Source organism: Streptomyces sp. NPDC004609 (assembly GCF_042873655.1).
Lineage (GTDB): Bacteria > Actinomycetota > Actinomycetes > Streptomycetales > Streptomycetaceae > Streptomyces.
The window spans coordinates 1-113,289 of sequence record NZ_JBIALS010000023.1 but is presented as its reverse complement, the minus strand read 5'-3'; the positions used below and the strand labels follow the sequence as shown (position 1 = coordinate 113,289).

97 protein-coding genes, 1 tRNA gene and 2 pseudogenes (1 of these 100 only partly in view) are annotated in these 113,289 nt (G+C 72.3%); 54 read left to right on the top strand and 46 right to left on the bottom strand.

Annotation, left to right across the window (positions count from 1 at the left end; translation table 11 throughout):
- The 3 genes in view from ACFYT4_RS22855 to ACFYT4_RS22845 are tightly spaced (at most 3 nt apart) and all read left to right on the top strand, a layout consistent with a single transcriptional unit that may run on beyond the window.
- On the top strand, nt 1-27 hold the 3' end of the coding sequence (locus ACFYT4_RS22855) for an NUDIX domain-containing protein (RefSeq protein ID WP_389271882.1). It extends 759 nt beyond the left edge of the window; 27 of the gene's 786 nt are visible here — the last part of the coding sequence; its start codon lies beyond the left edge, outside the window; its stop codon occupies nt 25-27.
- Nucleotides 24-1,070 carry an ADP-ribosylglycohydrolase family protein gene (locus ACFYT4_RS22850; RefSeq protein WP_389271879.1) on the top strand — a complete coding sequence of 349 codons (1,047 nt, stop codon included), beginning with the start codon at nt 24-26 and terminating at the stop codon, nt 1,068-1,070. Before ACFYT4_RS22855 ends, ACFYT4_RS22850 begins: the two co-directional genes overlap by 4 nt.
- 3 nt (nt 1,071-1,073) lie before the next feature.
- Complete coding sequence (locus ACFYT4_RS22845) at nt 1,074-1,928, top strand: DNA polymerase beta superfamily protein (protein ID WP_389271876.1); 855 nt, start codon at nt 1,074-1,076, stop codon at nt 1,926-1,928.
- Here ACFYT4_RS22845 and ACFYT4_RS22840 read toward each other — a convergent pair.
- Entirely contained in the window at nt 1,854-2,597 is a 744-nt protein-coding gene (locus ACFYT4_RS22840) for a DNA polymerase beta superfamily protein (protein ID WP_389271873.1), read from the bottom strand. The two genes, ACFYT4_RS22845 and ACFYT4_RS22840, sit on opposite strands and share 75 nt — an antisense overlap.
- Before the next feature lie 111 nt (nt 2,598-2,708).
- Nucleotides 2,709-3,197, bottom strand: a complete 489-nt coding sequence (locus ACFYT4_RS22835) for a Rieske (2Fe-2S) protein (protein ID WP_389271870.1) — start codon at nt 3,195-3,197, stop codon at nt 2,709-2,711.
- A 231-nt stretch (nt 3,198-3,428) separates the two neighbouring features.
- On the opposite strand from ACFYT4_RS22835, the gene aroH reads away from it, so the two are divergent.
- The 5 genes and pseudogenes from aroH (at nt 3,429) to der (ending at nt 8,187) form a co-directional block, all read left to right on the top strand.
- Nucleotides 3,429-3,791, top strand: coding sequence for a chorismate mutase (aroH, locus tag ACFYT4_RS22830; RefSeq protein WP_389271867.1), 363 nt, complete (start codon nt 3,429-3,431; stop codon nt 3,789-3,791).
- Nucleotides 3,788-4,873 (top strand): prephenate dehydrogenase, encoded by a 1,086-nt coding sequence (locus ACFYT4_RS22825; RefSeq protein ID WP_389271864.1) that lies wholly within the window; start codon nt 3,788-3,790, stop codon nt 4,871-4,873. Before aroH ends, ACFYT4_RS22825 begins: the two co-directional genes overlap by 4 nt.
- Nucleotides 4,874-5,179: 306 nt before the next feature.
- Nucleotides 5,180-5,857 (top strand): annotated as a pseudogene (gene cmk / locus ACFYT4_RS22820) ((d)CMP kinase); the annotation flags it as partial.
- Between the two features lie 230 nt (nt 5,858-6,087).
- Nucleotides 6,088-6,681 carry a lysophospholipid acyltransferase family protein gene (locus ACFYT4_RS22815; protein ID WP_389271963.1) on the top strand — a complete coding sequence of 198 codons (594 nt, stop codon included), beginning with the start codon at nt 6,088-6,090 and terminating at the stop codon, nt 6,679-6,681.
- A 57-nt stretch (nt 6,682-6,738) separates the two neighbouring features.
- Nucleotides 6,739-8,187, top strand: a complete 1,449-nt coding sequence (gene der, locus ACFYT4_RS22810) for a ribosome biogenesis GTPase Der (protein ID WP_389271861.1) — start codon at nt 6,739-6,741, stop codon at nt 8,185-8,187.
- Between the two features lie 96 nt (nt 8,188-8,283).
- On the opposite strand, the gene ACFYT4_RS22805 is transcribed toward der, so the two are convergent.
- Together ACFYT4_RS22805 and ACFYT4_RS22800 are read right to left on the bottom strand one after the other, a co-directional pair.
- Entirely contained in the window at nt 8,284-8,607 is a 324-nt protein-coding gene (locus tag ACFYT4_RS22805; protein ID WP_389271859.1) for a hypothetical protein, read from the bottom strand.
- A 90-nt stretch (nt 8,608-8,697) separates the two neighbouring features.
- Nucleotides 8,698-9,489, bottom strand: coding sequence for a hypothetical protein (locus ACFYT4_RS22800; protein ID WP_389271857.1), 792 nt, complete (start codon nt 9,487-9,489; stop codon nt 8,698-8,700).
- Nucleotides 9,490-10,136: 647 nt separating this feature from the next.
- Here ACFYT4_RS22800 and ACFYT4_RS22795 point away from each other — a divergent pair.
- Together ACFYT4_RS22795 and ACFYT4_RS22790 are read left to right on the top strand one after the other, a co-directional pair.
- On the top strand, nt 10,137-11,423 hold the full coding sequence (locus ACFYT4_RS22795; protein ID WP_389271855.1) for a glycosyltransferase family 4 protein: 1,287 nt from the start codon (nt 10,137-10,139) through the stop codon (nt 11,421-11,423).
- A gap of 185 nt (nt 11,424-11,608) precedes the next feature.
- Nucleotides 11,609-12,562 (top strand): annotated as a pseudogene (locus ACFYT4_RS22790) (helix-turn-helix transcriptional regulator); the annotation flags it as partial.
- Here the strand turns inward: ACFYT4_RS22790 and ctaD are convergent.
- Nucleotides 12,525-14,237 (bottom strand): cytochrome c oxidase subunit I, encoded by a 1,713-nt coding sequence (ctaD, locus tag ACFYT4_RS22785; RefSeq protein ID WP_389271853.1) that lies wholly within the window; start codon nt 14,235-14,237, stop codon nt 12,525-12,527. The pseudogene ACFYT4_RS22790 and the gene ctaD sit on opposite strands and share 38 nt — an antisense overlap.
- Nucleotides 14,238-14,645: 408 nt before the next feature.
- Between ctaD and ACFYT4_RS22780 the strand changes: the two genes are divergently transcribed.
- Nucleotides 14,646-14,861 carry an I78 family peptidase inhibitor gene (locus ACFYT4_RS22780; RefSeq protein ID WP_389271851.1) on the top strand — a complete coding sequence of 72 codons (216 nt, stop codon included), beginning with the start codon at nt 14,646-14,648 and terminating at the stop codon, nt 14,859-14,861.
- A 198-nt stretch (nt 14,862-15,059) separates the two neighbouring features.
- Here the strand turns inward: ACFYT4_RS22780 and ACFYT4_RS22775 are convergent, their stop codons facing one another.
- Entirely contained in the window at nt 15,060-16,040 is a 981-nt protein-coding gene (locus ACFYT4_RS22775; RefSeq protein ID WP_389271849.1) for a phosphatase PAP2 family protein, read from the bottom strand.
- A 429-nt stretch (nt 16,041-16,469) separates the two neighbouring features.
- Here ACFYT4_RS22775 and ACFYT4_RS22770 point away from each other — a divergent pair, with 429 nt between their 5' ends.
- Both ACFYT4_RS22770 and ACFYT4_RS22765 read left to right on the top strand, forming a co-directional pair.
- Nucleotides 16,470-18,329, top strand: a complete 1,860-nt coding sequence (locus ACFYT4_RS22770) for an MFS transporter (protein WP_389271847.1) — start codon at nt 16,470-16,472, stop codon at nt 18,327-18,329.
- A 123-nt stretch (nt 18,330-18,452) separates the two neighbouring features.
- Complete coding sequence (locus ACFYT4_RS22765; protein ID WP_389271845.1) at nt 18,453-19,649, top strand: acyl-CoA dehydrogenase family protein; 1,197 nt, start codon at nt 18,453-18,455, stop codon at nt 19,647-19,649.
- 43 nt (nt 19,650-19,692) lie between these two features.
- Here the strand turns inward: ACFYT4_RS22765 and ACFYT4_RS22760 are convergent, their stop codons facing one another.
- Entirely contained in the window at nt 19,693-20,127 is a 435-nt protein-coding gene (locus ACFYT4_RS22760) for a cell division protein SepF (protein ID WP_389271843.1), read from the bottom strand.
- A gap of 302 nt (nt 20,128-20,429) precedes the next feature.
- On the opposite strand from ACFYT4_RS22760, the gene ACFYT4_RS22755 reads away from it, so the two are divergent.
- From ACFYT4_RS22755 to ACFYT4_RS22730, 6 genes are all read left to right on the top strand, one after another.
- On the top strand, nt 20,430-21,728 hold the full coding sequence (locus tag ACFYT4_RS22755; RefSeq protein ID WP_389271840.1) for a DUF5685 family protein: 1,299 nt from the start codon (nt 20,430-20,432) through the stop codon (nt 21,726-21,728).
- 1,045 nt (nt 21,729-22,773) lie between these two features.
- Nucleotides 22,774-23,943 (top strand): LLM class flavin-dependent oxidoreductase, encoded by a 1,170-nt coding sequence (locus ACFYT4_RS22750; RefSeq protein ID WP_389271837.1) that lies wholly within the window; start codon nt 22,774-22,776, stop codon nt 23,941-23,943.
- A complete protein-coding gene (locus ACFYT4_RS22745) occupies nt 23,940-25,238 on the top strand; it encodes an LLM class flavin-dependent oxidoreductase (protein WP_389271834.1) in 1,299 nt (432 codons plus the stop codon). Before ACFYT4_RS22750 ends, ACFYT4_RS22745 begins: the two co-directional genes overlap by 4 nt.
- 4 nt (nt 25,239-25,242) lie before the next feature.
- Nucleotides 25,243-26,151 carry a DUF1684 domain-containing protein gene (locus ACFYT4_RS22740; RefSeq protein WP_389271832.1) on the top strand — a complete coding sequence of 303 codons (909 nt, stop codon included), beginning with the start codon at nt 25,243-25,245 and terminating at the stop codon, nt 26,149-26,151.
- A 264-nt stretch (nt 26,152-26,415) separates the two neighbouring features.
- The gene (locus ACFYT4_RS22735) at nt 26,416-27,324 is read left to right on the top strand and encodes a S1 family peptidase (protein ID WP_389271830.1); all 909 of its coding nucleotides are present in this window, start codon (nt 26,416-26,418) and stop codon (nt 27,322-27,324) included.
- 127 nt (nt 27,325-27,451) lie between these two features.
- Nucleotides 27,452-27,931 (top strand): hypothetical protein, encoded by a 480-nt coding sequence (locus ACFYT4_RS22730; RefSeq protein WP_389271827.1) that lies wholly within the window; start codon nt 27,452-27,454, stop codon nt 27,929-27,931.
- A gap of 196 nt (nt 27,932-28,127) precedes the next feature.
- Here the strand turns inward: ACFYT4_RS22730 and ACFYT4_RS22725 are convergent, their stop codons facing one another.
- Nucleotides 28,128-29,060, bottom strand: a complete 933-nt coding sequence (locus tag ACFYT4_RS22725) for a DUF4231 domain-containing protein (RefSeq protein ID WP_389271824.1) — start codon at nt 29,058-29,060, stop codon at nt 28,128-28,130.
- A gap of 219 nt (nt 29,061-29,279) precedes the next feature.
- On the opposite strand from ACFYT4_RS22725, the gene fxsA reads away from it, so the two are divergent.
- From fxsA to fxsT, 5 genes are all read left to right on the top strand, one after another.
- On the top strand, nt 29,280-29,438 hold the full coding sequence (fxsA, locus tag ACFYT4_RS22720; protein ID WP_389271821.1) for an FxSxx-COOH cyclophane-containing RiPP peptide: 159 nt from the start codon (nt 29,280-29,282) through the stop codon (nt 29,436-29,438).
- Between the two features lie 20 nt (nt 29,439-29,458).
- Nucleotides 29,459-31,729, top strand: a complete 2,271-nt coding sequence (fxsBH, locus tag ACFYT4_RS22715) for a radical SAM/SPASM protein FxsBH, inactivated beta-hydroxylase extension form (RefSeq protein WP_389271818.1) — start codon at nt 29,459-29,461, stop codon at nt 31,727-31,729.
- Nucleotides 31,722-32,498, top strand: coding sequence for an aminoglycoside N(3)-acetyltransferase (locus ACFYT4_RS22710; protein ID WP_389271815.1), 777 nt, complete (start codon nt 31,722-31,724; stop codon nt 32,496-32,498). The genes fxsBH and ACFYT4_RS22710 overlap by 8 nt, the downstream gene beginning before the upstream one ends.
- Nucleotides 32,499-32,566: 68 nt before the next feature.
- Nucleotides 32,567-33,958, top strand: coding sequence for a TIR-like protein FxsC (locus ACFYT4_RS22705; RefSeq protein WP_389271812.1), 1,392 nt, complete (start codon nt 32,567-32,569; stop codon nt 33,956-33,958).
- Nucleotides 33,942-37,886 carry an FxSxx-COOH system tetratricopeptide repeat protein gene (gene fxsT, locus ACFYT4_RS22700; RefSeq protein WP_389271809.1) on the top strand — a complete coding sequence of 1,315 codons (3,945 nt, stop codon included), beginning with the start codon at nt 33,942-33,944 and terminating at the stop codon, nt 37,884-37,886. The genes ACFYT4_RS22705 and fxsT overlap by 17 nt, the downstream gene beginning before the upstream one ends.
- Nucleotides 37,887-38,068: 182 nt before the next feature.
- Here the strand turns inward: fxsT and ACFYT4_RS22695 are convergent, their stop codons facing one another.
- Complete coding sequence (locus ACFYT4_RS22695) at nt 38,069-38,935, bottom strand: alpha/beta fold hydrolase (RefSeq protein WP_389271806.1); 867 nt, start codon at nt 38,933-38,935, stop codon at nt 38,069-38,071.
- Between the two features lie 444 nt (nt 38,936-39,379).
- Between ACFYT4_RS22695 and ACFYT4_RS22690 the strand changes: the two genes are divergently transcribed.
- Entirely contained in the window at nt 39,380-40,465 is a 1,086-nt protein-coding gene (locus tag ACFYT4_RS22690; protein WP_389271803.1) for a S1 family peptidase, read from the top strand.
- Nucleotides 40,466-40,613: 148 nt separating this feature from the next.
- Here ACFYT4_RS22690 and ACFYT4_RS22685 read toward each other — a convergent pair whose 3' ends face one another.
- Nucleotides 40,614-41,690, bottom strand: coding sequence for a DUF3533 domain-containing protein (locus tag ACFYT4_RS22685; protein ID WP_389271800.1), 1,077 nt, complete (start codon nt 41,688-41,690; stop codon nt 40,614-40,616).
- A 226-nt stretch (nt 41,691-41,916) separates the two neighbouring features.
- Here ACFYT4_RS22685 and ACFYT4_RS22680 point away from each other — a divergent pair, with 226 nt between their 5' ends.
- Nucleotides 41,917-42,828, top strand: a complete 912-nt coding sequence (locus ACFYT4_RS22680; protein WP_389271797.1) for an esterase/lipase family protein — start codon at nt 41,917-41,919, stop codon at nt 42,826-42,828.
- A 75-nt stretch (nt 42,829-42,903) separates the two neighbouring features.
- Here the strand turns inward: ACFYT4_RS22680 and ACFYT4_RS22675 are convergent, their stop codons facing one another.
- Both ACFYT4_RS22675 and ACFYT4_RS22670 read right to left on the bottom strand, forming a co-directional pair.
- The gene (locus ACFYT4_RS22675; RefSeq protein ID WP_389271794.1) at nt 42,904-43,902 is read right to left on the bottom strand and encodes a lytic polysaccharide monooxygenase; all 999 of its coding nucleotides are present in this window, start codon (nt 43,900-43,902) and stop codon (nt 42,904-42,906) included.
- A gap of 829 nt (nt 43,903-44,731) precedes the next feature.
- Complete coding sequence (locus ACFYT4_RS22670; protein WP_389271960.1) at nt 44,732-45,421, bottom strand: response regulator; 690 nt, start codon at nt 45,419-45,421, stop codon at nt 44,732-44,734.
- 130 nt (nt 45,422-45,551) lie between these two features.
- Between ACFYT4_RS22670 and ACFYT4_RS22665 the strand changes: the two genes are divergently transcribed.
- The 4 genes from ACFYT4_RS22665 to ACFYT4_RS22650 are packed head-to-tail and all read left to right on the top strand — an operon-like array spanning nt 45,552 to nt 49,032.
- Nucleotides 45,552-46,535 carry a Bug family tripartite tricarboxylate transporter substrate binding protein gene (locus ACFYT4_RS22665; RefSeq protein ID WP_389271791.1) on the top strand — a complete coding sequence of 328 codons (984 nt, stop codon included), beginning with the start codon at nt 45,552-45,554 and terminating at the stop codon, nt 46,533-46,535.
- A gap of 26 nt (nt 46,536-46,561) precedes the next feature.
- A complete protein-coding gene (locus ACFYT4_RS22660) occupies nt 46,562-47,089 on the top strand; it encodes a tripartite tricarboxylate transporter TctB family protein (protein ID WP_389271957.1) in 528 nt (175 codons plus the stop codon).
- Nucleotides 47,090-47,092: 3 nt separating this feature from the next.
- Nucleotides 47,093-48,583 carry a tripartite tricarboxylate transporter permease gene (locus ACFYT4_RS22655; protein ID WP_389271788.1) on the top strand — a complete coding sequence of 497 codons (1,491 nt, stop codon included), beginning with the start codon at nt 47,093-47,095 and terminating at the stop codon, nt 48,581-48,583.
- An 8-nt stretch (nt 48,584-48,591) separates the two neighbouring features.
- On the top strand, nt 48,592-49,032 hold the full coding sequence (locus ACFYT4_RS22650) for a GNAT family N-acetyltransferase (protein ID WP_389271954.1): 441 nt from the start codon (nt 48,592-48,594) through the stop codon (nt 49,030-49,032).
- Between the two features lie 64 nt (nt 49,033-49,096).
- Here ACFYT4_RS22650 and ACFYT4_RS22645 read toward each other — a convergent pair whose 3' ends face one another.
- Complete coding sequence (locus ACFYT4_RS22645) at nt 49,097-49,576, bottom strand: DUF402 domain-containing protein (protein WP_389271785.1); 480 nt, start codon at nt 49,574-49,576, stop codon at nt 49,097-49,099.
- 38 nt (nt 49,577-49,614) lie between these two features.
- On the opposite strand from ACFYT4_RS22645, the gene ACFYT4_RS22640 reads away from it, so the two are divergent.
- Nucleotides 49,615-49,989 carry a GntR family transcriptional regulator gene (locus ACFYT4_RS22640; RefSeq protein ID WP_389271782.1) on the top strand — a complete coding sequence of 125 codons (375 nt, stop codon included), beginning with the start codon at nt 49,615-49,617 and terminating at the stop codon, nt 49,987-49,989.
- Nucleotides 49,990-50,316: 327 nt separating this feature from the next.
- Here ACFYT4_RS22640 and ACFYT4_RS22635 read toward each other — a convergent pair whose 3' ends face one another.
- The 4 genes from ACFYT4_RS22635 to ACFYT4_RS22620 all read right to left on the bottom strand — a co-directional run bounded on the left by ACFYT4_RS22635 (nt 50,317) and on the right by ACFYT4_RS22620 (nt 54,364).
- A complete protein-coding gene (locus ACFYT4_RS22635) occupies nt 50,317-51,420 on the bottom strand; it encodes a DUF5925 domain-containing protein (protein WP_389271779.1) in 1,104 nt (367 codons plus the stop codon).
- Between the two features lie 186 nt (nt 51,421-51,606).
- On the bottom strand, nt 51,607-52,401 hold the full coding sequence (locus tag ACFYT4_RS22630) for a polysaccharide deacetylase family protein (protein WP_389271951.1): 795 nt from the start codon (nt 52,399-52,401) through the stop codon (nt 51,607-51,609).
- A 20-nt stretch (nt 52,402-52,421) separates the two neighbouring features.
- Entirely contained in the window at nt 52,422-53,489 is a 1,068-nt protein-coding gene (locus ACFYT4_RS22625; protein ID WP_389271776.1) for a glycosyltransferase family 2 protein, read from the bottom strand.
- The gene (locus ACFYT4_RS22620; RefSeq protein ID WP_389271773.1) at nt 53,486-54,364 is read right to left on the bottom strand and encodes a glycosyltransferase family 2 protein; all 879 of its coding nucleotides are present in this window, start codon (nt 54,362-54,364) and stop codon (nt 53,486-53,488) included. Before ACFYT4_RS22620 ends, ACFYT4_RS22625 begins: the two co-directional genes overlap by 4 nt.
- A gap of 1,028 nt (nt 54,365-55,392) precedes the next feature.
- On the opposite strand from ACFYT4_RS22620, the gene ACFYT4_RS22615 reads away from it, so the two are divergent.
- Nucleotides 55,393-56,202 carry an SGNH/GDSL hydrolase family protein gene (locus ACFYT4_RS22615; protein WP_389271770.1) on the top strand — a complete coding sequence of 270 codons (810 nt, stop codon included), beginning with the start codon at nt 55,393-55,395 and terminating at the stop codon, nt 56,200-56,202.
- Here the strand turns inward: ACFYT4_RS22615 and ACFYT4_RS22610 are convergent.
- The 4 genes from ACFYT4_RS22610 to ACFYT4_RS22595 form a co-directional block, all read right to left on the bottom strand.
- The gene (locus ACFYT4_RS22610; protein ID WP_389271767.1) at nt 56,186-57,853 is read right to left on the bottom strand and encodes a serine/threonine-protein kinase; all 1,668 of its coding nucleotides are present in this window, start codon (nt 57,851-57,853) and stop codon (nt 56,186-56,188) included. The two genes, ACFYT4_RS22615 and ACFYT4_RS22610, sit on opposite strands and share 17 nt — an antisense overlap.
- Nucleotides 57,854-57,909: 56 nt before the next feature.
- Entirely contained in the window at nt 57,910-59,502 is a 1,593-nt protein-coding gene (locus tag ACFYT4_RS22605; protein ID WP_389271765.1) for a nickel transporter, read from the bottom strand.
- A gap of 80 nt (nt 59,503-59,582) precedes the next feature.
- Nucleotides 59,583-60,911, bottom strand: a complete 1,329-nt coding sequence (locus ACFYT4_RS22600; protein ID WP_389271762.1) for a tetratricopeptide repeat protein — start codon at nt 60,909-60,911, stop codon at nt 59,583-59,585.
- Between the two features lie 177 nt (nt 60,912-61,088).
- Nucleotides 61,089-62,642: a DUF4331 domain-containing protein gene (locus tag ACFYT4_RS22595; protein ID WP_389271760.1), complete on the bottom strand. Its 1,554-nt coding sequence runs from the start codon at nt 62,640-62,642 to the stop codon at nt 61,089-61,091.
- A 242-nt stretch (nt 62,643-62,884) separates the two neighbouring features.
- On the opposite strand from ACFYT4_RS22595, the gene ACFYT4_RS22590 reads away from it, so the two are divergent.
- On the top strand, nt 62,885-63,151 hold the full coding sequence (locus tag ACFYT4_RS22590) for a hypothetical protein (RefSeq protein WP_389271757.1): 267 nt from the start codon (nt 62,885-62,887) through the stop codon (nt 63,149-63,151).
- Nucleotides 63,152-63,282: 131 nt separating this feature from the next.
- On the opposite strand, the gene ACFYT4_RS22585 is transcribed toward ACFYT4_RS22590, so the two are convergent.
- The 4 genes from ACFYT4_RS22585 to hmgA all read right to left on the bottom strand — a co-directional run bounded on the left by ACFYT4_RS22585 (nt 63,283) and on the right by hmgA (nt 68,149).
- A complete protein-coding gene (locus ACFYT4_RS22585; RefSeq protein ID WP_389271754.1) occupies nt 63,283-64,491 on the bottom strand; it encodes a CaiB/BaiF CoA transferase family protein in 1,209 nt (402 codons plus the stop codon).
- Nucleotides 64,492-64,561: 70 nt separating this feature from the next.
- Complete coding sequence (locus ACFYT4_RS22580; protein ID WP_389271751.1) at nt 64,562-65,734, bottom strand: type ISP restriction/modification enzyme; 1,173 nt, start codon at nt 65,732-65,734, stop codon at nt 64,562-64,564.
- Between the two features lie 168 nt (nt 65,735-65,902).
- Nucleotides 65,903-66,655, bottom strand: coding sequence for a GntR family transcriptional regulator (locus ACFYT4_RS22575; RefSeq protein WP_389271748.1), 753 nt, complete (start codon nt 66,653-66,655; stop codon nt 65,903-65,905).
- A 12-nt stretch (nt 66,656-66,667) separates the two neighbouring features.
- Nucleotides 66,668-68,149: a homogentisate 1,2-dioxygenase gene (gene hmgA / locus ACFYT4_RS22570; RefSeq protein WP_389271745.1), complete on the bottom strand. Its 1,482-nt coding sequence runs from the start codon at nt 68,147-68,149 to the stop codon at nt 66,668-66,670.
- 83 nt (nt 68,150-68,232) lie between these two features.
- Between hmgA and ACFYT4_RS22565 the strand changes: the two genes are divergently transcribed.
- The 3 genes from ACFYT4_RS22565 (at nt 68,233) to ACFYT4_RS22555 (ending at nt 72,895) form a co-directional block, all read left to right on the top strand.
- A complete protein-coding gene (locus ACFYT4_RS22565) occupies nt 68,233-68,871 on the top strand; it encodes a TetR family transcriptional regulator (RefSeq protein WP_389271948.1) in 639 nt (212 codons plus the stop codon).
- A gap of 228 nt (nt 68,872-69,099) precedes the next feature.
- Complete coding sequence (locus ACFYT4_RS22560; RefSeq protein ID WP_389271742.1) at nt 69,100-70,560, top strand: CitMHS family transporter; 1,461 nt, start codon at nt 69,100-69,102, stop codon at nt 70,558-70,560.
- A 976-nt stretch (nt 70,561-71,536) separates the two neighbouring features.
- Entirely contained in the window at nt 71,537-72,895 is a 1,359-nt protein-coding gene (locus ACFYT4_RS22555) for an ABC transporter ATP-binding protein (protein WP_389271739.1), read from the top strand.
- Between the two features lie 124 nt (nt 72,896-73,019).
- On the opposite strand, the gene ACFYT4_RS22550 is transcribed toward ACFYT4_RS22555, so the two are convergent.
- Nucleotides 73,020-73,664: a TetR/AcrR family transcriptional regulator gene (locus tag ACFYT4_RS22550; RefSeq protein ID WP_389271736.1), complete on the bottom strand. Its 645-nt coding sequence runs from the start codon at nt 73,662-73,664 to the stop codon at nt 73,020-73,022.
- A gap of 169 nt (nt 73,665-73,833) precedes the next feature.
- On the opposite strand from ACFYT4_RS22550, the gene ACFYT4_RS22545 reads away from it, so the two are divergent.
- Nucleotides 73,834-74,457, top strand: coding sequence for a TetR/AcrR family transcriptional regulator (locus tag ACFYT4_RS22545; protein WP_389271733.1), 624 nt, complete (start codon nt 73,834-73,836; stop codon nt 74,455-74,457).
- Nucleotides 74,458-74,595: 138 nt separating this feature from the next.
- Here ACFYT4_RS22545 and ACFYT4_RS22540 read toward each other — a convergent pair whose 3' ends face one another.
- Nucleotides 74,596-75,057 carry a MaoC family dehydratase gene (locus ACFYT4_RS22540; protein WP_389271730.1) on the bottom strand — a complete coding sequence of 154 codons (462 nt, stop codon included), beginning with the start codon at nt 75,055-75,057 and terminating at the stop codon, nt 74,596-74,598.
- Between the two features lie 112 nt (nt 75,058-75,169).
- Between ACFYT4_RS22540 and soxR the strand changes: the two genes are divergently transcribed.
- Nucleotides 75,170-75,643, top strand: coding sequence for a redox-sensitive transcriptional activator SoxR (soxR, locus tag ACFYT4_RS22535; protein WP_389271727.1), 474 nt, complete (start codon nt 75,170-75,172; stop codon nt 75,641-75,643).
- Nucleotides 75,644-77,079: 1,436 nt separating this feature from the next.
- Here the strand turns inward: soxR and ACFYT4_RS22530 are convergent.
- The 3 genes from ACFYT4_RS22530 to ACFYT4_RS22520 form a co-directional block, all read right to left on the bottom strand.
- Nucleotides 77,080-77,691 carry a hypothetical protein gene (locus tag ACFYT4_RS22530; protein WP_389271724.1) on the bottom strand — a complete coding sequence of 204 codons (612 nt, stop codon included), beginning with the start codon at nt 77,689-77,691 and terminating at the stop codon, nt 77,080-77,082.
- An 863-nt stretch (nt 77,692-78,554) separates the two neighbouring features.
- On the bottom strand, nt 78,555-79,916 hold the full coding sequence (locus ACFYT4_RS22525; RefSeq protein WP_389271945.1) for a serine-threonine protein kinase: 1,362 nt from the start codon (nt 79,914-79,916) through the stop codon (nt 78,555-78,557).
- A 105-nt stretch (nt 79,917-80,021) separates the two neighbouring features.
- Complete coding sequence (locus ACFYT4_RS22520) at nt 80,022-81,281, bottom strand: exo-beta-N-acetylmuramidase NamZ domain-containing protein (RefSeq protein WP_389271721.1); 1,260 nt, start codon at nt 81,279-81,281, stop codon at nt 80,022-80,024.
- Nucleotides 81,282-81,487: 206 nt separating this feature from the next.
- On the opposite strand from ACFYT4_RS22520, the gene ACFYT4_RS22515 reads away from it, so the two are divergent.
- Nucleotides 81,488-82,252 carry an SDR family oxidoreductase gene (locus ACFYT4_RS22515; RefSeq protein ID WP_389271718.1) on the top strand — a complete coding sequence of 255 codons (765 nt, stop codon included), beginning with the start codon at nt 81,488-81,490 and terminating at the stop codon, nt 82,250-82,252.
- A 218-nt stretch (nt 82,253-82,470) separates the two neighbouring features.
- Nucleotides 82,471-83,064 carry a TetR/AcrR family transcriptional regulator gene (locus ACFYT4_RS22510; protein ID WP_389271715.1) on the top strand — a complete coding sequence of 198 codons (594 nt, stop codon included), beginning with the start codon at nt 82,471-82,473 and terminating at the stop codon, nt 83,062-83,064.
- Nucleotides 83,065-83,164: 100 nt separating this feature from the next.
- Here the strand turns inward: ACFYT4_RS22510 and ACFYT4_RS22505 are convergent, their stop codons facing one another.
- The 6 genes from ACFYT4_RS22505 to ACFYT4_RS22480 all read right to left on the bottom strand — a co-directional run bounded on the left by ACFYT4_RS22505 (nt 83,165) and on the right by ACFYT4_RS22480 (nt 87,518).
- The gene (locus ACFYT4_RS22505) at nt 83,165-84,379 is read right to left on the bottom strand and encodes an acyl-CoA dehydrogenase family protein (protein WP_389271712.1); all 1,215 of its coding nucleotides are present in this window, start codon (nt 84,377-84,379) and stop codon (nt 83,165-83,167) included.
- A gap of 8 nt (nt 84,380-84,387) precedes the next feature.
- Nucleotides 84,388-85,410 carry a phosphotransferase family protein gene (locus ACFYT4_RS22500; RefSeq protein WP_389271709.1) on the bottom strand — a complete coding sequence of 341 codons (1,023 nt, stop codon included), beginning with the start codon at nt 85,408-85,410 and terminating at the stop codon, nt 84,388-84,390.
- Between the two features lie 341 nt (nt 85,411-85,751).
- Nucleotides 85,752-86,048 carry a hypothetical protein gene (locus tag ACFYT4_RS22495; RefSeq protein ID WP_389271706.1) on the bottom strand — a complete coding sequence of 99 codons (297 nt, stop codon included), beginning with the start codon at nt 86,046-86,048 and terminating at the stop codon, nt 85,752-85,754.
- A gap of 91 nt (nt 86,049-86,139) precedes the next feature.
- Complete coding sequence (locus ACFYT4_RS22490) at nt 86,140-86,478, bottom strand: DUF202 domain-containing protein (protein ID WP_389271704.1); 339 nt, start codon at nt 86,476-86,478, stop codon at nt 86,140-86,142.
- 52 nt (nt 86,479-86,530) lie between these two features.
- Nucleotides 86,531-86,929 (bottom strand): YidH family protein, encoded by a 399-nt coding sequence (locus ACFYT4_RS22485; RefSeq protein ID WP_389271701.1) that lies wholly within the window; start codon nt 86,927-86,929, stop codon nt 86,531-86,533.
- Between the two features lie 25 nt (nt 86,930-86,954).
- Nucleotides 86,955-87,518 carry an NUDIX hydrolase gene (locus ACFYT4_RS22480; protein ID WP_389271943.1) on the bottom strand — a complete coding sequence of 188 codons (564 nt, stop codon included), beginning with the start codon at nt 87,516-87,518 and terminating at the stop codon, nt 86,955-86,957.
- 122 nt (nt 87,519-87,640) lie between these two features.
- On the opposite strand from ACFYT4_RS22480, the gene ACFYT4_RS22475 reads away from it, so the two are divergent.
- Nucleotides 87,641-89,296 (top strand): FAD-binding dehydrogenase, encoded by a 1,656-nt coding sequence (locus tag ACFYT4_RS22475; protein WP_389271698.1) that lies wholly within the window; start codon nt 87,641-87,643, stop codon nt 89,294-89,296.
- 157 nt (nt 89,297-89,453) lie between these two features.
- Here the strand turns inward: ACFYT4_RS22475 and ACFYT4_RS22470 are convergent, their stop codons facing one another.
- Nucleotides 89,454-90,851 (bottom strand): gluconate:H+ symporter, encoded by a 1,398-nt coding sequence (locus ACFYT4_RS22470; RefSeq protein ID WP_389271695.1) that lies wholly within the window; start codon nt 90,849-90,851, stop codon nt 89,454-89,456.
- 52 nt (nt 90,852-90,903) lie between these two features.
- Nucleotides 90,904-91,413, bottom strand: coding sequence for a gluconokinase (locus ACFYT4_RS22465; protein ID WP_389271692.1), 510 nt, complete (start codon nt 91,411-91,413; stop codon nt 90,904-90,906).
- Nucleotides 91,414-91,559: 146 nt separating this feature from the next.
- Here ACFYT4_RS22465 and ACFYT4_RS22460 point away from each other — a divergent pair, with 146 nt between their 5' ends.
- The 3 genes from ACFYT4_RS22460 to ACFYT4_RS22450 all read left to right on the top strand — a co-directional run bounded on the left by ACFYT4_RS22460 (nt 91,560) and on the right by ACFYT4_RS22450 (nt 94,712).
- Entirely contained in the window at nt 91,560-92,273 is a 714-nt protein-coding gene (locus ACFYT4_RS22460; RefSeq protein ID WP_389271689.1) for a FadR/GntR family transcriptional regulator, read from the top strand.
- Nucleotides 92,274-92,997: 724 nt separating this feature from the next.
- Nucleotides 92,998-94,083 (top strand): S-(hydroxymethyl)mycothiol dehydrogenase, encoded by a 1,086-nt coding sequence (locus ACFYT4_RS22455; protein ID WP_389271687.1) that lies wholly within the window; start codon nt 92,998-93,000, stop codon nt 94,081-94,083.
- Entirely contained in the window at nt 94,083-94,712 is a 630-nt protein-coding gene (locus ACFYT4_RS22450) for an MBL fold metallo-hydrolase (protein ID WP_389271684.1), read from the top strand. Before ACFYT4_RS22455 ends, ACFYT4_RS22450 begins: the two co-directional genes overlap by 1 nt.
- A gap of 6 nt (nt 94,713-94,718) precedes the next feature.
- On the opposite strand, the gene ACFYT4_RS22445 is transcribed toward ACFYT4_RS22450, so the two are convergent.
- Nucleotides 94,719-95,633: a pseudouridine synthase gene (locus ACFYT4_RS22445; RefSeq protein ID WP_389271681.1), complete on the bottom strand. Its 915-nt coding sequence runs from the start codon at nt 95,631-95,633 to the stop codon at nt 94,719-94,721.
- 126 nt (nt 95,634-95,759) lie between these two features.
- Nucleotides 95,760-95,844: transfer RNA gene (locus ACFYT4_RS22440), tRNA-Leu, on the bottom strand.
- A 198-nt stretch (nt 95,845-96,042) separates the two neighbouring features.
- On the opposite strand from ACFYT4_RS22440, the gene ACFYT4_RS22435 reads away from it, so the two are divergent.
- The 3 genes from ACFYT4_RS22435 (at nt 96,043) to ACFYT4_RS22425 (ending at nt 98,703) form a co-directional block, all read left to right on the top strand.
- Nucleotides 96,043-97,368 carry a M20/M25/M40 family metallo-hydrolase gene (locus tag ACFYT4_RS22435; protein WP_389271678.1) on the top strand — a complete coding sequence of 442 codons (1,326 nt, stop codon included), beginning with the start codon at nt 96,043-96,045 and terminating at the stop codon, nt 97,366-97,368.
- Nucleotides 97,369-97,546: 178 nt separating this feature from the next.
- Nucleotides 97,547-97,780 (top strand): chaplin ChpH, encoded by a 234-nt coding sequence (gene chpH / locus ACFYT4_RS22430; RefSeq protein WP_389271675.1) that lies wholly within the window; start codon nt 97,547-97,549, stop codon nt 97,778-97,780.
- 152 nt (nt 97,781-97,932) lie between these two features.
- Nucleotides 97,933-98,703 carry a chaplin gene (locus tag ACFYT4_RS22425; protein WP_389271672.1) on the top strand — a complete coding sequence of 257 codons (771 nt, stop codon included), beginning with the start codon at nt 97,933-97,935 and terminating at the stop codon, nt 98,701-98,703.
- A gap of 189 nt (nt 98,704-98,892) precedes the next feature.
- On the opposite strand, the gene ACFYT4_RS22420 is transcribed toward ACFYT4_RS22425, so the two are convergent.
- Nucleotides 98,893-99,081 (bottom strand): DUF5703 family protein, encoded by a 189-nt coding sequence (locus tag ACFYT4_RS22420; RefSeq protein ID WP_010472255.1) that lies wholly within the window; start codon nt 99,079-99,081, stop codon nt 98,893-98,895.
- Between the two features lie 47 nt (nt 99,082-99,128).
- Here ACFYT4_RS22420 and ACFYT4_RS22415 point away from each other — a divergent pair, with 47 nt between their 5' ends.
- A complete protein-coding gene (locus ACFYT4_RS22415) occupies nt 99,129-99,782 on the top strand; it encodes a hypothetical protein (protein WP_389271668.1) in 654 nt (217 codons plus the stop codon).
- A gap of 469 nt (nt 99,783-100,251) precedes the next feature.
- Here the strand turns inward: ACFYT4_RS22415 and ACFYT4_RS22410 are convergent, their stop codons facing one another.
- Both ACFYT4_RS22410 and ACFYT4_RS22405 read right to left on the bottom strand, forming a co-directional pair.
- Nucleotides 100,252-102,576: a helix-hairpin-helix domain-containing protein gene (locus ACFYT4_RS22410; protein ID WP_389271665.1), complete on the bottom strand. Its 2,325-nt coding sequence runs from the start codon at nt 102,574-102,576 to the stop codon at nt 100,252-100,254.
- Entirely contained in the window at nt 102,573-103,556 is a 984-nt protein-coding gene (locus ACFYT4_RS22405) for an aldo/keto reductase (protein ID WP_389271662.1), read from the bottom strand. The genes ACFYT4_RS22410 and ACFYT4_RS22405 overlap by 4 nt, the downstream gene beginning before the upstream one ends.
- 174 nt (nt 103,557-103,730) lie before the next feature.
- On the opposite strand from ACFYT4_RS22405, the gene ACFYT4_RS22400 reads away from it, so the two are divergent.
- Complete coding sequence (locus ACFYT4_RS22400) at nt 103,731-104,780, top strand: LLM class F420-dependent oxidoreductase (RefSeq protein WP_389271659.1); 1,050 nt, start codon at nt 103,731-103,733, stop codon at nt 104,778-104,780.
- 349 nt (nt 104,781-105,129) lie between these two features.
- Entirely contained in the window at nt 105,130-105,915 is a 786-nt protein-coding gene (locus tag ACFYT4_RS22395) for a ferritin-like domain-containing protein (RefSeq protein WP_389271940.1), read from the top strand.
- Between the two features lie 134 nt (nt 105,916-106,049).
- On the opposite strand, the gene corA is transcribed toward ACFYT4_RS22395, so the two are convergent.
- Nucleotides 106,050-107,045 carry a magnesium/cobalt transporter CorA gene (gene corA, locus ACFYT4_RS22390; RefSeq protein WP_389271656.1) on the bottom strand — a complete coding sequence of 332 codons (996 nt, stop codon included), beginning with the start codon at nt 107,043-107,045 and terminating at the stop codon, nt 106,050-106,052.
- An 83-nt stretch (nt 107,046-107,128) separates the two neighbouring features.
- Here corA and ACFYT4_RS22385 point away from each other — a divergent pair, with 83 nt between their 5' ends.
- The 4 genes from ACFYT4_RS22385 to mshC all read left to right on the top strand — a co-directional run bounded on the left by ACFYT4_RS22385 (nt 107,129) and on the right by mshC (nt 110,736).
- The gene (locus ACFYT4_RS22385; RefSeq protein ID WP_389271653.1) at nt 107,129-107,824 is read left to right on the top strand and encodes a histidine phosphatase family protein; all 696 of its coding nucleotides are present in this window, start codon (nt 107,129-107,131) and stop codon (nt 107,822-107,824) included.
- A gap of 107 nt (nt 107,825-107,931) precedes the next feature.
- Nucleotides 107,932-108,522 carry a DUF3090 domain-containing protein gene (locus ACFYT4_RS22380; RefSeq protein ID WP_389271650.1) on the top strand — a complete coding sequence of 197 codons (591 nt, stop codon included), beginning with the start codon at nt 107,932-107,934 and terminating at the stop codon, nt 108,520-108,522.
- Complete coding sequence (locus tag ACFYT4_RS22375) at nt 108,486-109,316, top strand: SCO1664 family protein (protein ID WP_389271647.1); 831 nt, start codon at nt 108,486-108,488, stop codon at nt 109,314-109,316. Before ACFYT4_RS22380 ends, ACFYT4_RS22375 begins: the two co-directional genes overlap by 37 nt.
- A gap of 190 nt (nt 109,317-109,506) precedes the next feature.
- The gene (gene mshC / locus ACFYT4_RS22370) at nt 109,507-110,736 is read left to right on the top strand and encodes a cysteine--1-D-myo-inosityl 2-amino-2-deoxy-alpha-D-glucopyranoside ligase (protein WP_389271644.1); all 1,230 of its coding nucleotides are present in this window, start codon (nt 109,507-109,509) and stop codon (nt 110,734-110,736) included.
- 100 nt (nt 110,737-110,836) lie between these two features.
- Here mshC and ACFYT4_RS22365 read toward each other — a convergent pair whose 3' ends face one another.
- Nucleotides 110,837-112,042: a PAC2 family protein gene (locus ACFYT4_RS22365; protein WP_389271641.1), complete on the bottom strand. Its 1,206-nt coding sequence runs from the start codon at nt 112,040-112,042 to the stop codon at nt 110,837-110,839.
- A gap of 530 nt (nt 112,043-112,572) precedes the next feature.
- Nucleotides 112,573-112,929 carry a hypothetical protein gene (locus tag ACFYT4_RS22360; RefSeq protein ID WP_389271638.1) on the bottom strand — a complete coding sequence of 119 codons (357 nt, stop codon included), beginning with the start codon at nt 112,927-112,929 and terminating at the stop codon, nt 112,573-112,575.
- Nucleotides 112,930-113,289 lie beyond the last annotated feature (360 nt).

Below are 113,289 nucleotides of genomic sequence, written 5' to 3'. Positions count from 1 at the left end.
CTGCGACCGGAAGGACGGCAGTCATGACCGCGCCCAGGCCCACGCTCACGCCCGCCGGAGCAACCGTCAAGCAGGCCGCCACCGGCTCGCTGATCGGGCTCGCCCTCGGGGACGCGCTGGGCTTCCCCACCGAGTTCAGCGATGTGCCGCGGATCCTCGCCACGCACGGCCCCTGGCGCGGGATGCGCCTGCCGGCACCCGCGATCGTCACCGACGACACCCAGATGACCCTCGCCGTGGCCCGCGGCATACGCACCGCCATGGACCGCGGACTGCTCGACGCCGCCCGGCTCACCCGGCCGCTGCGCGAGGAGTTCACCGCCTGGTACCACGACCCCGAGAACAACCGGGCCCCCGGCCGGACCTGTCTGGACGCCTGTCACCTGCTCGACGACGAACGGCGGCCGTGGCAGGAGGCGAGCGTGATCGGCTCCAAGGGCTGCGGCGCCAACATGCGGGTCGCCCCGGTCGGGCTCGTCCCCGGGCTCGGCCGGGAACAGCGCGCGGGCGCCGCCCAGTTGCAGGCCGCCCTCACCCACGGTCACCCCACCGCCCTCGCCGCGAGCGACCTCACGGCCCACGCCGTGCATCTGCTCGCCCGGGGCACGGAGCCGATGGGCCTGGTCGGGCTGCTGCGCTCGTACGCGTACGAGAACCGCGGGCGCTATCCGGAGCGCTGGCTCGGCAACCTGTGGACGTACTCCCACGACCCCACCCCGCAGGCGTTCATCGCCCGCGGCTGGGACGAGTGCCTGCGGGCCCTGGACCGGCTGGCCCGCGCCCTGCGCACCGCCGACCCCGAGACCGACCCCTGTCTGACCACCGGCGACGGCTGGATCGCCGAGGAGGCCCTCACCACCGCGCTCCAGTGCTTCCTGCTCTTCCCAGAGGAGCCGGTCACCGCACTGCGCCGGGCGGCCTGCACAAGGGGCGACTCGGACTCCATCGCCGCACTGACGGGCGCGTTCGCGGGAGCACACCTGGGGGCCGGCGCCTGGCCCAAGCAGTGGTCGGAGCGCATCGAGTACCGGAGCGACCTGATGTCCCTGGGAGCGCTCTGGGACTCTTGATCCGTGACCAGCCCGCACCCGCATCCCGTCTCGGACCCGTACTCGGTCCCGGACCCCATGAACCGCCCCGATCCCGACCCGCTGAACCCGCCGCCTCCGGCGGAGCCGCCGACCCCGCCGCACCCGGGCCTCGGCTCCGTCGTCGCGGAACAGCCCGACCCCCTGCTCTTCGCCACCGTCTCCGGGGCCCATCTCTACGGGTTCCCGTCCCGTGACTCGGACGTGGACCTGCGCGGCGTCCACCTGCTGCCGGTGGCGGAGCTGGTCGGACTCCGCGAACCCGAGGAGACCAGATCGCGCATATGGGACCGGGACGGCACGGAGATGGATCTCGTCACCCACGATCTGCGCAAGTTCGTCCGTCTCATGCTGCGGCCCAACGGCTATGTGCTGGAGCAGTTGCTGTCCCCGCTCGTCGTCCACACCTCCGACGCCCACACCGAACTGACCGCGCTCGCACCCGGAGTGCTCACCGTCCGCCACGCCCACCACTACCGGGGATTCGCCGGCACCCAGTGGCGGCTCTTCGAGAGGACGGATGAGCTCAAGCCCCTGCTCTACACCTTCCGCGCCCTGCTCACCGGTATCCGGCTGATGCGCGGCGGCACGGTCCAGGCGCATCTGCCGACGCTGCTCGGCGAGGTGGACGCCCCCGCGTATCTGCCCGAGCTGATCGAGGCCAAGGCGGACGCGGAGCACGGCCCCGCCGCCGGTGTCGACCGGGAGGTGGTCCAGACCGACGTGGAGGCACTGCACGCCGCACTGGAACAGGCCCGGCAGGACTCACGGCTGCCCGCCGAGCCCACCGCCCGGGACGCGCTGGAGGACCTGGTCGTGCGGATCCGGCTGGAGGGCTGACGCCCGCCGGACCCGCACGAGGAAGTCCTCCACCCGGGCCCGGTCCGGCTCGGCGGGCAGCGGGGTGCCGCTCAGCGCCCGGCCGGCCTCGTCGGCCGTGCGCTCCATCCACCTCTCGGCCTCCCCCCACGGCACCTCACCGCGCCCCACCGCCAGCAGCCGCTCGCGCTCCTCGCCCACGTCGAGGACGAGTTCGCCCGTACGCAGCAGATCCCGGCAGCTCATCAGCAGCCGCAGCAGATGCAGTACGGGCTTCCAGCGCGGCTCGCCCTCCCGGCGGAGTCCGGCCTCGACCTTCTTGTGCTGGGCCTCGGCGTAGCGCACGAACGTCCGGTGGACCTCCTGGGACAGGAACGCGTCACGCAGGGAGAGGAGTTCACGGCCGGTGTCGTCGATCCGCTCGACGACCGGAGACGCCAGACACTCCAGGATGTTCGGATTGGCGCGCAGGGCGAGAGCGCAGAACCGCTCCAGCTCCCAGGAGAACTGCTCGTCCGCGGGGCCCTCCACATGCGTCGGGGGCTTCTCGAAGCGCCAGAAGAGGGGCGCGGGCGCGAGGAAGACCCCTCGGCGGTCGGTGTCACTGTCCCGTGTCGCGAGACCGAACGCCCGCGACCCCATCACACAGGAGTACACCGTGTGGTCGCGCACCAGTTCTTCCGGAGTCATCCCGCAAGGCTAAGGTCTGCCGACCGGGTGCCGCCGGGATCGCGCGCCCCCGGCACCAGGCGCCGTGGCTCTCCCTGTGTCGGCGGTCGCCGACGGGCCCGGCAGGCCGTGTCACGGCAGGAGGATCGTGTCCTGGGTGACCGTGATCTGCTGCGGCGGCAGCGGGCGGGTCGCCGGGCCCTTCGCGACCGACGCGTCCGTCACCCGGAACCCGCTGTCGTGGCACGGGCAGACGATCATTCCGTCCGCGACCTCGGAGACCACACAGTTCTGATGGGGGCACACCGCCGAGAACGCCCGGAACTCCCCGGCCGCCGGCTGGGTCACCACCACCCGCTCGTCCCGGAAGATCTTTCCGCCGCCGACCGGGATGTCGGACGTCCTCGCCAGGGTCTTCCCGGCGGGCGCGCTCGCCGCCGCCCGGCCCGTGGCCGGGGAGTGCTCCGTCGCCGAAGCCGTCGCCGGGGGAGCGGACGGGGTCGGCTGCTCCGCGCCACCGCCACCGCCACTGCCGCCGTCTCCGCCGTCGGTGCATCCCGTCACCAGTGCCGCCGCGCCGGCCGCGCTCGCCGCCAGCAGAGTTCTGCGCTCTGTGCCCATCGTTCTGACTCCCTCGCTCGGCCCGCCCCGACCTGCCGCATGCTACGGGCGCCCACGGAGTGTCGCCGAGTGGCGGGCCCGTGCCCGCCGGGTGACATTGAGCCTGATCGGCGCCCGGGGCCCGTACGGCAGCGGCGGCCGTCTCGGAGGGCGGTCGCGGCCGCGCCGCCGTTACCCACCTGACTAGGCTGAACGCCGACGCGAACGGACGAACAGGGGCAGGAGCACGACGTGGCGGTACGAGCGGTCCGAGGAGCCGTCCAGCTGGAACGGGACGAGCCCGGACACATGGACGAGCAGGTCGGCGAGCTGCTCACCGCCGTCATGGAGCGCAACGGCCTCACCGCCGGTGATCTCATCAGCGTCTGGTTCACCGCCACACCCGATCTGCGCAGCGCCTTCCCCGCCGCGGCGGCCCGCAGGCTGGGCATCACCGACGTCCCGCTGATCTGCGCCCAGGAGATGGATGTCCTCGGCGCGATGCCCCGCGTCGTACGGATCCTCGCGCATGTGGAGACCGGGCTCGACCGCGCCGCCCTCACGCACGTCTACCTCGGCGCCGCCGCCGCCCTCCGCAAGGACATCGCCCAGTGAGAACCGCCGTCGTCATCGGAACCGGACTGATCGGCACCTCGGCCGCCCTCGCCCTCTCGGGCCGTGGCATCGCCGTCCATCTCGTCGACCACGACCCCGAGCGCGCCCGCACCGCCGCCGCGCTCGGCGCCGGTACCGAAGAGCCGCCCGAGGGCCCCGTCGACCTCGCGATCGTCGCCGTACCGCCCGCGCACACGGCCACCGCGCTCGCCGGGGCGATGCGCGCCGGTACCGCCCGCGGTTATCTGGACGTCGCCAGCGTCAAGGGCGGCCCCCGGCGCGAGCTGGAGGCGCTCTCCCTCGACCTGTCGGCCTACATCGGCACCCACCCCATGTCGGGCAAGGAGCGCTCGGGCCCCCTGGCCGCGACCGCCGACCTCTTCGAGGGCCGCCCCTGGGTGCTCACCCCCACCCGTGACACCGACACCGAGGTCCTCAACCTCGCCCTCGAACTGGTCGCGCTCTGCCGGGCCGTCCCCGTGGTCATGGACGCCGACGCGCACGACCGGGCGGTCGCCCTCGTCTCGCACACCCCCCAGCTGATCTCCTCGATGGTCGCGGCCCGGCTGCGCGAGGCCGACGAGACCGCCGTACGCCTGTGCGGCCAGGGCATCCGCGATGTCACCCGGATCGCGGCCTCCGACCCCCGGATGTGGGTGGAGATCCTCTCCGCGAACCCGGGCCCGGTCGCCGATGTGCTGTCGGGGGTGGCCGCCGATCTCGACGAGACGGTCCGGGCCCTGCGGGCCCTTGAGGCGGCCGACGAGTCCAAGCGGCGGGCCGGGATCGAGGGCATCGAGGACGTGCTGCGGCGCGGCAACGAGGGCCGGGCGCGGGTGCCGGGCAAGCACGGTGCCGCACCGGCCTCGTACGAGATCGTCGCGGTGCTGATCAGCGACCGCCCGGGCGAACTGGCGCGGATCTTCGCGGACGCGGGGCGTGCGGGCGTCAATGTCGAGGACGTCCGGATCGAGCACGCCACCGGCCAGCAGGCGGGCCTGGTCCAGCTGATGGTGGAGCCCGCGGCGGCGGCCGTCCTGTCGGCATCGCTGCGGGAGCGGGGCTGGTCGATCCGGCAGTAGGGCGCCTGCCGGCCGGATCGTGCCGGGCGGGCGGGCGAGCACCGGCACCGCACCCCTCGGCCGGGGCCCCCAGGGCGGCGGGTCCCGTCCACGGCCTTCGGCCGGCGCAGGCGGGCTCTCCCGGCGGAGCACCCCTCCGGGCCGGAACCGACCGGTACCGGACCCGCCCGCTGAGCCGCTCCGGCCCCCCGGAACGGGCCCTCTCAGGGGCCGCTGTCCGTGTGTCCATGGCAGCTCCCGGCAGTCGGTAACCTTGGTCGGGGCCCATCGGCACTTCCGCCCGGCCCGCTCCGAACATCAGGGAAGGTGTCCGACACCGTGGAATCCGCCGTGATCGTTGCCATCGACGGCCCCGCTGGCACGGGCAAGTCGAGCACGTCCAAGGCCGTCGCCGCCGCGCTGGGGCTGAGCTATCTGGACACCGGCGCGCAGTACCGGGCGATCACGTGGTGGATGATCACCAACGGTGTCGATGTGGCCGACCCGGCCGCGATCGCCACCGCGGCGGGCAAGCCCGCCATCGTCTCCGGCACCGACCCGGCCGCTCCCGTGATCTCGGTCGACGGCGTGGACGTGTCCGCCGCGATCCGGACCCAGGAGGTCAGCGCCAGGGTCAGCGCGGTGAGCGCGGTCCCGGAGGTACGGACCCGGATCACCGAGCTCCAGCGCGCCATCGCCGCCTCCGCCGCGGGCGGTATCGTCGTCGAGGGCCGCGACATCGGCACCACCGTCCTCCCGGACGCCGACCTGAAGATCTTCCTGACCGCTTCCCCCGAGGCCCGCGCCGCCCGCCGCAGCGGTGAGCTGAAGGACGCGGATGTGGTGGCCACCCGGGAGGCCCTGATCAAGCGTGACGCGGCCGACTCCAGCCGTAAGACCTCCCCTCTGGCCAAGGCCGCCGACGCCGTCGAGGTCGACACGACCGAACTGACCCTCCAGCAGGTGATCGAGCATGTGATCACCCTGGTCACGGAGCGGCGGAGCCGAGACGCAGCGCAGGTTGAGGGTTCCGGGCGAGGTACGAGTGAGGTGCACTCGGCCGGAGCGGAATCGAGGCGGAGCGCGACAGAGGGCACAGAGCGGCGGAGCGCGGCCGGCGGTCCCCGCGGGGTGCGGGCCGGCGACGGGGCCGGGGACCGGAGCGGTGTGAAGTGACGGTCACGGAACCCTCGGCCAGGGGGGCCGCGGTCGGGCGGCGCATCGGCATCGGCCTGATGTACGGCTTCTGGAGGCCGCAGGTGCTCGGCGCCTGGCGCGTTCCGGCAGCCGGGCCCGTGATCCTCGCCGTGAACCACGCGCACGGCATCGACGGCCCGATGCTGATGGGCACCGCGCCCCGGCCGGTGCACTTCCTGATCAAGAAGGAGGCGTTCATCGGCCCCCTCGACCCGTTCCTGCTGGGAATCGGTCAGCTGAAGGTGGACCGTACGGGCACCGACCGCACCGCCGTCACCGGCGCGCTGGGTGTCCTGGAGCGCGGTGGTGTCCTCGGTATCTTCCCGGAGGGCACCCGGGGCGAGGGCGACTTCGCCTCCCTGCGCGCGGGCCTCGCGTACTTCGCCGTACGCTCCGGTGCCCCGATAGTGCCCGTCGCGGTCCTGGGCAGCGGCGAGCGGCCCGGTCGGCTGGTCAAGGCGCTGCCCCCGCTGCGCGGCCGGGTGGACGTGGTCTTCGGAGACGCCTTCGAGGCGGGGGACGGAAGCGGCCGTCGTACGCGCAAGGCCCTGGACGAAGCCACCGTACGCATCCAGGAGCGGCTGACCGCGCACCTGGAAAACGCCAGGCGCCTCACCGGGCGCACCGGGTAAGACTTGAGCTGTTGGATCACCCCATGTGATCCGGTTGAGACACGAGGAACGGACTTCATGAACGACCAGCACGACCACGGAGCGCTTGGCGATGCCGAGTACGCGGAGTTCATGGAGCTTGCCGCGGAAGAGGGCTTCGACACGGAGGAGGTCGAGAGCGCGATCGGCGAGGCCGGTCACGGCCCGCTGCCCGTCCTCGCCGTCGTCGGCCGGCCCAATGTCGGCAAATCGACCTTGGTGAACCGGATCATCGGCCGCCGCGAGGCCGTCGTCGAGGACAAGCCGGGCGTCACCCGCGACCGGGTCACCTATGAGGCCGAGTGGGCGGGCCGCCGGTTCAAGGTCGTCGACACCGGTGGCTGGGAGCAGGACGTCCTCGGCATCGACGCGTCGGTCGCCGCCCAGGCCGAGTACGCCATCGAGGCGTCCGACGCAGTCGTCTTCGTGGTGGACTCCACGGTCGGCGCGACCGACACCGACGAAGCGGTGGTCAAGCTGCTGCGCCGGGCCGGCAAGCCCGTCGTGCTCTGTGCCAACAAGGTCGACGGCCCCAGCGGCGAGGCGGACGCCACCGCCCTGTGGTCCCTCGGCCTCGGTGAGCCGCACCCCGTCTCCTCGCTCCACGGCCGCGGTACGGGCGACATGCTCGACGCCGTGCTCGACGTGCTGCCCGAGGCCCCGGCCCAGACCTTCGGCGAGGCCGTCGGCGGCCCGCGCCGGATCGCGCTGATCGGCCGCCCGAACGTCGGCAAGTCCTCGCTGCTCAACAAGGTGGCGAACGAGGAGCGGGTCGTCGTCAACGAGATCGCGGGCACCACCCGTGACCCGGTCGACGAGCTGATCCACCTGGGCGGTGTCACCTGGAAGTTCATCGACACCGCCGGTATCCGCCGACGGGTCCACCTCCAGGAGGGCGCCGACTACTACGCCTCGCTGCGTACCGCCGCGGCCGTGGAGAAGGCCGAGGTCGCGGTCGTCTTGATCGACGCGAGCGAGTCCATCAGCGTGCAGGACCAGCGGATCATCACCATGGCGGTGGAGGCGGGCCGTGCGATGGTGATCGCCTTCAACAAGTGGGACACCCTCGACGAGGAGCGCCGCTACTACCTGGAGCGCGAGATCGAGACCGAGCTGGCCCAGATCGCCTGGGCCCCCCGGGTCAATGTCTCCGCCCGCACCGGCCGCCACATGGAGAAGCTGGTCCCGGCCATCGAGACCGCGCTGGCGGGCTGGGAGACGAGGGTCCCGACGGGACGGCTGAACGCCTTCCTCGGTGAGATCGTCGCCTCGCATCCGCACCCGATCAGGGGCGGCAAGCAGCCCCGTATCCTCTTCGGCACCCAGGCCGGCACCAAGCCGCCGCGGTTCGTCCTCTTCGCGTCCGGCTTCCTGGAGCACGGCTACCGCCGCTTCGTGGAGCGCAGGCTCCGCGAGGAGTTCGGCTTCGAGGGGACGCCCATCCACATCTCGGTACGGGTGCGGGAGAAGCGCGGCCGCAAGAAGTAGCGCGATGGGTACGGACGAGGGCCCTGTCCCCACCGGTGCGTCCGGTGGGGACAGGGCCCTCGTCCGTGACGGCGCCCGCACACGCCGGGGGCTCGCTCAGTGGCTGCGGCGCGGGGCGGGCGGCAGCGCCGGGGGGTGGTGCCCCGCATGGGACCGGGGGTACGGCTGCCAGCCCACGGTCTGGTGCGTGGTGTGGATGCCGTAGCCCCGGCTGCTCGCCGGCCCGGGGCCGAAGCCCTGGAGGCCGAGGTCCTCCTCGCCGGAACGGTCGCCGGGCAGTGCCCGGAACGCCCTGCGGTACTCGGAGTACAGCGCGTCGTAGATGGGCGTGGGGGAGGGGCCTGCCGATGCCTCGCGCGCGGGGCGCATGGCGGGGATCTGACTCTGGTACGGCTGGCGGGACGCTTCGTATGAGTGCACATAGGTAGAAACGACCCACGACCCCGGCCCGTCACTGTCCACACCCCGTCCCGGTGCGCGAAGTACCAGGACAGGGCAGGAAACGGAGGGTCAGGTACCGGCCAGGGGCATGGCTGCGGCCACCAGTCGGCCGCCCGCCGACGCCATCTCCAGCGCGTCGCGCAGCAGATCCTCGCGCGGCTGCTGACCGATCGACCCGACCGGGGCGGCGAACACCAGCACCCGGTGCGACTTGTTGGCCGCGGTGCGCCAGCCGTCGGTGACCTGGAGCGGCTGGTGCGCCTGCCACCAGGCGACCGGGCCGCCGCCCGGGGCGGAGGGCTGGAGCACGGCGTGCAGTTGGCCCATGGCGAGCAGGACCGACCAGCCGGGCAGGGTCCCCGGCATCTGGTCCAGGGCGTGGACGGGCACGAAGCCCTGTTCGATGAGGAGCGGCAGGAAGTCGTCCCCGCCGTTGCCGGTGGTGCCGGGGCGGGCGATGGGCGCGGTCGGTTCGACGACCAGGGCGGGGTGCAGTTCGCCGTTGATGAGGACGAGCCCGCTGGTGACGCCGAGGACCGCCTGGCCCCCGCCGGTGTCGGGGGCGCCCGCGGCGGTACCCGGCTCCTCGCCGGTGATGGACCGTACGGCGCCCTGGAGCTGGTCCTCGGCGACCTGGACGACCTGTGAGGGAATGCAGGTGGCGTGGGCGAAGGCGAGCACCGCGGTTTCGTCGCCGACGAACAGCACCGTGCTGGTGCGCTCCTGCTCGGTGTCGCCCGGGGTGCGGCAGGAGGTGCAGTCATAGCTGCCCGGGGCGGTCTCGCCGGCGAGCAGCCGGTCGGCTTCTTCGTCGCCGATCTCGGCGCGGACGTCCTCGCTGACGTCGAGCATGCGCGGCACGGGTGGCTCCTCGGAACTTGATCTTGTGTGCCGGGCGGATCCCGGCTCATAAAGGGCTCAACGGCCGATCTGCGGCAGGAGTCACGCATCGGAGGTAAGGGAAGAGAACGGTCCTGTGCGGAGAGTGAGATGACGGCCGGAATCGGCTACTCCCCGTCAGTGGTGGGTGTGCGGGGGGAGGTTGGCGTGGTGAGGGTTGCGATGACCACGAGTTCCCGGAGCACCCCCGGTTCCCCTCGGCAGCGCACCACGGCGGCGCCGGCAGTCAGGGCCCTGGTGGCGCCCCCGGCCCTCCTCGCCGCCACGGCGGGCGAAGTCCGGGCGACGGACGGAGGGGTGGGGGACCGCGTCGCCCCGTGCGAGAGCGGCGGAACCGGCACGCGCTGTACGCGGCCCACCGGGACGTCATCGGCGGCTCACCCGACCTGCCGGCCGTCGGGACCATGCTCGGCATCCCGGGCCGACCGGCCGGTCCCGCGGGAGGCTCCCGGGCCCGCGCACCGCCCTCGGCCGCCCGCGTACCGCTCCCCGCACGGCCGCGAGGACTCCCGCCCGGGGCGCACGGCTCCGTGTCCCCGGGCCCGCCACCGGGTCCGCGCGCAGTAGAGTCGTGGCGACCACATCTGAACAGGGGGACGCCGCAGCGCATGCGCATCTCTTTTCTGCTGCACAACGCGTACGGAATCGGCGGCACGATCCGTACGACCTTCAATCTGGCCCAGGTGCTCGCCGAGCGCCACGACGTGGAGATCGTCTCCGTCTTCCGCCACCGTGAGAAGCCGATGATGGGGGCGCCCGCCGGTGTCACCATGCGGGAACTCGTCGACCTGCGGAGGAGCAGCCCGGACTTCGCGGGCGACCACCCCGACCACCGGCGCCCCGCGAAGGTCTTCCCGCGCGGGGACGGCCGCCACAAGCAGTACAGCCGCCTCACCGACACCCGGATCGCCGAGCATCTGCGCTCCCTGGACGCCGATGTCGTCGTGGGCACCCGGCCGGGGCTCAACGTGCACATCGCGCGCCAGACGCGCCGCGGACCCGTCCGCGTGGCACAGGAGCACCTCACCCTGGACGGCCACGGCTACCGGCTCCGCCGTGAGCTGGGCTACCGGTACGGGCTCCTCGACGCGATCACCACCGTCACCGAGGCGGACGCCCGCGCCTACCGCACCAGGCTGAAGCTGCCCGGCGTACGGATCGAGTCCGTGCCCAACAGCGTGCCGCGGCCCTCCGTGCCGCCCTCCGACGGGAGCGGTACGTTCGTCGTGGCGGCCGGGCGGCTCACCGGCGTCAAGCGGTACGACCTGCTGGTGAAGGCGTTCTCCAAGGTCGTCGCCGCCCGGCCGGACTGGCGGCTGCGGATCTACGGCAGCGGGGACGCCACCGGCAACGAGCGCGACGCCCTCACCGCCCTCGTCGAGGAGCGGCAGCTGAAGGACCACGTCTTCCTGATGGGCAACGCCCACCCGCTCGAACCCGAGTGGGTCAAGGGCTCGATCGCCGCCGTCACCTCCAGCAAGGAGTCCTTCGGCATGACGATCGTCGAGGCGATGCGCTGCGGGCTGCCTGTCGTCTCCACCGACTGCCCCCACGGGCCGCGCGAGATCATCGAGGACGGCGTGGACGGGCGGCTCGTGCCCACCGGCGACGTGGACGCGATCGCGGACGCGCTCCTGGAACTGATCTGCGACGACGAACTGAGGCTGCGCTCCGGGGCCGCCGCCCTCGCCGCCTCCGAGCGCTTCGACCCCGTGCGGATCGCCGCGCGCCACGAGGCGCTCTTCACCGAGCTGGTCGAGCAGGCGCGGACCAGGGGGTCCCGCACCGCCCTGCGCGATGCCGCCTACCGCCTCCGGGGCACTGTCTACGGCAGTGTGTACGCCCTGCGGTATCTGGCCGCCGCCGTGCTCCGCAGGGCGGGCCGCAAGGGCTGAGCCAGGGCCGAGCGGGGCCGCACCGGGGGAGCAGTCCCGCTCGATCAGGCCGGGTCCGGCGTCGGCCCGAGCGAGAGCCGGGCGGTCCGGGAGCCCCGGGCGCCGGCGGGACCTGCGGCGCTCCGGGCCGGTCTCCGGGGGACTTGAGGACAGTCCCTGTCCGCGTGCCTTGGCAGAATTCCCTCATGGTGGAAACCTCGGCACGGCTGCTGCGACTGCTCTCCCTGTTCCAGACCCACCGGGACTGGTCCGGCGCCGAACTGGCGCGACGGCTCGGCGTCACCCCGCGCACCGTACGGCGCGACGTCGACCGGCTGCGCGAGCTGGGCTATCCCGTCAACGCCAGCCCCGGCACGGGCGGCGGCTATCAGCTCGGCTCGGGTGCCCGGCTGCCCCCGCTGCTGCTCGACGACGACGAGGCGGTGGCCGTGGCCGTCGGGCTGCGCACCGCGGCCGGCCACGGCGTCGAGGGCATCGGCGAGACCTCCGTACGCGCCCTGGCGAAGCTGGAGCAGGTGCTGCCCGACCGGCTGCGCCGCCGGGTGAGCGCGCTGAGCTCCTTCACCGTGCCGATGCTGCGCGCACCCCGGTCCCAGGTGGACGCCTCCGTGCTGACCGTGCTGGCGGGGGCCTGCCGGGACAGCGAGCTGCTGCGGTTCGAGTACCGCGACCACGGCGGCGCCCTCACCCGCCGTACCGTCGAACCGCACCGGTTGGTGTGCACCGAGCACCGCTGGTATCTCGTCGCCTGGGACACCGACCGGGCCGACTGGCGTACCTTCCGGGCGGACCGGATCGTCCCGAAGCCGCCGCACGGCCCCCGGTTCACCCCCCGTACCCCGCCCGCCGAGGATCTGGCCGCCTATGTCTCCCGGGGCGTCTCCACCACCGCGTACAGCGACACGGCGGTGATCCGGCTGCTCGTGCCGGCCGAGCGCGCGGCCGAGGTGGTGACCCCCTCCGACGGGGTGCTGGAGCCCGTCGACGACAGGAGCTGCCTGCTGCGCACGGGCGCGGCCGGCCTGGAGTTGATGGTGGTCCATGTGCTGCTGATGGGCGTGGACTTCGAGGTGATCGAACCGGTCGAGCTGACCGAGTACATCAGGGCGGCCCGGGACCGTCTGTCCCGGGCCATCGAGTGACGAGTTCCTGGTCCGGGATGGCCTCGAAGGCCGCGAACTCGGGGTGGTGCAGATCGAAGGCCGGGGATTCGGACCGGATCCGGGGGAGCGTGGTGAAGTTGTGGCGGGGCGGCGGGCAGGAGGTCGCCCACTCCAGCGACCGCCCGAACCCCCAGGGGTCGTCCACCTCCACCTTCCGCCCGTACTTCCTGGTCTTCCACACGTTGTAGAGGAACGGCAGCGTCGAGATACCGAGCAGGAACGAGCCGATCGTGGACAGGGTGTTGAGCGCGGTGAAGCCGTCGGCGGCCAGATAGTCCGCGTACCGCCGGGGCATGCCCTCCGCGCCCAGCCAGTGCTGGACCAGGAAGGTCAGGTGGAAGCCGACGAACAGCGACCAGAAGTGGATCTTCCCGAGGCGCTCGTCCAGCATCGTGCCGGTGAACTTGGGCCACCAGAAGTAGAAGCCGGCGAAGGTCGCGAAGACGACGGTGCCGAAGACCACGTAATGGAAGTGCGCCACCACGAAGTACGAGTCGGTGACCTGGAAGTCCAGTGGCGGCGAGGCCAGGATCACCCCGGTCAGTCCGCCGAGGAGGAAGGTGACCAGAAAGCCCACCGACCACAGCATCGGGGTCTCGAAGGACAGCGAGCCGTTGAGCATCGTGCCCGACCAGTTGAAGAACTTCACCCCGGTCGGCACCGCGATGAGGAAGGACATGAAGGAGAAGAACGGCAGCAGGACCGCTCCGGTGGCGAACATGTGGTGTGCCCACACCACGATCGAGAGCCCGGTGATGGCCATGGTCGCGCCCACCAGCGTCAGATAGCCGAAGACCGGCTTGCGGGAGAACACCGGCAGGATCTCCGTGATGATCCCGAAGAACGGCAGCGCGATGATGTAGACCTCGGGGTGCCCGAAGAACCAGAACATGTGCTGCCACAGCAGGGCCCCGCCGTTCTCCGGCTGGAAGACCACGGCCCCGAGCCGCCGGTCCGCCTCCAGGACCAGCAGCGTCGCAGCGAGCACCGGGAAGGCGAAGAGCACCAGGATCGAGGTGAAGAGCACGTTCCAGGTGAAGATCGGCAGCCGGAACATCGTCATCCCGGGGGCGCGCATCCCGATGATGGTGGTGATGAAGTTGACCGCCCCGAGGATCGTCCCGAAGCCCGCGAGCGCCAGCCCCATGATCCACATGTCGGGGCCGACGCCGGGCGAGTGTTCCTGGGAGTTCAGCGGCGCGTACGCGAACCAGCCGAAGGCCGCCGGTCCGGTCGGGGTCAGCAGTGAGCCGAGCACGATCAGCCCGCCGAACAGATAGAACCAGTACGAGAGCATGTTCAGCCGGGGGAAGGCCACATCGGGCGAGCCGATCTGCAGGGGCATGATCTCGTTGGCGAAGCCCGCGAACGCGGGGGTGGCGAACAGCAGCAGCATGATCGTGCCGTGCAGGGTGAACGACTGGTTGAACCGCTCGGCGCTGATCAGCTGGAGCCCCGGGCGGGCCAGTTCGGCCCGGATCACCAGGGCCAGTACTCCGGCGATCAGAAAGAATCCGAACGACGTGATCAGATAGAGATGGCCGATCTTCTTGTGGTCGGTGGTCGTGAGCCAGTCCACGAGCACTTTGCTCAGGCTCCGCAGTGGCGAGGGCCGGGCGCCGGTTCCGGCGGCGGTGGTGTCCGTGCCCATTACCGCCTCCCGGACCTTCGCAGCGGCATGCCCCGCGGGACGCGTTCACGCCGGAAGCCATACCGGGCCGGGAGCCGTCCGAGTGCCGTCGGGAGACCTCTGAGGGGGGCCGGGAGGACGCCCGAACGGGCGCGGGGATTCTGTAAGGAACCCGTGAATTGTTCACGGTCCGTCAATTTGTCCTCCGGCGCTCGCCCAGGGCAATTCCACGCCGGAATTCTGCACGATCGAGAGGCCGTCCGGAATTACCGCACAGCTGGTGTCGAACTGCTCGTTCGGGTGACGGTCTTTGGGCTGAACGCGTGTCGCGGTCCTGTGACAGAAGCGTGACCGGTGGCGTACGGGCGACCGCGGGCGGAGGTTTCGGCTCCGCTACCGTCACCGTCCGCTGCCGCCTACCGTGGACGCATGGCACCCATACCGACCCCTTCGGCGGAGCCCGCCGACCCCACCGAGGCGTATGTCGGCCTCTCCGCCGACGTCGCCGAACGACGCGCCCGCGAGCAGGGCTGGACCACGGTCAGGTCCCTGCCGCCGGGCGCGATCATCACTCTGGAGTACCTGATGGGCCGTATCAACTTCGAGGTGGAGGGCGGCACGGTCATCCGCTGCTGGCGGGGCTGAAGGTCCGCGGGCGGCGCCGGGCCGTCCTGCGGCGGGCCCTCGTGCGCGCGGTGTGCGCCGTTTCGCGGGCGGGGTGTCCCGGGGGAAGGGACCTCTCGTCCGTACGGGCCCGGCCGGCGCCCCGCCGGGCCCGTACGGACGGCGCGAAGGCCCCGGCCGTTCCCCGGCCGGGGCCTTGGTACGCCGCCGCGGGAGGGCTCAGCCGCCCGTCACCGACCGCGACGCGGGCGGGCGGCGGCTGCCCGACGGGGTGACCGGCGACCGCTCGGAGCGCACTGTGTGCGACCGCTGCTGCGTGAGCTGCGCGGTGGACCTGCCGGACGGGCCGGGCATTCCGCCCATGGCCCCCACCGGCTCCCGCGGGGGCTTCTCCTCCACCGGGCCGCGCGGCACGACCAGCGTCGGCCTCGGGCCGCCCGCCGCCACCGGCAGCGAGGGAGCGAGACGGCGGCGCGCACGCCACTGCTCGCGCTGCGCGAAGATCCACGCCTCCGCACGGCCGATCAGCGGCTCGCACCAGGGCAGCGCCAGCAGGATCAGGAGCCCGGCCGCCCAGCCGAGCAGGACATCGCTGAGCCAGTGCGTACCGAGATAGACGGTGGTGAGACCGACACCGAGCGAGACCGTCGCCGACAGCGCCGACAGATAGCGCCGCGTCTTCGGGGTCGTCGCCAGATAGGCGAGGATTCCCCAGGTCACCACCGCGTTGGCGGTGTGCCCGGAGGGAAATATATCGCCGCCGGCGAACAGCTCGGGTGATCCGATCCGGGTCGCGTAGTGGGGGCCGAGCCGGCCGAGACCGATCTTGACGGCGCCGACGGTCGCGTTGAGCAGCAGCAACGAGACGCCGAGCACCAGCAGGGGCCGCACGGTGTGCTGGCGCCAGGAGCGCCAGCCCAGCCAGGCGGCGACCATCACAGCCGTAGGACCACGCTGGCCGAGCACCACGAAGTAATCGAGAAAGGGGTGCAGCTCCGGCCACTGCTGGTAGGGCCGGAACAGCATGATCTTCCAGTCGATGATCACCAGCCAGGTCGACGCCAGTACGGCGACGACGATGGCGACGTAGAGCGCAGACGTCCCGCCGAAGAGGGCGAGACGGGTGCGGCTCATCCGCGGGATCTCTATCTTCGGCGGTTCCGGCTCCCGGTCCAGGCGGGCGAAGATGTCGGTACGCACCCAATCGACGTTACAGCGAGTGAGGGCGCGACTAGGCCGATCCAGCGGCTTTGTGATGACGATGTGATGTGGGGTAACCCGCTGACGCGGGATTTATTACTGGCCAATTCGGAAATCCCGCGAGGTCGCACCCGCCGTAATGCCGGGGCCGGTCCGCCGGGGTGTCTTTCGATCGCGCAAATGACTGTTCCCCGGTTCCCCGTATGAATTTTTTCTCATGTTCCGGGCCGCCGGAATCGCCCTTGGGGCACGGGGCGTGGCGCACACCACACACCCGCGCGCCAAGTGTTGAGAGATGAACCACGCGCCATCGGCCGGAACTCGCGTACGCTGACGGCTCACTCGTCCGTCGATGCCGGACCGCCCTGAGGGACCGTCCCCGTCCCCGGCTGGCCCGCCGAGCGCGAGGGAATCACTGGAGGTAGGTGCATGGCAGGGACGACTACGGCCGTGGCACGACTGCGTGCCGCAGGCGGCGGGGCCAACCGCTGGGTCGTCCTCCTCGTACTCTGCGTCAGCCTGCTGCTGGTCGCCCTGGACGCCACCGTGCTGCATGTCGCGGTGCCGGCGGTCACGGAGGACCTGCGCCCCAGCGGGGTCGAACTGCTGTGGATCGTGGACGCCTATCCGCTGATCTGCGCGGCCCTTCTCATCCTCTTCGGCACCCTCGGGGACCGCGTCGGCCGCCGCCGGGTGCTGCTCATCGGATACGGCATCTTCGGCGCCGCCTCGGCGGTGGCCGCCCTCGCCACCACCCCCGAAGTGCTGATCGCCGCGCGTGCCCTCCTCGGCGTGGGCGGCGCGATGATCATGCCCGCGACGCTCTCGATACTCCGCGCGGTCTTCCCCGACCGCCGGGAGAGAGCCATGGCGATCGGCATCTGGACCGCGGTGGCCGCCGTCGGCGCCGCCACCGGACCGGTCATCGGCGGCTTCCTCGTCGAGAACTTCTGGTGGGGCTCGGTCTTCCTCGTCAACATCCCCCTGATGGCCCTCATCCTCCCCCTGGCCCGCTGGCTGCTCCCCGAGTCACGCGGCGGCCTCGGCGGGCCCTGGGACGTGCTCGGCGCGCTGATGGCCGCCGCCGGGGTGCTCGGCGTGGTCCTCGGGATGAAGAAGCTCGGCGTGGGCCACGGCCCGCTGGACGCCCAGGCGGTCCTCCCGCTGCTGGCCGGGCTGGTCCTGCTGGCCCTGTTCGTACGTCGCCAGAGGCGCCGCAGGCACCCGCTGATCGACATCCGGATGTTCGCCACCGCGACCTTCTCCACCTCCGTCGGCTGCATCGTGCTCGCCATGCTCGCGCTGGTCGGCCTGCAGCTCATCGCCGTCCAGTACCTCCAGCTGATCCTGGGGCTCAGCCCGCTGGAGACGGGCCTGCGCCTGCTGCCGCTCACCTTCGCCGCGATGGCCGCCGGCGCCACCGGCTCGTACACCCTGCGCCGGGTCGGACCGCGCCGGATGGTCGGCTGGGGATTCGTGCTCACCGCGGCGGCCGTGCTGCTGCTCACCCTGATGGGCCAGCACGACCGGCCGCTGCTGCTCACCACCGGATTCGTTCTGCTGGGCTTCGGGCTCCAGACCACACTCTTCGCCGCGTACGAGTCGATGCTCAGCGAGGCCCCGCCGGAGCGCGCGGGCGGCGCTGCTGCGATCGGGGAGACCTCGTACCAGCTCGGCGCGGGCATGGGGATCGCCCTGCTCGGCAGTGTCATGAACGCGGCCTACGCGCCCGCCTTCAGCTCGCTCGCCGGGGTCCCGGGCTCCGCGGGCACCGCCGCGTCCAACTCGCTGGGGGAGGCGTACCAGGTCGCGGACCGGCTCGGCGGGAGCGCGGGCGAGGTCCTGCGCACCACCGCGCGCCACTCCTTCGTCCACGGCCTCCATGTCACGCTCCTGGTCAGCGCGGGCCTGCTGCTGCTCGGCGCGCTCGCCGCGCTGAGGCTGCCGCGGATCATGGAGTGCGCGGAGCCGGCCGAGCGCTGCGGGACGGGTGTACGGGCGGCCTTCCACCCCGAGGTCCCGGTCCCGGCGAGCCGTGAGCCCGCCGATCTCACCGGCATCCCCGGGATGCCCGGCGTCTCCGGGGCCTTCGCGGCTCCCGGGGTGTCCGGCGCCTCAGCTGTCTCAGGGGCTTCCGTCGCCACCGTCACACGTGACTCGGCCGGCGGTGAGCCCGCGGGTCCGCCCGTTCGCGGGGTGAGGGCCCCCGCGAACCCGGAGGCGGCCGGTCCACCGGGCCGCGGGATCACCGGTCCGGTGAACCGCGAGGTCGCGGGGCGCTCCTGGTGACCGGTTCGGACTATCGCTGCTAGTTTTTCCGGGTTGCCCGCAGTCGGCGGGTGTCCGCCGGTGGACGTCCGCCCGCGCCCGGCCGCCGACATCCGCCCGTGAGTGCCGCCGGAGGCCCACGCCATGCCCGCATCCCCGAAGCCCGCGCCCTTCGACCCGTACGACCCGCTCGGCATCGACGATCTGCTCGACCCCGAGGACCTCGCGATCCGCGACACCGTGCGCGACTGGGCCGCCGACCGGGTCCTGCCGTACATCGCCGACTGGTACGAGCGCGGTGAGCTTCCCGGGATCCGGGAGCTGGCCCGGGAACTGGGCGCGCTCGGCGCGCTCGGCATGTCGCTCACGGGCTACGGCTGCGCCGGTGCGAGCGCGGTGCAGTACGGACTGGCCTGCCTGGAACTGGAGGCCGCCGACTCCGGCATCCGCTCCCTCGTCTCCGTACAGGGCTCGCTCGCCATGTGCGCGATCCACCGCTTCGGCTCCGAGGAGCAGAGGGAGCGCTGGCTGCCCGCCATGGCCGCGGGCGAGATCATCGGCTGCTTCGGCCTCACCGAGCCCGACCACGGCTCCGACCCCGCGGCCATGCGCACCCACGCCAGGCGTGACGGCACGGACTGGGTCCTCACCGGCCGCAAGATGTGGATCACCAACGGCTCGGTCGCCGGGGTCGCCGTCGTCTGGGCGCAGACGGACGAGGAGGGCGGTATCCGCGGCTTTCTCGTCCCGGCCGGCACCCCCGGATTCTCCGCCCCCGAGATCCGGCACAAGTGGTCCCTGCGCGCGAGCGTCACCAGCGAACTGGTCCTGGACGAGGTGCGGCTGCCCGCCGACGCCGTACTGCCGGCGGTCACCGGGCTGCGGGGCCCGCTGAGCTGTCTCGGCCACGCGCGGTACGGAATCGTCTGGGGCGCGATGGGAGCCGCCCGCGCGAGTTTCACGTCGGCGCTGGAGTACGCGCGCACCCGTGAGCAGTTCGGCCGGCCCATCGGCGGTTTCCAGCTCACCCAGGCCAAGCTCGCCGACATGGCGCTGGAACTCCACAAGGGGATTCTGCTCGCCCACCATCTGGGGCGCCGGATGGACGCGGGGAGACTCCGCCCCGAGCAGGTCAGCTTCGGGAAGCTCAACAACGTGCGGGAGGCCATCGAGATCTGCCGCACCTCGCGCACGATCCTCGGCGCGAACGGGATCTCCCTGGAGTATCCCGTGATGCGGCACGCGACCAACCTGGAGTCGGTGCTCACCTACGAGGGCACCGTCGAAATGCACCAGCTCGTCCTGGGCAAGGCGCTCACCGGCCTGGACGCCTTCCGGTGACCCGGGGGACCGGGCTACCGGACACGGCCGGCGAGCGCCCTGCTCAGCTCTGGTTGTAGAAGCCGTCCTGCACGCGGCTCGGGGCCTCGCCGGTGACGACCTGCGTATGCGCGGGGCTCAGCAGGAAGACCCGGGTCGCGACCCGGTCGATGGAGCCGCGCAGTCCGAACGTCAGCCCGGCGGCGAAGTCCACCACGCGCTTGGCGTCGGCGGGCTCCAGGGAGGTGAGGTTCACGATGACGGGCACGCCCTCGCGGAACAGCTCGCCGATGCCACGGGCGTCCCGGAAGCAGGAGGGGGAGACCGTGGCGATCCGGCGGCCCTCTTCCTGGGCGGAGTCGGAGGCTACACGCACCCGCGGGTCGGTGACCCACGCGTCACCGGTCTCGGCACCCTCGGCGTACTCATCGTCGTAGTAACGCTCGTCGCTGTCCTCGACGAGCCCCAGCCAGGCACTCGCCTTGCGCACAGATCCCATCGACGCCTCCTTTCGCTGTGGTCCGCTCACTAGCGGTCTCTTGTTCTTCCCTGTCCCTATGGTCGTCCATCATGCGGATCGCGTGCCACGTGGATAGCCGCCGTGCAGGGGATTCGTGACGGTACTGGTGCAGAGGATGTGGCGGTTCGTCAGGGTTCTTCCCAGATAAGGCGCATGATCTGCTCAAAATATGAAAGTCGGGCCAGATGGGTGAAGCTGGGGACGTACAGGTGAGCGGATCGGTGTGGTTACGATGCCTGGCAGTGTCGACGTCTCACGGGGGGACTGTTGTCGTGTTCGGAATGGTCAGGCCATGCAGCCATCGCCTCACCGATGGACTGAAGACCGAGTGGATGGCCCATCTCTGCGGGCTCTGCCTCGCGCTCCGCGCGGACCACGGGCAGTTCGCCCGGGTGGTCACCAACTACGACGGCCTGATCATCTCCGTTCTGACGGAGGCTCAGTCCGTCCGCACCCCGGACGCGCGGCGCACCGCCGGGCCCTGCCCGCTGCGCGGGATGCGGACCGCGCCCGTCGCCACGGGGGAGGGGGCGCGGCTGGCGGCGGCGGTGTCCCTGGTGCTGGCGTCCGCGAAGGTACGCGACCATGTCGCCGACCGGGACGGGATGCTGGCGCGCGGGCCGGTGGCCGCCGCAGCGCGCCGGGTCGCGGCTGGCTGGGACCGGGCCGGCGCGCGCACCGGGGCGGAACTGGGCTTCGACACGGCCGTCCTGGTTGACGCCGTCGACCGGCAGACCGGGATCGAGAGCCTGGCGGGCCGCGGCACCCCGCTGCTCACCGTCACCGAACCCACCGAGACGGCCACCGCCGCCGCGTTCGCGCACACCGCCGTGCTCGCCGGGCGGCCGGAGAACGCGGCCCCGCTCGCCGAGGCCGGAAGGCTCTTCGGCCGCCTCGCGCATCTGCTGGACGCGGTGGAGGACCGGGAAGCCGATGCCGCGTCCGGCGCCTGGAACCCGCTGACGGCCACCGGCACCTCGCTCACCGAGGCCCGCAGGCTCGCCGACGACGCCGTACGCGGGGTGCGGCTCGCGTTGCACGACGTGCGGCTGACCGACCGCCGGCTGGTCCATGTGCTGCTCGCCCATGAGCTGGACGTCGCGGTGAACCGCGCGTTCAGGGCGGTCTCCTGCGCGCACGAGGGCCGGGTGTCGACGCCGAACCCGCCCCGGGGCGGCGGCCGTCCGCACGGCGGCGGACATCTGTACAGCGGTGGCGGTGCCAGTGGCGGCGGGGGCGCCGGCGCCGGCTCGTGGGGATCGGGCTCCGGTCCGGGCGGTCCGGGCGGTGGACGGCGGTTCGGCGAACCGCCGCCCGAGCCCGAGCGGCCGAAGGGCGGGGCCCCGAGGGGCGAACGGCGCAGTTTCCTGGGCGGCTGTCTGGCCGCCACCTGGCTGTGCTGCTCGTGCCAGATCTGCTGTGCCGACACCTTCGAGGGCCCCTGGTCACGCAAGAGGCGCGAGGGTGCCGGCGGGGACTGCTGCCCGGGTCAGAACCCCTGCGGGGGCTCCCAGGTCGATGCCGGTACCGCTACCGGCGGAGACACGGGCTGCTGCTGCTCCTGCGACTGCGGGTCCTAGACAGCGTGAACACACGCGGGTCGAGACGAGGGGAGGAGAGGCTGTCGCCGGTGCGGTGACGGCGTGCGGGTGACGGCGCGGGGGCGAGGTTCGCTCAACAGGAACAGGACCACACACGACCGAAGTCGATGTGGGAGCGGGTGACCAGCCTCGGCTGCGCATGCATGGCCCCAGTGGAACAGGCATGCGGTGCCCCGTCAACTGCCGTAAGACGCATGGCTCACACTGTGGACGGCCTTGACACCGGACACCGCTCACCCTCTAGCCTCACATCGAGGATCGTGCTGAGGGGCTCGGTCCGTGTCGTGCCGACGTGTCGCGTGCTTCCGTGCCTGTGGTGAAGGCCGTCCCGTGTTCGATCCCGTATCCACGGAGCCTTCGCATGGCCGTGCCCGTCTTCCCCGTGTCCCGTACACCGCTGCCCGGCAGGGCGTGCGCGCGATGACGCCGCCGCCTGCCGCTGTCCACGGCGGCCCCGTCCCCCGCCGGACCCTCCCCGCGCGCGAGGGGCGGACCCAACTCGTGTGTGAGGAGCGGACGGTCCGCCCGTGCCCGGTGGCCGGACGGGCGGGGGCCGCAGGGTCCCGACCACCCGCGACCACCGTCGCGGCCCGCCGTGCCGCCGACGCGCGGACCCCCGGGGCCGTACGGCGCACCGCGCCGCGCCCGGTCGGCGGTGGCCCCCGTCCGGGCGACGCCTTCCGCGCCCGTACCGGCGTCCGCTTCCGCCGCGGCGCACCCACCCGCCCCGAACCGGGCTCCGTCCGGGGGCGGTTGGCCGTCCCCGGTGCCGGGCGGGCCGTGCGACGGCGGAACGACGCCACCGCGCGGACGGCTCCCGCGCCGCCGCGCGACCCGTCCTGTCGGCCTGGACGGCCGACTCCCTGACCTCCGGCCGCGCCAGGTCGTCCACCTCGCGCGGCCGACCCCGAGCGGCCGACCAGGTCCCGGAGCCGACCCGGCTCCCCGACCAGGTCCCGGAGCCGACCCGGCTCCGCCCCCATCCGCCCGGCCAGGAACCGACCCTTCCGGAGAGGCCCCCGACATGACCCCCCATCGCCCCCTTCATCTCGCCGTCGCCCTCGACGGACCCGCGCGTCACGACGCCGGTCACTACGCCGACCTCGCCGCGCTCGCCGAGCGCGGGGCCCTCGACTTCGTCACCCTCGGCGACTCGTTCGCCCGGCCGGGGCTCGACGCCCTCGCGGTGCTGGCCCGGCTCGCGCCCGTCACCCGCCGGATCGGTCTGGTGCCGACGATGACCACCACCTACACCGAGCCCCTCCACGTCTCCACGGCTCTCGCCACGCTCGACTGGGTGAGCAACGGCCGCGCGGGCTGGGTGATCGGGGTCTCGCCGACGGAGGCCGAGGCCGGGCTGTTCGGCCGCGGGCCCGCCCCGTCCACCGCCGCGCTCTGGCGCGAGGCCGGCCGGGTCGCCGACACCGCCGGGCGCCTGTGGGACGGCTGGGAGGACGGCCCGGGATCCACCGGCAGGGGATATGTCGACATGAGGCCGACGGTTCCCCGCGACCTTGGAACCACCCGCGTGCACGACGCGGGATTTCACGACACGGAGACAGATCGACCTGTCGCCGGCGCCGGGGACGGTCTCCGCCATGTCGACTTCCGGGGCACCTCCTTCGGCGTACGCGGCCCGGTGACCGTCCCCGGGCCGCCCCAGGGCCGTCCCGTCACCGTCGTCGACATCACCGGCACCGGCGACGAGGGCCGGCTGACCGCGGCGCGGTACGCCGATGTCGTTCTCGTCCGGGCCGCTTCGCCCGAGAAGGCCGCGGCGCTCCGCTCCCGTATCCACCGGGACGCCGGGGCTCTCGGCCGCGACCCCCGGGAGCTGCGCGTCCTCCTGTCGCTCCCCGTGGACCTCGGCGAGCGGGAACCGGCCGCGGAGCCGGGCCTCGCCGGCCCCTACGGGGGGCCACGGCTCGCCGCCCGGGGCACGTACTACAGCGGCGGGCCGGTCGATCTCGCCGAGCTGATCACCCGCTGGCATCGCGGGGGAGCCGTGGACGGCTTCCATCTCGTGCCCATCGCCCCGCACCGCGATCTGGAGCGGATCGTCAACGGAACCGTCGCTCTGCTCCAGCACCGCAGCCTGTTCCGGGTGTTCCACCCCGGCGGTACGCTCCGGGAGCACCTGGGGCTCGCCCGGCCCACCGGCCGGTACGCCACCGCAGCCCGGAGCACCTCATGACCGGCGCCCGCCGACGGCTCCATCTCGCCGTGCGCCTTCCGGACGCCGATGCCACCGGTACGCCCGGCAGGCCAGGGAGCCGGGCCGGCTTCGCCTCCTTCGAGCGGAGCGCGCGCACCGCCGAGCGCGGGCTGTTCGACTTCGTGCTCCTCGGCGGCGGGCCCCTGCCGTACGGACCCGGGGACGGTGTCCACGACGACGGGGACGCGGTCGCCCGTCCCGAGCCGATCACCCTGCTCAGCGCGCTGGCGGCCGTCACCGACCGGCTGGGACTCGCCGCCACCGTCTACGCCGGTTCCGCCGAACCGTTCACCGCGGCCCGCGCGCTCGCGTCCCTGGACCACCTCAGCGGCGGGCGGGCCGCCTGGCACGTGGCCGACCCGCCCGGAAGGTCTCCCGGGTCCGGCGCCGGTGACGACGGGGCCGGCACCGGCGCGCGGGCCGAGGAGTTCATCCGTACGGCACGCGGGCTGTGGGACTCCTGGACCCCCGCCGGTGAGGCGCGCCGGTTCTCGCACTCCGGCCCGTACTTCACCACGGCGGGCGAGTTCACCCTTCCGCGTCCGCCGCAGGGTCACCCCGTGATCATCCGGGCGGCCGACCGGGGCGAGGACCCGGCGCGGGCCGCCGGGCGCGCGGACGTCCTGGTCACCCGGTACGACCCGCATGATCCGCCCGGCGCGGGCCGCGCCGGGCGGACCGGCGCCGGACGGAGGCCCGCCGCGCACGGCCCGGCGCCCGGCGGCATCAGGGTCATGCCGGCGGTCGGCGTGGTCCTCGGTTCCAGTGACGCCGAAGCGCGGGAGAGGGCGGCCGAGATCCGCCGCCGGGAGATCTCGCCGGAACACGCGATCGCCGCGCTGGAGCGGATCTGGGGGCGGGACCTCTCCTCGTACGACCCCGACGGGCCGCTGCCCGGCGTTGATCCCGCCCCCGATTCGGCACTCACCCGGGGCAGCCGGGTGAGTGCGGGGGACCGGCTGGCGGTCGCGGCGCGCTGGCGGGCGCTGTCGGCGGAGGGAGGGCTGTCGATCCGGCAGACCGTCGCCGAGACGACCGGCCGGCAGTCGTTCATCGGCACCCCGGGCCGCGTGGCCGAGGCGATGGAGGAGTACGTGCGCGGGGGCGCGGCCGACGGATTCGTCCTGGTGCCCCGGCCCGCCGGGGGCGGACTCGACGACTTCGTGGCGCGGGTGGTGCCGCTGCTCCAGGAGCGGGGAGTGTTCCGTACGCGCTACACCGGGACGACGCTCCGCTCGCACCTCGGGCTCGCCGAGCCGGTGTGGAAAGGTTGACGGTATGAGCATGGACGCGCACCCAGCAGACCGGAACGGTCACGACCGCCGCGACGGGGCCACGGGCCCCGCTGGTCAGGAGGGCCGGAGCGGCCACGGGGACTCCGGCGGGCGGGGCGGTCCCGGCCACGAGGAACGGGAGCGGCGGCACTGGCGGAAGTGGCACGAACGGCGTCTGGAGACGATCACCGCGCCGTACGGACCGCTCTCCCTGACGGCCACCCACTGGCTCGACGACTACCCGGAAGGGCGAATTCCGGCCGTCCCGGGCGACTGGCGGGCCGACGGCGACGTGGTGCTCACCGCCGACCACGGCGACGGCCTCACGGTCGACGGCAAGCCCCTCACCGGCTCGGTCCGGCTCGGCGCCGACCACGGGCCGATCCCCGGGGCCCGGGTCGGCTACGGCGCGCGGCGGCTGGTGGTGATGCGACGCGAGGGGCTGTGGGCGGTCCGCGACTTCGACCCCGACTCCCCGGCGCGGCAGGCGTTCGCGGGCATCGAGGTGACCGGGTACGACCCCCGCTGGGCCGTGCCGGGGCGCTTTCGCGCGTACCCGGAGATCCGCGGTGTACGGGTGGAGAACGCCGACGGGCGCGAGCGCGGCCTCGGTCTCGCCGGGGAGATCGCCTTCGCACTCGACGGCGAGGAGCACACGCTGAGCGTGGCGATCGAGGACGACGGTTCGCTGTGGGCCGTCTTCGCGGATGCCACCAGCGGAAACAGTAGCTACCGCTTCCGCTTTCTGCGGCCCCCGGCGCCGGACGGCGACGGCACGGTGACGGTCGACTTCAACCGCGCGCTGCTGCCGCCGTGCGCCTTCGCGGACCACTTCATCTGCCCCTTCCCGCCGCCGGGCAACACCCTCACGGCGGGTGTCCCCGCGGGCGAGCGGAGACTGCGGGCCCGCTGACCGGCCGCCCCGAAAGCGAGCACGCCCGAGAGCCCCCGGCGAAGAGCAGACGCCGGGGGCTCTTCCGCGCCGGCCCGTCACACCCCCGCACCGACACCTCACGCGACCGAAAGACGGCCTTGCGCGGGCAGTTGGCCGGTCGAATACTCCGAGCAGTGCTTGTCAGGGGCACGACGAAAATGTCGGAGAACGGGCAGTGCTTCCTGGCCGCGCCTCACGGGCCCACTCCCCAACGGGCCCCCGATTCCCTCGGAGGAACGCGAAGTGAGGATCAAGCGCACCACCCGCCGCAGCACCCTCGGCAGACGGACGCGGCTGCTCGCCGTCACCACCGGGCTGTCCGTCGCCGGAGCACTCGCCGTCGTCCCCGCGGCCGGTGCCGAGCCCGCACCGGCCGGGGCCTACGGCGCCCGGCAGCTCGCCAACGCGAGCGACGCCGTACTCGAAGCCGATGTGCCGGGCACCGCCTGGCACATCGACCCGGCGAACGGGACCCTGGCCGTCCTGGCCGACAGCACGGTCTCCCGCTCGGGGATCGCCAGGATCAAGAGGGCGGCCGGACCCGACGCGGGAGCGATCCGCGTCGAGCGCGCCCCCGGCGTGCTCTCCCCGCTCATCTCCGGCGGCGACGCGGTCTACGCGACCGCCTGGCGCTGTTCGGCGGGCTTCAACGTCCGCAGCGGCAGCACCTACTACTTTCTGACCGCCGGGCACTGCACCGAGGGCGCCGGCGCCTGGTACGCCAACTCCGCGCGCACCACCGCCATCGGCCCCACGGCCGGATCCAGCTTCCCGGGCAACGACTACGGCCTGGTGCGCCACGCCAACGCGGCGGTGCCCCGCCCCGGCACGGTCGCGGGCGTCGACATCACGGGCGCCGCCGGTGCCGTACTCGGCATGGCCGTCACCCGCCGGGGCTCCACCACGGGCATCCACAGCGGCACCGTCACCGGGCTGAACGCCACGGTCAACTACGGTGGCGGCGACATCGTCCAGGGCCTGATCCGGACCAATGTCTGCGCCGAGCTCGGCGACAGCGGCGGCCCCCTCTACTCCGGCACCCGGGCCATCGGACTGACCTCCGGCGGCAACGGTGACTGCAGGTCGGGCGGTACGACGTTCTTCCAGCCCGTCACCGAGGCGCTCGGTGCCTACGGGGTCAGCGTCTACTGACGACCCGCGGCTCGTCCGGCCGCGGCCGAGTCCCCGTCCGTATGGAGGACGGGGGCTCGACGCCACGCCGTCGTCTGGGACGATGTCAGGGCGTCGGGGGCACGGCAGAGACGGGGGTCGCGGAGCAGTGAAGCGCATCGGAGTGACCGGCCACCGGAACATCCCTCCCGAGGCGTACGCGCATGTCCGCGCCGGGATCCAAACCGCCCTGCGCCATCACCGGGGAGCGCTGGAGGCGTTCTCCAGCCTCGCGATCGGCGCGGACCAGATCTTCGCGGATCTCGCCCTGTCCTGCGGGGCCGAACTGACCGTGGTCATCCCGAGCGGCGACTACGAGGACGGCTTCAGCGCCCCCGGCGAGCTCGCGAGCTTCCGGCAGCTGCGAGGGCGTGCCACCCGCGAGGTCCGGCTCGCCTTCCCGCACTCCACGGACGAGGCGTACTACGCCGCCGGGGCGTACATCGCCGACCACTGCGACCGCCTGCTCGCCGTCTGGGACGGGGGACCGTCGCGCGGGCTCGGCGGCACGGCGGACATCGTCCACTACGCGCGCGGCCTCGGAAAGCCGGTGACCGTCATCTGGCGCGAGGGCGTCGAGCGGCCCTGAGCCCCGTGCGCGCGGGGCGTCCTGGGTGCCGTAGGGCACGGCGACGTCCGTGGAGGACTGAGCCCCGTGCACGCGGGGCGTCCTGACGCTGCGGCGGCTCACCAGCGCGCAGCCGGGCCGTCGCTCTCCCGCGCCGTCCGTGGTGTGCCCGCGCCCGGCCGTCGCCTTCCCGCGCCGCCGCTCGCGTGACTCCCGGTCAGCTCCGGTGGCGTACGAGCCAGTCCGTGTGCTGCGGGGAAACGATGCGCTCCGTCTCGTACACCGCCGAGGGCCACTGGGTGTCGGTCACCGTCGTCTCCATCGCCGTGTGCATCGCCGCGAGGTCCTCCTCCACGAGCGAGTGCGCGGCGATGAGGGGCTGATGGCGGCGGATCTCGCTCCAGGCCAGGCACGCCGCGGCGGCGGCCGACAACATGCCGACCACATTGATCGACTCGGCGAGTGAAAACGTGTGCAGAAGCGAAAAGAACAAGGCGAGAAGCGTCAGCATCCCGATCGTTCCCGACCACAGCAGCGTGGCCTTGCGGGAGATCTCCGCACTGCGGTGGTACCAGTTGCGCTGCTCGATCAGACGGTCCCTGATGTACGTCTCCTTGCGGATGCCGAACGGCTTCTCCCGCAGCCGCCGCATCGCCGGGGTGATGAGTTCTCCACCGGCCACGTCGGGGACATCCGTCCGGGGATCGCGCCAGCCGACCTTGGCCAGCTCGCGCAGTCCTTCCTCCAGCCGCCGGGTGAACAGATCGTCCCCGTCCGGCGAGCGCGAGTCGAAAGGTGTTCCGTGCACCGAATAGCGCCAGCACATGGACTTGATGTACTCGGCGGCCGACCGGTTCAGTTGCCACTGCGACTTCGCCTGCCGCCGTGACACCCGGTAACCCAGCAGCAGTACACCCGCGTACGCCAACGCGCTGAGGGCGCCCGGGAGTTGGAAGGTATCGCCGAGCTTCCAGGAGGAGGGCAGGGCCGCCGCCGCGGCTCCCAGGACCAGAAACAGCAGCTGGCGGCGGGTGGACCCCACGGCCTCCCGCTGACGGGAAATGGCTATGGCGTCCGTGTGATGGAAGAGCGCGGGCAGATCACTGTTGCGGAACACCGTGCTGTGCAGTGGGCCGGGAATCCCGGACATGCGCCCCCCTGTCTGCTGTTATGCCGTCACCCGTTGGGTGGAGTCATTCATTCCGCTCTGTTTCGCGGGAATGTGACGCAACTCTTCCGTTCGATGTTCACGTGCTGAGTTGCTGCGCGTGGCTGTGAGAGTAAAGTCGTGCCGCCGGGCACCGCAATGGTGCCTGGTTTCCGTGCTGTACAGCTGGATCATGTACACAGATCACAAGGACGGCCCCCCATGACGACCTCCGCATCCTTCGCCGCTGCGAAGCAGAACCGTGTCCCCCTGGCGCAGCTCGACGTCCGTGGTGGCGACGCCGCGAAGAAGCTGGCCCGGGTCGTCCCGGCCTCCGCCGACCGCACCGTGCGCGTCTCCACGTTCAACTCGTCGCTGTAGCCCGGCTCTAGACTGGTGGAATGACAGGCCCTCTGGTCCCATTCCGCGAGATCGTGCTGAAGGTCCACAGCAGATGCGATCTGGCCTGTGACCACTGCTACATCTACGAACACGCTGATCAGAGCTGGCGTACCCGCCCGAAGGCAATCTCTGACGAAGCGATTTCCTGGACAGCTCTGCGACTGGCCGAGCATGCCAAAAACCATGCCCTGCCCTCCGTGTCAGTGATCCTGCACGGAGGGGAGCCGCTGCTGGCGGGGCCGGCACGGCTGCGCCGCGTGTGCGAGGAACTGACCACGGCGCTCGACGGCGTGGCGGAACTGGATCTGCGGATCCACACCAACGGCTTACAGCTGAGCCCCCGGTATCTCGACCTGTTCACCGAGTTCGACGTCAGGGTGGGCATCTCCCTCGACGGCGACCGCACCGCGAACGACCGGCACCGCCGGTTCGCCGACGGACGCACCAGCCACCCGCTGGTCCTCAGAGCCGTCGACCTCCTGCGCGAGGCCCGGTACCGCCATCTCTACCTCGGTCTCCTGTGCACCGTGGACGTGGCCAACGACCCCGTCGCCGTGTACGACGCGCTCGCCGAGCTGGAACCCCCGCGCATCGACTTCCTCCTTCCGCACGCCACCTGGGACGAGCCGCCCGCCCGCCCCGACGGCTCGCCCACCGCGTACGCCGACTGGCTGCTCACGGTCTTCGACCGCTGGGACGAGCGGGGACGCCCCGTCCCGGTCCGGCTCTTCGAGTCCGTCCTGTCCACCCTCACCGGCGGCCCCAGCCTCACCGAGTCCCTGGGCCTGGCCCCCACCGACCTCGTCGTCGTGGAGACCGACGGAGCCCTCGAACAGGTCGACTCCCTCAAGAGCGCCTACGAGGGGGCCGCGGCCACCGGATTCGACGTCTTCAGCCACCCCTTCGACGAGGTCGCCGCCCACCCCGGAGTCAGAGCACGCCAGCTGGGGCTCTCCTCGGTCAGCGAGACCTGCCGGACGTGCCCCGTCGTACGGTCCTGCGGCGGCGGGCTCTACACCCACCGCTACCGCACCGGGAACGGCTTCGACGACACCTCCGTGTACTGCGCCGACCTCGAAGCGCTCATCCGCGGCGTCGAGCGGCGCACGGCCGACCGCCTGGTGCCGCCGTCCGTGACCGAACCGGGCGCCCTCCTCGCCGACGGCCAGGACGTGACCCGGCTGCTGACCGCCGCGCTCGGCCGCGAGCTCGACGGCCGGGGCGGCCGGGCGTGGGAGGACGCCTGGGAGCTCACCGTCGACCTGGAGGGCAGCGGCGACCTCCTCGACACCGTCTGGGGCCACCCCTACACCCGTACCTGGCTGGAGGACGCACTCGCCGCGCTCCGCGAGGACCGGCCGGACGCCGTCGCGCTCGCGCTGCGGCTGCCCGCGTACCTCGCCGCCGCGCTCATCGGGGCCGGCTCCGGAGCGGCGATCCCGGTGCCGTACGAGCGGGGTCTGCTGCGGCTGCCCGTGCTCGGCGAGCTGACGGTCGGCGGCCCGGGCGCCGGGCACCCCGGCGAGAGCGGCGTCGCGCTGGTACGGCCCACCGGGGACGGCGGATTCCGGGTCACCGCCGAGGGGCGCGAGCCCCTGGCCGTACGCCCCGGGGAGGACACCCCCGGCTGGCGGCCCGTGCGCACGGTGGGCGGACGGGACGGGACACCCCTGCTGCGGCTGGACGATCTCGACCCCTACCGCGACTGCTTCGGGGCCCCCGTGCGGGACCGGCTCGGCACGGCCGAGGCGGCGCTCTGGGACGAGCGGCTGACCGGAGCCTGGGCCCTGCTGCGCGCCACCGCGCCCGCCCAGGCCGCCGAGGCGGCCGACTCCCTGACCACGCTGACCCCGCTGGCCGCCCCCGCACCACCCGGATGTGGCCGGTCCTCCACGCGTGAGCGGCCCGTCGGCGGGCACGGTTATGGAGCGCTGGGAATCGCCCTGCCCCCCACCTCCCGCGAACTCGCGGTCGAGCTGCTGCGCGGTTTCCGGCGTACGAAGCTGAACGCCCTGCTCCAGGTCAGCGATCTCTACGCCCAGGACGGCCACTGGCGCCACCCGGCCCCCTGGCGGGACGAGGAGGTTCCGGTGTCCGAACTGCTGGCGGGTGCCTGGGAACGGACCGGACTCGCGGCCTTCGACCCCCAGGGAGCAATTCAGGCCAGAAGGGCCCTGGACACCCTGGAGGGCGCGGCCGAGCTCACCGTCGCCGGCCGGCGGCTCCTCTACAGCCTGCGGAGGGAACTGGACGGGGCCGGCCGTGGCTGAGACCGGGCACGCCGACCCGCTGGTGCTCACACTCGCCCGGCTGGGCGTGGACCGCGGCACGACGCTGCTCGTGCACGCCTCCCTGAGCGGCACCGGGCTCGACGCGGACACCCTCAGGGACGCCCTGCTCACCGCGCTCGGTCCCGGCGGCACCCTGGTGGTCCCCGCCTTCACCGAGGAGAACTCCGACACCTCCCACGCCTTCCGCGCCCGGGTGCGCGACATGACACCCGAGCAGGCGGCGGCCTTCCGGGCGGACATGCCCGCCTTCGACCCGGCCGCCACCCCGAGCCAGGGCATGGGCCGGTTGGCCGAGTCCGTGCGCCTCGCCCCCGGGGCCGTGCGCAGCACCCATCCGCAGACGTCCTTCGCCGCCGTCGGCGCCCGCGCCGGAGAACTGCTCGCCCGCCACCCCCTCACCTCCCACCTCGGCTGGGACTCCCCGCTCGGGGCCCTGCACGAAGCGGACGCGAAGGTGCTGCTGATCAATGTCGGATTCGACGTGTGCACCGCTTTCCATCTCGCCGAGTACGACCCGAAAGCTCCCAGAAGGCGCTACTCCTGCGTGGTTCTGATGCCCGGCGGGGGTAAGGAATGGACGGAGTACGAGGACGTCGTCCTCGACGACGGCGAATTCGGCACCATCGGCGCCGATTTCCCGTGGGGGATGGAACGGAAGGGACAACTGGGAGGCCGGCCCGCGCGATTGTTCGCGATCAGGGGCGCGGTACGGCACGCCCAGCGCTGGATGTCCGAAAAGCGGCGGTGAATGACTGAACGAAGGGGGAAGGAGTGGGCCCGGCTCCGGAATGATTAATTCGCTCGCATCTCTCACCGATGCCGGGTGCGGTGCCGGGTGGAGGGCGAGTGCTCACACAGGACGGGGGTCGTGTGTCGGATTCAGCGCAACGTGCGGCGGATCATCGGCCGTACTTTTTCTTGAGCTACGCGCACACGCCGCGGTACGGGGCGGGGGGCCCCGACCCGGACATGTGGGTGGAGCGGCTCTTCCGGGATCTGTGCGGCCATGTGATGGCCATGACGGATTTACCGGCCGGGGCCCCGGCCGGATTCATGGACCGGGAGATCCGCTCGGGGGAGGGCTGGTCCGAAAGGCTCGGTGAAGTCCTCGCCAACTGCCGTGTGTTCGTCCCCCTGTTCTCCCCCCGCTACTTCGCCAGCGAGATGTGCGGCAAGGAGTGGTACGCCTTCGCCCAGCGGGCCATCTACCACCAGGCCAAGAGCAACCGTCCCGCGGACGCGATCGTCCCCGCCCTGTGGGTGCCGATGCCCCCCGAGCAACTCCCCGGACCCGCCGAACGGCTCCAGTTCAACCACCGGGCCTTCGGCGACCGCTATGTCACCGACGGCCTCTACGGCCTGATCAAACTGCGGATATTCGCCGAGGAGTACGAAGCCGCCGTCTACGAACTGGCGAAACGGATCGTCGCCGTCGCCGACACCACCCGTGTCACCCCCGGCAGCCCGGTCGACTACCGCCATGCCCCCAGCGCGTTCGGAAAGCCCACTGGAGGACCCCGGCCGATGCATCTGACGGTGGCCGCACCCACCCATCACGATCTCCCCGACGGCCGCGCCCCCGACTACTACGGCAAGCAGTCCCAGGACTGGAACCCGTACCACCCGGACTCGGCGCGGCCACTGGCGTATGTGGCGCAGGACCTCGTCCGCTCGCTGAACTACCAGGCGACGGTCTCCTCCTTCGACCACGAGACACCTCCCGAACCCGGCCAGCCCCCCAGCCGCCCCGAGATCCTCCTCATCGACCGCTGGGCCCTCGCGGACGACGAGAGATGCGCCCGGCTCGCCGCCTTCGACGCCCAGCCGCGCCCCTGGGTGACCGTCGTCGTCCCCTGGAACCGCGACGACCCCCAGAGCCGGATATCCGAGGCCGAACTGGCCGAACGGCTGGAGCGGACCATGCCGCACCAACTGCACCACGGCCGCCCCGCCTGCCGGGCCGCCGCACGAGGCGTCTTCAGCATGGAGGCGTTCGGGCAGATCCTGCCCCAGGTCGTCGAGGCGGCGGCCCAGGAGTATCTGCGCCACGCCGAGGTCTTCCCACCCGCACCACCACCGGGGACCGCCGCCCGGGGCGAACGCCCCAGACTCCGCGGCCCCATGGCCGAGTACGGCACCACCCAGTACGTCCCGGACATGCGCTCAGCAGCCCCCGATGCGGAGGACACGGATGACAGCCAGTCGTGACGGACGCATCGTCACCTTCTACTCGTACAAGGGGGGTACGGGCCGCACGATGGCCCTCGCCAACACGGCGTGGATCCTCGCCGCCAACGGCAAGCGGGTCCTCGCGGTCGACTGGGACCTGGAGGCGCCGGGCCTGCACCGCTTCTTCCACCCCTTTCTCGACCCCTCCACCCTCGGTGCCACCACCGGCATCATCGACCTGATCACCGAGTACGCCTGGGCCGCGATCACCCCCGACACCGTCCGCCGCGACGACTGGCACACGGACTACGCCCGGATCCAGCCGCACGCCGTCTCCCTCACCCCCGAGAGCCTCGGCTGGGAGTTCCCCGACGGGGGCACCCTTGATTTCGTCTCCGCGGGCCGGCAGAACCGCGAGTACTCCGCCACCGTCTCCACCTTCGACTGGGACAACTTCTACGACCGGCTCGGCGGCGGCCTCTTCTTCGACGCGCTCCGCGACGACATGAAGGCCAACTACGACTACGTCCTCATCGACAGCCGCACCGGGCTCAGCGACATAGCGGACATCTGCACCGTCCATCTGCCCGACGTCCTCGTCGACTGCTTCACCCTCAGCGACCAGTCCATCGACGGCGCGGCCTCCGTCGCCCGCCAGATCGACGAGCGCTACGGCGGCCGGGGCATCAAGATCTACCCCGTGCCGATGCGGATCGACGAGGGCGAGAAGGAGAAGGCGGACGCCGGACGGGCCCTCGCCCGGGTCAAGTTCGACCGCTTCCCCAGCGGGCTCGCCGGGGACGAACTCACCGCCTACTGGGGCGCGGTGGAGATCCCGTACCGCCCCTACTACGCGTACGAGGAGACGCTCGCCACCTTCGGCGACGAGGCCGGTCTCACCAACTCGCTGCTCTCCGCCTTCGAACGGCTCACCTCCGTCATCACCGAGCAGCAGGTCACCTCGATGCCCACGATCGGGGAGGACACCCGGCTGCGTATCAAGGACGCCTTCACCCGGCGCCGCCCCGCCCTGCCCGCCGATCTCTTCCTCAGCTATGTGGCGGAGAACCGGATGTGGGCCGACTGGATCGAGGCCCTGCTCACCCGCGCCGGATTCCGCGTCGTGCCCCGCGATGTGTCCGTCGACCGCGACCCCGGCGACGACGACGGCATCGCCGCCGAGAACGCGGCACGGACCGTGGTGCTGCTCTCCGGCGCCTATCTGAAGTCCTCGCGCGCGGTGGACGTCTGGTCTCGGGCCGCCGCGGAGGACCCCAGCGGCGGGCGGCACCATCTGCTGCCGATCCGGGTCGGCGACGTCAGACTCACCACCCCCTACATCGACCGCAACCCCGTCGACCTGTTCCGCCTCGACGAGGTCCAGGCGACCAGCGCCCTGCTGCGCGCGCTGGACCGTCCCGTACAGCTTCCGGACAGCACGGCGCCGGGACCGCGCTTCCCCGGCACCGTGCCGAAGATCTGGAACGCCCCGCCCCGCAACCCCGGCTTCACCGGTCGCGCGGTCGCCCTGGAGCGGATGCGCGACCAGCTCGGCGGCGGGATGTCGGTGGCCGCCGTGCTGCCGCAGCCGCAGACCCTGTACGGACTCGGCGGCGTCGGCAAGACACAGGTCGCCATCGAGTACGTCCACCGCTTCATGGCCGACTACGACCTCGTGTGGTGGATCTCCGCCGAGCAGACCGACGACGTGATCGCCGGCCTCGCCGAACTCGCCGTACGGCTCGGCGCACAGGGCGGCGACGACATGGCGGCCGCGTCCAGAGAGGCCATCGACCTCCTGCGGCGCGGAGTGCCGTCCACCCGCTGGCTGCTGGTCTTCGACAACGCCGACGACCCCGAGCAGCTGAAGCGGTTCTTCCCGCCGCAGGGCCCCGGGCACATCCTCGTCACCTCCAGGAACCAGACCTGGTCGCAGTACGGCGACGCCCTGCCCATCGACGTCTTCACCCGGGAGGAGTCCATCGAGCACCTCCAGCGGCGGGCCCGGGGACTGACCGTCGACGACGCCGACCAGGTCGCCACCGCCGTCGGTGATCTGCCGCTCGCCGTCGAGCAGGCCGCGGCCTGGATCGCGGAGACGGCGACGCCCATCGCCGCGTATCTGGAACAGCTCAAGGAGCAGACCACCAGCGTTCTCGCCCTCAACCAGCCCGCCGGATACCCGGAGCCGGTCGCCGCGACCTGGAACGTCTCCATCGAGCGGCTCAAGGAGCGCTCGCCCGCCGCGGTACGGCTGCTCCAGCTCTGCGCCTTCTTCGCGCCCGAGCCGATCTCGGCCAACCTGCTCTACAGCAAGGAGATGATCGACGCGCTCAAGCCGTACGACGCCTCCCTCCAGGAGAAGCTGGTCCTCGGCCGGGTCATCCGGGAGATCGGCCGGTTCGCCCTGGCCAAGGTCGACCAGGTCTCCAACAGCATCCAGGTCCACCGGCTCGTCCAGGCCGTCATCAGAGCCCAGCTGTCCGAGGAGGAGCAGCAGGCCGCGCGGCACGCCGTCCACCGGGTCCTCGCGGGCGCCCGGCCCGATGACGACGAACCCATCGACAACCCCGAGACCTGGCCCCGGTTCGCCACCATCTGGCCGCACCTGAGCACCTCGGAGGCACGCAACTGCCGGGAGCCGGAGACCCGCCGGCTCCTCATCGACCGGGTGCGCTATCTGTGGAAGCGGGGCGACTGGGCCACCGCGGCCACGCTCGGCCACGAGGTGCGCGCGACCTGGCGGGAGATGCTGGGGAACAACGATCTCCAGTACCTCTACCTCCGCTTCCACCTCTCCAACATCTACCGTTCGCAGGGCCGCTACGTGGAGGCCAAGGAACTGGACGAGGTGACCCTGGAGCGCCAGCGGAAGGTCCTCGGACCCACCCATCCGCACACGTACATGACCACCAGCGGTCTCGCGATGGACCTCGGCACCCTCGGTCAGTACAGCAGGGCGATGGAGCTGGCCACCGAGGCCCACGAGGGCTTCAGCCAGATCTTCCACGAGTCCCATCCGCGTACGCTCGCCGCCGCCAACAACCTGGCGCTGAACCTGCGCATGGTCGGGCAGTACAGCAGGGCCCGCGAGATCGACCAGGAGGTCTTCGACCGGCGCACCGAGGTCCTCGGCCCGGAGCACCCCTACACCCTGTCCTCCGCCACCTCCCTCGCGCGCGATCTGCGCGAGGTCGGCCGGTACGAGGACTCCGTCAATCTGCTCGCCCGGACCTACGACCTGCTCAAACAGCAGCTCGGACGGACCTTCCCCGGCACGCTGGCGGCGGGCAAGAGCCTCGCCGTGTCGCTGCGCAGGGCGGGGCACCTGGAGGACGCGCGGCGGCTGACCACGGCCACCCGCAACCGCTACCGCAGCCAGTACACGTCGGCGAACCCGGACTCGCTCGCCTGCGATCTGAATCTGGCGGCCGACCTGTTCGCCGCGGGCGAGCCGGTCGCGGCGCGCGACCTGGCGCAGGAGGTCGTCGACCAGTACATGCTGGTGCCGGGGGAGCGGCATCCGTACACCCTCGCCGCCATCAACAACCTGGGCATCTTCCACTGGGGATGCGGCGACCCGGAGGCTGCGGAGCAACTGCTGATCCAGGTGACCGAGAAGATGACCCAGGTCCTCGGGGAGAGCCATCCGCACGCCCTCTACAGCACCATCAACCTCGCCAACGCCCTCGCCGACCTGGGCAATCTGCGGGACGCCTTCGACATCGAGCAGCGGACCGTGACCCGGCTGCGCGAGGTGCTGGGGCCGCACCACCCCGAGGTGCTGGGCATCGCCTCCAACCTGGCGGTCACGATGGGGATGCTGGGCCGCAAGGACGAGGCCGCGCAGCTGAGGGCGGAGACCGTGGAGGAGCTGACCCGGCTGCTCGGGGAGGAGCACGCGCTCACCCGGATCGCCCGCGACGAGCGCCGGGTGCACCGCGACCTGGAGCCCCTGGCGGTCTGATTCCGGGCCGGGCCGGGCCGGGTGGTCGGGTCGGCCCGGGTGGTCGGCCCGGCCACCGGGTCGGGCCGGGTCGGCGGCTGGTTCGGCGGGCGGTCTGCCACCCGGCCCGGCCGGTGGCCGGGTCCGGCCCGGGGCCCTTCGGTTCCGGTGCCCGGCGAGCCCCTGCTCGCCGGGCACCGGTCTCACTGGTCCAGCAGCCAGTTGAGGATGCCCGGCAGCGCGTGGAGGGCGTCGAAGTGGGCGGCGGCCGGTTCGAGGACCGCGGTCGCCCCGGGGATGCGCTCCGCGAGCCAGCGGGAGTGGCCCACGGGAGAGAAGACGTCCTTCTCGCCGTGCCACAGCATGACCGGGCCCGTGATGTCCGCCGGGTCGAAGCCCCAGGGGCTGCAGAACGCGAGCGCGTCGTCGATCCAGCCGTACGCCGAGGTCCGCAGCGCCTCCTGGTAGTTGCGCAGCAGCATCGCCCGTACGCCCGCGTCCGCGACGACCATCCGGTCCGAATCGGTGAGCTCCCTGCGCAGCTCGTCCAGGAGCCGGATCGGGTCCCGCCGGATCTCCGCCGAGCGCACGATGAACCGCTCGGTGAGCCCGGCCGGGTCGTCCAGGGCCGAGGTGTACGCGTGGACATTGGACGCGGCCATGCCCTCGAACCAGTCGAGGCCGTCCGCGTCCCGGGGCGCGAGAGTGACCAGCGCGGCGGTACGGGTCACCCGGTCGGGCATCAGGGCCGCGCAGGCCAGCGCGTGCGGGGCGCCGCCCGAGCGGCCCACGACGGCGAACCGGTCCAGCCCCAGCTCGTCCGCGATCGCCCGGACGTCCTGGGCCACATCGCCCACACTCCGGCCGGCCAGCCGGTCCGAACCGCCGTAGCCGGGACGGTCGTACGCGATCAGCTGCGTACGGCGCTGGTAGAGCACCATGCCGCGTGGTGCCGGGCCAAGCCTGCTGCCCGGTGTGCCGTGGAGCAGGAAGACCGGCTTGCCGCGCGGATCCCCCAGCCGCTCCACCACCAGATGCCGCCCGTCCGCCGCGCGCACCCGACGTCGCACCCCCGCCCCCTTTTCCGTGGATGCCCTGCCCGGGCACGCACCATGAGCCTTTGGCATTCCCCGCCCCCTTGATGATGACCCATCGGTGGCCTGAAGGGGCCGTGGCTTTGTCATCACTTGGCGGCAGGTTCGACGCCCCCGAGGCGCGGTGTGACCGGATTCCGGACCCGTACCGAATCCGTTCCGGGCAGCGAGGGAAGAAAACAGGACAGGTCCAGTCCTCACCCGTTGCCCCTGCTCCGGTCGCGCACGGTGTTCGCAGGCGGGACGTTCCTGCGGCGGGGCACCCGGTGAAGGCGCCGCGCACGGACCCGCGTTGCCGGACCGGCGTCCTGAAGTCGGCCTTGTGCGGCGGCGATCGGCATCGGAATAGTGGGCCGTTGATCCTCCGTGTCCCCACGCTCCCCACGCGCGCGCGGATACGGCCCCCACAGGAGGTCGACGTTGAAGCACCGACGCATACCGAAGCGAAAACTGGCCATCACCGGCGGTTCCGTTCTCGCAGTGATGGCGGCGGGCCTGACCTTGCAGAGCGCGAACGCGAGCGATGTCACCCAGCGGTATCCCGTCACACCCCTGTCGGTGACGGCGGCCGGAAAACTCGCCTCCACGCTGAGTGACGAACTGGGCCCCGATGTCATCGGCACGTACTACGACGCGGAGGCCAGGTCCCTGGTCGTGAACGTCGCCGACGAGGCCGCCGCCGACTCGGTGCGCGACGCGGGCGGACGGGCGAGGGTCGTGGAGAACACCCTCGCCGAACTGGCGGGCGCCCGGCGCACCCTCGCCGACAGGGCGGCCATCCCGGGGACGTCCTGGGCCCTGGACCCGGTCACCAACAAGGTCGTCGTCACCGCCGACCGCACCGTCACCGGCGCGGAGTGGAACCGGCTCAGCAAGGTGGTCCGAGGGCTCGGCCACACGGCCGAACTGAGGAAGTCCGCCGGAGAGTTCAAGCCGTTCGCCGCCGGAGGCGACGCCATCCACAACGACGGCGGGCGCTGCTCCCTCGGCTTCAACGTCGTCAAGGACGGCGCCCCGCACTTCCTGACGGCCGGCCACTGCGGAGCGGCGGGCAGCCGCTGGTCCGCGTCCCCGGGCGGGCCGGACCTCGGGCGGATGGCGGACTCGCGATTCCCCGGCGACGACTTCGCGCTGGTCGCGTACACCGCCGGCGGACCGCGGCCGAGCGAGGTCAACCTCTACAACGGCCGGAGCCAGCGGATCACCGGCGCGGCCGAGGCGACCGTCGGCATGCCGGTCCGGCGCAGCGGCTCCACCACCCGGGTGCACGACGGGCAGGTCACCGGCCTCGACGCGACCGTGAACTACGGCAACGGCGAGATCGTCAACGGGCTCATCGAGACCTCGGTCTGCGCCGAGCCCGGCGACAGCGGCGGTCCGCTCTTCTCAGGCGACAGGGCGGTCGGCCTCACCTCGGGCGGCAGCGGTGACTGCACCTCGGGCGGACAGACGTTCTTCCAGCCGGTGACGGAGGCGCTCCGGACGTACGGCGCGACCATCGGCTGACACCTCCGCGGTGCGCCGGTACGGTGCGCTCCGCTCGGAGCGGCCGGACGCCCGAGCACGTGTCCGCCCCCGGCGCACACGGGCCGGAACGCGCCGTCAGCGCACGCGGGGCGCGGCCCTCGGGCGGGCCGTCCCGGGTCCGGGACCCTCAGCCCGCGGACCGGGGCTCCACGGGCTCCGCCGTCCGGCGCCGCAGCAGCGCGCACACCATGGTGACCGCCGCCCCTCCCGCCGCCCAGGCGGCGAGGACCAGCATCGGGCCACCCGCGCCATTGCCCCGGAAGTACGCGATGGAGCGGGCCGCGAACGTTCCCGCGCCCGGCGGCAGCGCGGGCCCGATCGTCCGCCAGAACGAGGGAAGCAGCGGATACGGATAGGCCCCGCCCGCGCTCGGATTACCGAGGACGACCACCAGCAGGATCGCCAGTCCGACCCCGATGATGCCCGCGAGGCCCTGGAGCGCCAGCGTGACCGCGCCCACCGCGAAGACCAGCAGCGCGCCGAGCCCCCACAGAGCGGGCAGACTGCCGGGCAGCGCGTCCAGCACCGGGCCGGCGATCACCGCGCCGAGCAGCCCGGCGACGATCGCGTACACCAGCAGCACTCCCAGCCGGATCACGGCGCGTTCCGGGTTGGCGGGCCGTGCGCCCGCGCTGATCGCGAGGACCGCGGCGCACAGATAGCCGCCCACGCACCACCCCACGACCAGATAGAAGGACGAGAGGCCGCGGGCGTCGCCAGGGGAGCCGGGGACCACGTCCACCACTTCCAGGGTGCGTCCCTGGGCCTTCTCCACCGCGGCCACGACCTCGGTGAGGGCCTGGGCGAGCGAGGCGCCCGACGCCCCGGCGACGAGGAGGCGGTCGGGGCCCCGGGGGCCGATCACCAGCGCCCCGTCGACCTCGCGGTCCTCGATCTGCCGCCGCGCGGCCGCCTCGTCGGCGACGGCACGCGGATCGAGCGGATCGCCCGGCAGCGAGGCGAGCAGCGCCACGGTCTCGTCGTCGGCCGTGACGGAGGGGGTGACGACGGCGAGCGGGATCCGATGCGGCTTCGGCTCGTGGAAGGCGCCGATGTACGAGGTGATGAAGGCGAGCTGGAGCGCCAGCACTCCGATGACCAGGAGCGCGGCGCGCAAGCTCACCGCGTCCCGGACCTCGGCCGGAAATCCGGTACGGCGTGGGGAAGGCGGGCCCTCGTGCGGGCCGTCCGATGTCCGCGTCATGGCCTCACGGTCGGCGGAGCGCGCGGATCGCGCAGGCGGGGCGGGGCCGAATGGCCGACGTCCGCGCCCGCCCGGGCGACCGGCGGGCCGCCGTCGGCTCTGCTGACAGGGACTCAGTTTTTACCGACGCGTAACTTCCCAGCCGTGATTACCCGTGCGTAGCTTGTCGTGGGCACCACAATCTACGCTCGTCGCCACTCCCCTTGAGCCGCAAGGAGACTGCCCGATGCCGCCCTGGAAGCGCCTGCTCGGACCCGCCGCCGCCCTGCTGCTGGCCACCGCCGTCGGTCTGACCCCCACCGCCACAGCCGCCCCCACGGCCGCCGTACCCGCCGCCGCCGGTCCTGTCACTGCCGGGGCGGCCGCCGCCCCGGCTCCCCGCAGTGGCTGGAACGACTGGTCCTGCAAGCCGTCCGCCGCCCATCCCCGCCCGGTCGTCCTCGTCCACGGAACCCTCGGGAACGCCGTCGACAACTGGCTCGGCCTCGCCCCCTACCTCGTCGCCCGCGGCTACTGCGTCTACTCCCTCGACTACGGGCAGCTGCCCGGCGTGCCGTTCTTCCACGGCCTCGGCCCGGTCGACACGTCGGCCGGTCAGCTCGGCGCCTTCGTCGACCGGGTGCTCGCGGCGACCGGAGCGTCCGAAACCGATCTCGTCGGCCACTCCCAGGGCGGCATGATGCCGCGCTACTACCTCAAGTACCTGGGCGGTGCGGCGAAGGTGAACGCGCTCATCGGCATCGCTCCCAGCAACCGCGGGACCACCCTGTCCGGTCTCACCCGGCTGCTGCCGTACTTCCCCGGCGCCCGGGAGCTGATCTCGTCCGCCACCCCCGCGTTCGCCGACCAGATCGCGGGGTCCGCCTTCATCGAGAAGCTCAACGAGGGCGGGGACACGGTGCCCGGTGTCCGGTACACCGTCATCGCCACCCGGTACGACCAGGTGGTCACCCCGTACCGCTCGCAGTTCCTGACCGGACCGGACGTCAGAAACGTGGTCGTCCAGGACCTGTGCGCCCTCGACGCGTCCGAGCATGTCGCGATCGGCCTCTTCGACCGGATCGCGCACCACGAGGTGGCCAACGCCCTCGACCCGGCGAGGGCCACCACAACGAACTGCGCGTCCGTCTTTGAATGACGGACGCGCAGTTTCACCACCGGCGGTGCCGTGGGGGGAAGTCGGATTCACCACCGGAGGTGCTGTGGGGGACGGTCAGCGGCCCCGGCCGCCGACCGCCCTGCGCCGCGCCGCGGCGAACATCACTCCGGCGCCGATCGCGAGAGCCGTGGCACCGCCCAGCGCGAGGTACGGCGTGTTGCTGTCGCCGCCCGTCTTGGCGAGCCTCTCGGTGCCGCCGCCCTGCGCCTCGGGAGCGCTGCCCGAGGTGCCGGTCCCGGCCGCGTCCGTACCACCGGCCGCGGTGCCGTCACCGGCCGCCGAGTTCTCGGCGTAGGTCTCGTTCCGCTTGGCCTCGGCCGGAGTGTCCCCGCCGTGGCCGTTGTGGTCGACCGAGGACTTCGCCGTGCCCTTCTTGATCTGTCCGTCCGAGGGGGCGGACGCGACGACGGCGCCGCCCGCACCGCCGAAGACGACGTCGGAACAGGTGTAGAACGCCTCGGGGGAGTCCGAGCGCTGGAGGATCGAGTACACCAGGTGACGGCCCGACTTGTTCGGCACGGTCCCGTTGAAGACGAACGCGCCGTTCTCCAGCGACGGGTCGGTCACCGAAGCGAACGGCTGCTCCTCCAGGTCCGACCACTTCAGCGGCTGAGTCGGGTCGTAGCCGTCCTTGGTGATGTACAGCGACAGCGTGCCCTTGTGCGGAGCGGTGGCCCGCCAGCGGAACGTGTGGGCGCCCGCGGTCATCTTGGCGGACGGCCAGTCCGTGCGGGGAGCGTCCAGACCCCGGTACTTGTCACGCCCCGCGCTGCACAGCTTGCCGTCCGGGATCTTGCTCTTGTGCGCCCCGGCGGCGTCGCCGATGTTGACCTCGTTCCAGTCGTACAGCGGCTGGGTGCCGCCCGTCGAGACGAGAGCCTTGCACGCGTCCGAGTCCGGGCTCTCCGGGCCCTCGGCGTAGCACGCGGCAATCCGGCTCACCGGGTCCGTCATGGAACCGTGTGCGGAGGCCGGAGCGGCCGCCAGCCCGGCCAGCGCGAGCGGCGCGAAGCCGAGTGCGACGACCGTGGTGACCTTACGGCGAGCGGTCATGGTGACGTTCTCCTCAAGACGGGCATTCGTGGGGGTCCAGGGCTGGTCCGAACGGGCGGCGCGGCCCGTGTTCACCTCTTGCGCACTGGTTCGGACCAAGCCCCGGCGAGCAGCAAGCTAGCCCCTCGACACACGGAAAACGCCTCGGAGGACAACAACATCCTCATCCTTATCCTTGCTTTAAGGAGGCGCTAAGAACGGGCTGAGGAAGAGGCCGGAAAGCGGCCCTCACCGAGCCCGGGGCGGGCTCCCGGCGATGGACGGGGGCCTGGCCGCGGCTTCCGCAGGCGAGGCTCATGGGGCGGGTGGGGCCGGTTCTCGCTGATGGGGGGAGGGGGTGGGGGGTCTTTCGGGGGCGTAGGGGGTGTAGGGGGCGTACGGCGGGGGGTTTGGTGGGGGCGGACGGGGTGGGCCGTGGGAACGTGGTCCGGACAGTGACCGACGCGCTGTATTTTTTGTGGTTCCCTCTCCCCCAGACTCCGTCCGGGGGGACCCCCACCGGGGGCCTTCAGTGTGTGTCGACGGTCGATCGTGCTCGACCGCTCGTTCCTCACGGCCTCCGCGCGTTCTCCCTTTCGACACCCACGGCCCCCTTCGGCTCACTCACCGGGACATGGGGTGAAGGCGCAGGGACGGCGCGGTATCGCGGCCTGCGCGCGTTCTCCCTTTCGGCACCCCAGGGCCCCCTTCGGCTCACTCACCAGGCACATGGGGTGACTCACTCGCCGGGTGTACGGGGTGAGGGGGCTCACCAGGCCCAAGGGGTGACTCATTCCCGGGTGTACGGGGTGAGGGGCTCACCGGGTCATGGGGGTGAGGGGCGTGGGGGTCAGCCGGCGCCGATCAGGCGGTAGCGGCGTTCGGGGCGGCCCGTGCCGCCGTAGCGGAGGGTCACTTCGACGCGTCCGGTCTCCACGAAGTACTCCAGGTAGCGGCGGGCGCTGACCCGGGACAGGGAGCCCGCTTCGGCGCACTCGGAGGCCGAGAGGTCGCCGGGGTGCTCGCGGAGGATTCGTTCGACGAGTTCGGCCGTGTGGGCCGCGAGGCCCTTGGGGAGTTCGCGGGAGCCGGGCGGGCGGGTGCCGAAGATCTGGTCCACGTCCTCCTGGCGCGCCTCGCGCAGCCGCTCGAAGCGTGAGCGCAGCGCGGCCACATGGCGCAACTGCTCTTGCAGGGCTGCCTGGTTGAACGGCTTGATCAGATAGTGCAGCGCGCCGGCACGCAGCGCGGCCCGTACCAGGCCGGCGTCCCGCGCGGCCGTGATGAACAGTGCGTCGACGGTCGTGCGCGTCGCGTCACGTTCCTCGGCGGCACGCAGTTCACGCAGCACACTCAGGCCGTCCATATCGGGCAGATAGATGTCCAACAGGACAAGATCCGGCCGCAGCCGCTCCGCCGCACGCAGGGCTTCCGCCCCGGTATGGGCCACCCCGACGACCCGGAATCCCTCCGTAGCCGCCACATAGCGGCAGTGCAGCTTGGCGACCATGAAGTCGTCGTCCACCACCAGCACGTTCATCACGCGCACACGCTATGGCGCGACCACAATGACCACAACGTCCGTTGATTCCGGAAGAGAGACACTTCCTTAACGCACCGGCAACATGTGGGCCACCTCACACCTTCCCCCTACCTGAGAGGCGGCTCACGTGCGATTGCGCACTCCCCTCGCCCTGCTCGGGGCTGCGTTGCTGGTGATCGTGGGGCCGCCCCTGCTCAGCACCGGCGACGCCTCCGAAACCGGTACCCAGATCCCCGGTCTGCGGTTCATGGTTCCCAACACCCCCGGCGGGGGCTATGACATCACCGCACGTACAGCGGCCAAGAACGCCGAGGACGCCGACCTGACCCACAACATCGAGGTGTTCAACCTGCCCGGCGCCGGCGGCACGGTGGGTCTGGCCCGGCTGGCCGGCGAACACGGCAACGGCCGGCTCGCCATGTCCATGGGCCTGGGCGTCGTCGGAGCCGTACACACCAACAAGTCCCCCAAGACGCTCTCCGACACGACCCCGATCGCCCGGCTCACCGAGGAGCAGGGCATCGTCGTCGTCTCCAAGAGCTCCCCGTACAAAACCATCCAGGACCTCCTCACCGCCTGGAAGAAGGACCCCGGTGACCTGGCCGTCGGCGGCGGCTCGTCACCCGGCGGGCCCGATCACCTCGCCCCCATGCTCATGGCCCAGGCCGCCGGGATCACCCCCAAGACCGTCAACTACATCCCCTACGACGGCGGTGGTGAACTCCTCGCCTCCATCCTCGGGAACAAGGTCGCCTTCGGCGTCTCGGGTGTCGGCGAGTACCTCGATCAGATCAAGTCCGGCGAACTCAGGCTGCTCGCCGTCACCGGCCCCCAGCGGGTCCCCGGCCTGGACGCCCCCACCCTCCGGGAGGCCGGGCTCGACACCGAGTTCACCAACTGGCGCGGCATCGTCGCCCCGCCCGGCCTCTCCGGAGCCGAACGCGACAAGCTCATCGGCCTGATCGAGGCACTCCACGACTCGGAGCAGTGGCGTCAGTCGCTCAAGAAGAACGGCTGGAGCGACGCCTTCCTCACCGGTGACAAGTTCGGTGACTTCCTCAAGGAGCAGGACAAGCGCGTGGACTCGGTGCTGAAGGAGCTGGGACTGTGAACTCGCAGAAATCTCCCGGGCCGCAGATAGCGGACAGCCCCCCGAGCGCGGGCCGTCCGGGCCGGGCCTGGCTGCGCGAGCACTCCGAACTCGGCGTCAGCGTGCTGCTGTTCGCCATCGGGGTGCTCGTCCTGACCGACGCGCTCACCATGGACGTCGAGATCGCCCAGCGCGGACCCGTCGGCCCCAAGACCGTACCGGTCGTCGTCGGCATCGGCCTGCTGCTCGTCGCCCTCCTGCTCGCCGTCGACGTCCTGCGCGGCGGGCACGGCGAGGCCGAGGGCGGTGAGGACATCGATCTGAGCGAACCCAGCGACTGGCAGACCGTCCTCCTTCTGGCCGGGGTCTTCCTCGCCTTCGCCGTGCTCATCGGCCCCATCGGCTTCCCCATCGCCGGAACCCTGCTCTTCTGGGGAGCGGCCTTCGCCCTCGGCAGCAGGAACTACACCCGCGACCCGATGATCGCCGCTGTACTCGCCCTCCTCACGTACTACGTCTTCAACGACCTGCTCGGCGTTCCCCTGCCGGGCGGCCCGCTCATGGGGGTGCTGTAGCCAGTGGATTCACTCAATTCGCTCCTGGACGGCTTCGGCACCGCCCTGACTCCGATCAACCTCCTCTGGGCGGCGATCGGCGTACTCCTCGGCACCGCGATCGGTGTACTGCCGGGCATCGGACCGGCGATGGCGGTGGCCCTGCTGCTGCCCGTGACCTACGGCCTGGAACCGACCGGCGCGTTCATCATGTTCGCCGGTATCTACTACGGCGCCATGTTCGGCGGGTCCACCACCTCCATCCTGCTCAACACACCGGGGGAGAGCGCGGCCGTCGTCGCCGCCATCGAAGGCAACCCCATGGCCAAATCGGGCCGCGGGTCGCAAGCGCTCGCCGCCGCCGCGATCGGCCACTTCGCCGGCGGCATGATCGGTACGATCCTGCTGGTCGCCCTCGCCCCCAAGATCGCCGACCTCGCGGTCGACATCGGCGCCCCCGACTACTTCGCCATCATGGTGCTCGCGTTCATCGCGGTCACCTCCGTCCTCGGCTCCTCCCGGGTCCGCGGACTCGCCTCCCTGCTGATCGGCCTCACCATCGGGCTCGTCGGCCTCGACCAGATGACCGGCCAGCAGCGGCTCACCTTCGGCTCCCTCCAGCTCGCCGACGGCGTCGACGTCGTCATCGTCGCGGTCGGGCTCTTCGCCATCGGCGAGGCGCTCTGGGTCGCCGCCCACCTGCGCCGCAACACGGCGGACCCGATACCCGTCGGCCGCCCCTGGCTCGCCAAGTCCGACGTACGGCGCACCTGGAAGTCCTGGCTCCGCGGCCCCGCCATCGGCTTTCCCTTCGGGGCGATCCCCGCGGGCGGTGCGGAGATCCCGACCTTCCTGTCGTACGTCACCGAGAAGCGGCTCTCCAAGCACAAGGAGGAGTTCGGCAAGGGCGCGATCGAGGGTGTGGCCGGACCCGAGTCGGCGGCATCCGCCTCCGCCGCGGGCACCCTCGTCTCGATGCTCACGCTCGGACTGCCGACGACGGCGGTCGCCGCGGTCATGCTCGCCGCCTTCCAGCAGTACGGCATCCAGCCCGGACCGCTCCTCTTCGAACGCGAGCCCGACCTGGTGTGGGGCCTGATCGCCTCCCTCTTCGTCGGCATGGTGCTGCTGCTCGCCCTGAACCTGCCGCTCGCCCCGGTCTGGGCGAAGCTCCTGCGCATCCCCCGCCCCTATCTGTACGCGGGAATCCTGTTCTTCGCCGGAGTCGGCGCGTACGCCGTCGGCGGCGAGGCACTCGATCTGATCATCCTGCTGGTGATCGGTCTGATCGGCTTCGGGATGCGGCGGTACGGGCTCCCCGTCCTGCCCGCCGTGATCGGAGTGATCCTCGGCCCGGCCGCCGAACAGCAGCTGCGCCGTGCGCTCCAGATCAGCAACGGCAGCGTCTCCGGTCTGTTCGACACAGCGTTCTCCATCACGGTCTACGCCGTGATCGTCATCCTGCTCGCGTGGCCGTGGTTGAAGAAGCTGATCATGCGCCGCAGTAACGTATAGGTATGAACATGGACACTCGCCCCGCCGCACCTGAAGATGTGCTTTTGGTGAAAACCGTGACCGATGCGGCCTACCACCACTACATCGACCGGATCGGAGTCGTGCCCGCCCCCATGAAGGCGGATCACGCCGCCGATGTGGCGGCGGGGCGGGTGTTCGTCGCGGGGGAACCCGTACGGGGCGTCATCGTCCTCGTCCCCCACGACGACCATCTCTTCCTGGAGTCCGTCGCCGTCCACCCGGACGCCCGCGGCACCGGACTCGGCCGCGCGCTGCTCGGCCTCGCGGAGGCCCGCGCGCGGGAGCTGGGGCTGGGCGAGATCCGCCTCTACACCAACGCGCTGATGTGGGAGAACCAGAACCTCTACGCGCGCTACGGGTACGAGGTGGAGGCGCGGCGCGCCGACGGTCAGTACAACCGCATCCACTACCGCAAGGCCGTCGCCTGAGCGCTGTCCCACCGTGGATTGCGGGACGGCCCTGAGATCCGGCACCGGTCGCCCCCGTCCTCCCCTACTGGTGCGCGAGCAGTTCGTCCAGGCCGCCGGCGAGCGCCAGCGCCTCCAACTCGTCCAGGGCCTTCACCGCGCGGGCCGCGGCCTCGGGGTCGCTCACGGCGAGACCGCTCTGTGCGAACTCGTCCTCGTCCAGGCGGAGCACCTCGGCGCGATCGGCCGACACCCACAGATCGAGATCCAGATCCTCGACCGTCAGCACGCCCCGGCTCAGTTCGGCGGGCCGGGTGATGTCGCAGTACCAGCCCTTGAGTACGCCGCCCCCGGACCGGACCTCCTTCACCGCGTACCATCCGTCCCGCCAGTAGTGCTCGGTGAACACATCGCCCGGCTCGAAGCGGACGAACCCGAAGTCCCGCACACCGCCGGAAGCCCACGGGGCACGCACCACCAGATGACGGCCGTCGTCGGCGACGGGCGCCGCGGGGTAGCGGATCTTGGTTCTGCCCGCCTTGACCAGGTGGACCTCGACGGTCATACCGGCTGCCTTTCATGTTCATGGGGGAGAATCCCCGGGTGACCTTGAAGATCGTCGTCGACGCCGATTCGGGCGTGGCACCATTCGAACAGCTCCGCGCCCGGATCTCCGAACTGGCCCGGTCCGGCACGCTCCCCGTGGGCTACCGCCTGCCGACCGTACGGGGCCTCGCGGAGGACCTCGGCCTCGCGGCGAACACCGTCGCGAAGGCGTACCGCGCGCTGGAGTCCGACGGGGTCGTCGAGACCCGCGGCCGCCACGGGACCTTCGTCGCGGCGGTGGGCGGTGCGGCGGAACGTGAAGTCGCCCTCGCGGCCCGCGCGTACGCCGAGCGGGCGAAGCGGCTGGGCCTCACCCGCGACGAGGCCCGCGCGGCCCTGGACGACGCCCTCCGGGTGACGTACGACATCTGACCCCGCGCCATCGGACGATCCCCCCTGATTCCGAGGCGCGGGACGGATCTCTGCCCCGGACCGGTCCGGGGCGGGGTTCGGATTCTCCGCTTCCTCCCAGTTCGGGGGCAGGGGGTGGATTCTTTGCCTCCTCCCGGTGTGGGGTGCGGAAATTCAGCTTCCTCCCGGTCCGGGGGCAGGGGCGGATTCTCCGCTTCCTCCCGGTTCGGGGGCGGGGTGCGGAATTTCAGCCTCGCCGGCGTTTGAGGCGCGGGGTCCGGGGCGGAGCCCCGCAAGGGCCCGCAGGTCGTGGGGGCCGTACCCCGGGTAACCCCGCCGCAGAGCAACCTAGAGGTACAGGCCCGCCGTCGGCGGGTGCTGGTCGGGGATCGAGGGCGGCGTACTGCCCCTCCGCAGCGCGTACAGCTCCGCCAGCGTCGCGCCCTCACGGCCGACCCCCTCCTCCGTGCCCAGCCAGCCCGCCGACTCCTCGCGGGTCAGCGGGCCCACCTCGATCCGGGCCAGGCAGCGGCCCGGTCGCACCACCGCGGGATGGAGCCGCTCCAGGTCCTCGTTGGTCGTGACGCCGACGAGGACATTGCGGCCCTGCCCGAGGAGACCGTCCGTGAGGTTCAGCAGCCGGGACAGCGCCTGGCCCGCGGTGTGCTTCGCCTCACCCCGGATCAGTTCGTCGCAGTCCTCCAGCAGAAGCAGCCGCCACCGGCCCTTCGCCGTGCCCTCGTCCTCGCCGATCGCGATGTCCATGAGGTAGCCGACGTCGTTGAAGAGCCGCTCGGGGTCGAGGACGCAGTCGACCTGGCACCAGTCGCGCCAGGAACGCGCCAGCGTCCGCAGCGCGGAGGTCTTGCCGGTGCCGGGCGGCCCGTGGAGCAGCAGCAGCCGGCCGGAGATGTCGTCCGGGGTGACCTTCATCAGACGGTCCATCGCGTCGGCGACGGGCGCGGTGTAGTTGGCGCGGACCTCGTCCCAGGTACCGGCCGCGATCTGGCGCGTGGTCCGGTGCGGACCGCGCCGCGGGGAGACGTACCAGAACCCCATGGTGACGTTCTCCGGCTGCGGCTCGGGCTCGTCGGCCGCGTTATCGGTCGCCTCCTTGAGGATGGTCTCGGCGAGTTCGGCCGTGACGGCGGTCACGGTGACATCGGCACCCCGGTTCCAGCGGGAGACGTGCACGGTCCAGCCGTCACCCTCGGCGAGCACCCGGCTGTCGTCGTCGTCGCGCGCGGTGCGCAGGACGGTCGCCGCCGCAGGGAGCAGCGTGACACCGGGCCTGACACGGTCGATGCTGCTGCTGTGGGAGTACGGCTGTGCTCCCGTCGCGAAGCGGCCGAGGAACAGCGCGTCCACGACGTCCAGGGGTGAGTCGCTGTCGTCGAGGTTGAGCCGGATCGGGAGCGCGTCATGGGGCTGTGCGGCAGACATGCGCCCCATGATCCGGCACCGGCCCGCCCGTCGCACGGAGTTTTGTCCCGGGGCGCGGCGGGAGCACGGTCACCGTGACACGGCGGTGTGCCGTACTGGTACGCGGATCCGCGCGCGGGGACCGACCGGTACGCAGACCCGCGTACCGGAGGCTCCACCGGGGCGGGTACGTCCGCCGGGCCCGCCGTAGGTGACTCAGTCGCTCGCCAGTTCGGCCGCCGTCCGCCGGATGACCGTGACCGCCCTGCGGGTCCGCCGCACCGCCGCGTATCCCTTGGTCAGGGCGCGGTCCTTGGCGAAGTTCCGGCCGATGGCCCGCCCCTCGACGAGCCGTTCGAATTCGTCGATGCCGGTGTTCCGCCGCACGGTCACCCGTTCGATGGCGTACGGCCCCTGCGCGGGCCGCGCGAGCGCGTTGCCGACGGCGAAGGACTGCGCGAAGCCCGCCGCCCGCACGGTGGCCCGCACCCGGCGGCTGGAGTAGCCGTAGGGGTAGGCGAAGGAGAGCGGCGGGGTGCCCAGTTCGTCGGTGATGATGTCGCGGCAGCGGACGGTCTCGTACCGCAGCCGCTCGTCGTCGAGCTGGTCCATCTGCGGATGGCTGTGGGTGTGCCCGCCGATCTCGGTGCCGGCGGCGGCCAGTTCCCGCACCTGGTCCCAGTCGAGCATGGTGTCGATCGCGCCGCCCTCGTCGTACTCCCCGCGCAGCCAGCCGGTCGAGACGAACAGGGTCGAGGCGAAACCGTGCTCGGCCAGGACGGGGAGGGCGTGCCGGTGCACGCCTTCGTATCCGTCGTCGAAGGTGATCAGCACCGGCCGTCCGGGCAGGGGCCTGCGGCCGCCCGAGCGCCAGGACTCTCCGAGCTCGGCGGTGGAGACGGGCGTGAAGCCCCGTTCGCGGAGGAGTTCCATCTGCTCGGCGAAGGCCCCGGGGGAGACGGAGAGTCCCAGGGTCTCCTTCGCCGGACGGTGCCCGACGGCGTGGTACATCAGGACGGGGACGGGCCGGCTCACCGCGCCGCCCCGCCCTGTGCCGCGGGCGACGGCGAGCCTGCGGCTCCCTCGGCGGGCAGCGGCTGGATCGGTCCCGACGAGAACGTCACACCGCCCTTGCGAGCCCGTGCCGTTCCGACCACGTATCCGCCCGCGGCCACCGCCACCCCGGCGATGATCGCGCCGGCCCGGCCCGCTCCGCCCCGGCGTCCGCGGGCCGCGTCGCGCAGCCCGCGCACCACTCCGGCGGGCAGCACCCGGGTGGTGTAGCGGCGCTCGGACTCCAGGCCCTTGCCCGCGCCCACGCTCTTGGCGACGAGTGCCTTGGACAGGCCCTCGGCGTAGGTGCGCGTACGGAAGTAGGCGAACCGCTCGCGCACGGCGGGGACCTTGTGGTGGATCACGGCGCGGTCGTCGATGAGCAGGACGGCGCCCGGTACCGCCTCGGCGAGGCGGATGCACAGCTCGGTCTCCTCGCACCCCAGCGGGCGCTTGTCGCCGTCGCGCCCGATGCCGGTGGCGAAGCCGCCGGCGGCGTCGAACGCGGTACGCCGGAAGGAGGCGTTCCCGCCGAGGACGTTGCGCACCCGCACCTTGCCGGCGGGCAGCCCCCGGTAGGTGCAGCCCACGACCCAGTCGAACTCCTCGGGGAACCAGGCCGGCCGGCGGCCGGAGGCCCAGGCGGCGTCGGTCCGTCCCCCGACGGCCATGACCGCCGGGTCGTCGTACGCCTCGGCGAAGTACCGCAGCCAGTCGCGCTCGGCCACGGCGTCGTCGTCGAGGAAGGCGACGAACGCGCCGCGGGCGGCCGCGATTCCGGTGTTGCGGCCGGAGGACAGGCCGCGGGGGCCCGCGTTGGCGAGCACCCGCACCCGTGCGCCCGGGGCCGGGTCCCCGGCCTCTCGCCCGTACTCCTTGTACTCCCTGGTGAGCCGCTCCAGCAGGGCCGGGTTGTGGTCCACCACGAGCAGCGTCTCCAGCGCGGGCAGCGACTGGTTCCGTACCGAGTCGACCGCCGCGAGGATGTCCTCCCAGCGGTCCTCGGTGTAGGCGCAGATCACCACCGAGAAACGGTGGTCGCTCAAGACGTCTCTCCCCGCGCGACCTTCACTCCGAGCGTGCCCGCGCCCCGACGGCGTGCGGCGCGGGTCACACCCTTCTCCTTGAGGATGACCTTGAGCACACGGATCCCGTCGCGGACGGCGCTGAGGTTGCTGACGCCGTGGATGCGGTTGTACTCGTGGCTCGGGACCTCCTGGACGCGCAGCCCGGCCTTGACGACCCGGATGTTCATCAGGGTCTCGATCTCGAAGCCGGTGCAGTCGAGGGTGATCTCGTCGAGGCAGTGCTTCCAGAAGGCGTTGTAGCCGTAGCAGAGATCGGTGTAGCGGGCGCCGAACTTGGCGTTGACGACGCTGCACAGGGCCCAGTTGCCCATCTTGCGGATGAAGGTCATGTCGTCCGTGCCGCCGCCGTTGGCGAAACGGGAGCCCTTGGCGAAGTCGGCGCCGGAGACCAGGGCGGAGACATAGGAGACGATCTCGTTGCCGTCCGCGGAGCCGTCGGCGTCGACCATGACGATGATGTCGCCGGTGCAGGCGGCGAATCCGCTGATCAGCGCGTCGCCCTTGCCCTTGCCCGCCTGCTTGACCACCTTGACGTCGGGCCACAGCTCACGCGCGACCTCGACGGTGTTGTCGGTGGAGTTCCCGTCCACGAGGACCACTTCATGGATCCAGTCGGGCAGGGTCTTGAACACGTACGGCAGGTTCTCGGCCTCGTTCATCGCGGGGATGACCACGCTCACGGGCGGGGTGATCGCCAGATGGGACGAGATCGGCCGGTAGCGGGCCTCCGCGGATTCCGCCGTCGGCTGTATCGGAATGCGGACAGCGGCGCGGTCGGTGGCCGACAACGACTGATCTTGCCCCGGAGCGGCCGGGCGCAGGACTGAACTCATGGGTCTGTTTTCCCTCTCCACCGGTGGATCGCCCGCCCCCGGGCGATCCGGATGAGTGTCCGGTTTAAAGGGGGGTTACTTCTTCACCGGCCCATCACGGAGCAGCACTCCGTACAGGTCCGGCGAGTTGCAGAACTGGCCGCGCGGCACGGCTCGGCAAGAGCACGAAAACCGAGACGGCACCCCCCTACCGCACCCACCCGCTCCGGACCATCGCGACGCTTGAGCCCTCCCCTAGAGCCGCTTGCTGATGAGCCAATGCGGGTGGAAGTGTGACGGTATTGATGTTTGCGACTGTATGACAAGCCCAGGAACGTGGTCTTGCTTTTTACATTTTTGATACCGATTTGGTGGCCAGTTGTGCACCTGCGCTGATCGGATTTCCTTGATCGTGTTTCACAGGCGATCAACTGGACTTGCGCGTTCCGGTTCCTCCTCGCGGAGGGGCCCATCGGCGCGATCCGGCCTCCGGGTGGAGGGGGTTCGCCCGTTCCGACGACCCCCCGCCGCCCACAGGAACAACAGTGCGGTTACTACCACGATAGCGGTCACTCCGCCGTTCGCGGCCGGAGTGTCCAGGGATGACAGCACTCCGGCGACCGCCAGGTCGATCCCGGCGGCCCCCGCGGCTGCCGTGGTGGCGCGGGTCGTGGAATCCAGTCCCCGCAAGGCCGCGTACAGTCCGGAGGCCGGCCCAACGAACAGGAAAAAAAGGATAAAAGGAGCACGCAGGGGTGAATCCGCGTTGGCGAGCGCCAAGACAACTCCGGTGCCTGAAATGGCGAATGTCACACCGGAAAGGATCGCCGGAAGATCATTTCCGGCCAATAGGGGTGTGCCTTTGATGCCCTGCATGACCGGATTTGCTCCCAGGCTGCCTGATATCGGTTCCTCATGCTGCTCAGCCTGCGGGCTTCCGTCAAGGACGCGGGCGCGGCGGCCTCGTGAAAACTTGTCATGGACACTTCCGGTGAAGTGTGCGGGCTGCTACGAAAGTTGTGGCAGAGATCCTGCTAAACGGAGGTTCCATGAAACTGTCCCGTATCGCGGCTTTCTCATCGTCACTCCTCCTCGCCGCCGTACTCGCTCTCACCGGAGCGAACCCGGCGCAGGCCACCGCAGCCCCCGCCGCCCTGGACTACGCGGCGCTGGGCGACTCCTACTCGTCGGGCGTCGGAGCCGGCGCCTACGACGGCGCGAGCGGCTCCTGCAAGCGCAGCGACCGCGCCTTCCCCAGGCTCTGGGCGGCCCGGAATTCACCCTCGTCGTTCGCTTTCGCCGCTTGCTCGGGCGCTCGTACGAGTGACGTCACGGAGGGCCAGCTCGGTTCCCTCGGGCCCGCCACCGATCTCGTCTCCCTCACCGTGGGCGGCAACGACGCCGGCTTCGCCGACGTCATGACCACCTGCGTCCTCATGTCCGAGTCCACCTGCCTCGACCGGATCGCCGAGGCGCGCTCGTACGTCGACCGGACCCTGCCCGGACAACTCGACGGCGTGTACGCCGCGATCCGGGCCAAGGCCCCCTCCGCCCGCGTCGTCGTCCTCGGCTACCCCCGCTTCTACCAGCTCAACGGCACCTGCGTCGCCGGACTCAGCGAGCGGGAACGGTCCGCGCTCAACGCGGCCTCGGACCACCTCAACACCGCCACCGCGAAGCGCGCGGCCGACCACGGCTACACCTTCGCGGAGGTCGTCACGGCCTTCACCGGGCACGAGATCTGCTCCGGGGATGCCTGGCTGCACAGTGCGAACCTGCTCAGAATCGGAGAGTCGTACCACCCCACCGCCGCTGGTCAGTCCGGCGGCTATCTGCCCGTCTTCACCGCGCACGCCTGACGGCCGGACCGGCCCCGGTGTCCGGCGTGCGGGAGACGCCGTCCGACGGCGTCTCCCGCACGCAGGTGACCGAGAATCCGATCCAGGCGGACCGCGCCTCGACCGGGCTCCGGACCTCCACCCGGATCCGGTCGTGGCGCGTCCCGGCCTCGGGGTACGCCTGCTCGGTGTGCTCGACCGCCTTCTGCCGCTCCCCGCCGGACGGGAACGTCAGCGTCCGCCAGCGGGAGTACGAGCCGTCCCCGCTCTCGGTCGCCCAGCGGTACTCGACGGTCGCCGGGGTACGGCCCACGGTGATCTGCGCCCGGAAGGCCGGGGCCCCGGAATCGGGCGGCGGGCAGGTGCCGGAGTATTCGTCCCGCACGGCCTGGACGTGCACCGTGACCGTCTGCGGCCGGTCGTCCGGCGGGGGAGTGTTGTTCCCGCCGGTGTTCCGGCTCCCGGTCCCGCCGTCGTCCGTGCCACCGCCGCCCGGCGCGGTGGTACCGCCACCGCCCGAAGGGGACGGGGGCGGCGTCTCCTTCGGCGACGACACCCCGCCGGAGGAGACGCCGCCACCGCCCCGGTCGGCGCCGCCTCCGTCTCTGTCCATCAGCGCCCAGGCGAGGCCGCTCACCGCGAGCAGCAGCACGGCGATCCCCGTGGCCAGCACGGCCACCGACCGGCGCGAATGCGGCGGCGGCCGCAGGCCCGTCGTCGTGGCCGGCCCGCCCGCCGGGGTCGCCGGCCCGGGGGCGGGCGGCCCCGGCGCGGGAGTGGCCGCCGTCGTCCGGGCGGAGACCGTCGGACTGTACGGACCCGGTGGCACCGCCGTTCGCGTGCTCCCTCCCGCGCCGACCAGCCGGAGCTGCCGCTCGGCCTCGGCGGCCGGCATCCGCTCCGCCGGCTCCTTGCGCAGCAGCCCCGCGATCACCGGCGCCAGCTCACCGGCCCGGCGCGGCGGCGGCAGTTCCTCGTCGACCACCGCCCGCAGGGTGCTCAGCGGGGTGTTCTGCCGGAACGGGGAGATGCCCTCGACCGCCGCGTACAGCAGTACACCGAGCGACCACAGATCCGACTCGGGCCCCGGGGTCCGCCCCAGGGCCCGCTCCGGGGCGAGGAATTCGGGCGAGCCGATCAGCTCGCCCGTCATGGTGAGATGGGACGTCCCCTCGACCACCGCGATCCCGAAGTCGGAGAGCACGACCCGGCCGTCATTGGCGATGAGGACGTTCCCCGGTTTGACGTCGCGGTGCAGCACACCCGCGCCATGGGCCGCGTTCAGCGCCGCGAGGACCTCGGTGCCGATCTGCGCCGCGCGCCGGGGGACGAGCGGACCGTCCGACTCCAGCACTTCGGCCAGGGACAGCCCCCGGATCAGCTCCATCACGATCCAGGGACGGCCGTCCTCGACGGCCACGTCGAAGACCGTCACCACGTTGCGGTGCGAGATCCGGCCGGCGGCCCACGCCTCCCGCTCCAGCCGCTGGTACAGCCGCCGTTCCTCGGTCGCGCCGAGCCCGGCCGGGGCCCGTACCTCCTTGACGGCGACCTCGCGGTCGAGCACCTCGTCACGGGCGCGCCAGACCACACCCATACCGCCCTCGCCGAGCGGGCTCAACAGCCGGTAACGCCCGGCGATCAGCTGGTTCTCCGGCACGCGAGCCCCCATCCGTAGCAGCAGCACGGCATCTCGTGGAATCCCGGTGGAAACCACTCCAAGCTAGCTCAACTCCAGGCCGCTGCCGCCCCCTTGAACAGCAATCCGCAGCCGAGAAGCAGAACCGTGCACGCGGTGCCCAGCGGAGCCGCGCGGTGCGCCAGGGCGACGAGCTGTCCGCCCGGCCTTCTCGGGGCCGCGAGCCGCGCGGCGGCCCGCTCGCCGACGCGTACGACCAGGAGGCCCGCGGCGGCGAGGGTGAAGGCGAGCCCGGCGCCGTACGCGAGAACGAGGAGGAAGCCGAACCACGCCCGGCCGAGAGCCGCCGCGCCGACCAGCACGACCACGGCGGACGGGCTGGGCACGAGCCCGCCGGCGAACCCGAGGAGCAGGGTGCCGACCGGTCCCCGCCGCTCGGGGGTGCGCGCGCGGTCGTGGTGGCCGTGCCCGTGCGGCCCGGGGTCGTCGGTGTCGTGGCCGTGGCCACGGCCGTGCTCGTGATGCCCGTGGTCGTCCGCGTGCCGGTCGGGTTGTCCGTGCCCGTCAGAGCCGTGTCCGTGGCCGGGGTGTCCGTGCCCGTCAAGTCGGTGGCCGTGAGGGTGAGGGTGATGGCCGTGGTGGTGCTGGTCGGGCGGAAGTCCCCGGCGGCGCCAGGCCCTGCGGACGAGCGCGGCACCTGCCGCCGCCACCAGCGCGCCGCTCGCCACCCCCAGCCACGCCACCACCGAAGCGGCCGCGGCCGACCCCGCCGCCACCAGCCCTCCCAGCGCGAACACCCCGAGGGTGTGGGTGACGGTCACCGAGGCGCCGAGCGTGAGGACGTCACGGACCGAGTGACGGCCGCCCGCGGCCGCGGCGGCGGCCATCAGCGTCTTGCCGTGACCGGGCGCCAGGGCGTGCATCGCACCGAGACCGGTGGAGACCGCGATAGCGAGGGCGGCGAACGGCAGGGTGATCTCCCGGCGTTCGACCAGCCCGGTGAGGGCCTGCGTCCAGCGGTCGGCCCTGCGCGGAAGGACCGGGAACGTTCCGTCCCCGCCCGCGCGCCCGTCGTCCGTCAGCGCCGGGCCGCCCGGGACCGCGGTCAGCGCGGCCCGCGTACGGCCCGGCGGCTGCGCGAGACCGTCCTCCGGATAGTCCGTCAGCCGGCGGGACAGGGACTCCCCGGGAGCGTCGGACCGCTGCAGCGTCATCCGGTCGCCGCGTGCCGTGATCTCACGCCAGCCCGGTCCGCCGTCTCCTCCCGGGGCCCGGAAGACGAGGGCGGCCCTCCCGTCCGGCAGCGGGGCCGTCAGCCGGCACTCCACACGGAGGGTCGGCAGACCGGCCTGCCCGGGGCGCAGTTCGGCCCGGCTCGCGTCCGACCTGAGCGCCACCGCGCGCCCGTTCACCTCGACGCGCCCCTCCTGTGCCGCTGCGGCGCACCGGGCGCGGGCCCAGGAGGGCAGCCGCCCCGGCGTCCGGGAGGACGGGTCGATCTGCGCGGTGGGGATCTCGGCCAGATCCTCGACATGGTCGACCCTCAACTCGCCCCGGGCGACGACCAGTCCGTCGTAGCGGTTGACGGTGAAGTTGCCGAGCGGATGCGCGGCCGCGCTCCCGCCGAGGACCAGGAACACCCCGGCGACCAGTGCCGCCGTGACGGCGAGACGGCTCCCCACAGCACCCCGCCCGCCGCGGCTCCCACCGTCCGCGCGGCCCCCTCCCGTGTCTTCACGGCCTGCGCCGTCTCCGGCGGACCTCATGCGCCCTCCCCGAGGACGCGCCGCGCCTCGGCCGCGCCGAGCGGTGAGAAGGCGGGGTTCAGCCGCAGCGCCTCGGTCAGGGTCCGGCGGGCCGCGGCCCGGTCGCCCGCCGCGTGCTCGATCATGCCCCGGTGGTAGAGGAAGGCCGCGTTGCGGTATCCGGTCGCCGTGGCCTTCCCGGCGTACGGCAGCGCCTCCTTCGGCCTCCCCGCCCGGTGCAGCGCCCACGCGAGCGCGTCGGCCGTGTGCACCGTCCCGCGCCGCCGGTACTCGGCACGGGCCGCGACCAGCGCGGCCGCCCGGTTGCCGTGGTCGGCCTCCGCGAGCGCGGTGCCGGGATCCGGGTTCATGCCGCTCGCGCGGGCGAGTGCGGTCCAGGTGCCGATCAGCGCGTACTGCCGGCGGGCGGACTCCCGCCGCCCCGCCGCCTCGTACAGCTCGCCGAGCGCCACCGATCGGCCGGGGAGCGGGGAGCGTGCCACGATCCGCTCGTACTGCGAGATCGCCTCGGCCGTCCGGCCCTGCGCCGCGTACGTCCTCGCCCGGCACTCCTCGGCGGCGATGTTGCCCGGCTCGGCGCGCAGCGCGGTCGCGCAGTGGCCGAGAGCGGTGGCGTACTTCCCCCGCGACCAGGCGAGTTCCCCGAGCGCGGTCGCCACGTACGCGGTGTCGGCGGGCGTGCTCGCGGACCGCAGCGCCAGCTTCAGCACTTTTTCGGCTTCCCCGGTGTTCCCGCGCAGCTCGTGGACGTACGCGAGCCGGGTGAAGACGGGGACGCCGGGCCGCTTGCGGTCCGCCTCCCCGGCGGCCCGCAACGCCTCGTCGTAGCGGCCGAGTTCGACGAGGGCGTCGATCCGGACCGCGAGCCCCTGTTCGCTGTACGGGTTGGCGGCGACGGCCCGTTCCGCGTCCCCGAGCGCGGCGGGGAAGTCGTGCCGGGCCGCCGCGAGCGCGGCACGCCCCGCCAGCGCGGCGTCGTTGCCGTCCGGCCGCAGTGCGAGGGCCCGGGCGAACGCGTCCTCGGCGCGCGGGTAGCCGCCGGGATCGCCGGAGGTCCGCGACCGTTCCACATACGCGGAGCCGAGGGCGGCCCACGCCCCGGCGTCCCCGGGCCGGTCGCGCACCCGGGCCTCCAGTGCGCGCACTCCGGAAGCGGGACCGCGGGCGCCTCCCACGGGATCCGGGGGCGCCGCCGGGCCGCCGCCCCACACGGCGGCTCCCGCGCTGATCGCCAGCGCGACCCCGACGGCTCCCAGCCCGGTGGCGACCCGCCGCCGGATGCCGCCGCGCGGTGCGCGGAGGGCTTCGCCGGTCTGCTGAGACATGCTGTCGCTGTCCTCTCGGGCGGGGCTCGTCGGTGAGCCCGTCGGACGGGCTCGCGAGGGAGCCCCTGGCGGTGGGGTGCGGACCGGAGCCGGACCCCGGCCCGCCGTCCCCCGGCCCGGGCGGGGCGAATGCCCGGGCGCCGGCACCGCCGGTCCCGGCCGCCCCCGCCGCGCCGGTCAGTAGTAGCCCTGGTCGCGCCGGCGCCTGCGCCACCAGGACAGGGCCGTGCCGATCAGCAGGACGCCCGCGACCGCGCCGCCGGCCGCCGTGTACAGGACGGTCTCGTCGGTGCCGCCGCCCGACGCCGACGACAGCGAGGCGCCGCCGTTCAGCGCGTTGCGGGAGCCGCCCTTCGCGGTCGGACCGCGCGAACCGGCGGTCGGCAGCGCGACATACGGGAAGCTCGTCCCGAACTCCTGGTCGTTGGCGTCCACCGCGTCGCCCAGGTCGTTCGCCGCACCCACCAGCTCGCCCTCCACGACCTGGAGCGCGATGTCGATCACATCGTCGGTGAGCCTGCGCCCGTTGGGGAATCCGGCGTTGTCGCCGTCGAGCACACCCAGCCGCCGGGGCTCGGCGGCCGGCCGGACGGCCGTGTTGAGCCGCAGGGTCTCGGCGGGCCGGACACCCGGGGGCTGGTTGAGGTCCTTCACCCCGGTGAGGAAGACCGACACCAGGTCGTCACGCGGCTCGGCCGGGGCCTTGATTTTGTAGAGGGCCTCGATCAGCTTCGGCAGCTCGGGGTTGGTGACCGACTTCAGGAAGTCGGCGTCGTTCCGGGGCGCGGACGCGTTGAACCTGTCCTTGTCCTTCACCGGGATGACGACCTCGTTGACCAGGGGCATCCCCAGCCGTGACACCTGGGCGAACCCGCCGTCCGCGGTCCGGCGCCGGGTCGTCGACCAGACGCCGATCACCGGCTGCCGACCGGACTGCCGCAGATAGTGGCTGGGGATCTGGAGGGCGACGGTGTTGACGTTGTAGCCCTTGAGCGTGTCGTTGCCGACCTCGGAGAGATCACCTCCGTACAGCAGGTCGAAGACCCGCAGATCGAGGAAGAAGGGGTCGTCGGCCTGTCCCGCGAACGCGGTGATGCCGCTGGGCAGCCGGTGGATCGCCTGGTCCCGCAGGTCGGCGTACCGGGGCATGGACGCCTTGCCCACGTTCGACGGCGCGACCCGCACGTCATCGGCGATCTTGATGGTGGAGCGCACCCGGTGGTGCCGCAGCCGCAGCAGATCGATGTCATAGGTCTGGGCGACATGGAGATCCGGGTCGTCGAGGCTGGTGACGGGGCCGGTGTTGTAGAGGAACGTGTCCCCGTTCCTGATGTGATCGGTGAAGGTCCAGCGGTAGACGAGGTCGGCCATCGCGTCGCCGTCGCTGTCGATGTTGATGTCGTACCGGGCGTCCTCGGCGAACCGGAAGAAGTTCGGCCCGCCCGCGGGCTCCGAGAACGGCAGCCAGTTGGCGACCAGGGTGGTGGTGTCCGGTTTGTCGGGGCTGACGAAGGCGTACACATCGGTGTTGTCGAACTGGGGCTGCCCCGAGACCAGCGGGGCCTCCCGGTGGCTGGAGGCGGTCGCCGGCCGGGGTGTGAGAGCACTCACACCGGCGGCGGTGAGCGCCCCGGCCGTCAGGGCGCCACAGGTGAGCACGGCGAGGCCCCTGCGCCCCCGGAAGACCCCGGCGGTGCCGGTCCTCCACCCGCTCTTGTCGGTAGCGGTCATCGGTCCGTCCGTTCTGAGCAACGAGTTCGGTTGCCTTGCGCACGCCATTCGAGGCCGTGCGACGGATGGATTGGTGGAGCCGCAAAACTGTCCAACTCGCCCTGGAATCAGATGTATTCACCGTGGAGTCGTCAACTCCGATACCGGAGTGGTGAATCCTGCCGCCGGGATACACGGGTGTCACCGCGGGGCGATAGGGTTAACCTGCCCGGGCCGGGTGCGTCGTACGGGTGGGGAGTGACATGGAACAGATAACAGTGCGCAGCAGGCCGCGCGTGCCTGCGATCACCTGCGGGAACAGCGCGACCAGCTCGCGTCTCGACCGGCATCTCTCGGTGCTCGGCGGTCCCGCCGTCCCGCAGCGCGAGACCGTCGAGGCGACCTCGCTGATGCGTGAGCTGACGTCACGTGATGTGACGCGCGACCGCAACAAGTCCAAGAGCGGGCGGGTCTCCCTCTTCGCGCCGCTGCGGAGACTGCGTCGGACGCTGTTCGGCAGCCGCCGCTGACCCTCGCCCGCCGCCCGTCGGCACGCGTACCGCTCCCGTATCCGAACCCTCATGTGTCACCGCCTGTGCGGCCCCGCGCCCAGGCGATCACACTCCCCGGCGCCCCGCCGAGGGCGCCCGTCATCACCTCCTCAGGCGACCACGCCGTCCCGGCGCAGCGCAGCCGTCCCCTCCTCGGTCATCCCCAGGGCCTTCAGCAGGGCGTCGGTGTGCTCACCCAGCGCCGGGACCGCTCCCATCCGCGCCTCCGGACCGCCCGGCAGGGTGATCGGAGGCAGCAGCGCCTTCAGCGGCCCGGCCGGTGAGCCCACCTCCCGCCACCGCTCCCGCGCGGCGAGCTGCGGATGCGCGGCCACATCCGTCACCGTGTTGAGCCGCGCGCAGGCGATGCCCGCCGCCTCCAGCCGGGCCACCGCCTCCGCGGTGGGGAGCCTTCCCAGCGCCTCGGCCACCTGCGCGTCCGTCGTCGCGCGATGGGCCGTGCGGGCCGTATTGGTCGCGAACAGCGGGTCGAAGCCCAGTTCGGGCCGCCCCAGGACCTGCTCGGCCAGCCGCCGCCACTCGCGGTCGTTCTGCACCGACAGCAGCACCTGTCCGCCGTCGGCGGTCGGATAGACGTCGTACGGCACGATGACGGCGTGCGCCACACCGGTACGCGCCGGGGGCTCGCCCCCGTGCATGCCGAAGTGCAGCGGATGCCCCATCCACTCCGCCAGCGACTCCAGCATCGAGATCTCCACCGGGCCGCCGCGTCCGGTGACACCGCGCCGCACCAGCGCCGCCAGCACCCCGGAGAAGGCGTACATGGCGGCCGCGATGTCGGCCGCCGGAATGCCCGCCTTCACCGGCTGTCCGGCGGTGCCGGTCACCGACACCAGGCCCGCCTCGCACTGCACGAGCATGTCGTACGCCCGCTTGTGCGCGTACGGGCCCTGCGCGCCGTACCCGGAGATGTCCACGGCGATCAGCCGGGGGTGGACCGCGCACAGAGCCGGTGCGTCCAGACCGAGCCGCGCGGCGGCGCCCTGGGCGAGGTTCTGGACGAACACGTCGGCGTCCGCGATCAGCCTCCGCACGATGTCGAGTCCGCGCGGGTCCTTGAGGTCGACGGCGAGGGACTCCTTGCCGCGGTTGCACCACACGAAGTGGGAGGCGAGCCCCTGCGCCGCCGTGTCGTAGCCCCGCGCGAAGTCACCGCCGTCGGGGCGCTCGACCTTGACGACCCGCGCGCCGAGATCGGCGAGCTGGCGGGTGGCGAAGGGGGCGGAGACCGCCTGCTCGACGGCGACGACGGTGATCCCGTCGAGGGGCAGTGGCGGGGGCGGTGGCTGAGTGCTCATGGTGCCGTGACTACCGTGTGTACGGGGCATTTGTCACGTCCCGCCCGGCGGGCGCAGCGGGGGAGCAGGCTCAGAGCAGGGCGAACTGACCGTCCGGGCCCTCCTCCAGATGGTCGAGTACGGACGCGGGACGGCGGGCGGCCCCGGGCGGCGGCAGCACGCCGGGCAGCTCCGTGATCTCGGGGTGGACGCCCAACGCGGTTCGCCGGTCGGCCAGTTCGCCGAGCAGGGCCAGTACGGTGATCAGCTCCAGCAGGTCCGAGGTCCACTCCTGCGGCCAGGCCGGGGGCCGGATCGCGTCCAGCGTGCCCGGCTCGGCGGGAGCGGTACGCCGCTCGAACCACAGCTCCAGGACCCGTACGCCCCCGATCCGGAAGTCCCAGGCCGGCGCGGGCACCGGGGAGATGCGGCCCTCACCCAGACTCAGCGTCTCCGTGCCCGGCTCGTACCCGATCACCTCGGGCCGCGCGGGCACCGCGGCGCGCACATAGGGACGGCGCCCGCCCGGCAGCCGGGGCCGCTCACCGCCCCGGGCGCCCCGGAGCTGGATCTCCAGCAGGCGCCGCCCCAGCTCCACCCCGGTCAGCCACACCTCGGGGTCGGCGGGCAGCGGCACCCTACATCCCGACGGCGAGTGCCTCGCCGCCGCCACGATCCAGGCGAACACCGCGTCGGCGTCCACCCGCCGGCCGTAGCGGGCGCCGAGCGCCGCGGGCAGCCCCGGTGCGAGATTCGGCTCGGCCCCGCCGGGCCTGCGGTACAGCGGGCGGATCCGGCCCGGCCGGCCCGCGGGGGAGTACCCGTCGGGCAGCGGTGCGGACACCACGACGGCCGGGCCCGGGGCCTCGGTGCCCGCCGGGAGCGGCCCCTGCTCGACCAGGAACACCTGGTGCTCGTCCGCGACCCGCCACAGCTCCGGGCGGGCCACGTCGATCAGCCGGTGGTCCGGGATGATCCACTGCCGGTCGAAGGGGCCGTGGTCCATCCGCACGGGCGCCGGGCACCGGCCGTCCTCCCCGGCGAACGGGCCCGTCCCCGTGGCCTGTCCGGGCAACTGGCCGACCGCGCTGCGCGGGGTGCGCGCCCGGGTGCCGCCGAACAGCGCGTCCTGCTCCGCGCCCCGCGCCCGTACGACCGTGTCCCAGCGTGCGATCAGCGATGCGGCGTCCGGGGCCATCACCCAGGTACGCCCCGTCCTCAGGGGGCGTACGCCCCAGGGCATCAGCTCGTCGAGCATCGGCATACGGACATTCTCCCGGACGCCGCGCGGGGGTCCGTCCGGTGCCGTGACGCACGCGACAGCCGGGGCGCGTGCGACGCCAGGGCGCAGGTGCCGCCGTGTGCCGTTCGCGGCCGGGGCTTCTCCGCGCCGGCGGACCACTCGGCGCGGTGGATCATTCCGCGCGGTGGATCACTCCGCGTCGAGCGTGACCGAGAAGGAGAACCGGTCCCCCCGGTACCGGATGCGCGCCACGTCCACGACCCGCCCCGCCGTGTCGTAGGTGACGCCCGTGTAGTGCAGGATCGGGCTCAGCAGCGGCACCTGGAGCAGCCGGGCCGTCGGCGGATCCGCGAGCCGTGCCTCCACGGTGTCCGTGATCCTGCCGATCCGCACACCGAGCGCGTCCCGCAGCACCTTCGTCATCGGCCAGCGCGCCAGATCCGCGAGATCCAGCCCGGCGGCGACCTCCGGACGGACCGCGTTCTCGGCCCAGTTGGTCGGCTCGCCGGAGTCGCCGTCGCAGCGCAGCCGGCGGTACGTCATGACCTCGGCCGTGTCCGGGAAGTGCTCGGCGAGTTCGACGGGGACCGGCTCGGGGCCGTGGCCCAGGATCGTGGTGCGCTCGCCGGACTGCTGCGCCACGATCGCGTCGACCGACCCCAGCAGCCGCCTCGGGGCGCCCCGGCGCGCGCCCGGTTCGATGAAGGTGCCGCGCCGCCGGTGCCGGCTGATCAGTCCCTCCTCCTCCAGCTCCTTGAGGGCCTGGCGCATGGTCAGCACGCTCACGCCGTAGTGGGCGGCGAGCTGCTCCTCGGTGGGCAGCCGCAGCGGCGCCTCGGGCGCCCGGCCGAGTATGGAGGCGCGCAGCGACTGCGAGACCTGGTACCACAGCGGCAGTTTGCGGTTCAGGACCAGCGAATCAGGGGCGAAGGAGGAGGTCACGGGGACTCCGTATCAGGACATGAAGTGACGCTCAAGACCCTGCCACACGTTGTCGTACCCCTTCTGCCGATGATCCGCTCCCGCCGCCTGCCCGGTCACGGTCAGCGGCCAGCGGGTCTCGAACATGAACGCCAGCCCGTCGTCGACCCGCTGCGGCCGCAGTTCGGCCGCGCTCGCCCGCTCGAAGGTGTCCCGGTCGGGGCCGTGCGCCGACATCATGTTGTGGAGCGAGCCGCCCCCGGGGACAAAACCCCCCTGTCCGGCGGTTTTGGCGTCGTACGCGCCTTCGATCAGGCCCATGTACTCGCTCATCACATTGCGGTGGAAGTACGGCGGCCGGAAAGTGTCCTCGCCCACCAGCCAGCGCGGAGCGAAGACCACGAAGTCGACGCCCGCGAGACCCGGGGTGTCGGTGGGGGAGGTGAGGACCGTGAAGATCGACGGGTCGGGGTGGTCGTAGGAGACGGTGCCGATGACATTGAAGCGGCGCAGATCGTAGACGTACGGGACGTGGTTGCCGTGCCAGGCGACCACATCGAGCGGGGAGTGGCCGTAGGTCGCCGACCAGAGGTTGCCGCAGAACTTGGTGACGACCTCCACCGGGCGCTCCACATCCTCGTACGCGGCGGCGGGCGCGAGGAAGTCACGGGCGTTCGCGAGGCCGTTGGCGCCGATCGGGCCGAGGTCGGGCAGCTGGAACGGCTGCCCGTAGTTCTCGCAGACGTATCCGCGTGCCCGCTCGTCCAGCAGCTCCACCCGGAAGCGGACACCGCGCGGGATCAGCGCGACCTCGCCGGGGCGGGCGGCGAGCATGCCCAGCTCCGTGACCAGCAGCAGCCCGCCGTGCTCGGGGACGATCAGGAGTTCGCCGTCCGCGTTGCCGAACACCCGGTCGGTCATGGGGGAGTCGGCGTGGTAGAGATGCACGGCCATGCCGGTGCGCCGGGCCGCGTCGCCGTTGCCGCCGAGCGTCCAGAGCCCGTCCAGCCAGTCCGTGCCGGGCACGGGTTCCGGCAGCGGGTCCCACCGCAGCCGGTTGGGGTCGGGGACGGTCTCGGTGAACGGCGCGCTGCGGATGCCGCCGTTGCCGGCGCGGTGGAACGGGGGGTGCGCCGCGGACGGGCGGATGCGGTAGAGCCATGAGCGCCGGTTGCGGGCGCGCGGCTCGGTGAACGCGGAGCCGCTCAGCTGCTCCGCGTACAGCCCGAGGGGGGCGCGCTGGGGTGAGTTCCGGCCGAGGGGGAGCGCGCCGGGGACGGCCTCCGAGCTGTGCTCGTTGCCGAAGCCGGGGGAGTACGCCAGGGACTCGGCGGTCTTGCGGGCGCTCTCGCGCCTGTGCCCGGACCCGGCGGCGGGCCCTTCCGATGCCGGCCCTCCCGGCAGCCCCGGGCCCTCCGGATCTCCCGGCTCCGACCGGCCGGGCTGGTGCGGCTGTTGCGGCTGTGTCCGTTCCGGTTGTGCCCGTCCGGACTGTGTCCGCCCGATCCCGCTCATCGTCAGCTCCCGGTGCCCGAAGTAATCCTATGGACAACCGTAGGATTGCGGGACCGTCCCGTCAACGCCATCGGGACGGCATGATGGTCGGCGTGTCCCACGCTCCTCTTCGCCGTGAACCCGTCCAGCGGCGCAGCGCCCAGCGGCTCGCACGGATCCTGGACGCCTGCGCCGAACTCCTCGACGAATCGGGTTACGAGAAGCTGTCCACGCGGGCGGTCGCCGAGCGGGCCGGAGTACCGATCGGGTCCGTCTACCGCTTCTTCGGCAACAAGCGCGCCCTCGCGGACGCGCTGGCCGCACGGAATCTGGACCGGTTCGCGGAGCGGGTCGACGCGCGGCTCCCCTCCCTGGCCGCGGGGGACTGGCGAGGGCTCCTGGACGTCGTCCTGGACGAGTATCTGGCGATGAAGCGCACGGTTCCCGGGTTCTCCCTGGTGGACTTCGGCCATCGGATCCCGCTGGGCGGACGCCCGGCCGGCGCGAACCACCGGGTCGCGGACCGGCTGCTCTCGCTCGTCGCCGCGCAGGTCGGCCGGGAGGCCGACGAGGAGCTGTCCCGGGCGGTCCTGGTGGCCGTGGAGGCGGCGGACGCGCTGCTCCAACTGGCGTTCCGGGTCGGCCCGTGCGGGGACGAGGGGATCGTCGCGGAGGTGCGCAGGCTCTTGCGGGCGTATCTGGGGGATGTGCTGGAGAGCCCGTCCGGTACGCCCGGCGCGTGAGGGCGGACCGCGTCGGGCGCACCGGACGGGCGTCACGGACGGTGGACCGGCGCCCGGCCCCTTGTGCGCCTGCGGCCACCGGATATCGAGCCTCGCCCGTGACCTGGGGTTTTGCTCGTATTGCTCACGCGTCACCATCTTGTTAACGCTGTGGGCCGCGTCCTAACGTCATCCGGGCCACCCGCGAACCCCGGTGGAAGTTCAAGGATGAACGTTAGGTAACCCCCCATGCTGACAATGCTCGGCTTCGCCATGATCGCGACCTTCCTGGTTCTGATCATGACGAAGAAGATGTCGCCCATCGCGGCCCTGGTCCTCATTCCCGCCCTCTTCTGTGTGATCGTCGGGCAGGGCGCGCAGTTGGGGGACTACGTCATCGAAGGCGTCGGCAATCTCGCCCCCACCGCGGCGATGCTGATGTTCGCGATCGTCTATTTCGGTGTGATGATCGACGTCGGTCTCTTCGACCCGATCGTCCGCGGCATTCTGCGGTTCTGCAGGGCGGATCCCCTGCGGGTCGTGGTCGGTACGGCGGTGCTCGCCGCGATTGTCTCGCTGGACGGCGACGGCTCGACGACTTTTATGATCACCGTCTCCGCGATGTATCCGCTCTACAAGCGCCTCGGCATGAGCCTGGTGGTGATGACGGGCGTGGCCGCGACGGCCAACGGTGTCATGAACACCCTGCCCTGGGGCGGGCCCACCGCCCGCGCGGCCACCGCGCTGAAGCTGGACGCCGCCGACATCTTCGTGCCGATGATCCCGGCGCTCGCCGTCGGACTGCTCTTCGTGTTCGTCCTGGCGTACGTGCTGGGCCTGCGGGAACGCAGGCGGCTCGGGTATCTGACGCTGGAGGAAGCCCCGGAGCCGGAGCCGGAGGCCGGGACCGTGCTGGTGACGGCGGGCGGCGGTGCCGGTGACTCCCGTACGGCCTCCGGGGCCGCGGGCGGCACGGAGGCCCATGAGGACGGCAAGGGCCGCGGCCGGGACGGCGACGGGGAACGGACCGAGGGCCGTACCGGAGCGGCCGGGGAGGAGGCCGGGGGCTTCCAGGGACTCGACCCCCACCGTGAGACCCTCCGCCCCGGGCTCTACTGGTTCAACGCGGGCCTCACCCTCGCCCTCCTCACCGCGATGATCATGGAGTTGCTGCCCATCCCGGTCCTGTTCCTCCTCGGCGCGGCCCTCGCCCTGACCGTCAACTATCCGAAGATGGCCGATCAGCGGGCCCGGATCGGAGCACATGCCGAGAACGTCCTCAACGTCTCCGGCATGGTCTTCGCCGCCGCCGTCTTCACCGGGGTCCTCACCGGCACCGGCATGGTCGAGCACATGGCGGACTGGCTCGTCGGCGCCATCCCCGACGGCATGGGTCCGCACATGGCCGTCGTCACCGGAGTGCTGAGCCTCCCGCTCACGTATTTCATGTCGAACGACGGCTTCTACTTCGGCGTCCTGCCCGTTCTCGCCGAGGCGGGGGCCGCCCATGGGGTCTCACCGCTGGAGATCGCCCGCGCCTCGCTCGTCGGGCAGGCCCTCCATATGTCCAGCCCGCTCGTTCCCGCGGTCTACGTCCTCGTGGGCATGGCCAAGGTCGAGTTCGGCGACCACACCAGGTTCACGGTCAAGTGGGCCGCGCTCACCTCGCTCGTGGTGCTGGCCGCCGGAGTCGCGATCGGCATCATCTGACGGTCCGGCACCGGATCGGCCCGCGCCGAAGGGCCCGGCACGGGACGGCCCGGCGCCCGACGGCCGGGCGTCGGGGTTCGGGGCGCACGCCCCCCGCCGTGCGCGCCGCCCGCCGAGCCGCTCCTGTCCCTGGCCTCGTCCCCGCCCTCGTCTCCGTCTTCGTCCCGTCCCCTCCTTCGTCCCGTTCCCGCCTTCGTCCCCGTCCGGGTCTCCGTCTTCGCTTCGCCTTCGCACAGACCACCGTGCCGGCGGCGAGGCCCACCGGCCCCTGCCGCGCTCCCTCCTTCCCCGGGGTGCGCGGCAGGGGTGTTTCCGCCGCCGGGTGCCCGGGGGGCACCCGCCGCGCGGGGATGCTTCTCGGCCATCCCGGTACCTTTCCCGGGCGCAGCCCATGGTCGGGCGCGGCTCGGCGGCCCCGGGCCGGAAATACGTTTTCGGCCATGGCGCCCGTCGGCCCCGCCGCTGACCGTCTCGGGCGCGCTCACCGCTCCCGACCGCCCAACCGCGTGCGAGGGGCTTCCCTCACGGGCCACCGCGCATCCTCGGCACGGCCCCGGGCAGCCGAATCGGGCCCGCGGCGCCCTGCGCCGCCCTGCCGGGGCCGGCCGCCCCAGAGGACACGGGAGCGGCCGGAGGCCGCCGTCACCGGCCGCGGACCGCCGCCCCGGCGGTCCGGTCCGTGCGCGGCCGCCCGCCGAACCGCCCGCCGTCACGCGGCTTTTGCCGGGTTCCCCGGTCCCGCGGGACCTTTTGTCACGCTTGGCGTACTTCCTCCCCGTGGGGCGTCCCGGTATCCGCAAGGCGAATCCCCGGGCGGAAATGGAAATCGGTGGCGCGCGCGATCAAGTACCGGTGCAGGCAACAATCCTGCATAAATCCAGAACCCCAACATCATCCGTCCGACTTATTCCCCGACAGAGATCGGTCGGCTAGTTTTCAGGGTCTCAGCCGCTCCCCCACTTCTCGGCGGAAACACATGACTCGCGCCATCTCTCTTCACAATGTCAGCAAGCGCTACGGACGCGGCTCGCGCGCCGTCGACCGTTTCACCCTCGATATCGAGCCAGGAGAATTCGTTGTTCTCCTGGGACCATCGGGCTGCGGAAAATCGACCGTGCTCCGCATGATCGCCGGTCTGGAGGAGATCACCGACGGTGAATTGCTTCTCGATGGCGAACCGGCCAACGAGATGCCCCCGCGCGACCGCGCCATGGCCATGGTGTTCCAGAACTTCGCCCTCTATCCGACCATGACCAATCGGGACAACATCGGCTTCCCGCTCCGGCTGGAGAACCGGCGCTGGGACCGAAATCCCCGTGTCGAGGCCACGGCCAAGGTCCTCGGGATCGAGGATGTACTCGACCGATACCCCAGTCAGCTCTCCGGTGGCGAACGCCAGCGGGTCGCGATGGGCCGGGCCATCTCCCGGCGGCCCACCGCCTTTCTGATGGACGAACCCCTGTCCAATCTTGATGCCAAACTTCGCAACTATTTGCGAGCAGAAATTTCCCAACTCACCCGGCAGCTGGGTGTCACCACGGTCTATGTCACCCACGACCAGGCGGAGGCGATGTCACTGGGCGACCGTGTGGCGGTGATGCGCGGCGGAGTCCTCCAGCAGGTGAGCAGCCCGCGCGAGACCTACGCGCTGCCGGAGAACGTCTTCGTCGCGGCCTTCATCGGCACACCCCGGATCAATCTGCTCCAGGCCGTCGTCTACGCCCCGCTGGCCGACCACATGTCGCTCGTGCTCGGCGGGCAGCGCCTCCCGCTGCCCGAACCCCTCCGGCCCGACCACCAGTTGCTCCGTATCCACCAGGGCAAGCAGCTCATCCTGGGGCTGCGCTCGGAGGCCGCGAGAATCGCGGCGCCCGGCCAGGCGCACCCCGGAGAGGCCCTGCTGACCGGGACCGTGGAGTACGTGGAGTACCAGGGGCACGAGGTGCTGGTGCATCTCGACACCGGTTCGCGGCCCGCCGTGGTGCCCGAACTGGAGTCGGCCCGCGGGGCCGAGGCGCCCGCGCGCCGCCGCAGGACCAGAAACGTGCCGAGCATGCTCAGCCGGCTGAAGGAGCGGGCGGCCGCCCATGTCGGGGCGGCGCTGGTCCCGGTGAGGGAGGAGGAACCGCTGCCGTACGGGGCGTACGGGCCGTACGACCCGGAGTGCCCGCCCGTCCCGTCGAGCGACCTCGTCATCCGGACCAGCCCCGACACCTGGCTGCGCCCCGGCGCGCAGGTGCCCGTACTGATCGACCTCGCACAACTGTACGTCTTCGACCACCGGGGCCGCAGAATCTGCCCGGCGCCCGCCCATCTGCTCAGTTTCGACGTCTGAGCCCCGGCTCTCGCGGCCCGCTCCCGCCGGTGTCCCGTGCCCTCCCGCACGGGGCCGCGGCGGGAGCTTCTGTCCGTACGCCCCGCTCGCGGTGCCCGCAGGAGCCCGGAGCACCGCGGGCGGCTCAGTCGCGCGCGACGGCCGCGTACTGGACGGCCAGCCCGTCGATGATCGCCCGCAGTCCCGTCTCGAACGCGCCCTCGTCCACCCGCTCCTGCCGCTCGGCGAGCAGGTGGGCCCGGCCGAGGTGCGGATACTCGGCGGGGTCGTACGCCGACGCGTCGTCGACGAAGCCCCGGGCGAACGAGGCGAGCGCCGAACCCGCGATGAAGTACCGCATCAGCGCGCCGATGTGTGTCGCCTGGGCAGGCGGCCAGCCCGCGCGCACCATTCCGCCGAAGAGCGCGTCCGCCACCCGCAGCGCCGCCGGACGGCGCCCGGGGCCCCTGGCGAACACCGGAACGATATGGGGGTGGGCCTTGAGAGCGGCACGGTAGGAGAGGGCCCAGTCGTGGAGCGCGGTCTGCCAGTCCCGTCCGTCGCCCTCGTCGAACATCGACAGATCGACCTGGTCGCTGACGGCGTCGGCGACCGCTTCGAGGATCTCGTCCTTGGTGCGGAAGTGGTTGTAGAGGGAGGGGCCGCTGACTCCCAGCTCGGCCGCGAGCCGGCGGGTGGAGAGCCCCTCCAGTCCCTGCGCGTCCACGAGCGCGGCGGCCGTCTCGACGATGCGTTCCCGGCTGAGGAGCGGCTTGCTGGGTCGGGCCATGCGGCACATAGTAGGGCCGCCGCCCGGGAGTCCGCGGCGTCGCCCGCCGGGGCGGGACGCGCGGCCGGACTCCGTGCGAGGGGGCTTCTGAGCCATCCGCCCGGAGTGCCTAAGCGCTTGCTCAGCTTCAGGGTATGGTGTTCCCCCCTGATGAGCCGAAGGAGAGCGGATGACTGCGGCCAAGGACACGAGCGGCGAGAGCGTGCCGTGGGGCGAGGTCGAGCCCGAAGCGGCGAGGAAGCTGCTCGTCGCCGCCGTCGAGGCATTCGCCGAACGGGGCTACCACGCCACGACGACCCGTGACATCGCGGGCCGCGCCGGAATGAGTCCCGCCGCGCTCTACATCCACTACAAGACCAAGGAAGAACTGCTCCACCGGATCAGCCGTATCGGGCACACCCGCGCGCTGGAGGTCCTGGAGACCGCGTCCGGCAGGGGCGGGACGCCGGGCGAGCGGCTCGCCGAGGCCGTCGGCTCCTTCGTCCGCTGGCACGCGGGGCGGCACGACACCGCGCGCGTGGTCCAGTACGAACTCGACGCGCTCTCGCCCGAGCACCGGGTGGAGATCGTGGAGCTGCGCCGCCGCAGCGACGCCGTCGTGCGCGGGATCCTGCGCGAGGGGGTCGAGTCGGGGGAGTTCGACGTACCGGACGTGCCGGGGACCACGCTCGCCGTGATGTCGCTCTGCATCGATGTGGCGCGCTGGTTCAACACGCGGGGGACCCGGACGCCGGAGGAGGTCGGCGCGCTCTACGCCGACCTCGTCCTGCGCATGGTCTCCGCGCGCGGATGAACACGGACGCCCCCGGACGGGCGCTGATGACGGCCGGCGGACGCCGTTGGGGGAGCGGGCGCGGGAGGCGGTCCGCCGCCTGCCGGTCCCCGCGCCGGCGCGGTCGGGGGCGTCGGAAGCAGTACGTGGTCGGGGGCGTCAGAAGTAGTAGCGGGACAGCGTCTCGGCCACGCAGACCGGCTTCTCGCCGCCCTCGCGCTCGATCGTGACGAGGGCGGTCACCTGCACGCCGCCGCCGGTCTCCGCCACGTCCTGCAGCGTCACCGACGCGCGCAGCCGTGAGTCCACGGGTACGGGCGCCGGGAACCGGACCTTGTTCGTCCCGTAGTTGATGCCCATCTTCATGCCCTCGACCCGCATGACCTGGGGGACCAGCGACGGCAGCAGCGAGAGCGTCAGATAGCCGTGGGCGATCGTCGTCCCGAACGGGCCTCCCGCCGCGCGCTCGGGGTCCACATGGATCCACTGGTGATCGCCGGTCGCGTCCGCGAACAGGTCGATCCGCTTCTGGTCGACCTCCAGCCAGTCGCTGTGCCCCAGTCGCTCGCCGACCCCGGCGCGCAGCTCCTCCGCGGAGGTGAAGATCCTCGGCTCGGCCATGTCCCTCGTCCCTGCCTTTCGCACACTGTGAGCACACGCCGTTGTCTAAGCGCTTGCTCAGCATGAAGCGCCCGGGTGCTCCTGTCAACGGACCACCAGTAGGCTTCGATGGGTGCCCCAGTTTCCCGAGAACTTCTTCGAACTCACTGTCGGCCAGCTGTCGGAGCGCAGTGGTGCCGCCGTCTCCGCCCTGCATTTCTACGAGTCCAAGGGCCTGATCCGGAGCCGCAGGACCAGCGGCAACCAGCGCCGGTACACCAGAGACACACTGCGGCGGGTGGCGTTCGTCCGGGCCGCGCAGCGGGTCGGCATCCCGCTCGCGACGATCCGGAACGCTCTCGCCGAACTGCCCGAGGAACGCACGCCGGACGAGGAGGACTGGGCGCGGCTGTCCCGGGCGTGGCGGGGTGAGCTGGACGAGCGGATCAAGCAGCTCGGCCGGCTGCGGGACACACTCACCGAGTGCATCGGCTGTGGCTGCCTCTCGCTGGAGACCTGTGCGCTGTCCAACCCGCAGGACGCGTTCGGCAGGAACCGGGCGGGGTCGCGGCTGATGCCGGTGAGCCGCGAGAAGGACTGCTGCTGAGGTTCCCGGCCCGTGTCCCCGGGCGCCGGACGGGCTGGAGTCCGCTGTCCCTGTGTGCCTGTGTCCCAGGGGGCGGCCTGCTCCGGGCCCGGCGGCGGTCCGTCCTCGTACGCGGACGGGGTGGCGGTGGCTGCGCCCGTCCCGGTGCTGCGCCGTGTGCCGCCCGCGCGGGACGGAGTCGTCCCCGTACGCCCGACGGGCAGGGGGCGGTTGCACCCGCTCCGGTGTCCGCCGAGCGGCCTTGTCCGGGCCGGGCTTCCCTTGGCCCGGTCTCGTCGAGTCGGCTCCCCGGCGGGGCGTTCGTCCTGGGATGCCGGTCGGCGGAAACACCCGGGCGGCACGGGGTGGGCTCCTCCGGGCCGGGGGCGGCCCGGAGGAACCCCGGGGTGCGGGCGGGCCTGTCCGCGAGGGCGGGCCCGCACCCCCGTGGCGGGCCCGCCCTCGCGGACCGAAGGCCCCGGGGAAGAGGTCCCGGGGCCTGTCTCATCCGGTCACTACTCTCCGGACGGGAATCGGGTGGGGCGAGCGGATTTCCGTCTGCTACGGTCCGCCCTCGCGCGGGCGACGGGCTCCGCCTTCGACCGGGCACGGCTGCCACCCGGGAGGACCGGGGCGTCCTTCCGTCCGGCTCCCGGCCGATACGGGGTGTCCGGCCCGAGCCGCCGCACCGGCCGCGGTACGGGCCCCGCGCCCCGCGCCTTCGCCGTGCGGCCGGACCGGTCGGCCGCGAGCCGGACCGAGCCGCTCGTACGGGGCGGGGTCCGCCCGGCCCCGCCCGGGTCCACGGGTTCGGCCGGGGACCGCATCCCGGGGCCGCCGCGCGGACGTCCGGAGCCCGGTCGGCGGCGCGATCGGCGCCGACGACTCCTGTCCTCCGCCCTGGGTCCGTGCCCGGCCGGAGGATGCCCACTGCCTGTGCCATGCGCCGGCGGTGCCGCTGTCACCGGCCGGGGGCACGGTCGGGAGCGCCGCGCGGCCCCCTGCCGGTCGTACGCACGCGCCTCACCGGGTGGCTCCGTCCGCGTGGAGCCCGCGCACGCCGCCGGGCCCGGCTCCGTCTCCGCACCCGTCGTCCCGTCGGAAGCGGCCCCGCCCAGCGCCCCGGCGACGACGCGCCGTGACAACGTCCCGCCGCCGCTACGGCTCCCCGGGGCTCCTCTTCCGCACCGGCCGTCACGACCCGTGCCGCCGACTCCGCACGGCGCACCGGGAGTCGGCGGCACGGGCGGGCCGTCAGCGGCCGGGCGCGACCCGTCCGGGCGGATCCGGAGCATGAGTCCGATGCTGCCGGACACCACTGACAACGGCCGGGTGCCCGTCGGCGAACCAGCACCCGGCCACGGTCGGTGTCCACCGGCGGCGCGGCGGCCACCGCACCTCTCGGCCCGCCGCACCACAGGGGGCGTGCCACCCACCGAGGCCCGCCCCCGGACCGCTCAAGCCACCGACGCCAGCTCCCGGCGTCCGGCCTCCTTGGCCGCGGCGACGGCATCGGACGTCAGCACGGGCCGCGGCACGAGGATGCCGCAGCCCGTGCACACCGGTCCGGTCCAGGGCTCACCGGCCAGGTCCTGCCGCCACACGATGCCGGTCGACCCGCAGACCGGGCAGGCCGCGCCCGGCTCGTCCTCCAGCGCCGCGATCAGACGGCGCAGCACCTCGTCGAGGGGTGCCGAGGGATGCTCGGCCGGGCTGTCGCAGCGCGCGACCCCGTTCCCGCCCCAGGTGTGCCGGTGCCAGTCGTCGATCGGCGACGGCTGCCGCAGGCCGAAGTGCTTCTCGCGCTTGCGGCGGTCGGCGAAGTTCTCCTCGTACGCGAGCCAGACGGCCCGCGCCTCTTCCAGTTCGTCGAGCGCGGCCACCAGCCGCGCCGGGTCGGGAGCCCGGTCCTCGGGCTCGATACCGTGCCGGACGCACAGGTGATCCCACGTCGCCCGGTGCCCGTAAGGGGCGAATCGTTCCAGGCACTTGCGCAGCGAATAGCGCCGCAGCGCCAGATCACATCGCGTATCGCGCACCTGTCTAGCAAGACTCCGGAAACCGGCCATCGATACTGCCACCTCCGTCGCTGGTACATCGGCGTTGAGATATGGACGTACGAGTGCCCGATCCGGCTCCATCGAAAATCCGATGGAGCCCATCAGCGAACCGTCCCTACGCTGGCGCATGCCCCGCCCCGCGCCGCCTCATCCTCCCCGTTCGTCACAAGAGGTCCGACCTGAACCCGTACGCTCCGCACGGCATCGCCGCCCGTCCCGCACTGCCGGGACCGGCGTTCGCCGAACTCGCCGGTACGGCCGGTGAATCGAGACGTACGCGACCCCGCCGTCCGCGGTGATCCGACCTCGGGTCAGACGCGGACGCCGCTCGCGACGGGCGGTGCGGACACCGTCCGTACCCTCATCGGGTCCGGCCCGGTGACGTCCCCCGGACCCCGGCCGCTGGCCGCCGCCGAGGCGGCCATCGCCGCGCCGGGCGTCGTCCACGGACCGCGCCCGTGTGCGCAAGGCCCCGCGGCCCGGCGCGGGTCACCCGGCGGCGCGGGCGGGCACGCTGACGCTCTGTCCGGAGGACCCGGACGCCCGGCGGCGCGGCGGAGCACCCGCCGCGGCGCCGGAGCGGATCGCCGTACGCTCGACGACGTGGACCCGCCGGTGGCCGAGACCGCCCGGCACCGCGGACCCGGCCCACCCGGTGACGGCGGCGCGGCCGAGGGCGACCGGCGGTTGGCGGGACCGGCGTCCACCGGGCCACGGGCGGCATCACCCGTCCCGGGATCCAGCGGCCGAACCGGCCTGCCCGTCAGCGGATCGCGGAGTTCCCGGGGGCAGCCCCGCGGTGACGGACCGGCGATCACCGCGGGCCGGATCGGGAGCCCCGTGCGCGGGCGCCCGCTGCGGCCCGCGGATGCTCAGCGGCCGATACGGCCCGCGGACACGACCACCTGTGCCAGCTCCCGGTGGCAGATGTCGCTGTGCGCGCCCGAGGGCGGGCCGCCGCGCCGGACCACCGACGCCGCGTCCACGCTGACACAGCCGGAGGCGGGTACACCCCGCGCCAGCACCTCGTCCAGATCGAAGCGGGCCGACGGCCGGACGGCCTGGAAGCCGTCGTGCCCGATCGCCCACCAGCGCTTGTCGGGCCGGATCGGGACGGTGAACGCCCGGTCGTCCCTGGCGAGGCTCGACGCCATCGGGTAGATCGTCCCCAGCGCGCTGTCGTGCCGGGAGTAGCAGGCCACCACCGGCCCGTCCACGCGCTGCTCCAGGGTCCGCAGGGCGCCCGAGTGCCCCGGGGCGTGCGGCAGGCTCGGCGAGAACGCGTAGTGCGAGAACGCCCCCTGAAGCAGCGTCACCGATTTCACGTTCCGGGCACCGTCGGGCAGCCCGCGCAGGGCGAAGGCGACCAGCCGGGCCCCCTGGCTGTGCCCCACCAGATGCACCCGCAGCGCCGGGCGGCTGCGGGCGAGCTGCCCGAGCAGCGGCCCGAGACCCAGCTCGCCCACCGTGCCCGCGCGGCGCTTCATCGCGTAGTACGTGGTCTGCCGCAGCAGCTCCTTGGCGCCCTTCCAGGTCTTCCTCAGCGCGCCGGGCACGGGGACGGCCTCGGCGGCGGGCTCCCCGGGCGCCACCGAGCCCTCCGGAGGTCCCTCCAGGGCCCGCGCGAACCTCCGGGACATCGTGAACGCGTCCTCGAACAGCACGGCCGGCGGGCCCTGTTCGTCGTCCGGGAGATCGTCCGTGAAGCAGGCCGTCTCCAGCCCGCCTGCGGGCGCCTCCGCCAGCCGCCGTGCGAGCCTTCCGAACTCGGCGAACGCCTCCGGCGACTCGGGCCGCTCGTCGAGGAGCCGCGCGAGCCGCTCCACGGTCTCCCCGTGTCCGGGGAAGAGCCCGTTGAGGGCGAGCCGGGTCTCCGCGTCCAGGGAGATGTCCGGGTCGTCCGCGGAGCCGCCGGCGGAAGCCGCCGGAGCCGTTGCCGGGGCCGGTACGGCTCCGGCGGCCGGCGGGGCGAAGTCGGGTATCGGCTCGTCGGCGAACTTCATCGACGGCCACACCACCCCCGCGTACCCCAGCCGCACCCCTGCCCCCAGCAGCTCCGGGAAGGGCGCGAAGAACGCGGAGTACAGCCGGCCCGCGACCGAGGGGGAGTTGTTCCAGCCATGCGCGAACATCACCAGATCGGTGACCTCCATCCCCAGCAGCCGGTCACGCTGCGCGCGGTCGACATCGCCGTCCTTGTCGAACGTGATGTCCTGGTACGGCCCCACACTCATCCCCGCCATGACGGCCTCCCCCTGGTTGTCGCCCTGTCAGCAGGATGCTGCGCAAGGGGGGATACGGCCATACCCGCGACGCGCGCGGTGTGCGCCGGACGCCGATCAGTACCGCAGATACCGCTTGCGTACGGCCCGGAACGCGGCCAGGTCCTCCTGCCACGCGCCCACGACCTCGTCCGTGCCGGCTCCCGCGTCGATCATCGTGCGGACCCTCGCCGAGCCCGTGAGCTTGTCGATCCAGGTCGGATCGGTGCGCAGCCAGGCGAAGCCGCGCCAGCTCCGCCGGGCCGTCACCAGCAGGCCGATACCGGTACGCACGGGGTCGTACACACTCCGGTCGTGCACATGCACCTGCACCCCGCCGATCGTCTGCCCGGCGAACTTGGAGAACGTCGGCGCGAAATACGCCTCGCGAAAGCGCACGCCCGGCAGTCCCAGCGCATTGGCCGCCTCCGCCCACCTCCAGTCGACGCCCTTCGCGCCGAGCAGTTCGAAGGGACGGGTCGTGCCGCGCCCCTCCGACAGCTCCGTGCCCTCGAACAGACAGGTGCCCGCGTACACGAGCGCGGTCCCCGGCGTCGGCATGTTGGGGCTCGGCGGCACCCACGGAAGACCCGTCAGGTCGAAGAAGTCCGAACGGCGCCAGCCCGACATCCGTACGGTCTCCAGCTCGGCCGGCCGCTCCCGGAGGAACTCGCCGTTGAACAGGTGCGCCAGCTCGGCCACCGTCATCCCGTGCGCCTGCGCGATCGGCTCACGGCCGACGAAGGTCCCGAACGCCCGGTCCAGCACCGGTCCCAGGGCGGACCGTCCCGTCACCGGGTTCGGCCGGTCGAGCACGACGAACCGCTTGCCCGCCGTCGCCGCGGCCCGCATGCAGTCGTACAGCGTCCAGATGTAGGTGTAGAAGCGCGCGCCCACGTCCTGGATGTCGAAGACGATCGTCTCCACGCCCGACGCGGTGAAGACGTCCGCGAGCGGCTGTCCGTACTTCCGGTAGATGTCGTATACCGGCAGTCCCGTTGCCGGGTCGTCGTGGCGCCCCTCGGAGCCGCCCGCCTGAGCCGTGCCGCGGAAGCCGTGCTCGGGGCCGAAGACGGCGACCAGGTTCACGCGCTCGTCGGCGTGCATGACATCCACGATGTGGTGGAGGGCGGAGGTGATCCCGGTCGGGTTGGTGACCACTCCGACGCGATGCCCCGCCAGCGTGCCGTAGCCGTCGGCGACGAGGCGGTCGAAGCCGGTGCGCACCCGCGGGCGCGCGGCGGGGGAACCGCCGGCCGCCCGTGCGCCGGCACCGCCCGCGGCGAGGGCGCCCGCGGCGCCCGACGCGGCCAGCACACCCCGTCTGGACAGGCTCATCGGACTCCCTCCGGAAGGATGTCTGTCATGACCACGCACGTTAGCGCGCGGGGCGGGCGCGGGGAACGACCCGGCCGGCCGTGGCGGCATCGCGTTCTGGCGGCACGGTGGCACCGCCCGTGCGGCTCGCGGGCCGGACCTCTCTTCCCCCGAACATACCGACTGGTTAGTCTGTTGCTGAAGCGGTCAGGGAGAGGCGGAGAGCGATGAGCACGGTGCAGGGCGCTGGAGTGGTGGTCACGGGCGCGGGCGGCGGTATCGGAGCCGCGCTCGCCCGCAGATACGCGGCGGAGGGCGCCCGGGTCGTCGTCAACGACATCGACCCTGGCCGGGCGCGGGCCGTCGCCGCCGAGATCGGCGCGACCGCCGTCCCCGGAGACGCCTCCGGGATCATCGAGGAGGCGCGCGACGCCCTCGACGGCACGGTCGACGTCTACTGCGCCAACGCGGGCCTCGCCTCGCCCGGCGACGCCTTCGCCGGTGAGCCGGTCTGGGCGGCGGCCTGGGACGTCAATGTGATGGCCCATGTCCGCGCGGTCCGCACCCTGCTGCCCGACTGGCTGGAGCGCGGGAGCGGACGCTTCGTCTCCACCGTCTCTGCGGCCGGGCTGCTCACCATGGTCGGCGCCGCCCCCTACAGCGTGTCCAAGCACGGCGCCTACGCCTTCGCCGAATGGCTCTCGCTCACCTACCGGCACCGGGGTCTGAAGGTGCACGCCATCTGCCCCCAGGGCGTGCGTACGGACATGCTCACCGCGGCCGGTTCGGCGGGCGAACTGGTCCTCGCCCCCGGCGCGATCGAGCCCGAGGACGTCGTGGCCGCGCTCTTCGAGGGCATCGCCGCCGACCGCTTCCTGATCCTGCCCCACCCCGAGGTCGCCGGCTACTACCGGTCCCGCGCGGCCGAGCCCGAGCGGTGGCTGTCCGGAATGAACCACCTCCAGCGGAAGTGGGAGGACGCCGGGGCGTGAGACCGCAGGCGGCGGGCGGGTTCCCCCGCCGTTCGGCGGGGAGAAACGGTGAAGGCGTACGCCCGTACGCGTCCCGCGGCCGAAGCTGAGCCGGGCGCGCCCCGCGCGCACCGGTGACCGGAGCCCGCGCGGGGCGACAAGTGGGAAGATCCTCGGGCGGGAACTCCGCTTTCCCGGATACGTTACCGAGTGTTATCGATGGAGAGGTGGGTGGCGGCATGGCCAGGACGACGGACGGGGATGACACCCCCGTACCGCAGAAGTTGCTGGCCGCTGCCACCAGGCTCTTCGCCGAGCGGGGATACGACCGCACCTCCGTCCAGGAGATCGTCGAGGCGGCGGGGGTCACCAAGGGCGCGCTGTACCACTACTTCGGTTCCAAGGAGGACCTCCTCCAGGAGGTCTACGCCCGGATGCTCCGCCTCCAGCAGGAACGCCTCGACGCCTTCGCCGACGCCGACGAGCCCGTGGAGCAGCGCCTGCGCGGAGCCGCGGCCGATGTCGTCGTCACGACCATCGACAACCTGGAGGACGCGCACATCTTCTTCCGCTCGATGCACCATCTGAGCCCCGAGAAGCTCAAGCAGGTGCGGGCCGAGCGGCGCCGGTACCACGAGCGCTTCCGGGCGCTGGTGGAGGAAGGGCAGGCTAGCGGGGTGTTCTCGTCGGCGACCCCCGCGGACCTGGTCGTGGACTACCACTTCGGGTCGGTCCACCACCTGTCCACGTGGTACCGCCCCGACGGCCCGCTCACCAAGCAGCAGGTCGCCGCCCACCTCGCGGACCTCCTGCTCCGCGCCCTGCGTCCCTGATCCGGCCCGGGCCCCGCACCCCGTCCTCCCCGCCGTACGGCAGTGACAGCCCTGCCGGCGTGTGAGACGCGGGGGCGGGGCGGAGGCCCCGGGACGGGCCCTACGCGTACGACCTGAGCTCGCGCCGCGCCAGCGACCGCTGGTGCACCTCGTCCGGCCCGTCCGCCAGCCGCAGCGTCCTCGCCGCCGCCCACAGCTCCGCCAGCGGGAAGTCCTGGCTCACCCCGCCGGCGCCGTGGATCTGGACCGCCCGGTCCAGGATGTCCACCACCGCCCGCGGAGTCGCGATCTTGATCGCCTGGATCTCGGTGTGCGCACCCCGGTTGCCGACCGTGTCCATGAGCCACGCGGTCTTCAGGACCAGCAGCCGCAGCTGTTCGACTGTCACCCGCGCGTCGGCGATCCAGTTCTGGATCACGCCCTGCTGCGCGAGCGGCTTCCCGAAGGCGGTACGGGACGCGGCCCGCTCGCACATCAGCCCGATCGCGCGCTCGGCCATGCCGATGAGCCGCATGCAGTGGTGGATACGGCCCGGACCCAACCGTGCCTGCGCGATCGCGAACCCGCCGCCCTCCTCGCCGACGAGGTTCGACACGGGCACCCGGACGTCGTCGAAACCGACCTCGGCGTGCCCGCCGTGCCAGTGGTCCTCGTAGCCGTACACCCGCATGGCACGCCGGATCTCCAGTCCCGGGGTGTCCCTCGGCACCAGGATCATGGACTGCTGGCGGCGGATGTCCGCGCCGTCCGGGTCGTTCTTGCCCATCACGATGAAGATCCGGCAGTCGGGGTTCATCGCACCGGAGATGTACCACTTGCGGCCGTTGACGACGTAGTCGTCGCCGTCGCGGTCGATCCGCGTCCGGATGTTCGTGGCATCCGACGACGCGACCTCGGGCTCGGTCATCGCGAACGCCGAGCGGATCTCGCCGGAGAGCAGCGGTTCCAGCCACTGCTTCTTCTGCGCCTCGCTGCCGAACTGGGCGAGCACCTCCATGTTCCCGGTGTCGGGGGCCGCGCAGTTGACCGCGGTCGGGCCGAGCTGCGGGCTGCGGCCGGTGATCTCGGCGAGGGGGGCGTACTGAAGGTTCGTCAGCCCGGCTCCGTGCTCCTCGTCCGGCAGGAAGAGGTTCCACAGGCCCTGCCTGCGTGCCTCCGCCTTGAGGTCCTCCACGACCGCGGGCGTGTCCCACGGCGAGGCGAGCCGCGCCCGCTGCTCCTCCGCCACCGGCTCGGCGGGCAGGACGTGCTCCTCCATGAAGGCGAGCAGCCGGCCCCGCAGCTCTTCGGTACGGGCGTCGAATGCGAAGTCCATGGGTGTCCTCAGCCTTCCTGGAGGGTGGTGAGCCCGTGCTCGATGAAGACGGGCACGAGGCCGCCGATCCGGTCGAAGCCGTCGCCGACGGTCTGCCCGAGGGTGTACCGGTAGTGGATGCCCTCCAGGATCACGGCGAGCTTGAACCAGGCGAAGGCCGTGTACCAGGAGACGGCGGAGGTGTCCCGGCCGGACCGGGCGGCGTACCGCTCGATCAGCTCCGCGGTCTTCGGGTGCCCGGGCGCGGCGGCCGTGGTGTTGATGGGCGCGTCGGGCACGTTCAGCTCCTCGCTGTACATCGCCAGCAGCCCGAGGTCGGTCAGCGGATCGCCGAGGGTGGACATCTCCCAGTCCAGGACCGCCTTGATCCGGTCGTCCGTACCGACGAGGACGTTGTCGAGCCGGTAGTCGCCGTGGACGACGGTGGGCGCGGGGGAGGCGGGCAGCGAGCGCCCGAGCGCGGCCTGGAGTTCGTCGATCCCGGCGAGTTCACGGGTGCGGGAGGCGTCCAGCTGCTTGCCCCACCGCCGCAGCTGCCGGTCGAGGAAGCCCTCCGGGCGGCCGAAGTCGCCGAGGCCGACCGACTCCGGGTCGACGGCGTGCAGATCGACGAGGGTGTCGACCAGGCCGAGGAGGACCTGCCGGGTGCGCTCGGGGCCGATGGGTGCCAGCTCCTCCGCCGTGCGGTACGGCGTACCCTCCACGAACTCCATGACGTAGAACGGTGATCCGAGCACCGACTCGTCCTCGCACAGCAGCACCGGCTCGGGCACCGGGACCCCCGTGGGGTGCAGCGCGCTGATCACCCGGTGCTCGCGCTTCATGTCGTGCGCCGTCGCCAGGACATGCCCCAGCGGAGGACGGCGCACCACCCAGCGGCCGGTGCCGTCGGTCACGGAGTAGGTGAGGTTGGAGCGCCCGCCCTGGATCAGCCGGGCGCTGAGCGGTCCGCTCACCAGGCCCGGCCGCTCGCGGTCGAGGCGACCGCGGAGGCTCACGGGGTCGAGACCGGGCGGGGGGACGTGGCTCATCTGGGCACCTCCGGGGGAGGACGGACATGACCTCCCGATAATGACCGACCAGTCGGTATGTCGTCCAGTGCGCGGCCGGAACGGGGTCCGGATCACACGCGGGGCCGGCCGTCGGCCGGGAAACGCGGGACTCCCCGGGGCGCGAGCCGCCCGGGGAGTCCGGGATACGGGATACGGGATACGGGATACGGAGGAGCGTGATGCCGGACGGCGGTGCGCCGGTGCGCGAGGCGAAGGCGTGCGGGGTGCCCGTACGCGGGGCGAAGACGTGCGAGGAGTACGTGTGCGGGGTGCCGGGACGGGGCTCGGCGGGCCGGGGCGCGAGGCCCCGGTGCCGGAGGTCAGTGATCGTCCCAGTGCCCGTCGTGGGCCGCGTGCCGGTGTCCGTCGTGCACGTAGTCGACATGGTCGCCGTGCTCCACCGCCGGGTGCCCGCAGGAGGGCCCGTGCTGGTGCGTGTGACCGCTGTGGGCCACGTGCTCACCCGGCTCGCACTCGTCCCAGTGGCCCGAGTGCTCGCGGTGGAGATGCCCGTCGTGCGCGTAGTCGACATGGTCGCCGTGCGGGACCCCGGTGTGGCCGCAGGCCGGACCGTGCGTGTGCTCGTGGGCGGAGTGTTCCTGATGGAGAACGGTCATGACCCTTACCTTTTGTCTGGTTAGTGTCGTTCTGTCCTGCCCAGGCTAGTCCCCGGAACCTCCCGACGGGCCCACGCGCCGCCCCCGCGCGTCACCTCAGGATCGCCACCGCCGAGACCGCCAGTGCCACCGTGAACCCCACCGCCGCCAGCGCCGCCCGCACCGGCAGCACCCGCGGCCGGGGGTCGGCCCCCAGGATCCGTATGCGCCACTGGGCCACCCGCAGAAAACCGAGCCACATCAGCAGACTGAAGGCCAGCCCCACCACCGCCGCCGTGCCCACCTCGCCGCCGCTCACCGTCCCCCGGACCGCGAGCACGGTCACCACCGTGAACGCCAGCGTGGTCCTGCGCCACGCCAGCCGGGTCCGCTCCGGCTGGAGCCCCGGATCCCGCCCCGGGACCCCGGGGCCCCCGGGGCCCGCCGTCACCGCCCGGCTCCCGGGGATACGGGTGCGGTACCCGGCCCGGAAGCGGCCGGGGTCACCGCGTGCCTCCCCAGCCGAACAGCACCACGACCACCATCCCCACCGCGACGAGCGCGATCACCAGACTCAGCAGCGCGGGCAGCCGGGACACCGGCAGGTCCTCGCCGCGCCGCATGGCCCGCTCGCACCGCACCCAGTGGTTGACCGCCCGGAGCGCGCACAGCACTCCGGCCGCCAGCAGCGCCAGCGCCATGCCCGCCCGGACCGCCCACCGCAGATCGGGCAGGAACTGGTCGACGGCGAAGCCGCCCGCGATGAGCGCGAGGGCGGTCCGGAGCCAGGCGAGAAAGGTCCGCTCATTGGCCAAAGAGAAGCGGTAGTCGGGGGTCTCGCCCTCGTCCCGCACTCGCTCGGGCGCGAACCACAGGCGCAGGCTCCGTACGAAATCGGTCACCCTGCGCACCCTACTCGCGGCGTGATCACGGGGCTCCGTGGTCCCCGTCACGTTCCGGGCGCCCGGGCCCGGGGCGCCGGGCCCCGGGGCGCCCGGCGCGCAGCCGGGCGTAGGCCGCGAGCCCGTCGGGCACCCACTCCCACTCGCCGAGCCGCCGCTCGACCTCGGCCTCCGTCAGAAAGGCGTGCCAGGCGACCTCCTCGGCCTGCGGCCGCACGGGCAGCTCGCAGCGGACCTCGTACACCGCCGACCACCACGACCCGGTGCCGTCCTCGTACAGAAACCTGAACAGCGGTACGGGCCGGGGGAGTCCACGGACGCCCAGCTCCTCCTCGGCCTCCCGCAGCGCCGCGTCGTCGTAGCTCTCGCCCGCCCCGACGACACCGCCCACGAACATGTCGTACAGCGAGGGGAATACCAGCTTGCCCGCCGTCCGGCGGTGGACGAAGATCCGGCCGTCGGCGTCCCTGGCCAGGACGAACACGGCGCGGTGGCACAGCCCCCGGGCGTAGACGTCACCCCGGCGGGCCCGTCCGACGACCCGGTCGGACGCGTCGACGACGTCCAGGATCTCGTCGGCGGAACTCATCCCTGCGTTCATGCCCCTCATTCCATCACCACCGGGTCCGCCCCGGCGGTTGACTGGTTACCGGCCCGTACGGAGGATCGGACCAGCCAACTGCCCGACCCGGCCGGACAAGGATGGACACCATGGCGTACGACGCTGATGTGATCGTGATCGGGGCGGGTCTCGCGGGTCTGGTGGCCACCGCGGAACTCGTCGACGCCGGGCGCAAGGTGATCCTCCTGGACCAGGAGCCGGAACAGTGCGTCGGCGGCCAGGCGCACTGGTCCTTCGGCGGACTGTTCCTCGTCGGCTCGCCCGAACAGCGCCGGATGAGGATCAGGGACAGCCGGGACCTGGCGTACCAGGACTGGCTGGGCACGGCCGGGTTCGACCGCGAGGAGGACCACTGGCCGCGCCAGTGGGCCGAGGCGTACGTCGACTTCGCGTCCGGGGAGAAACGGGCCTGGCTGCACGAGAGGGGAGTGCGGTTCTTCCCGGTCGTCGGCTGGGCCGAGCGGGGCGGCTACGACGCCACCGGCCACGGCAACTCCGTCCCCCGTTTCCACATCACCTGGGGTACGGGACCCGGGCTGGTCGCGCCCTTCGAGCGGCGGGTCGGGGAAGGCGTCGCGCGCGGGCTCGTCCGCACGGCGTTCCGGCACCGGGTGACCGCCCTCGGCAGCACCGGCGGCGCGCTCGACACCGTCAGCGGTGAGGTGCTCGAACCGTCCGCCGCCCGGCGCGGCACCGCGAGCAGCCGTGAGGTCGCCGGGGCCTTCGAGTTCCGCGCCCAGGCGGTGATCGTCACCTCGGGCGGGATCGGCGGCAACCACGACCTCGTACGCGCCCAGTGGCCCGGCCGGCTGGGCGCGCCGCCGGAGAGGATGCTCTCCGGCGTGCCCGCGCACGTCGACGGGCTGATGCTGGGCATCGCGGAGCGTGCGGGCGCCAGCCACATCAACCGCGACCGGATGTGGCACTACACCGAGGGCATCGAGAACTGGAACCCGGTCTGGGCCCGGCACGGCATCCGGATCCTGCCCGGCCCCTCGTCGCTCTGGTTCGACGCGCGCGGGAAGCGGCTGCCGGTGCCGCTGTTCCCCGGCTTCGACACCCTCGGCACGCTCGAACACATCATGCGGTCCGGCTACGACTACACGTGGTTCGTCCTCGACCAGAGGATCATCGGCAAGGAGTTCGCCCTCTCGGGCTCCGAGCAGAACCCCGACCTCACCGGGAAGTCGGTGCGCGGGGTCATCGGGCGCGCCCGGGCCGAGGTGCCGGGCCCGGTGCGGGCGTTCATGGACCGGGGCGTGGACTTCGTGGTCGAGAAGGACCTCTCCGCCCTCGTACGCGGAATGAACGCGCTCACCAAGGAGCCGCTGATCGAGGAGGCGGAACTGCGGCGCGAGATCCTCGCCAGGGACCGCGAGATCCGGAACCCGTTCACCAAGGACCTCCAGGTCACGGCCATCCGAGGGGCCCGCAACTACCTCGGTGACAAGCTGATCCGCACGGCCGCCCCGCACCGCATCCTCGACCCCGCCGCCGGTCCGCTGATCGCCGTGCGGCTGAGCGTCCTCACCCGCAAGTCGCTCGGCGGGCTGGAGACCGACCTGTCCTCCCGGGTGCTCACCGAGGACGGCGGCCCGCTGACGGGGCTGTACGCGGCGGGGGAGGCGGCCGGCTTCGGCGGCGGCGGTGTTCACGGCTACCGGTCCCTGGAGGGCACCTTCCTCGGCGGCTGCGTCTTCTCCGGGCGCGCGGCGGGGCGTGCCGCCGCGGCGGCGACCGGCTGAGCCGCGCGGGGCTCGCGACCGCCGGAGCGGCCGGCCCGACGCGAGTGTCGTCCAGCGGCTCCGGCAGGGCCGACCGGGACCGCCGGGCGGGCGTTCCCCGGCACAACGATGTCCCGCGGTGGGGCGGACCCACCGCGGGACATCCGGTCCGCGCGCCCTACAGCACCAGCGAGAGCAGCAGTACGAAGACGATGCCGACGACCGAGATGATCGTCTCCATCACCGACCAGGTCTTGACCGTCTGGCCGACGCTCATGCCGAAGTACTCCTTCACCAGCCAGAAGCCGGCGTCGTTGACATGGCTGAAGAAGAGGGAACCGGCACCGATGGCCAGCACCAGAAGCGCCGACTCCGTCGTCGACATCCCGGCCGCGAGCGGCGTGACCAGGCCGGCCGCGGAGATCGTCGCCACCGTCGCGGAACCGGTCGCCAGCCGGATCGCCACCGCGATCAGCCAGGCCAGCAGCAGCGTCGGGATCGACCAGCTCTCGGAGATGTCCAGGATCATCTCGCCCACACCGGCGTCGATCAGGGTCTGCTTGAAGCCACCGCCCGCGCCGACGATCAGCAGCACACCCGCGATCGGGGCGAGCGAGGTCTCGACGGTCGAGGAGATCCGCTCCTTGGTGAACCCGGCGGCGCGGCCGAGGGTGAACAGCCCCACGAGCACGGCGGCGAGCAGGGCGATCAGGGGCGAGCCGATGACGTCGGTGACCTTCTGCACCGGATTCCCGGGGTCGTCGACGACGATCTCGACCAGCGCGTTCGACAGCATGAGCACGACGGGCAGCAGCACCGTGAACACGGTCGCGCCGAAGCCGGGGCGCCTGTCCAGGTCTTCGGAGGGCCGCGCGGGGATCATGTTCTCCGGCGCGGGGATGTCGACCCAGCGGGCCGCGTACCGGGAGAACAGCGGACCGGCGATGATCACCGTCGGTATGGAGACCAGGACGCCGAGCGCCAGGGTGACCCCGAGGTTGGCGCCGAGGGCGTCGATCGCCACCAGCGGGCCGGGGTGCGGCGGAATCAGACCGTGCATCACCGAGAGGCCGGCCAGCGCGGGGATACCGATCCGCATCAGCGAGTAGTTGCCGCGCTTGGCGACCATCAGCACGACCGGGATCAGCAGGACGATACCGACCTCGAAGAACAGCGGCAGACCGATCACGGAGGCGATCAGCACCATCGCCCACGGCATCGTCCGGCCGTTCGCCTTCGCCAGGATGGTGTCCACGATCTGGTCGCCGCCGCCCGAGTCGGCCAGCAGCTTGCCGAGGATGGCGCCGAGCGCGATCAGCACACCCACACCGGCGACCGTGGAGCCGAGCCCCTTGGAGAAGGACTCGATGGCCTTGCCGAGCGGTGCGCCCGCGAACGCCCCGAGCGCCAGGGACCCGATGGTCAGCGCGAGGAAGGCGTGCATCTTGAACTTGGTGATGAGCAGCACGATGACGGCGATGCCCGCGAGGACGGCGATGCCGAGCTGGGCGTTGCCCGCCGAGGTGATCGGCTCGGTGGCGCCCGCCGCCAGCGTCTCGACGCTGAGACTGGTCACGGTGATTCCTTCGTGGAGGGTGAGTGGTGTCGTACGGGGGATGCGGGGGAGGTCACGGGGTCGGGCGGCCCAGCGCGGCGAGCGCCCGGGCGGTGATCTCCTCCGGGGTGCCGGAGACATCGACGGCGACGCCCGACTCGTCCGCGTCGAGCGGCTGGAGCGCGGCGAACTGCGAGTCCAGCAGCCGTGTGGGCATGAAGTGCCCCCTGCGCCCGGCCATCCGGCGCTCGATGAGTTCCCGCTCGCCGGTGAGATGGAGGAACACGGCGCCCGGGGCGGCGGCCCGCAGGCGGTCGCGGTAGGCCCGCTTGAGCGCCGAGCTGGAGACCACCCCGCCCGCGCCCGCCCGGCCGTGCGCCCACTGCCCGATCGCGTCGAGCCAGGGCCACCGGTCGTCGTCGCCCAGTGGCGTCCCGGCGGACATCTTGGCGATGTTCTCCGGCGGGTGGAAGTCGTCGCCCTCGGCGTACGGAACGCCCAGTGCGCGCGCGAGCAGGGGCCCGATCGTGGTCTTGCCGGTTCCTGCCACGCCCATCACCACGACGACGTGTGGGGTGCTCATCTGCGTGCCTCGCTGTCTGACGTCGACTCCGGTGTCGACATCGGTCCGTCGCGCTACTGAAACCTATTACGTACGACTTATTCAAGTGGTCGAGACCTAAACGTCATACTTTTAAGGTGTGAGGTGCGCCCCGTAGGCTGGGTTTCATGACCACAGCGGGCCATGGCCTCCATACACATGTGCTGGACACCCTTGGCCTCGCGATCACGGCGGGCGAGTACGGACGGGGCAGCGTGCTGCGCACCGACGAGATCGCCCGCCGCTTCGACGTCTCGCGCACGGTCGTCCGTGAAGTGGTCCGCGTCCTCGAATCGATGCGCCTGGTGGAGTCCCGGCGCCGGGTCGGCGTGACCGTACGCCCCATCGAGGAGTGGAACGTCTACGACCCCCAGGTCATCCGCTGGCGGCTGGCCGGGGCCGACCGTCCCCGGCAACTGCGTTCGCTGACCGTGCTGCGGTCCGCGATCGAGCCGGTCGCGGCCGGTCTCGCCGCCCGCAACGCCACCCCCGAGCAGTGCGCCCGGCTCACCGAGTGCGCGCTCGGGATGGTCGCCACGTCGCGCGGGCACCAGCTGGAGCGCTATCTGGAGCACGACATCGCGTTCCACCGGATCGTGCTCACCGCGTCGGGCAACGAGATGTTCGCGCGGCTCGGCGACGTGGTGGCGGCGATCCTCACCGGCCGTACGCACCACCAGGTCATGTTCGACGACCCGGATCCGGCGGCCGTCACCCTGCACGTCCAGGTCGCCGAGGCCGTACGGGAGGGAGACGCGGTCCGGGCGGAAGAGGTCACCCGGCAGATCGCGGTCGGCGCGCTCGCCGAGCTGGACGTCCTCGCGCCGGACCCGGCGACCTGACCCGTGACGGACCCGGGGCACCCGTACCGCTGAGGCTCCCGCTCTCCCGTGGGCTCCTCTGCGCGCGAAGTCCCCGGTCCGAGGCCGGTACCCGGCGCGGTGTCCTCACCCGCGCGCCGCGTGCGCGTCCCGCCCCGGTGCCGGTCCGGCCGGCACGCGCGGTCCCGCGTCCGCGGCCCCAACCTCAGAACTAGCTCAGATCTCTATCTGCGCGGCGGTGAACCCTGACACCATCGCCGGAGGTGCCCGGTACGTGCCGTCGGGCCGTTCCCCGGTGACCACCCCCCATCGTGGCCGAGGCCCGGCCGGCACCCCGAGCGCCCGGCGACGGCGGATCACACCCTCACGAGAGCCCCGAGGCGCCGGGGCCCCTGAACGTATACCGCACAGGTATACAGGCAGGGCTCGCGGAGACGGCGGATTCCGCGGGCCCTGCCGGACAGGTCACCGCCCTCGCCCTCACCACCCCCGCCGCCGGGCCCGACGGCCGACGACGCCCCGGCCACGCCTCTGCGCGAACGCCGCCGCCCAGGGCGGTCACCGCCACGAACGGCCCTGCCCCACCCCGTCGTCCTGCTCCGGCGCGGGGCCGGTCATGCCGTACCCCGGCCGGGAACACACCCGCCGAGACCGGTGTGTACCGTACATCCGGGCCAGCGCGGCACACCGCCGGAACTGTCCGTAGTGTGGTCGACACCGATGTGCGGAGAAGGGCAGGGTTTTGATGTCGCAGCAGGTGCGGGGCGTGGTGGCGCCGGGCCGGGGTGAGCCGGTGCGGGTGGAGACGGTGGTGGTTCCCGATCCGGGACCGGGCGAGGCGGTGGTGACGGTCCAGGCGTGCGGGGTCTGTCATACCGATCTGCACTACAAGCAGGGCGGGATCAGTGACGATTTCCCGTTCCTGCTCGGCCATGAGGCGGCGGGTGTCGTCGAGTCGGTGGGCCCCGGTGTCACCGAGGTCGCCCCGGGTGACTTCGTCATCCTGAACTGGCGTGCGGTGTGCGGCCGTTGCCGGGCGTGCCGACGCGGGCGGCCGTGGTACTGCTTCGACACGCACAACGCCCGGCAGAAGATGACCCTCACGGACGGCACGGAGCTGTCCGCGGCGCTCGGTATCGGGGCCTTCGCCGAGAAGACCCTGGTGGCGGCCGGTCAGTGCACCAAGGTCGATCCCGCGGTGTCGCCGGCGGTCGCCGGGCTGCTGGGCTGCGGGATCATGGCGGGGATCGGGGCCGCGGTCAACACCGGTGAGGTCGGACGCGGGGACAGTGTCGCGGTGATCGGATGCGGTGGCGTCGGCGACGCGGCGATCGTCGGCGCGCGGCTGGCGGGTGCGGGCCGGATCATCGCGGTCGACATCGACGACCGCAAGCTGGAAACGGCGGCGAAGATGGGCGCCACCCACACGGTCAACTCCCGTACCGGCGATCCGGTGGAGGCGATCCGGGAGCTGACGGGCGGGTTCGGCGCGGATGTGGTCATCGACGCGGTCGGGCGCCCCGAGACGTACCGGCAGGCGTTCTACGCCCGTGACCTGGCGGGCACCGTCGTCCTCGTGGGCGTGCCCACCCCGGAGATGACGCTGGAGCTGCCGCTGCTGGACGTGTTCGGGCGCGGAGGTGCGCTGAAGTCGTCGTGGTACGGGGACTGTCTGCCCTCCCGTGACTTCCCGATGCTGATCGACCTGCACCAGCAGGGCCGGATCGACCTCGGCGCGTTCGTCACCGAAACCATCGGCCTCGACGACATCGAGGACGCCTTCACCCGCATGCACCAGGGCGACGTCCTGCGCTCCGTGGTGATGTTCTGATGGCCGCGCGCATCGAACGGCTCGTCACCTCGGGCACCTTCTCCCTCGACGGCGGCACCTGGGACGTCGACAACAACGTGTGGATCGTGGGCGACGACGCGGAGGCGATCGTCGTCGACGCCGCCCATGACGCCGCCGCGATCGAGACCGCGCTGAACGGCCGCGCCCTCCGCGCGATCGTCTGCACCCACGCCCACAACGACCACATCGACGCAGCCCCGGCGCTCGCCGCCGCCACCGGCGCCCCGATCCTGCTGCACCCCGACGACCTGCCGCTGTGGAAGCAGACCCACCCCGACCGCGCCCCCGACGGTGAACTGGCCGACGGCCAGGTCCTCACCGTCGCCGGAGCCGAACTGACCGTGCTCCACACCCCGGGACACGCGCCGGGCGCGGTCTGCCTGTACGCCCCCGCTCTCGCGACGGTCTTCACCGGTGACACCCTCTTCCAGGGCGGCCCCGGCGCGACCGGCCGGTCCTTCAGTGACTTCCCCACCATCATCGGCTCGATCCGCGAACGGCTGCTGACGCTGCCGCCCGCGACGGCGGTCCTCACGGGCCACGGCGACCCGACGACCGTCGCCGACGAGGCGCCCCACCTGGACGAGTGGATCCGGCGCGGCCACTGAGCCGCGTCACCCCCAGCGGGAGAGCCGCAGCCTGCTTTCAAAGCGATACGGCTCTCCCGTCACCGGATCGGTGAACTCCAGTACCTTCGCGAGCAGTTGCAGTGGCCGGGACCAGTCGTCGTCGGCGGGCTCCCGGACGGCCGGAAACAGCGGATCGTCCAGGAGCGGCAGCCCGATCGCGTTCATATGGACCCTGAGCTGATGGGTGCGTCCGGTGACGGGCACCAGCCGGTAGCGACCGAGCCCGCCCCGCCGTTCCACCAGCTCGATCCGGCTCTCGCTGTTCGGCTCGCCCGCCACCTCATGGGCCGCCATCACCCCGTGCTCCTTCACGATCCGGCTGCGTACGGTCCGGGGAAGCTCCACCGCGGGATCGTGACGGGCCACCCCCTCGTACTCCTTGCGCACCCGCCGCTCGCCGAACAGGGTCTGATACGCCCCCCGGTCCTCCTCCCGCACGACGAAGAGGACCAGCCCCGCCGTGAGCCGGTCCAGCCGGTGCGCGGGCTGCAGCCTCGGCAGCCCGAGATCCCGCCGCAGCCGCGCGAGCGCGGTCTCGGTGACATGGCGCCCGCGCGGTGTGGTGGCGAGGAAGTGCGGTTTGTCCACGATCAGCAGCCGCTCGTCGCGGTGCACGATCCCGATCTCGAACGGAACCCGCTCCTCGGGCGCAAAATCCCGGTGGAACCAGAGGTACCGCCCGGCGGTGTACGGCTCGTCCGCCGCGACGCTCCCCTCCACCGAGACGATCCGCCCCTCCGCGAACAGCGCGCCCGCCCGCTCGTGCCCGTACCGAGCCGCCACATGGTCGTACACGGTCGCCCACCGCCCGCCGGGATCCTCCGGCAGCCGGATGCGCACGGGGTCGATCCCGTCACGCTGGGGGAGGGGGCTGGGCGGTGCGGGGCGTCTGCGTCTCACCGACGTGACTGTATGCGGCGACGGCGACCGCGCGAGGCAGTCGCCGGGTGTCGGGACCACGGACACAAAAAAGTGGGCCGTGACCGATGAGTCACCACCCACTGCCCGCACCGCTGTGAAAAAGTGTGTCCGAGGGGGGACTTGAACCCCCACGCCCGATAAAGGGCACTAGCACCTCAAGCTAGCGCGTCTGCCATTCCGCCACCCGGACCAGGTGTCTGCCGTACGGCCTGGGCCGTTCCGACGTGGAAAACCATAGCAAACATTCGGCTGTGCCCGATCACCCTCCACCCCCGTCCCGGGCGGGCGGGCGGCGGCCGGCGGCGGGCGGCCCCGCTCTCTTGGGGTCCGGCTCCCCGCGCGGGAGGATGAGGGGGAACCACCAGCGGCGACAGCGGGAGGAATCAGCGTGAGCGAGTCGAATACGGCCCGTACCGTCTCGGGCGAGGACGAGGTCGTCGACCTCTGCCGTGAGCTGATCCGGATCGACACCAGCAACTACGGGGACCACTCGGGACCGGGGGAGCGGGTGGCGGCCGAATACGTCGCGGAGAAGCTCGCCGAGGTCGGGCTCGAACCGAGGATCATCGAGTCCCACAAGGGGCGCGCCTCCACCGTGGCCCGGATCGAGGGCGAGGACCCCTCCCGGCCCGCGCTGCTCATCCACGGCCACACCGATGTCGTGCCGGCCAACGCGGACGACTGGACGCACCACCCGTTCTCCGGCGAGATCGCGGACGGCTGCGTCTGGGGCCGTGGCGCCGTGGACATGAAGGACATGGACGCGATGACGCTCGCCGTCGTACGGGACCGGCTGCGCTCCGGGCGCAGGCCCCCGCGCGACGTGGTGCTCGCGTTCGTCGCCGACGAGGAGGCCGGCGGGACCTACGGCGCCCGCCACCTCGTCGACAAGCACCCGGATCTCTTCGAGGGCGTCACGGAGGGCATCGGCGAGGTCGGGGGATTCTCCTTCACCGTCAACGAGAATCTGCGCCTCTATCTCGTCGAGACGGCGCAGAAGGGCATGCACTGGATGCGCCTGACCGTGGACGGCACCGCCGGCCACGGGTCGATGACCAACAACGACAACGCCATCACCGAACTGTGCGAGGCCGTCGGCCGGCTCGGCCGTCACACCTGGCCGGTGCGGGTGACCAAGACCGTACGGTCGTTCCTGGACGAGCTCTCCGACGCGCTCGGCACCCCGCTCGACCCGGAGGACATGGACGCGACCCTCGCCAAGCTGGGCGGGATCGCGAAGATGGTCGGCGCGACCCTGCGCAACTCCGCCGCCCCCACGATGCTCGGCGCGGGCTACAAGGTGAACGTCATCCCCGGTCAGGCCACCGCCCATGTCGACGGGCGCTTTCTGCCGGGGTACGAGGAGGAGTTCCTCGCCGATCTCGACCGGCTCCTCGGACCGAGGGTCCGCCGTGAGGACGTGCACGGCGACAAGGCGCTGGAGACCAGCTTCGACGGCGATCTCGTGGACGCGATGCAGACGGCGCTGAAGGCCGAGGACCCCATCGCCCGCGCCGTCCCGTACATGCTGTCCGGGGGCACGGACGCCAAGTCGTTCGACGACCTCGGCATCCGCTGCTTCGGCTTCGCGCCGCTGCGGCTGCCGCCCGAGCTGGACTTCGCGGGAATGTTCCACGGGGTGGACGAGCGAGTGCCCGTCGACGGCCTGAAGTTCGGGGTGCGAGTGCTTGACCGCTTCCTCGACGCGTGCTGAACCGGATCGGGTGAGGTGCCCCGGTACGTCCGGTGAAACGGACCTCCAATAATCGTCCCTCTGTGCGCTGTTGACTGAAAAGAGTGAAAGGAACATCGCGCTCGTAGCCCCTGCGCCCCCTCCTCGTTACAGGTGTTGCGGTCCGCGGCTGGGACCGCATTGCCAACAAGGAGGAATAATGATCAAGAAGGTCGTCGCTGCTGCGGCTGCCACAGGTGGTCTGGTGCTCGCCGGTGCGGGCGTGGCCATGGCCGACTCGGGTGCTCAGGGCGCTGCCGTGGGCTCTCCCGGTGTGCTTTCCGGCAACGTTCTTCAGGTCCCGGTCCACGTGCCGGTGAACGTGTGCGGCAACACGGTCTCCGTGATCGGGCTTCTGAACCCCGCCTTCGGCAACACCTGCATCAGCTCCTGATGTTGTGACTCGACCCGTGAGGGTTCGGGTGTGAACCCGAGCGGTCCCGGAGTGCGTGCCATGCGCTCCGGGACCGCCCGGCATTTCCGCCCCCGGGCGAACGGGCCCCCGGCGGAATTCCTGACGAGGCGAAGAAGGCAGGGGAACCACCTATGCGACAGGTCACTCGTAAGGGCCTGATCACCATGGCCGCGGCGGGCGGGGCGCTCGCCCTGGGCGGCGGCTACGCGCACGCGGGCGCCGGGGCGGCCGGAGGGGCGTCCAACTCTCCGGGCGTCGCGTCCGGGAACACGGTCCAGGTGCCGGTGAGCGTTCCGGTGAACGCGTGCGGCAACTCCGTGAACGTCGTCGGTCTGCTCAACCCGGCGTTCGGCAACACCTGTGCGAACAAGTCCGGCACCGGCAGCCACGGCACCGGCACTCCCGGGACCGGAAATCCGGGCTCGGGCACCCCCGGGACCGGGAACCCGGGCTCCGGCACCCAGACCGGAGGGGGCTCCTACGCGAGCGGAAGCACATCCCACTCTCCCGGTATCGGCTCCGGCAACCACATCCAGGCCCCGGTCGACGTCCCGGTGAACGCGTGCGGCAACACCGTGAACGTCGTCGGCCTCGGCAACGCGGCCACCGGCAACGACTGCGGCAACAACGCCGTCACCCCGCCGGAGAAGCCCGTCAAGCCGGAGGAGCCGGGCAAGCCCGAGAACCCGGGCAAGCCCCGCGAGAGCGAGCCCGCGAACCCCGGCACCAAGCCGGCCACCCGTGACGGGAACGACCCCGTGGTGCAGACCGCCGCGCGCTCCGACGACTCGGAGGCCCTCGCGCACACCGGCGCCGGCTCGCTGGGCCTGATCATCCCGGCCGGCGCGGGCCTGCTGCTCGGTGGCGCGGTGCTCTACCGGAGGGCCCGCGCCTCCGCCTGAGCCGTACGGCCGGCTCCGTACGCCTGAGCGGTACGGCAGGCTCCGTACCGCCGTACCCCTTCCGGTCGCCGGCACCGTCCGTGCCCGGCTCGGGGCGGGGCGTGACGGCGTGCGGTGGCAGGGCCGACCGCCGCGGGACAGCACGGAAACCGAGAGGGCCTCGCCACGACGAGGCCCTCTTCGCGCTGATCACCAGGTGGCGCGCACCTGACGGATGATGCGCCGGCGCAACCGCACTCTGCGGCTGCCGTCCCGGTGCAGACTCAGTCGGTCCAGTTCCCAGTGTCCGTACTCGGCATGGTCGGTCAGCAGACGGGTCGCCTCCCTGCGGGAGACCCCGCGCGGAACGTACACGTCGACAAATTCGTATTCCGGCATCGCATCTATTGTGCGGGCAGAGCCCCGGTACGGATAGCGTCTGCACTATGTCTGATGCTGCGCAGCCCACCGCTGCCGAGGTACGTGCCGCCGCCGAGGCGGTCAAAGCCGCACTGGACCGTCACCTCGCGGCGGTCGAGAACCGCACGGGAGAGGACGACCCGGCCGTCTACGAAGCGTTCAACGCGCTGGCCGTCGCCGCGGAGGTCTACGACGAGCGCCTCTACGACCGCTACGACGAGGTCACGCCCTTCGAGATCCCGGGAGCGGAGGACTCGCTGCCGCCCTACGCGGGCCCCGACGAGCCGAACGCCCTCAGCGTGCTCATCCGCCGTGACTACGCGGTGGTGGAGCCCCAGCGGCTGCTGGCACAGGCACAGCGCATCGCCGATGTCGACTCCGACGACGGCCCCGACGGCACGATGGTGGGCGCCGGCGTGCATGCCGCGCTCGGCGTGCTCTTCGGGGAGTACGAACCTGACGAAATCGCCTCCCGGCACAAGGAATTCGGTCTGGAGGAAGGCGACTCCACTCTCTGGGTGTCGGCCTCCGACGAGGTGCCCGAGCCGGGCGAATGGCTGAGCGCCCCCTTCGAGCAGGCGGACTCGCAGCGGGTGATCTGCCGCTTCGACGTGAGCGCCGTCTTCGACGAGGACGATCTCGGCCAGGACCTGGACGACCTCGACGAAGTCCGTCGCTGACGGGCGGGGGGTGGTTTTTTAGAGCGCTGGGTTCGCCTCCGGGGGTGGTTCTTGAGCGCTCGGTTCGCCTCCGAGGCTGTTCTTTTAGAGCGCTCGGTTCGCCTCCGAGGCGCCTTAGCGTGTCCCGACGGTCGATCGTGCTCGACCGCTCGTTCCTCGCGGCCTCCGCGCGTTCTCCCTTTCGGCACCCGCGCGCCTCTTCGGCTCACTCGCGGAAGACCCGGGAGCCCCCCGCCCCACGGCAGCGCCCGCGCGCGTCTTCGGCTCATTCGCGAGGGAGCCGAGGCGTGGTGGCGGGTCTGCGATTGCAGTCTTGGCGTGGGGCTGTCCTGGGGTGTGGGGGCGTGCTCCGTTTCGGTGCCCGCGCGCCTCTTCGGTTCACTCGCGGAAGGCTCGGGAACCCCCCCACCCCACGGCAGCACGCACGTGCCTCTTCGGCTCACTCGCGGAGCACCCGGACGCCGACCGGTCACGGTGTCGGGGCCAGGAGACCCTCCAGCAGTGGACGGAGGCGGGTCGTGCGCTCCTGGGACGGGATGTCCGCCACCGCGCGCGGTAGCGCCTGGTCCGCGCCGTGGACCACCGAGAGATGGCGCGCACCCCGGCTGAACGCCGTGTAGACCCATGAGCGGCTGAGCCCCTGCGCCGCGTCGCCCGGCAGCACCACGACCGCCGCCGGCCAGCGCATTCCCGCCGCCTGGTGCGCGGTCATCGCCCAGCCGTGCCGGACCGCCGGCTCGACCCGGTCCTTCGGCACGGTCACCGGGCCGTCGGCGCACTCCAGGCGCAGGCCCTCCGCGTCCGCCGAGACCACGGTGCCGGGCACGGTGCGGCCCGGGGCCGGGGTGTACGCCACCCGGTCGCCGGGGTCGAAACCGCCGAACCGGCCGGGGCCCGGGTTCAGCCGCTGCTTCAGGGCCGTGTTCAGCGCGCGGGTGCCCGCGGAGCCGCCGTGGCCGACCGTGATCACCTGGGTCTGCTCCGTGGGCACCCCGATCGCCCGCGGTACCGAATCCGCGACGAGCTGCACCGTACGGTGCACGGCCTCGCCCGCGTCCCGCACCGGCACGATGACGACCTCTCTGCCAGGTGACTCCACCTGGTTCAGCTCGCCGATGCCGATCCCCGAGACCAGCTCGCCGATGGGGCCCGGATCAGGGGTCCGGGAGGCGACCTGGGGGCACACGCGGGCGGCCAGCAGATCCGCGAAGACCCGCCCGGCGCCCGCCGAGAACAACTCGCCCGGGTCACCGCTGAGGACGAGCCGGCCGCCGTCCGGCAGGGACTCGACCAGCATGGCGGCCGTCTCCACATCCAGGCGCGGCGCGTCCAGGACCACCAGCAGGTCCAGCGCCAGCGCGCCGTCCCCGTCACGGCCTGGCCCCTGCGTACCGGACAGCAGCCCGGAGACGGTGACCATCGCGCGGTCGGGGCCGTCGTGCCCCTGGGAGCTGTGGACCGCGACGACCGCGCGCAGTCCGAGCGCCTCGGCGGCGTCCGCCAGCGCGATCGGCTCCGCCCGGGCGGCCTCACCGCCGGTGTGGACGACCAGGCCGCTCGCCGCGACCGCGCGGATCAGCTCGGTCGTCCCCGCATCCCCATCACCCCACCGGGTGTCGGCGCCCGCCCTGGCCAGCCGGGCCAGTCCGTCCGCGAGGCTCTCCTCCGCCAGCGCGTACCGGTCGAGGCCCAGCAGAACGGGGGCTTCCGGCTGCTCCGCCGACTCCTCGTCGCCCGTCCCGCCGTCCGCGTCGGCGTCCGGCCCCCCACCGTCCTGGAACAGCAGCACGGCACCGTCGGCGACGGCCTGCCGGAGGGCCTCGTCCGGATCCGGCACCGACAGCTCGGCCAGCGCTCCCCGTACGGAAGAGGACTCCAGCGCCGTGTGCCCCTGGAGGGCCGCACGCTCCAGCCGCCAGGTCACCAGGGCCGCCGTACGCCGCTCGTCGCCCGGGCCGCAGTCGGCGCCGAGCAGGGCGCGGGCGAACCCGTCGGCCTGCTCGGGCCGCACGCCCGGCACGGACAGCAGCTGCCAGGGGTCCTCCCGCAGCACTCCGTCGGCGCCCTCCCCGAGCACGTCCGCGACCCGTCCGGCGAGGGCCTCGGGCGCACCGCCCTCGGCGAGCACCGCCCGGACGGCCGCTACGGCCCCGGGCGCGGCCGGCCTCGGGCCGCCCTGTTCACCGGCGGCGGACCGGTGGACCGGCCCGGCCACCGGATCCCGGGGGGCTTGGGACGCGGCCGGTGCCGACCGGGGGACCGGGGGCGCGGCCGGTGCCGGGGTGTCGTAGAACGTGCTTCCCGACGTCTCGCCGCTCTCCACCGCGCGCACGGCCGCCAGCAGATCGGCCGCCGTGCCGCTCAGCTTGGATCCGCTCGTGATGGGCGCTTCCTTCTCGGCCTTCCGCCGCTCGATCCGCGCCCGCAGCTCCCGCTGCGCGGCAAGCTCCGCCTCGGCCTCGGACAGTTCCGCACCCGAGGCGGCGCCCGTGCCCGCGTCCGTTCCGCCGTCCGAGCCCGTGCCCGGGGCCGTGCCCGCGTCCGCCTCCGGGGCCGTCTCCCGGTCCGGGGCTGTGTCCGGGGCCGGCTCCTGGTCCGGGGACCCGTCCCTGTCTGCGTCCGGGAGATCGGCCGCGACGGCGTCCCCGCCGGAGGGCCCGCCCGGGGTGTCGCCGGGGCCCGGCGCACCCGCCCCGGGCGAGCTTGAGGTCTCCTCCACACCGGCCGCTTCGTCCGCGGACGTGTGGTCGTCGGCCGGGGGTTCGGGGTTCGGCCCCCGGGAAGGCACGGTCACAGCGTGCTCCAGTCCTGGTCGGGATAGCGGTGCACGGGCGCCGACACATCGTCGAGCGCCTGGCAGATCTCGTCTGGAAGCGTAAGCGCCTCCACTGACAAAGCCGCCGTGAGCTGCTGCGCGTTGCGCGCGCCGATGATCGGGGCGACCACACCCGGCCGGTCCCGCACCCAGGCGAGCGCCACCTGGAGGGCCGTCGTCGCCAGCCCGTCCGCAGCCGTCGCCACCGCGTCCACGATGCTGCTCGCGGTCTCGTCGAGATACGGCTCCACGAACGGCGCGAGCTGCTCGGAGGCACCCCGCGAGTCCGTCGGCGTCCCGTGGCGGTACTTGCCCGTCAGCACCCCGCGCCCCAGCGGCGACGACGGCAGCAGTCCCACGCCCAGGTCCAGCGCGGCGGGCAGGACCTCGCGCTCCACGCCCCGCTGGAGCAGGGAGTACTCCATCTGCGTACTGGCCAGCCGCGTGCGCACCCCCGGGGACGCCAGCTGCCAGGTCGCCGCCTTGGCGAGCTGCCAGCCGCAGAAGTTCGACACGCCCGCGTATCTCGCCCGGCCGCTGCTCACGGCGATGTCCAGGGCCTGGAGGGTCTCGTCCAGGGGGGTGAGGGGATCGAAGGCGTGGACCTGCCAGAGATCGACGTACGTCGTCCCCAGCCGCTCCAGCGATTCGTCGAGGGCGGCGAGCAGATGGCCCCGCGAGCCGTTGAAACGGCGGTCCGGATCGGGCACGCTGCCCGCCTTGGTCGCGATCACGAGATCACGCCGTGGTACCAGCCGCTCGACGAGCTGCCCGAGCAGATACTCCGCGTCCCCGCCCCCGTACACGTCGGCGGTGTCGACCAGTGTCCCGCCGGCCTCCCAGAACGCCTTCAGCTGGTCGGCGGCGTCGTGCTCATCGGTGTCCCGGCCCCAGGTCAGGGTGCCGAGCCCGATCCGGGACACGCGCAGGCCGGTGCGGCCGAGATGCCTCTGCTCCATGAGCGCTGAGATTACTGGCCGGGGCCCGGCCTCGCGGGAGCCTGTGGACAACCACCGGCACCGGCGCGGTGCCACCGGCCGTCCGCACAGTGAGCAAACTCTCCCCGGACGGATCGACCCGGCCGCGCTAGAGTCCCCGACAAGAACATTACTGATCGGTAAGAGGGAGCTTTCATGCGGCTCGGCATCAACCTCGGCTACTGGGGCGCGGGAATGGACGGCGACAACCTCGTGGTCGCCAAGGAGGCCGACAGGCTCGGCTACGACGTCTGCTGGGCCGCGGAGGCGTACGGCTCCGACGCCCCCACCGTCCTCAGCTGGGTCGCGGCTCAGACCGAACGGATCGACGTCGGCTCCGCGATCATGCAGATTCCCGCCCGCCGGCCCGCCATGACGGCGATGACCGCCGCCACCCTCGACTCCCTCTCGGGGGGCCGCTTCCGCCTCGGTCTCGGCGTCTCGGGGCCCCAGGTCTCCGAAGGCTGGTACGGCGTCAGGTTCGACAAACCGCTCGCCCGCACCCGGGAGTACGTCGAGATCGTCCGCCGGGCGATGTCCCGCGAGCGCCTCTCGTACGAAGGCGACCACTGGACCCTGCCGCTGCCCGGCGGCCCGGGCAAGCCGCTCAAGCTCACCGTCCACCCCGAGCGCGAGCACATCCCGCTCTACATCGCCGCCATCGGCCCCAGGAACCTGGAGCAGACCGGTGAGATCGCCGACGGCGCGCTGCTGCTGTTCTCCGCCGCCGACCAGCTGGAGGACACGGCGCTCGCCCATCTGCGGGCGGGCCGCGAGCGGGCCGGGAAGACCCTGGAGGGCTTCGACGTCTGCCCGACCCTGCCCCTGGCCCTCGGCGACGACGTCAACGCCCTCGCCGACATCTTCCGGCCGTACACCGCGCTGTACGTCGGCGGCATGGGCAGCCGCACGCAGAACTTCTACAACCGGCTCGCGCAGCGCATGGGGTACGAGAAGGAAGCCGCCGAGATCCAGGACAAGTACCTCTCCGGCGACAAGGAGGGCGCGGCGGCGGCCGTTCCGCACCGGCTGATCGACTCCACCACCCTGCTGGGCTCCGTGGAGCGGATCGCCGAGCGGATGCAGGCGTACGCGGCGGCCGGTGTCACCACGCTGACCCTCGCCCCGGCCGGATTCTCGCTCGACGAGCGGATCGCCGCACTCCGCGCGGGCACCGAGGCGCTGGAGCGTTCCGGCCTGGCGTAGCCCGGCCCGGCCCGCAGCCCGGACGGTCGCTCCGGCCAGCCCGCGCCGGGCCCCGGCCCGGTCCTCCGTGCGCTCCCGCGCCGACGGGGGCTCCGGTGCGGTGGATTCCGCGGCCGTGGTGGGGGCTCGGGGGGTCTCCCCGCCACGGCCGTCACGCGTACAACGCTCGGGCACCCGCCTCGGTTACTGCCCTTCGCGGCGGCCGCCCGGCGCACCACCCTCCAAGCCGCCCCCGCACCGGCGGGCACGGATGTCGTCCGTTCGGCGCAGTTGTCCCACTCTGCTGTTGCCAGCACCCCGATACCGCACTTGACTCTTTCTTTGCGGATGCTTTCAGGAGGTGGCAGTAGTGCTCTCGGCCCGAAGCCTGTTCCAGGAAATCCTCGACAACGACCACTCCTACCGGCTCTTCTGCTCCATCGCGGCCAGCGGCGAGGCACAGGGAGGCTGGGAGAACGCCCGTATCGCCGCCCTCGTGCCCGAGAGCATGCGGGCCCTCGCGCCGAGGATCACACGGCACGGCGCGGACGAGGACAAGCACGGCCGGATCTTCCAGGCGCTGCTCAGGAAGCGCGGACTCGAACCCGTCCCCGTACCGCCCGAGACGGACTACACCATGCTCCTGGAGCGACAGGGCATCGGCCTCACCCACGACAAGCTCCGCCGCGAGGAACCCCTCGGTGAGGAGGACATCGTCGTCTACCTCTCGCACAGCAGGGTCACCGAGCAGCGTGCCGCCGACCAGATGGTGATGCTGGTGAAGTACTTCGGCGACCACCCCGAGGTCGGCAGAGCCATCAAGATGATCAGCAAGGACGAGGACAACCACCTCGCCTACTGCCACGAGGAACTGCTGCGCCTGGCCTCCGACGGACACGGCCGCACCATCCACCGGGTGCTGCGCGAAAGCGCCCTCGCCGAGATCAAGGTCTACCGCGATGTGAGCCTCGCCGTGATGTCCCACATGGGGCGGCTGCTGCACTGGCCCGCGCCCAAGGCGGCCGCGCTCGCGGCGGGCATCCACGGGATGTACGCGTACGAGAGACTCGGCGGCTGGCACCGGATGATCAGCCTCCGGATGCCCGAGCGCAGGGGGGCGCTCGACGGGCCGCCCAGCGCCGCGCCCGCCTTCTGAGGAGCCCGTTCCGGCGAGCACGTACCGAGGAGGACCGCTTCCGGGGAGGACCTTCCGGGAGAACCGTCCGGGGCGGCCTTCCGGGGAGTCGCCGGGCGCCGCGGACCCGGCGCCCGGCGACTGCCCGGCGCGCCCTACAACCAGCCCCGGCGCTTGAACAGCCGGTACAGGCCGTAGACCGTGCCCGCCATCAGCACCAGCACGGCGGGATAGGCCCAGACCCACCGCAGCTCCGGCATGTGGTCGAAGTTCATGCCGTAGATGCCCGCGACCATCGTGGGGACCGCGGCCATGGCCGCCCACGCCGAGATCTTGCGCATGTCGTCGTTCTGCCGCACGCTCTGCTGCGCGAGATGGGCGGCCAGGATGTCCGACAGCAGCCGGTCCAGGCCCTCCACCTGCTCGTACGCGCGTGTCAGATGGTCGCTCACATCCCGGAAGAACGGCCGTGAGTGCTCGTGCACGAACGGCACCTCCGCGCTCGCCAGCCGGGTCATCGGCACCCCCAGCGGCCCCGCCGCGCGCCGGAACTCCAGCACCTGGCGCTTGAAGACGTAGATCCGGGCCGCGGTGGCGCGTGCCGGCCCTCCGCCCGTGGGGGAGAAGACGTCGGCCTCCATCTCCTCCAGGTCGGTCTGGAGCTCCTCCGCGACCTCCATGTAGTGGTCGACCACGGCGTCGCTGACCGCGTACAGCACCGCCGTCGGCCCGTGCCGGAGCACGTGCGGCTCGGCCTCCAGCCGCTTGCGTACGTCCGCGAGCGGGGACCCCTCGCCGTGGCGGACCGTCACCACGAACGAATCGCCGATGAAGAGCATCAGCTCCCCGGTGGTGACCTTGTCGCTCTCCTGGTCGTACACGACCGGCTTGAGGACGACGAACAGCGAGTCGTCGTAGACCTCCAGCTTGGGGCGCTGATGGGCCCTGAGCGCGTCCTCCACGGCCAGCAGATGAAGCCCGAACTCCTGCTTGACCAGGTCGAACTCTTCCTCGGTGGGCTCGTACATCCCGATCCACAAAAACGCGTCACCGCTCGCGCGCGCCTGTGCGAGCGCCTCCGAGAGATCACCGGGGCCCTCGGTCCGGCGACCCTCCCGGTAGATGGCGCAGTCCACGATCACAGCGCGCATTCTTCCCTGACCATGCCCCCGGCGCACGCCGGAGGCGCACCGCCGCGCACCCGCCGAGCGCGGATCGGCCTAGGCTGACGGGCATGGCAACGCTGATCCTCGTACGTCACGGACGCTCCACCGCGAACACCGCGGGGGTGCTCGCGGGCTGGACCCCAGGGGTTCATCTCGACGAGCGGGGCGCCGCCCAGGCAGCCGCGCTGCCGGAACGTATCGCCGCGGTACCGCTCGCCCTCGCCGTGAGCAGCCCCCTGGAGCGCTGCCGGGAGACGCTCCAGCCCCTCCTCGACGCCCGGCCGGGTCTGGACCTGCGGACCGACGCGCGGATCGGCGAGTGCGACTACGGCGACTGGTCGGGCCGCAAGCTCAAGGAGCTCAACGGCGAGCCCCTGATGGAGGTCGTCCAGCACCATCCCTCGGCCGCCGCCTTCCCCGGCGGGGAATCCATGCGGGCCATGCAGGCACGCGCCGTCGAGGCCGTACGCGAGTGGAACGCGCGCGTCGACACGGAGCACGGCGACGACGCGGCCTACGTCATGTGCTCGCACGGCGACATCGTCAAGTCGCTCGTCGCCGACGCGCTCGGCATGCATCTCGATCTCTTCCAGCGGATCCATGTCGAACCGTGTTCCATCACCGTGATCCGCTACACCCGGACCCGGCCCTTTCTTCTGCGGCTCGGCGACACCGGGGACTTCGACGCCCTCGCGCCGCGCGCGGGCGACGAGGAGGGCGGAAGCGGGAACGCCGTCGTCGGGGGCGGCGCGGGCGCCCCGTGATCGGCTTCAGCAGTAGGGTGGACGGGCCGAATGCCTGTATGGCCCGCGCGGCTTGTGCCGACCGCGGCCGGCATTGATCATTTCCGAGTTTTTGAGGGAGACACAGCGTGTCCCGTCAGGTGTTCCTCTACGATCCGCCGGACCGTTTCGTGGCCGGCACGGTCGGGCTGCCTGGACGCCGTACGTTCTTCCTCCAGGCCTCGGCCGGAGGGCGCGTCACCAGCGTGGCCCTGGAGAAGACCCAGGTGGCCGCGCTCGCCGAGCGCATCGACGAACTGCTCGACGAGGTCGTGCGCCGTACCGGGGGCAACGCCCCCGTGCCCGCCGTCGCCCCCGCGGACGTCGCCGACACCGCGCCCCTCGACGCCCCCGTGGAGGAGGAGTTCCGCGTCGGCACGATGGCACTGGCCTGGGACGGCGAGGAACAGCGCATGATCGTCGAGGCCCAGGCGCTGGTGGAGCTCGACGCCGACTCCGACGAGGACCTCGCCGAGGCCGAGGAGCGGCTGCTCCAGGACGAGGAGAACGGGCCGCCGATGCTGCGCGTCCGGCTGACCGGGGCGCAGGCGCGTGCCTTCGCCAAACGTGCCCTGGACGTGGTGAACGCGGGCCGTCCGCCGTGTCCGCTGTGCAGCCTCCCGCTCGATCCGGAAGGACATGTATGCCCGCGCCAGAACGGATACCGACGGGGAGCGTGACCTCCCTGGACCTGCTCACCAACGGCGAGCTGACCGTACGCGGCCGGGTCCGTGAGGCGTCCAACGCGGTGCTGTTCTGCTCCGTCTCGTACGCGGGGGAGCGCGCGTCCTGCGTCTACAAGCCGATCGCCGGCGAGCGCCCCCTGTGGGACTTCCCGGACGGCACCCTCGCCGAGCGCGAGGTCGCGGCCTACGAGGTCTCCGAGGCGCTGGGCTGGGGCCTGGTCCCTCCGACGGTCCTGCGGGACGGTCCCTACGGCCGGGGCATGGTCCAGCTCTGGATCGAGGCGGACGCCGGCACCGCCGCCGACCGGCCGCTGCTCGCGCTCGTCGAGGACGAGGAGCCCGGCGACGGCTGGAAGGCGGTCGGGCTCGCGGAGGTCGGCGAGGGCCGCACGGCGCTCCTGGTCCACGCGGACGACGCCCGGCTGCGGCGGCTGGCGGTCCTGGACGCGGTGATCAACAACGGCGACCGCAAGGGCGGCCATCTGCTGCCCTCGGCCGACGGCGCGCTGTACGCGATCGACCACGGTGTCACCTTCAACGTCGACGACAAACTCCGCACCCTGCTGTGGGGCTGGGCCGGCACTCCGCTCCCGCCCGAGTCCCTCGACGCCCTGCGCGCCCTGGCCGCCGCGCTGGCTCCCGGCGAGCCCCTGGCCACCCGCCTGGCGGAACTGCTCACCCCCGCGGAGGTGGAGGCGGTGCGATCCCGGGTGCGGGGCCTGCTGGCGTCGGGCGTCCACCCGGCCCCGTCGGGCGACTGGCCGTCGATTCCCTGGCCGCCGATGTGAGCGCGATGTGAGCCCGATGCGCGTACGTACCGCGTGAAGCGATGCGCCTACGTACCGCGGGAATACGTGCCGCTGCGACCGCGTCCTGTTCCGCCACCGGCCTCGACCGCGCCTGACATCCGCTCCGGGCCGCACAAGATCCGCAACCCGCGGGTGGGTACTCACCAGCCGTGCGGTTAGGCTCAATGGCATGTATGCCTGGCCCCCTTCCGAAGTCCCCGCCCTGCCCGGCAAGGGCCGCGACCTTCGGATCCACGACACCGCGACCGGAGGGTCCGTCACCCTCACCCCCGGTCCCGTCGCCCGTATCTACGTTTGCGGCATCACGCCGTACGACGCCACCCACATGGGTCACGCGGCGACCTACAACGCGTTCGACCTCGTCCAGCGCGTGTGGCTCGACACCAAGCGCCAGGTTCACTACGTGCAGAACGTGACGGACATCGACGATCCGCTCCTGGAGCGGGCCGTGCGGGACGGCCGGGACTGGACCGAGCTGGCGGAGCGCGAGACCGCGCTGTTCCGCGAGGACATGACCGCCCTGCGGATGCTCCCCCCGCGGCACTACATCGGCGCGGTCGAGTCGATACCGGGCATCGTCCCGCTCGTCGAGCGCCTGCGGGACGCGGGAGCCGCGTACGAACTCGACGGCGACGTGTACTTCTCCGTGGAGAGCGACCCGCGCTTCGGCGAGGTCTCGCACCTCGACGCGGAGGCCATGCGCCTGCTGTCCGCCGAACGCGGCGGCGACCCGGACCGTCCGGGCAAGAAGAACCCGGTCGACCCGATCCTGTGGATGGCCGCCCGCGAGGGCGAGCCCAGCTGGGACGGCGGCAGCCTTGGACGAGGCAGGCCCGGCTGGCACATCGAGTGCGTGGCCATCGCGCTGGACCACCTCGGCATGGGCTTCGACGTCCAGGGCGGTGGCTCGGACCTCGTCTTCCCGCACCACGAGATGGGCGCGTCGCACGCCCAGGTCCTCACCGGTGAGCACCCGTTCGCCACGGCGTACGTCCACGCGGGAATGGTCGCGCTCGACGGCGAGAAGATGTCGAAGTCCAAGGGGAATCTGGTCTTCGTCTCCCGGCTGCGCCACGACGGCGTCGACCCGGCCGCCATCCGGCTCGCGCTGCTCTCGCACCACTACCGCGCCGACTGGGAGTGGACCGACCAGGTCCTCCGGGACGCGGTGGACCGGCTCGGGCGCTGGCGCGCGGCCGTCTCCCGCCCCGACGGCCCGTCCGCCGAGGCCCTGATCGAGGAGATCCGCGACGCCCTCGCCGACGATCTCGACGCCCCCGCCGCACTCGCCGCCGTGGACCGCTGGGCCGCCGTCCAGGAGGCTCACGGGGGTACGGACGAGGGGGCGCCCGGCCTGGTCTCCCGGGGGGTCGACGCTCTGCTGGGTGTGGCGCTGTAGGGGGATCGTGCCACTGCGGCTGTCCCGGTGACATGACGAGGGGCGGTGCCGGAAGCTCCGGTACCGCCCCGCCGTTCTCACTGCCGTCGCCCGCGCGGAGTCACTCCTTGGGGGGCGAGGAGTCCCCCTCGTCGCCGTCGCCGCCCGAAGCGGCTCTCGGCTCCGTATCGGCCTCGGGTTCCGTTTCGGCTCCCGGCTCTGTCCCGGGCTCCGGCTCCGTGCCGGCCTTCGGCTCTGTCCCGGCCTTCGGCTCCGTATCGGCTCCGCGCTCTTTCTCGGCCCTGGGTTCCGGATCGGCCCTGGGCTCCGTCCCGGGCTCCGGCTCCGAACGCTGCGGTTTCGACGGCTTGTTCAGCCCGCTCGCGGGATCCCGCAGATAGGAGCCGCCGGGAGTGATGTCCCCGCTCTCGGTCGCCACTCCGGGACCACCGGGACCACCGGGACCGCCCGGCCCGGCGCCGGGACCGCCGTCCCGCCGCCGCAGATACCGTTCGAACTCCCGGGCGATCGCCTCGCCCGACGCCTCGGGAAGCTCCGCGGTGTCCCGCGCCTCCTCCAGCGTCTGGACGTACTCGGCGACCTCGCTGTCCTCTGCGGCCAGTTGGTCCACGCCCAGCTGCCACGCCCGCGCGTCCTCGGGCAGTTCGCCGAGCGGGATGCGCAGCCCGACCAGATCCTCCAGCCGGTTGAGAAGCGCCAGCGTCGCCTTGGGGTTCGGCGGCTGCGAGACATAGTGCGGCACCGCGGCCCACAGGCTCACCGCGGGCACCCCCGCGTGTGTGCACGCCTCCTGGAGGATGCCGACGATCCCGGTCGGCCCCTCGTACCGCGTCTCCTCCAGATCCATGGTCCGGGCCAGATCGGAGTCCGATGTGACCCCGCTGACCGGCACCGGGCGGGTGTGGGGCGTGTCCCCGAGCAGTGCGCCCAGGATCACCACCATCTCCACGCCCAGTTCATGGGCGAAGCCCAGGATCTCGTTGCAGAACGAACGCCACCGCATGGACGGCTCGATGCCCCGCACCAGGACCAGATCCCGTGGGGTGTCTCCGCCGACGCGGACCACGGAGAGCCGGGTCGTGGGCCAGGTGATCTTCCGTACTCCGCCGTCCAGGAACACCGTGGGCCGGTTGACCTGGAAGTCGTAGTAGTCCTCGGCGTCGAGCGCCGCGAACACCTCGCCCTTCCATTCCCGGTCCAGATGCGCGACCGCGGTGGAGGCGGCGTCGCCGGCGTCGTTCCAGCCCTCGAACGCGGCCACCATGACCGGGTCGATCAGCTCGGGTACCCCCTCGAGCTCGATCACCCAGTGCCTCCTTCCGAAGTTCCCTGTTCGTACGCCCCAACCTTACGGCTTACGGGCCACCCCGCCGCAGCCCCGGTGCACGGCCGGGTGAACTTCGGTTGCCCGGTGCATACACCGGGCAACCGTCCCGATCGATCGAAGATTCATCCGAGCTGTCATCGGGATTTCCGCACCGTTGTTTCCGAACCCCTTCCCGGCTTGCTGGGAATTACCCCGAGTAGGTGGGCGTCATACATCGGATGACCAAGAGGTCGGATGTTCTCTCGGAGGAGCGGCGGAGCGGCGGCCCGGAGGGCGGTCGGCGACGGTCCGTGGGAGCAACGCGGGGCAACCGGACGACTGCCGGGACCGGCGCGGCCGACCGCGGCCGGGGCGGGCGGGGCAACGTCCGTGACGAGGACAAGGCCCGGCTCTCACGGTCCGTGTGACGCCATCTCGCCGTGCTCGGCCGGTACTCCCCGGAGCGGGCGCCGGTACTCCCCGGAGCGGGTGAGGGCGCCGGTGATGTACGGCGGCCGGGGCGGCCCGCGTCAGCGCCCGCGCCGCGGCCGGCCGATCCGGCGGCCCGGACCCCGCCGGAGACGGAGGGCGAACGGCCGGGCCGGCCGCCGGCTTCCCGCAGCGGGCCGACGACGGGCCCGGCCGCGGTCCGGTGTCCACTGATCGTCGGGCGACAGCACCGGTGCCTTGCGTTCCGCCTGCGCCCGGATCTCGTGGTGCGATTCATGAGCGGTCACACGGAACGCCTCGTCGTAGGAGGCCAGGGCCGAGGTGATGGCCGCCCCGGCGACTCCGCGGCGACGGACGTGGGACGCCAGCCAGGTGAAGAAGCCGATGACCACGGCGAGACCGACCCCGAGGAACAGCAGCGGCACCAGGTCACGCATGCGTCCGGGCCTCCGTCCGGTGCGGGCTCGCTCCGGACCGGACGGCGTTCGCCGCCGTGCCGTCCGCTCGGCGCATCGGCCACGGCTCCGTACCGGACATCAAGGCTCTCTCCCGTCACTCCTCATTCGCGGTGCGCCGGATACGCACAACCCCGGTGTCCAGGTCGACCAGGACGCGGCCGGGGTCCTCCGCCGGTCTGACGTTCTTGCGCACGCGCTCCTCCTCGGCGGCCCGTCTGACGGCCCGTGCCGCGGGATCGCCTTCCTAGACGAGTCATTCCGAATGATCAGTGGTCGTATGCGGTCAAGGATCGTGTGACGGGCTGGCGGGTCTTGTGGTTGTGCCAGATCGCGGCGGCC

What these genes read in the sequence shown, in the direction of transcription:
- ACFYT4_RS22525 (WP_389271945.1), bottom strand. Translation starts at nt 79,916, where the DNA reads ATGAGTGTGGGGCCGTACCAGGACATCACGTTCGACAAGGACGGCGAT.
- chpH (WP_389271675.1), top strand. Translation starts at nt 97,547, where the DNA reads ATGATCAAGAAGGTCGTCGCTGCTGCGGCTGCCACAGGTGGTCTGGTG.
- ACFYT4_RS22460 (WP_389271689.1), top strand. Translation starts at nt 91,560, where the DNA reads ATGACCACAGCGGGCCATGGCCTCCATACACATGTGCTGGACACCCTT.
- ctaD (WP_389271853.1), bottom strand. Translation starts at nt 14,237, where the DNA reads ATGGGCACGGACACCACCGCCGCCGGAACCGGCGCCCGGCCCTCGCCA.
- ACFYT4_RS22645 (WP_389271785.1), bottom strand. Translation starts at nt 49,576, where the DNA reads ATGACCGTCGAGGTCCACCTGGTCAAGGCGGGCAGAACCAAGATCCGC.
- ACFYT4_RS22795 (WP_389271855.1), top strand. Translation starts at nt 10,137, where the DNA reads ATGCGCATCTCTTTTCTGCTGCACAACGCGTACGGAATCGGCGGCACG.
- ACFYT4_RS22545 (WP_389271733.1), top strand. Translation starts at nt 73,834, where the DNA reads ATGACTGCGGCCAAGGACACGAGCGGCGAGAGCGTGCCGTGGGGCGAG.
- ACFYT4_RS22565 (WP_389271948.1), top strand. Translation starts at nt 68,233, where the DNA reads ATGGTCGGCGTGTCCCACGCTCCTCTTCGCCGTGAACCCGTCCAGCGG.
- ACFYT4_RS22740 (WP_389271832.1), top strand. Translation starts at nt 25,243, where the DNA reads ATGAGCATGGACGCGCACCCAGCAGACCGGAACGGTCACGACCGCCGC.
- ACFYT4_RS22480 (WP_389271943.1), bottom strand. Translation starts at nt 87,518, where the DNA reads ATGAGTTCCGCCGACGAGATCCTGGACGTCGTCGACGCGTCCGACCGG.
- ACFYT4_RS22630 (WP_389271951.1), bottom strand. Translation starts at nt 52,401, where the DNA reads ATGTACCACGCCGTCGGGCACCGTCCGGCGAAGGAGACCCTGGGACTC.
- ACFYT4_RS22590 (WP_389271757.1), top strand. Translation starts at nt 62,885, where the DNA reads ATGGAACAGATAACAGTGCGCAGCAGGCCGCGCGTGCCTGCGATCACC.
- ACFYT4_RS22505 (WP_389271712.1), bottom strand. Translation starts at nt 84,379, where the DNA reads ATGGACTTCGCATTCGACGCCCGTACCGAAGAGCTGCGGGGCCGGCTG.
- ACFYT4_RS22840 (WP_389271873.1), bottom strand. Translation starts at nt 2,597, where the DNA reads ATGACTCCGGAAGAACTGGTGCGCGACCACACGGTGTACTCCTGTGTG.
- ACFYT4_RS22585 (WP_389271754.1), bottom strand. Translation starts at nt 64,491, where the DNA reads ATGAGCACTCAGCCACCGCCCCCGCCACTGCCCCTCGACGGGATCACC.
- ACFYT4_RS22550 (WP_389271736.1), bottom strand. Translation starts at nt 73,664, where the DNA reads ATGGCCCGACCCAGCAAGCCGCTCCTCAGCCGGGAACGCATCGTCGAG.
- fxsBH (WP_389271818.1), top strand. Translation starts at nt 29,459, where the DNA reads ATGACAGGCCCTCTGGTCCCATTCCGCGAGATCGTGCTGAAGGTCCAC.
- ACFYT4_RS22405 (WP_389271662.1), bottom strand. Translation starts at nt 103,556, where the DNA reads ATGGAGCAGAGGCATCTCGGCCGCACCGGCCTGCGCGTGTCCCGGATC.
- ACFYT4_RS22745 (WP_389271834.1), top strand. Translation starts at nt 23,940, where the DNA reads ATGACCGGCGCCCGCCGACGGCTCCATCTCGCCGTGCGCCTTCCGGAC.
- mshC (WP_389271644.1), top strand. Translation starts at nt 109,507, where the DNA reads ATGTATGCCTGGCCCCCTTCCGAAGTCCCCGCCCTGCCCGGCAAGGGC.
- ACFYT4_RS22600 (WP_389271762.1), bottom strand. Translation starts at nt 60,911, where the DNA reads ATGTCTCAGCAGACCGGCGAAGCCCTCCGCGCACCGCGCGGCGGCATC.
- ACFYT4_RS22360 (WP_389271638.1), bottom strand. Translation starts at nt 112,929, where the DNA reads ATGCGTGACCTGGTGCCGCTGCTGTTCCTCGGGGTCGGTCTCGCCGTG.
- ACFYT4_RS22755 (WP_389271840.1), top strand. Translation starts at nt 20,430, where the DNA reads ATGGTCAGGCCATGCAGCCATCGCCTCACCGATGGACTGAAGACCGAG.
- ACFYT4_RS22635 (WP_389271779.1), bottom strand. Translation starts at nt 51,420, where the DNA reads ATGGGGCGCATGTCTGCCGCACAGCCCCATGACGCGCTCCCGATCCGG.
- ACFYT4_RS22595 (WP_389271760.1), bottom strand. Translation starts at nt 62,642, where the DNA reads ATGACCGCTACCGACAAGAGCGGGTGGAGGACCGGCACCGCCGGGGTC.
- ACFYT4_RS22685 (WP_389271800.1), bottom strand. Translation starts at nt 41,690, where the DNA reads ATGACGCGGACATCGGACGGCCCGCACGAGGGCCCGCCTTCCCCACGC.
- ACFYT4_RS22400 (WP_389271659.1), top strand. Translation starts at nt 103,731, where the DNA reads ATGCGGCTCGGCATCAACCTCGGCTACTGGGGCGCGGGAATGGACGGC.
- ACFYT4_RS22530 (WP_389271724.1), bottom strand. Translation starts at nt 77,691, where the DNA reads ATGGCCGGTTTCCGGAGTCTTGCTAGACAGGTGCGCGATACGCGATGT.
- ACFYT4_RS22815 (WP_389271963.1), top strand. Translation starts at nt 6,088, where the DNA reads ATGTACGGCTTCTGGAGGCCGCAGGTGCTCGGCGCCTGGCGCGTTCCG.
- ACFYT4_RS22780 (WP_389271851.1), top strand. Translation starts at nt 14,646, where the DNA reads ATGGCACCCATACCGACCCCTTCGGCGGAGCCCGCCGACCCCACCGAG.
- ACFYT4_RS22465 (WP_389271692.1), bottom strand. Translation starts at nt 91,413, where the DNA reads ATGAGCACCCCACACGTCGTCGTGGTGATGGGCGTGGCAGGAACCGGC.
- ACFYT4_RS22675 (WP_389271794.1), bottom strand. Translation starts at nt 43,902, where the DNA reads ATGACCGCTCGCCGTAAGGTCACCACGGTCGTCGCACTCGGCTTCGCG.
- fxsT (WP_389271809.1), top strand. Translation starts at nt 33,942, where the DNA reads ATGACAGCCAGTCGTGACGGACGCATCGTCACCTTCTACTCGTACAAG.
- ACFYT4_RS22835 (WP_389271870.1), bottom strand. Translation starts at nt 3,197, where the DNA reads ATGGGCACAGAGCGCAGAACTCTGCTGGCGGCGAGCGCGGCCGGCGCG.
- ACFYT4_RS22680 (WP_389271797.1), top strand. Translation starts at nt 41,917, where the DNA reads ATGCCGCCCTGGAAGCGCCTGCTCGGACCCGCCGCCGCCCTGCTGCTG.
- ACFYT4_RS22725 (WP_389271824.1), bottom strand. Translation starts at nt 29,060, where the DNA reads ATGTCCGGGATTCCCGGCCCACTGCACAGCACGGTGTTCCGCAACAGT.
- ACFYT4_RS22540 (WP_389271730.1), bottom strand. Translation starts at nt 75,057, where the DNA reads ATGGCCGAGCCGAGGATCTTCACCTCCGCGGAGGAGCTGCGCGCCGGG.
- corA (WP_389271656.1), bottom strand. Translation starts at nt 107,045, where the DNA reads ATGCGCGCTGTGATCGTGGACTGCGCCATCTACCGGGAGGGTCGCCGG.
- ACFYT4_RS22415 (WP_389271668.1), top strand. Translation starts at nt 99,129, where the DNA reads ATGTCTGATGCTGCGCAGCCCACCGCTGCCGAGGTACGTGCCGCCGCC.
- ACFYT4_RS22650 (WP_389271954.1), top strand. Translation starts at nt 48,592, where the DNA reads ATGGACACTCGCCCCGCCGCACCTGAAGATGTGCTTTTGGTGAAAACC.
- ACFYT4_RS22375 (WP_389271647.1), top strand. Translation starts at nt 108,486, where the DNA reads ATGCCCGCGCCAGAACGGATACCGACGGGGAGCGTGACCTCCCTGGAC.
- ACFYT4_RS22450 (WP_389271684.1), top strand. Translation starts at nt 94,083, where the DNA reads ATGGCCGCGCGCATCGAACGGCTCGTCACCTCGGGCACCTTCTCCCTC.
- ACFYT4_RS22520 (WP_389271721.1), bottom strand. Translation starts at nt 81,281, where the DNA reads ATGAGCCTGTCCAGACGGGGTGTGCTGGCCGCGTCGGGCGCCGCGGGC.
- ACFYT4_RS22510 (WP_389271715.1), top strand. Translation starts at nt 82,471, where the DNA reads ATGGCCAGGACGACGGACGGGGATGACACCCCCGTACCGCAGAAGTTG.
- fxsA (WP_389271821.1), top strand. Translation starts at nt 29,280, where the DNA reads ATGACGACCTCCGCATCCTTCGCCGCTGCGAAGCAGAACCGTGTCCCC.
- ACFYT4_RS22420 (WP_010472255.1), bottom strand. Translation starts at nt 99,081, where the DNA reads ATGCCGGAATACGAATTTGTCGACGTGTACGTTCCGCGCGGGGTCTCC.
- ACFYT4_RS22515 (WP_389271718.1), top strand. Translation starts at nt 81,488, where the DNA reads ATGAGCACGGTGCAGGGCGCTGGAGTGGTGGTCACGGGCGCGGGCGGC.
- ACFYT4_RS22750 (WP_389271837.1), top strand. Translation starts at nt 22,774, where the DNA reads ATGACCCCCCATCGCCCCCTTCATCTCGCCGTCGCCCTCGACGGACCC.
- ACFYT4_RS22705 (WP_389271812.1), top strand. Translation starts at nt 32,567, where the DNA reads ATGCCGGGTGCGGTGCCGGGTGGAGGGCGAGTGCTCACACAGGACGGG.
- ACFYT4_RS22670 (WP_389271960.1), bottom strand. Translation starts at nt 45,421, where the DNA reads ATGAACGTGCTGGTGGTGGACGACGACTTCATGGTCGCCAAGCTGCAC.
- hmgA (WP_389271745.1), bottom strand. Translation starts at nt 68,149, where the DNA reads ATGAGCGGGATCGGGCGGACACAGTCCGGACGGGCACAACCGGAACGG.
- ACFYT4_RS22555 (WP_389271739.1), top strand. Translation starts at nt 71,537, where the DNA reads ATGACTCGCGCCATCTCTCTTCACAATGTCAGCAAGCGCTACGGACGC.
- ACFYT4_RS22425 (WP_389271672.1), top strand. Translation starts at nt 97,933, where the DNA reads ATGCGACAGGTCACTCGTAAGGGCCTGATCACCATGGCCGCGGCGGGC.
- ACFYT4_RS22385 (WP_389271653.1), top strand. Translation starts at nt 107,129, where the DNA reads ATGGCAACGCTGATCCTCGTACGTCACGGACGCTCCACCGCGAACACC.
- ACFYT4_RS22560 (WP_389271742.1), top strand. Translation starts at nt 69,100, where the DNA reads ATGCTGACAATGCTCGGCTTCGCCATGATCGCGACCTTCCTGGTTCTG.
- ACFYT4_RS22580 (WP_389271751.1), bottom strand. Translation starts at nt 65,734, where the DNA reads ATGCCGATGCTCGACGAGCTGATGCCCTGGGGCGTACGCCCCCTGAGG.
- ACFYT4_RS22610 (WP_389271767.1), bottom strand. Translation starts at nt 57,853, where the DNA reads ATGGGGGCTCGCGTGCCGGAGAACCAGCTGATCGCCGGGCGTTACCGG.
- ACFYT4_RS22760 (WP_389271843.1), bottom strand. Translation starts at nt 20,127, where the DNA reads ATGGGATCTGTGCGCAAGGCGAGTGCCTGGCTGGGGCTCGTCGAGGAC.
- ACFYT4_RS22615 (WP_389271770.1), top strand. Translation starts at nt 55,393, where the DNA reads ATGAAACTGTCCCGTATCGCGGCTTTCTCATCGTCACTCCTCCTCGCC.
- ACFYT4_RS22850 (WP_389271879.1), top strand. Translation starts at nt 24, where the DNA reads ATGACCGCGCCCAGGCCCACGCTCACGCCCGCCGGAGCAACCGTCAAG.
- ACFYT4_RS22495 (WP_389271706.1), bottom strand. Translation starts at nt 86,048, where the DNA reads ATGACCGTTCTCCATCAGGAACACTCCGCCCACGAGCACACGCACGGT.
- ACFYT4_RS22770 (WP_389271847.1), top strand. Translation starts at nt 16,470, where the DNA reads ATGGCAGGGACGACTACGGCCGTGGCACGACTGCGTGCCGCAGGCGGC.
- ACFYT4_RS22620 (WP_389271773.1), bottom strand. Translation starts at nt 54,364, where the DNA reads ATGAGTTCAGTCCTGCGCCCGGCCGCTCCGGGGCAAGATCAGTCGTTG.
- ACFYT4_RS22455 (WP_389271687.1), top strand. Translation starts at nt 92,998, where the DNA reads ATGTCGCAGCAGGTGCGGGGCGTGGTGGCGCCGGGCCGGGGTGAGCCG.
- ACFYT4_RS22475 (WP_389271698.1), top strand. Translation starts at nt 87,641, where the DNA reads ATGGCGTACGACGCTGATGTGATCGTGATCGGGGCGGGTCTCGCGGGT.
- ACFYT4_RS22765 (WP_389271845.1), top strand. Translation starts at nt 18,453, where the DNA reads ATGCCCGCATCCCCGAAGCCCGCGCCCTTCGACCCGTACGACCCGCTC.
- ACFYT4_RS22500 (WP_389271709.1), bottom strand. Translation starts at nt 85,410, where the DNA reads ATGAGCCACGTCCCCCCGCCCGGTCTCGACCCCGTGAGCCTCCGCGGT.
- der (WP_389271861.1), top strand. Translation starts at nt 6,739, where the DNA reads ATGAACGACCAGCACGACCACGGAGCGCTTGGCGATGCCGAGTACGCG.